Source organism: Streptomyces sp. HB132 (assembly GCF_016909575.1).
Lineage (GTDB): Bacteria > Actinomycetota > Actinomycetes > Streptomycetales > Streptomycetaceae > Streptomyces.
In genome coordinates, this window is the sequence record NZ_JAFBGA010000001.1 from 277,374 (window position 1) to 391,442 (window position 114,069).

The window sequence follows — 114,069 nt, forward strand, 5'->3', positions numbered from 1 at the left end:
TACAAGGGCTACCAGGTCGCCCCCGCAGACCTCGAGGCCCTCCTCCTCACCCACCCCTCGATCGCCGACGCCGCGGTCATCGGGGTGCACGACGCCGACGGCAACGAGGTCCCCAAGGCGTACGTGGTCCGGGGGCCCGGTGCCGAAGACCTCACGGCCGAGGGCGTCATCGCCTACGTCGCCGACCGGGTCTCGCCGTACAAGAAGGTCCGGCAGGCCGAGTTCATAGAGGCGGTGCCGCGTGCGGTGTCCGGCAAGATCCTGCGGCGCGAACTGCGCGACCGGGAGAGGCAACGATGACCCCGGCACCTCCGCCCCACGACCGGGAGAAGCATCGATGACCATGGCACCCCCCGCCCACGACCGGGGCATCACCACCCTCACCCTCGACTCCCCGGCCAACCGCAACGCGCTCTCCGCGACGCTGGTGGGTGAGCTGTCCGAGGCGCTGGCCGGGTGCGCGGGCGACGACTCGGTGCGCGCGGTCGTGCTCACCCACACCGGCAACACGTTCTGCGCGGGCGCCGACCTGACCGCACCCCCCGAACCGGCCGCCTTCGTCGCCCTGATGCGGGCGATCGTCGCCCTGCCCAAACCCGTCGTCGCCCGCGTCACCGGCCACGTCCGGGCCGGCGGGCTCGGGCTCCTCGGGGCCTGTGACATCTCGGCGGCGGGACCCGACGCCACCTTCGCCCTCACCGAGTCCCGCCTGGGCCTCGCCCCCGCCGTCATCTCCCTGCCCCTGCTGCCACGCCTGGAGCCGCGCGCAGCCGCCCGCTACTACCTCACCGGGGAACGCTTCGACGCGGAGGAGGCCGCCCGCATCGGCCTCATCACGCTGGCCGCCGGTCCCGAGGACGTGGACAAGGCGCTCGTACCGGTACTGGACGGACTGCGCAGGGCGTCACCGCAGGGGCTGGCGGCTTCGAAGGAGCTGGTCACGGCTACTGTGCTGAGGAGTTTCGACAGTCACGCCGAAGACCTCATCGCCCGCTCCGCGGCGCTCTTCGCCTCCGACGCGGTACGGGAGGGGATGACGGCCTTCCTGGAACGACGGGATCCCGCATGGGTGCTGTGACGACCCCGAAGCAGGACAGGAGCCGCGCCACCCGGCAGCGGCTCCTGGCGTCGGCGGTGGCCTGCCTGGCCGAACACGGCTGGGCGGGCTCCACGGTCACCGTCGTCGCCGAGCACGCCGGGGTCTCGCGGGGAGCCGCCCAGCACCACTTCCCGACCCGCGAGGACCTGTTCACCGGCGCCGTCGAGTACGTCGCCGAGGAGCGCTCCGCCGCCCTGCGCGCCCTGCCCGTCCAGGGCCGCGCGGCGGTGATCGCCGCCCTGGTCGACCTCTACACCGGCCCGCTCTTCCGCGCCGCGCTCCAGCTCTGGGTCGCCGCCTCGAACGAAGCCCAACTGAGGCCCCGTGTCACCGAACTGGAGGCCCGCGTCGGCCGCGAGACCCACCGCATCGCCGTGGAACTCCTGCGCGCCGACGAGACCCGACCCGGCGTGCGCGAGACGGTGCAGGGCCTCCTCGACATGGCCCGCGGCCTGGGCCTCGCAAACGTCCTGACCGACGACACGGTGCGGCGGGAGAAGGTCGTCGCGCAGTGGGCGGCCCTCGTGGGCGAGGCGCTGGGCTGAGGAGGCGCAACCCTAGGGTTGCTCCTCGCCGATGTTTGTGCAACCCTGGGGTTGCACTCAATTCATCGGCGTGAGCGAAGGAGACTTCTCGTGAACGAGGACCGGATCGAACGCGAAACCCTGATCGAGGCTTCCCAGGAGCGGGTCTGGTCCCTGGTGACCCAGCCCGGTTTCTGGGTGGCCGAAGACACGGCCCCGCTCGGCCCGGTGGCCGAGGAGGGCGGGACGACGGTCGTAAAGAACGCCGAGTACGGCGACTTCCCCGTGCGTGTGGAGACGGTCGAGCCGCAGACGTACGTGGCATACCGCTGGGCCAGCGCGTTCCCCGGCGCGGGGCTGCGCGAGGGCAACAGCACTCTCGTGGAGTTCACCCTGGTGCCGGAGGGCGGGTCGACACGCCTGCGCGTCGTGGAGAGCGGTTTCGCGGCCCTGGCCGGGTCCGACGAACTCCGCAGCAAGGCGGTGGAGGACAACACCAGCGGCTGGCCGCAGGTGCTGGACGCGTTCAGGACGCGCGCCGAAGGGGAGCGGGTGTGACGGACGGGCGCCACGAGGCCGCCGAGGACGTCGACGGCGTCCTCGGCGCCCTGGCCGATCCGATGCGGCGCCGGATACTCGACCTGCTCGCCGCGCAGGGGGAGGCCACCGCGACGGCACTCGCCGAAGCGCTGCCCGTCTCACGGCAGGCGGTGGTCAAACACCTCACCGTCCTGGACGCCGCCGGACTCGTCTCCGGCCGGAGGGCGGGACGCGAGGTGCGGTACGCGGTGCGGCCCGCCGCCCTGGACGCCACGGCGCGATGGATGGCCGCGCTCGCCGGCGAGTGGGACCAGCGCCTCGACCGCCTCAGGCGCACGGCCGAGGCGGCGGAGCGGGACGCGACCTGAGGCGCGTGCCCGTTCCGGCGCCTGGGCGCCCCGAGGTCAGTTGCCCAGGTCCGCGAGCTGGTCGTACCCGTCGATCGAGCGGGGGTCGCGCGAGCCCGGGCCGATGTACGTCGCCGAGGGGCGTACCAGGCGGCCCGTGCGCTTCTGCTCCAGGATGTGCGCCGACCAGCCCGCCGTGCGGGCGCAGCTGAACATCGACGTGAACATGTGCGCCGGGACCTCGGCGAAGTCCAGCACGATCGCCGCCCAGAACTCGACGTTCGTCGCCAGGACACGGTCCGGGCGCCGTGCGTGGAGCTCCTCCAGCGCGGCCTTCTCCAGTGCCTCCGCGACCTCGAAGCGCGGGGCGGCCAGCTCACGGGCCGTGCGGCGCAGGACGCGGGCGCGGGGGTCCTCGGCGCGGTAGACGCGGTGGCCGAAGCCCATGAGGCGCTCGCCCTTGTCCAGCGCCTGCTTCACGTACGCCGAGGCGTCGCCGGTCCGTTCGATCTCCTCGATCATGCCGAGGACCCGGGACGGCGCACCGCCGTGGAGCGGGCCCGACATGGCGCCCACCGCCCCGGACAGCGCCGCCGAGACGTCCGCGCCGGTCGACGCGATGACACGGGCGGTGAACGTCGAGGCGTTCATGCCGTGTTCGGCGGCCGACGTCCAGTACGCGTCGACGGCCTTGACGTGCTTCGGGTCCGGCTCGCCGCGCCAGCGGATCATGAACCGTTCGACCACGGACCCGGCCTTGTCGATCTCGCTCTGCGGGACCATCGGCCGACCCTGGCCGCGGGCCGACTGGGCGACGTACGACAGGGCCATCACGGCCGCCCGCGCCAGGTCGTTGCGCGCGGTCTCCTCGTCGATGTCGAGCAGCGGCTTCAGACCCCACACCGGGGCCAGCATGGCGAGTGCGGACTGCACGTCGACCCGGATGTCACCGGAGTGCACGGGGATCGGGAAGGGCTCGGCGGGCGGCAGGCCGGGGTTGAACGCCCCGTCCACCAGCAGGCCCCAGACGTTGCCGAACGACACATGGCCGACGAGGTCCTCGATGTCGACGCCGCGGTAGCGGAGCGAGCCGCCTTCCTTGTCGGGTTCGGCGATCTCCGTCTCGAACGCGACGACTCCTTCAAGTCCGGGTACGAAGTCGGACATCGGGCGGCTCCCTCGACTCGGCGGCTGTGTGCAGGCCACGAAGGCCTGTGCACGATACTGGCGGGTTACCACGACGCGGGGAAGGGTGACGTCCGGCACAGCCCGCGCGGCTCGCGGGCCGGCGATCGCGCCCTCCCCGCGGGGAAACCGGTCCGCTGCGGCAGGATGGCCCCGTGCCCACAGCAGATGCCACTCCGTCCTCCGCTTCCGCCTCCTCTCGCGTCCCGTCATCCGATTGCACCACCGATCCGGCCACGATGCGCGAGCAGTACCGCTCCGAGGACTTCACCGAGAAGGATCTCGCCGCGGACCCCATGGCCCAGTTCGCCCGGTGGTTCCGCCAGGTCGCCGGGGGCGGCGCGCTCCACGAGCCGAACGCGATGGTGGTCTCCACGGCCGACACCCGGGGCCGCCCGTCCTCCCGGACGGTGCTGCTGAAGCACTACGACGAGCGCGGGTTCGTCTTCTTCACCAACTACGGCTCCCGCAAGGGCCGCGAGCTGACGGCGAACCCGTACGTCTCGCTGCTCTTCCCCTGGCACCCGCTCGCCCGTCAGGTCATCGTGACCGGATCCGCGGTCCGTGTCGGACGCGACGAGACGGTGGCGTACTTCCGTACCCGCCCCCACGGCTCCCAGCTGGGCGCCTGGGCGAGCGACCAGTCGACCGTGATCGGCTCCCGGCAGGAGCTCGTCGACCGCTACGAGGAGCTCGCGGCCCGCTACCCGGAGGGCGAGAAGGTCCCGGCGCCGCCGCAGTGGGGCGGCTTCCGCGTCGTGCCGGAGGCGATCGAGTTCTGGCAGGGCCACGAGAACCGGCTGCACGACAGGCTGCGGTACGTCCGGGAGAGCCCGGACGCCGACTGGCGCGTGGAGCGCCTCTGCCCCTGACGCGCCGGGTCGTCAGCCCGCGGACCCGCCGGACGGCCCGGTGGACGTCGGCAGGAGCCGCACCAGGTCCAGGAGGTCGGCCTCGGTGATCTCCTGGCCCAGGAACACCGTCCGGTACACGACGTACCCGATCCAGCTGTCCACGATCGCGTCCAGCGGGAGCCCCTCCGGCAGCCCGCCCCGGGCCACGCCGTTCCGCATCAGCCGCGCGGCGGGCTTGGCGTGGGCCCGCAGAAGGTCCCGCAGGTCCGCCCGCCCGGCCTCGCCGCGCTCGGTCAGCGCACCCGTCACCACACCGGGGTCGCCCAGCAGCGTCAGGGTCCGCACCAGATTCCGCAGCCAGAGCAGCGCGTCCTCGCGCACGTCGCCCGTGTCGGGGGCCGGGCCCGGGGCGAGCCGGTCGGCGACCGCCTCGGTGATCACCGCGGCCTTGTTCGGCCACCAGCGGTAGACCGTCATCCGGGCGACCCCGGCCCGTGTGGCGATGCGGTCCATCGTCACGCCCCTGTAGCCGAGCTCGGCCACCAGCTCGCGCGTGGCCGCAAGGACGGCCTCATGGGCGTCCGGGTCGCGGTGCGGGCCGCGGCGCGGGCGCGAGGCGGCGGGGGATTCGGCGTCCATGGAACCTCCGGAGCAGGACGGCTGGGGCGCAGCCGGAATATTTAGACTGTACGTACTGTCTAGTCTAGTGTCACCCGGCACATCTCAGCGTGGAGGTTCAATCATGGAAGACCGGTTCAGCGGCAAGGTCGTCCTCATCACCGGCGGCGGCTCGGGCCTCGGCCGCTCGGCGGCCGTACGCGTCGCGTCCGAAGGCGCCAGGCTGGCCCTCGTCGACGTCAGCGAGCAGGGCCTCGCGGAGACGGCGGCCGAGGTGGAGAAGACCGCCCCCGGCGCGGAGGTCCTGCGGATCACCGCCGACGTCAGCTCCGAGGCGGACGTGCGGCGGTACGTCACCGCCACGGTGGAGGCCTACGGACGCATCGACGGCTTCTTCAACAACGCCGGCATCGAGGGCAAGCAGAACCTCACCCAGGACTACGGCACCGACGAGTTCGACCGCGTCGTCTCGATCAACCTCCGCGGCGTCTTCCTCGGCCTCAAGTACGTGCTCCCGGTCATGAAGGGCCAGGGTTCCGGCTCCGTCGTGAACACGGCCTCCGTCGGCGGCATACGAGGTGTGGGCAACCAGTCCGGCTACGCGGCGGCCAAGCACGGAGTCGTCGGCCTCACCCGCAACTCCGGTGTGGAGTACGGCCGGTTCGGCGTCTCGGTCAAGGCGATCGCCCCCGGAGCCATCATGACCCCGATGGTCGAGGCATCGCTGAAGCAGATCGACGCGGACAACTGGGAGAAGGCCGGCGAGGCATTCGTCAGTGTCAACCCGATGAAGCGCTTCGGCAGGCCCGAGGAGGTCGGCAACCTGGTCGCCTTCCTGCTCTCCGAGGAGTCGGGCTTCATCAACGCCACGGTCGTCCCGATCGACGGCGGCCAGTCCGAGCAGTACTGATTTCTCCCTGCCCGGAGAACGCGGAAACCCGCAGGCTCTGGTCCCTCCTCGCGGAGGAGCCGGCCGGACTTACCGGCGAGCCTGCGGGTCGGTGACTGCTTGGGTTTCGGCAGACAGCCTGCCGAGGTGCACTGTGTGCGACGACGGGCTGTCAGCCCGCAGCCACCTCACGAATCCGATAAGACTGCACTTTTCGGATCACCTCCTTTCAGCGTGTGCCCACAGCCTAGGAACGTCCCCACAGCCGCACAAGTGAATTAACGGGACCCCGGTGGAGGCCGGATTTCCGGGAAGTGGACGTGTGGTGGCCCACGTTCGAGTTCAATGGTCTGACGTGCGGCAATGCGGAGCGCGAAGCGGAATACGTCCTGCGGGAGGTACGGAGTGAGTGCGTCCAGGAGCACCGGGACCACCGACGCGCTCGGGCCCGACGAGGACCCCGGACGCGAGCCGTCGGCGACGGCGATTCCGGGGTCGAGGCTTCTCGCCGCACTGCTGGACGGGATGGACGCCGCGCTCTGCGCGTTCGACGCCCACGGCACCATCACCCACTGGAACCGCGAGGCCGAACGCATCCTCGGCTGGACCGCCGCCGAGGCCGTCGGACGACGCGGTTTCGCGGGGTGGGCCGTGCGGAGCGCGGACGCGGGGGACGTGCGGCGGCGGCTGCTGGCCGTCATGGACGCATCCGGGCGGCAGGTCGACGAGTTCGCGCTGCTGCGCAAGGACGGCGGGCGCGTCCTCGTACGGACCCAGTCGTCGGGGGTGCGCGGCGAGGACGGGAAGCCCGCCGGGGTGTACTGCGCGTTCAGCGAGGTGCACGCGCAGATCGATCTGGAGCGGTCCATCGCACTCAGCGAGGCCCTGTTCGAGGACGCGTCCTGGGGAGTGGTCCTCGTCGACGTGGACCTGCGCCCGACCGTGGCCAACGCCTACGCGGCCCGGGCGCTGGGCGGCGGGCGCACCGCGTTGCTGGGGCGCCCGCTGGGCGAGCTGATCGTGCAGGGCGTCGAGGACCTGGAGGGCGCGCTGCAGCACGTCCTCGCCGAGGGTTCCCCCGCCGCTCCGGCCGAGCTGTGGGTGACCCTGAGGACCCCGGAAGGTGACCGGCGCCGCTGCTGGCGCAGCGGGTTCCTGAGGCTGGCCTCGCCGCTGGCGGAGGAACCCGTGCCGCTCGGGGTCGGCTGGCTGTTCCGGGACATCACGGCCGCGAAGCTCGCGGAGCAGGACGCCGACCGGGTGCGCTTCCGCGCGAACCAGTCGCACCGGGCGGCCCGCCAGGCGGCGGAGTGCGAGGACCCGATGGAGGCGGCGACCACGGCGCTGGACTACGCCCTGGCGGGGTTCGCGGACCACGCCGTGGTCGATCTGCTGGTGGATCTGGTGGCGGGGGAGCGGCTCGTACGGGCCGTCGCGACGCCGTCCGACGCGCCGGGGCCCTGCCTGCCGGTCCCCGGCGGCCCGCTCCCGGTGCGGTACGCGCCGGGGCACCCGGCCCTCCAGTCGGTGGAGCGCACGGGCTCCGTCCGTGCCGCGGCTCCCGCGGGTGCGGGCGTGGCGTGGGCCGTGGAGCGCCAGTGGCCGGGCGGCTCGGCGCACGCCCTGTGCGCGGTGCTGCGGAGCCGGGGGAGGACGCTCGGGGTGGTCACGTTCCTGCGCGCGGCGAACCGCGGCGCGTTCGAACGCCCCGACGTGACGTACGCGGAGAGCGTGGCGGCGCGGGTCGCCGCAGCGGTCGACCTGGCCCGGCTGACGGCGGGGCCGGACGCCTGAGGGCCTCGGGCGCGGGGCCGCCGTGCCTGCTCAGTGCCGGTAGAAGATGCGGTCGCCGTACTCCCGCATCACACGCCCGTTCCACTCGTGCCCGCCGTCGACGTTGCCCGAGCGCAGCATCGGCGGCTCGACGCCCCGGGCGACGAGCTCCTCCGCCGCGGTGGCCATCATGGCCTGCATCAGCGCGCTGGTGACGACGGTCGAAGCCGGTGCGAACGGAGCCTCGACGCCCTCCGCCCGCAGCTCCGCGTCACCGATCGCGATCTTGCTGTCCAGCACGATGTCGCAGTGGTCCCTCAGGAATCCGCCCGAGACGTGGCGCGACCTGGTGCCCGTCGTGTAGGCGACCGAGGTGACCCCGACGACCGTCAGCCCGAGTGCCCGCGCGTTCTGCGCCATCTCCACGGGCAGCGCGTTGCGCCCGGACAGCGAGATGATCACGAGGAGGTCGCCGGCGCGGGCGGGGCTGGAGTCGAGCACGGCACTCGCGAGACCGTCCACCCGCTCCAGCGCGGAGCCGAGCGTGGCGGGCATGACGTCCACCCCGACGGTGCCGGGTACGGCGAGCAGGTTCATCAGGGCCAGGCCGCCCGCCCGGTAGACGACGTCCTGGGCGGCGAGCGAGGAGTGCCCGGCCCCGAAGGCGAAGAGCCGGCCGCCCGCGGCGACGGTGTCGGCGATCGCGGACCCCGCGGCGGCGATCGACGCGGACTCCTCGTCGCGCACCCGCTCCAGCAGGCCGATCGCTGCGTCGAAGAACTGACCGGCGAGCTTGCTGTCGCTCATCGAGGAGGCCTTTCCTGCGGGTGTGGGGGCCCGTGCGGTGCCCGTGTCGCGGATCACGTTGCGGTCTGGACCAGTGGGCTGTCAATAGCGCTCGGGACGGTCCGCGGGCCCGGACTCCCGACGCCGGGGCATGCTTGTCGGTGCTATACGTCAGAATTGGTGCAGGGCCATCGCACGACGACTTCATGTCACAGCATCGAGGGGCACGTATGTCCGGACTGATCGACACAACGGAGATGTATCTCCGCACCATCCTCGAGCTCGAAGAGGAAGGCGTGGTCCCCATGCGCGCCCGGATCGCCGAGCGTCTGGACCAGAGTGGTCCGACGGTCAGCCAGACGGTCGCGCGCATGGAGCGGGACGGCCTGGTGCAGGTCGCGGGTGACCGCCACCTGGAGCTGACCGACGAGGGGCGCCGACTGGCCACACGGGTCATGCGCAAGCACCGGCTCGCCGAGTGCCTGCTCGTCGACGTCATCGGGCTGGAGTGGGAACAGGTCCACGCCGAGGCGTGCCGCTGGGAACACGTGATGAGCGAAGCCGTCGAGCGCCGGGTTCTGGAGCTCCTGCGGCACCCGACCGAGTCCCCGTACGGAAATCCGATCCCGGGCCTGGAGGAGCTGGGCGAGCAGTCCGAGGCCGATCCGTTCCTGGACGAGGGCATGGTGAGCCTGGCCGAGCTCGACCCGGGCACAGAGGGCAAGACCGTGGTGGTGCGCCGGATCGGCGAGCCGATCCAGACCGACGCACAGCTGATGTACACGCTGCGGCGAGCGGGCGTGCAGCCCGGCTCGGTCGTCAGCGTCACGGAGTCGGCCGGCGGGGTGCTGGTCGGTTCCAGCGGCGAGGCGGCCGAGCTCGCCGCGGACGTCGCCTCGCACGTCTTCGTCGCGAAGCGCTGACCTGCGGCTGTGCATGTGTACGGGCCCCTGCCGCACATGCATGCACCGGTGCGGATGCACGTGCAGATGTGAGCCGGTAAGCCCGCTTTCTGTTTTCCGCCCGGAATCGCAGCGCCCGGGCGAAACGCGTGCCAGGCTGTGGCCACGCATATGGCCTGGGGGCGTCGGCAGGGGGCTGCCGCGCGGTCGGGGAGGGAGCAGGGGATGCGCCCGTCTTACTGGCGCGTGCGCCATGAGGTGACAGCCGGGTTCTCCGTCGCCCTCCCGCGTCCTCACGCACTCCTCCCTGCCGGCGGCTCCCCGCCTCCTCCCGCCCCCCTGAGCGCCCTCCCGTGTGCGGGGGCCCTCCCGCCAGCCGGCGCCTCCCTGCTCCCCGGCGTCGCCGTCGCGGCCGTGAGTCGCCCGGGCGGCGCCCCCGCGCGTCCTGGAGCCTTTCCGGAGACCGGAAGGACCGCCCCCTGGGCCCGCCCCGATCACGGGCCGACGTGTTCCGGAACAGCGAGCGGCCCCGGCGTCCGAAGGCGCCGGGGCCGGTCCTCCCCTGTGCTGACCTGGAGCCCCGAGCTCTCGAAGTCAGTCCCCGCGGACCCCTGTCCCCGAGTGGTCCGCTTCCCGGAGAAGGTCTCCCCAGGGGAGCCGTCGTCAATCCCGAAGTGTTGTCACCCGAACGTGGGAAGTTCCGAGCCGGAAGCAAGTTTTCGAATAAGAGTTCGATAGTCTGCCTCGCACGAAGACGCGGTGACCGAGGACCAGAAGGAGGTGCCAGAACCTATGGTGCGGCGCATCGATGTGACCGGATCGGGCGGCCTACGCCTCGCGGCCTGGGAGTTCGCCGATCCGCCCAAAGGGAGCGTGGAGGCCGAGCAGGCTCCCGGGATCTTAATGCTGCACGGGCTGATGGGCCGGGCCACGCACTGGGCCTCCACCGCCCGCTGGCTCTCCGAACGCCACCGGCCCGTCGGCCTCGACCAGCGGGGCCACGGGCGCAGCGGCAAGCCCGCCGACGGCCCGTACACCCGCGACGCCTACGTCGCGGACGCGGAGGCCGCGATCGAACAGCTCGGCCTCGCCCCCGTCACCCTCATCGGGCACTCGATGGGTGCGCTCACCGCGTGGCAGCTCGCCGCGAAGCGCCCCGATCTCGTCAAGGCGCTGATCATCTGCGACATGCGTGCCTCCGCCCTCGGGGCGGCCTCGCAGCGTGAGTGGGAGGACTGGTTCGACTCCTGGCCGCTCCCCTTCGCGACGCTCGCCGACGTACGGAAGTGGTTCGGCGAGGACGACCCCTGGGTGGAGCGGCCCAACCCCTCCCGCGGTGAGTTCTTCGCCGAGGTGATGGCCGAGGGCCCCGACGGCTGGAGGCCCGTCTTCTCCCAGGAGCAGATGCTGACGTCCCGGGCGACCTGGGTCCACGACGCCCACTGGGAGGAGCTGGCGCAGGTGCGATGCCCCACCCTGGTCCTGCGGGGCATCGAGGGAGAGCTGGGCAGGGCCGAGGCCCAGGAGATGGTCCGTGTCCTGCCGCGCGGGCAGTACGCGGAGGTGGAGGACGCCGGCCATCTCGTCCACTACGACCGGCCGGAGGGCTGGCGCAGGGCGGTGGAACCCTTCCTGGAGCGGCTCGCGGGGGGCTTCCGGGACGACCGGGAACCCGTCAGCCCCTGAACCCCCGGCGCCCCATGCCTGCGTCCCAGCCGCAGTGCGCCCGTACGTCCGCGCGGGGTGCCGGAGGCCCCACCCCCGGCACGCCCCGTCGCCCCGGGTCCTCAGCCCTTGCTGACCGCGGCCAGGATCTCCGGGAGCCGGTTCGCCGTACGGGGCGCCGCCAGACGTACGCCCAGCCAGCCGATGAACGTCCCGTACAACGCTCCGACCGGCAACAGCAGCCACAGCATGTCCTGGTGGTCCGCCACGTGCAGCCAGACCGTCAGCCCGATCACCGGGCCGCTGAGCACCGCGGCCGCCACCATGCCGCCGAGGACGGAGATCCAGGCGAGCCCGGCCTGCCCCGGCACGACGTTCTTGAAGGCCCCGTCCTGCGGAATCGAGTACGGGAACAACGCCGACGCCAGCGCGCCCGTCGCCAGCATCGCGCCGAGCAGGGCGAACGACAGACCCATGACCCCCGGCAGCGCCGCCCAGTCCCCGAGGACCCCAGCGGTCACCACCGTCACCAGGACCGTGTACGGCAGGGTGATCAGCAGCAGTGCCAGGGCCCGCGCACGCAGTTCGACATAGGCGTCCCGGGTCGAGGAGACCGACAGCGCCACCATCCAGAAGGCGGAGGTGTCCTGCCCGAACTGGTTGTACATCTGCATGCCGAGCATTCCGGCCGCGAAGCACGCGAAGTAGACCGAACCCGACCCCTGCACCGCGTTGAGGACCGGCACGATCAGGCCGACGGCCAGAGCCGTCACCCACGCCGACTTGGTCTTCGGATCCCGCACGACATACCGCAGGCTCCGCTGCATCACCGTGCCCGTACGCCCCTCGGGGAGCAGCGGGAAGCGCCCGGAGCGGTCCGCGCCCGCCCGGCCGGCCGACGGTTCGGCCGCGGCGATCGTGGAACCGTCCGGAGCCGTCATCAGCTGCACCAGGCTCCGCTGCCACATCCACATGAGGCCGCCCAGCGCGAGCACCGAGAGCAGCAACTGCCCCAGCGCCGCCCCGTACGCCCCGTCGGAGGCGGACTCCACCGCCCCGAGCGCGGACGCCGGCGGCAGCCAGCGCACCACGTCCGCCACCGGTGCGAGCGAGGACACCCCGCCCGCGCTGCCCAGGCGCTGGACGCCGAAGTTGACGAACTGGATGCCCACCGCGATCACCAGCCCGCTGAGCACCGCGAGGTCGCGGCCCTTGCGCGACGTCAGCAGCCGGACGTTGGCCGTGGCGACGGACCGCGCCAGCGCCACGCAGACCAGCAGCGTCAGAGGCACGGCGATCACCCCGAACAGCACCGCGACCGCGCCGTGCGCCACCGCGATCACCGAGCCGAGGACCAGGGTGAGTGTGAAGAGCGGCCCGACGCCGATCAGTGAGGCCGTCAGCAGCGCACCGATCAGCGGACGGGGCCGCAGCGGCAGCATCACCAGCCGGCTCGGGTCCAGGGTCTCGTCGCCGCTGGGGAAGAACAGCGGCATCACCGCCCAGCCCACCGCCACCACCGCCGTCAGCAGCACCACCAGGGTGCCCGCCTGCGCATGGCCGCGGAGCGCGACGAGGCCGATCACCTGGACCGCCGCGAGCAGCACGGTGACGACGAGGGACACGACATAGGCGGCCCGCCGCCCGGCCGACAGGCGCAGCCCGTTGCGCAGCAGCGTCAGCTTGAGCTTCACGAGGACGGGGACGAGGCCCTGACCGCGTACGGCCGGGACGGCGGTGTCCGCGGGGGCGTCCAGCACCGTCATCGGGCACCGCCGAGCCAGTCCAGGGACTCCCCGGTGTCCCGGACGCCCGCGCCGACCAGTTCGAGGAAGGCGTCCTGGAGCGAGGCGGCGTCACCGCGTACCTCGGCCAGTGTGCCCTGGGCCCGGATCCGCCCCGCGGCCATGACGGCCACCCAGTCGCAGAGGGACTCGACGAGCTCCATCACATGGCTGGAGAAGACCACGGTCGCCCCGGAACGGGTGTAGCGCTCCAGCACCCCGCGGATCGTCTGCGCCGACACCGGGTCGACGCCCTCGAACGGCTCGTCGAGAAAGAGGACTTCAGGGTTGTGCAGCAGTGCGGAGGCCAGTCCGATCTTCTTCCGCATGCCGGTCGAGTAGTCCACGACCAGCTTGTTCTGGGCGCCCGCGAGGTCCAGGACGTCGAGCAGCTGGGTGGCCCGCTTGTCCACCTCGGCGCCCGGAAGCCCGCGCAACCGGCCACTGTAGCTCAGGAGTTCACGGCCCGACAGCCGCTCGAAGAGCCGCAGGCCCTCCGGGAGCACCCCGATCCGGGACTTCACCTCGACCGGGTCCCGCCACACGTCATGGCCGGCCACCTCGATCCTGCCCATGTCGGGCCTGAGCAGCCCGGTCACCATCGAGAGGGTGGTGGTCTTCCCCGCGCCGTTGGGGCCCACCAGGCCGATGAACTTGCCCGCGGGCAGCTCCAGATCGATCCCGGCGACGGCGACCTGCTCCCCGAACCGCTTCCAGAGTCCCTCCACCCGCACGGCGGGAGATGGCGCCCGAGCCACACCCGCCGTGTCCGTCCCGCCCGCACTGTCCGCCTGGTCCGGCATGGCCCTGCCCTTCTGATGTCCCCGCGTGTGGGGACCACCCTACGAAAGGCGTGTCCGGGCGTCTGCCGCCTCCCGGGCGCAGGCGTACGCGAGGGGGCTGATCAGCTCGTCCGCGTCGGGCAGCCGCTGGTTGGCGCGGGAGGGGCGGCGGGCCCACTGCACGGCGCCGCGCCCCGCCAGCCGGGTCGGCGGCCCGGCCACGTAGTCGCCCTCGCCACGCCCCACGATGCCGATCGCCCCGGCGTCCCACCCCAGTCGCCGTACGAGCCCGGGTGCCTCGGCGGCTGCGCCCGGCAGCGCGAAGAACAGCATCCGGCGGTCCGGGGTGCGGGTCACCGGGCCGAGGGAGAGGCCCATCCGGTCCATCCGCGCCAGGGCCAGGAAGCCGGCGGACTCCGGGACGTCCAGGGCGTCGAAGGTCCGGCCGGAGGGCATGAGGACCGAAGACTCCGGCTGCCTGGACCACATCCGGCGGGCCGCGGCGGCGCTGCCCGTCGCCCGCTCCGCCCAGTCCGGCCGAGTGGGGTGGGCTCCGGGAGCGGGGCAGCCGGCGTCACCGCACGAGCAGTGCTCGGTCCCGCCGACGGCTTCGAGCCAGGTGCCCGGGAACACGTCCCAGTGCCGCTCCTGGGCGTACCAGGCCGCGGCTTCGAGCAGCTGTTCACCTCGCTGTCGGGGGACCTGGCGGGCTTCCGTCACTCCGATGGGCTCTTCCACGCCCGGTCAACTACCGGCGCCATCAGGGGTTACGGGCGAACGCGCGTCGACGGTGGGGGATCGATCCTGCACGCGGGGCGCACGGATGCATGGACGGGGGCGCGTGGGAGAAAGCGGACCGGTGTGCGGGTAACGGTCTGCAGGACTTCGCCAACTCGCCACCAGTCGTACCCGATACAGATGAATATGCGCATTTCTCGTGCCGTGCCGGGCAGTGATGCCTTCACTGAATCACTGCGGTCCCAGGGGGAAAAATGGCAGCCAGGCCTCTCGTCGCCCGCCAGCCGAACGAACGGCTCCAGACGCTCATCCAGGAGGCGGCGTGTTCCAACGCCGGTCTCGCACGCCGGGTCAACATGGCGGGGGCGGAGCGGGGGCTCGACCTCCGCTACGACAAGACCTCCGTGGCCCGCTGGCTGCGCGGACAGCAACCACGCGGCAGAGCGCCGGGAATCATCGCCGAGGCGATCGGGCGCAAACTCGGCCGCACGGTCACGATCGACGAGATCGGCATGGCCAACGGCAAGAGCCTGGCCTCCGGCATCGGTCTGCAGTTCGCGCCCACCGTGCTCGGCGCCGTGGAGCAGGTCTGCGAGCTGTGGCGCAGCGACGTGGGTCGCCGCGACCTGCTGTCAGGGTCGGCGGTGGCCGCCTCCGCACTGGTCGAGCCGAGCCGTGACTGGCTGATCACGGGCGCCGATCCGCAGGTGGCGCGGTCGACGGGCAGCAGGGTCGGCATGCCGGACGTGGCGGCGGTGCGGGCGACGACGGCCGCGCTCGTCGACCTGGACCACCGCTTCGGCAGCGGACACGTGCGGCCCGTCCTGGTGCACTACCTCAACAGCGTGGTGTCCGGGCTCCTTTCGGGCTCGTACCGGGAATCGGTCGGCCGCGAGCTGTTCGGTGCCGCCGCCCGGCTCACCGAGCTCGCCGGGTACATGGCCGTCGACACGGGCCAGCCGGGGCTGGCCCAGCGGTACTACATCCAGGCGCTGCGTCTGGCCCAGGCCGCGGGCGACCGTGCGTACGGGGGCTATGTACTGGCGGCGTCGATGAGCCACCTCGCGGCCCAGCTCGGCAACCCGCGTGAGATCGCCCAGCTCGCGCGGGCCGCGCAGGAGGGCGCGCGGGGGCGGGTGACGCCGCGCGCCGAGGCGATGTTCCACGCGGCGGAGGCCCGGGGCCACGCGCTGATGGGCGACGCCCGCACCTGCCAGGCCGCGGCGGGCCGGGCGCTGACCGCGCTGGAGCAGGCCGACCCGGACAAGGGCGACGACCCTGTCTGGATCACCCACTTCGACGCGGGTTACCTCGCCGACGAACTCGCGCACTGCCACCGGGACCTGGGGCAGGCCGAACCTGCGGCCCGCAGGGCGAAGGAGGCCCTGGCGGCCCTCCCGGCCTCCCGGACCCGGCGCCGGGGCATCGGCCTGGTGCTGCTGGCCACGGCGCAGGTGCAGCAGCGCGAGGTGGAGCAGGCGTGCCACACGGGGCTGCGGGCGATGGAACTTCTGGGCACGGTGCGCTCCAGCCGGGGTGCCGAATATCTCGACGACCTCCAGCAGCGGTTCGAGCCGTACGCGGACGAGCCCGCGGTCCGAGAGTTCGGCGCCAGGCTGGAGCTCCAGGCCGCCTGACCTGCCCCGCGGACGAGTCGACCATGATCAGCGCCGGGTGCGCCTCAGGTGTTACCCGCCGTGTGAAGGGGTGGTGAGCGCTCCTGGGCGCTTGGCGCCGGGCTTCGCGCACCCGGTAGCGTGAGCCGACGATTCCATAGGTTCACACGTAGGAGTCCCGGTGACGCAGAGCGGACAGGGTGACGAGCGGCAGCTTCCCGCTGTACAGCCCGCGCACGAAGGTGTCGTGCTGCCCGCGGAGGGTGGTGCCCCCTGGTACCCGGCGGGGCCGGCGGGCGGGCAGCAGGACCAGGCCGCCCCCGCGGGCGCGCAGCCGTGGGGCCGGCCCTGGGGGCCCGAGGACCCCCACCAGGACGGCCCGCCACCGGGGCAGCTGCCACCGGAGCAGCAGCAGGGCGCGTACCAGCAGCCGCAGCACGGGCAGTACCAGCAGCAGCCGCAGCAGTACGGGGCGCAGCAGTACGCGCCACAGCAGGACGCCTACCACCAGAACTCCTACCAGCAGCAGGACCCGTACCAGCAGCCGGATCCGTACCAGCAGACGCCGCAGCCGTATGCCCAGCCTCTGCCGCCCGAGGCCGTTCCGGGGCAGGGCACGCTCCCGGGCGGGGACGCGGACGCCACGCAGTACATCGCGCCCGTCCCGGGCGGCTCCCTGCCCGGTGGGCTGCCGGCCGAGAGCCCGGCGGAGGCCACCCAGCACCTGGCGCAGTCCGGCCCCCACGCGCAGCCGTCCGACGCCGACGCGACCCAGTACATACCCCCGGTGCCCGGCGGCGCTCCGTACGGGATACGGCCGGGGGCACCGGGCGACCGGCAGCCGCCGGCGGAGTTCGACAGCCTCTTCCGCAGTGAGGAGCCCGCGGGCGCCACACAGCAGATGCCCCGCTTCGCCGGGCACCAGCAGCAGGGGCAGCCGCAGGGCGCCACCCCGCAGCCGCAGCGCCCCCACCAGAACGCCCAGCAGCCGCCGCAGGGCGCCCCGGCCCACCGGCCCGCCCCGCAGGCCCCCCACGACGGGTACGGCGCCCAGGAGCCGGACCAGAGCCGCGAGGCACCGCGCCGACGGGCCGCGCACATCCCGCTGATCGCTGCCGTCGTCATCGGATGTGCCGTCATCGGGCTCGGCGCGGGTGCCCTGATGAGCGGGGGCGACGACAGCCCCTCGGACGACAAGCAGCCCGTGGCCGCCGGGAGTTCACCGTCGGGTGACCCCTCCGAGCAGGCACCCGACCCCGCGAAGCCCCAGGCAGGGGCGCTCGACGAGCTGCTCGCCGACAGCAACGACAGCCGCTCGGCGGTGATCAGCGCCGTGGAGAAGATCAAGAGCTGCCGGGCGCTGGACCAGGCGGCCACCGACCTGACGGGCGCGGCCGAGCAGCGCCGCGGTCTGGTGACCCGGCTCGAAGGGCTGAGCGTCGACAAGCTCCCGGACAACGCCGAGTTGAAAGCATCCCTGACCAAGGCGTGGCAGGCGTCGGCGGAGGCCGACGACCACTACGCCAGGTGGGCCGGTCAGGCCAAGAAGGACAAGAAGGTCTGCAAGGGCGGCTCCGCACGCTCGACCGACGCGACCGCCGAGGCCAACGCGTCGAGCGGCGAGGCCACCACGGCCAAGCGGAAGGCCTCGGGGCTGTGGAACTCCATCGCCCGGAAGTACGGGCTGACGGAACGCGCCCCCACACAGCTCTGACGCCCCAAGGCCCCGGGCCCGCTCCCAGCGGGGCCGGGGCCGGGGCCGGGGTCCTGTGCCGTGCGTCAGCCGCCCGAGCGGGCGTTCACCAGGGTCTCCGTGACATCCACGAAGCCCTCCTTCTCGGCGGTGAGGCGGCCCTCGCGGACCACCTGGAAGGTCACCCGCCCGTTCACGACGCGCGCGTACGCGGCCGTACCGACCATGTCCTGGAAGCGCCAGCGCAGGGTGGGGGTGAGGCCGCCGGTGTCCACCTCGGTGCCCCGGTTGAGGCTGACGGATATCCCGCCCGCCGTGACGTCCGGCCGGTCCATCGCCTCGACGACCGCCCTGAGCGCGGTGTACGCGATCCAGGTGGTCTGCACCCCCGTGTCCGAGGGATCGATCCGGTTGTCCCCGAACGCGTACTTCCGGATCACCTCGCGCATCTCGTTCCAGCGGGCGTCGCCCGCGTCCGGGTACCAGCCGGTGACGAGAGCCCCCTCGAAGGGGCTGTCCGGTCCGCCCGAACGGTCGATGAGGCCCTGGCCCACGCTGCCGAGCACCGACGAGATCCGCACCTCGCTGCCCATCGGCTCCAGGCGGCGGAAGGAATCGAAGAACGTCTCGGTGCCCTTGCCGAGCACCGCGGTCACACAGCCGTCGCCCGCGTTGTCGAGGGCCCTGGCGGCCTCGGCGTCGTACGACGTCGCCTCCTCGGCCGCGCTGATGTCGTAGGACGCGGGACGGCCGCTCCGGCCGAGACTCGTGTCGAGGAGACCGGGCATGGTGTCTCCGACCAGGGTGTCGGGCCGTACGAGCGAGACCCGCTCGCAGCCGGCTGCCAACTGCTCGCCGTTCCCGGCGACGAGCGCGGGCTGGCCGCCGTTGACCGGGTAGGAGAGATAGCTGGTGAGCTCGTCGGCGGAGGCTCCGTACCCACCGATGTAGGGGATCCCGGCCGACTCCAGCGGAGCCAGGAAAGCGCGCCCGTGCCTGCTGTAGGAGCCGACGACCGCCGCCACGTTCTCGTCGGCCGCCCGCCGCGCGCACTTCGAGGCCCCGGTGGCGGTGTCCTGCTCGTTGCAGGTGAGCACCCGGAGCTCGTGGCCGCCGATCCCGCCCTTCTCGTTGATCCAGCGGGCGTAGGTCCGCGCCATGGCCGGCATGCCCGCCATGCTCACGGTGTCGGCCCCGGTGGTGTCGGGAGCCCAGGTCATCACGGTGACGGGCTCCCTGGAGCCCCCCGAGGCCCCCGGGAGGACACCGCAGCCGGATATCAGCAGCGCCCCCGCCACCGCCGTTGTGAGGAGTTCGTAGGGGCGGGAGGAGGTGAGGCGTCGCCATCCGGTCATGGGCATGAACTTTTCCGGCTCACGGGTAACGCCGCAGTGTGCCGTGTTCGACGCAGGGTGACCTGGAGGTGAATTACGGGGGGCCGCGCACGGCCGTCCGGAGGGAACGTACGATCGGCAACCGTGCAGCAAGGTTCGGAGAACACTTCCCGTCGCGGCCGTCGCTCCTCCACCATGGGCGGCATGCCGCTCAACGACATGCCGTGGTGGCGCTGGCGCAGCAACGTGCGCTCGGCGCTGCACATGCTCTCCGACCCCGTCTTCCACCACGAGTGCTGGCTCGCCGGCCGGGAAGGGTACGGCGACGTCACCGACGCCGTGTACCGCCTGGTCGAGGACACCTGGCTGGACAACTGGTCCGCCGAGAAGTACGTGGGGACGATCTTCCGCGACTCCGCCGAGGCGGCCCTCGTGGACGTCGCCGCCCTGCGGGTGCTGCGCATCATGCACCAGATAGGCGCCGACGCCCCCGTCTCCGCCTACCTGCAGCATCCGGGCTGGCAGGAGGCGGTCACGGCCGCCCGCGAGGCCCATGTGATGCTCGCCACGAATGACGCCGAGGACCCCGACATCCCGCCGCACTCCCTGGACGTGCTCCGCATCATGACCGGTTCGGCGTGACCTTCGGGCGGTGTGGGACCCTACGGGGATGACCGCGCCGCAGCCCGCCGAATCCGTACCCGCTGCCTCGGACACCGTCGCCGAGCAGTACGTCCTCACGCTCTCCTGCCCCGACAAGCAGGGCATCGTGCACGCCGTGTCGAGCTATCTCTTCATGACCGGCTGCAACATCGAGGACAGTCAGCAGTTCGGCGACCACGACACCGGTCTCTTCTTCATGCGCGTCCACTTCTCGGCGGACGCCACGATCACCGTGGACAAGCTGCGGGCGAGCTTCGCCGCGATCGGGGACTCCTTCCGCATGGACTGGCAGATCCACCGGCCCGGCGACCGGATGCGGATCGTGCTGATGGTCAGCAAGTTCGGGCACTGCCTCAACGACCTGTTGTTCCGTTCCCGCACCGGCGCCCTGCCGGTCGAGATCGTGGCGGTCGTCTCCAACCACACGGACTTCGCCGAGCTGGTCGCCTCCTACGGCGTCCCGTTCCGGCACATCCCCGTGAACAGGGAGAACAAGCAGGAGGCCGAGGCGCAGCTGCTGGAGCTGGTCCGTGGGGAGAACGTCGAACTCGTGGTCCTCGCGCGCTACATGCAGGTGCTCTCGGACGATCTCTGCAAGCAGCTGAGCGGCCGGATCATCAACATCCACCACTCCTTCCTGCCGAGCTTCAAGGGTGCGAAGCCCTACCACCAGGCCCACGCGCGGGGTGTGAAGCTGATCGGCGCGACGGCCCACTACGTGACCGCCGACCTCGACGAGGGGCCGATCATCGAGCAGGAGGTCGAGCGCGTCGGGCACGGCGTCACGCCCGACCAGCTCGTCGCCATCGGCCGGGACGTCGAGTGCCAGGCACTGGCCCGTGCCGTCAAGTGGCACGCGGAGCAGCGCATCCTGCTCAACGGCCGCCGCACGGTCGTCTTCGCCTGAGGTCCGTGCTCACAGCCTGCTGAGGGAGGCCGCGGCGAACAGGACGTCGCGGATCGCCTCGCGGTCGCCCTCCTGGCCGGCCGCCGCCTCGACCGGCGGCACATGGCCGGCGACCAGCTGGCAGAACTCCACCCCGTCGAGCGCGACCTGCGCCACTGTGTGGGCGGGGGAGCCGAGGGCGGCCGGTGAGTCCAGCGCGATGTACCAGTCGCCGCCGCCTCGGCCCTCGACCTCCAGATGGAGGGAACGCCCCGGGGACCCCGCGGTGACCAGGTGGCGAGCCGGCGCGGCCAGCCCCGCGCGGCGGCGGCCGGCCAGAGTGGCGGGCAGCAGCCGCACCGCGAGGTCGATCATCCGGTGGAGATGGGCGGCGGCCGGCGGTTCGTAGGGGTAGTCCACCGCCTCGGCGATGTCACCGCCGTGCACCCAGCACTCGAAGGCACGCTCCAGGAGCGAGTCCTGCAGCGGGAGGCCGAAGTCCCCGTACGGCACGGAGCGCTCCGCGATCCCCCGTCCGGCGAAGGACACCGTCCGGACGAGGGCGTGGCTCTGGTCACGCCAGGGCTCCCGTACGGCCCGGGTGGGCGGACGGAGAGCGGCCGACCAGTAGTGCTCGGTGCGCTCGGTCGGTGTCGGCGGCAGAGGGCTCCCGCCCTTACCGAGGGGGTCGTCCAGATCGAGCGCCCGCGACACGAGACCGTCGACGGCCATCAGATGGCCGATCACCCCGGCGACCGTCGTCCTGCGGTTGACCTGACGCTCGTCCTCGAACCACTTCAGCCGTACCGGCGCGTGCCACTCCGCGTCGCCGATGTCCCGCAGCAGCGCGTCGAGCCGTGCGGTCTCCGCGTCGTACGGCGCCGCCCACGAGGGGACGGGGATGCGTGCGGGGCGGCGGCCGAGACAGCCCTCCAGGACCCGGGACCTGAGCATCGGGTCCAGGTCCAGGGTGCCGTCGGTGTGCAGCAGCCCCACGGCGTCGCGCAGCCGCAGCGCCTCGTCGGCGCAGGGCGCGCACGAGGTCAGGTGTTCCTCGACGGCCGCCGTCTCCTCGGCGGAGCAGGCGGCCAGGGCCCAGGCGCCGAGGAGCGACGCGAGCACCTTGTGGGGTAGCGGCGGTGCGGGCGGCTCCGGGGTCACGGGCCGGGCCGGGGGCAGCCTCTCCTGGTCGTCCGCGGCGACCCGGGGCCCCGGTATGCGCCGCTCCACCGGCTGCTCCCCGTCTCGGCCGTCGCCGTCCCGGCCCCCGCTCACGGTGTCGGTCCGTATCCGGGAGGCGCGGTGCCGGCCGACTGCCCGGTGTTCGCGGTGGAGAGGAGCTGGAGACCGAGCCGCAGCCGGCGCCTGGCCTCGTCGCCGGTGACGCCGAGGTCGGCCGCGGCCTGCCGGTAGTCCCGGCGCTGGACGTACGCGAGCTGCAGGGCGGCGCGCAGTGGGGCGGGCATGGAGGCGACGATGTAGTCGGCGCGCGCCGCGGCGGTGGCCTTGAGCACCCGGTGCTCCAGGTCCTCGTCCTCCAGCCGTCCGTCCGCGTCGGGCCCGGCCTGTTCCCCGCGGAGCCGCTGCACGGACAGGCGATGGGTGAGTCGCGCCACCCAGGAGCGCATCGAGCCGTGCTTGGGGTCGTAGACGTCCGGGTTCTCCCAGACGTAGCCGAAGACCTCGCGCGTCACCTGGTCCGCCGCGTCCTCGTCGTCGAGCATGCGGTGGGCCTGGCTGTGCACCAGGGCGGCGAAGCGGTCGTATAGCTCACCGAGGGCCGCCGCCTCGCCACGCGTCAGCCGCTGCTGCATCCGGCGGTCCCAGCGCGGTGGTGCGTCCTTCGCCATCCAGCCCCCAGCCCTGTGCCTCTCTTCACGTCGAATGTAGTCGTCGGCGTGGTCCGTTCATGCACCTTTGCGGCAAGTACGTCCCTGGAATGGCGCCGGATGATAAGGAATGATTGACGCCTTGCCCCTTCCTGATCGCGAAAACGAACCTCAAGTGATCGTTCACGGTGCGATCCTGGGGGGTACGGAGACCGAAAGGGAGTTTCACCGACCTGTACGCGGGCAGCCGCGAGGAGGAACGGAAACTTCCGGATCCTCCGGAGCCCCCGGAACGAGAGGCCGAGTCGCGTGACGCTGAAGGTGTACGAGACCGAGCAGGACGCGTGGACCGTGCTGCGCATCCACGGCGAGCTCGACCTCGTCAGTTCACCCGTCGTGCGCCAGTCCGTGCACGGGGCGGTGGCCGCCGGGCAGCACGACGTGGTCCTGGACCTCTCCGGCGTCCTGTTCTGCGACTCCAGCGGAGTCAACGTCCTGATCGCCGCCCGCCGCCTCATGAAGTCATGCGGCGGCCGGCTGAGGCTGATCCTCCCGGCCCGCGGCGCGGTGGACGGCTCGCACGTCAACAAGGTGCTCGGCGCCCTCGGGGTACGCCGGCTCTTCGACGTCTACTCCGACGCGGACGCCGCCACCGACGACGAATCCCAGCCGCTCACCGCTTGACACGCCGTACCGCAGCGAGGTTGTCACACCACTGAGGACGGTTGGTGACACGTGGCCCCGCTCGGCGTCGTACGCTCGCCGCATGGACAGCGCAGAGTACGAGCGCAAGATCGCGCACCGCTTCGCCGCCTTCGACCAGGACGGCAACGGCTACATCGATCGCGCAGATTTCAACGCCGCCGCAGCCCGTCTGCTCACCGAGTTCGGTACGACGGCCCGCTGCGACCGGGGCCAGTCGCTCTACACGGGCGCCGAGGCGTTCTGGCAGGGCATGGCGGGCATCGCCGACGTGGACGGGGACCAGCGCGTCACCCGGCAGGAGTTCGTCGGCGGGGCCGTGAAACGGCTGCGTGACAACCCGGACCGCTTCGCGGAGATCGCGCGGCCCTTCCTGCGCGCGGCGATCTCCGTGGCCGCCGGCACGGATCCCGAGGGAACCGCCCCCGCCTCGGCCCCCGTCGCCGCGGTGGAGCGGGCGCTGCGGGTGCTGGGCGCCGCGGACGACATCGCGAGCGTCGCGGCCCGGAGCCTGGACACCGACCAGGACGGCCGGATCGCCGAGGCCGATGCGGTCGCCGCCTTCTCCGCCTACTTCACCGTGATCGAGCCCGACGCGTAGCGTCCCGACCGGCACCGGCCGCGCCCCGACCGGTACCGGGCGCGCTCGGTGCCGGTCGGCCCGTAGCGTGGTCCGCTCCTCAACACGCCCGACCGCGTGAGCAGTTCGCGCTCCCCGGCGGCCCGGACCCGGCTTCCCCCGGGGCCGGGCCGCACTGCCGTGCCCCGGCTGTCGTGGCTGACCGCGGGCGTACGGACGGTGCGCCGGGGGTGACGCAACGCATCCGGGAGCCGGCTCCGTCAGTGGAGCCGTACGTCACCGGGCGGAGTCGCGAGCCCGTGCTCGGGTACGCTCCGACGGATGCGAGCGGTACGGGAACCGAAGGATCCGCGTGCGACCCCTGTGGGCGTCCCGGGTGGCGCGCGGTGTCCTGTTCGCGGCCCACGGAGCTGCGAGGGGCCCGCCGGGGACGACGTCCCCCGGGCACCGGTGCGCTTCTGTTCGACTCTCCGCGGCACGCGTCGCACACTATGCACCACGCGTACTCCTTCGCGCTGGAATATGCCCGAAGCGCTTGTTGCGGTGACTGTACGTCAACCATGCTGTCTCGCAGGGGAGTCACGTTCCGTGACCCCGAGGAGGCGCGAGGCGATGTGTCCGCCGGTTCGGATGGTGTGAGCGGTGCAGGTGCTTCAGGTTCAGCTGGAAGTCGGGCCGGATCCCGCGGAGGTGGGGCGGGCCCGCAGATGGGCGCGGTCGCGTCTGGCCGGCTCGGGGATGGGCGACGACGAGCCGCTCGCGGAGACGCTGATCCTGCTGATCTCGGAACTCGTCACCAACGCGGTGGTCCACACCGGCTGTCCGGCCGTGCTGCGGATGCTCTTCGGCTCCGCGAATCCGGCCGGTTCGGCCGGGACGGTCCGGGTGGAGGTGGCCGACACCAGTTGCCGGCCGCCGCAGCCGCGTCACGCGGAGGGCGAGGACACCGGGGGCCGTGGTCTGGAACTGGTGGACGGCCTGGCGGATCGCTGGGGCTGGCAGCCCGAGGGCGCCGGCAAGCGGATCTGGTGCGAGGTCGACCGCGGTGCCCCCGTGCTGATCCCGGTGGTCCGGGAGCAGTCAGGCGACCGGGCGCGTCTCTGAGGGCACCGCGGGACGCCCCGTGGACCGCGCCCGGAACGTCCGCCGGTAGACCGTGGGCGGCACCCCCAGCGCGGCCTGCACGTGCTGCCGCAAGGAGGTGGCCGTACCGAAGCCGGAGTCCTGCGCCACCTGGTCGACCGACAGGTCGGTGGACTCCAGCAGGTGCCGTGCCCGTTCCACCCTCTGCTGGGTGAGCCACTGCCCCGGGCTGATGCCCGACTCCTCGCGGAAGCGCCGGGTGAAGGTGCGCACGCTCATCGACTCCTGCCGCGCCATGTCACGCAGCAGGATCGGCTGTTCCAGTCGTCCGAGGGCCCAGGCCCGCGCGTTCGTCGTCGTGGCGAGCCCCGCCTCGGGCAGCGGGCGTCGGACGAACTGTGCCTGGCCGCCGTCGCGGTGCGGAGGGACGACGGTGCGGCGGGCGACCTCGTTGGCGACGGCGGTGCCGTGGTCGCGGCGCAGGATGTGCAGACACAGGTCTATCCCCGCGGCCACACCGGCCGAGGTCAGCACGTCCCCGTCGTCGATGAACAGGACGTCCGGATCGACGCGGACCTTCGGGAAGAGCCGCTGGAAGTGGTCGGCCGAGGACCAGTGGGTGGTGGCGGGGCGGCCGTCGAGATATCCGGCCGCGGCGAGGACGTAGCCGCCCGTGCAGATGGAGACCATCCGGGTCCCGGGCCTGATGCGCGACAGGGCGGCGGCCAGCTCGTCGGTGAGCCGGCCCTCCTCGTGGACGGAGCCGAGTTCGTACGAGGCCGGGACGACGACCGTGTCGGCGGTGGCGAGTGCGTCGGGCCCGTGCTCGACCAGGATGCTGAAGTCGGCGTCCGTGCGGACGGGGCCCGGCGGACGCATGGAGCAGGTCACGACGTCGTACAGCTTCTCGCCCCTGCCGGGCTCCTCCGGGCGCCGCGCGAGGCCGAAGATCCTCTGCGGGATGCCCAGTTCGAAGGGGATCACACCGTCCAGGGCGAGCACGACGACACGGTGGCGCATCTGGACCCCTGCTCTTCCGCGGATTGTGCGTGACCGGTGATGGCCTGATAAACGTACCGGCCATGGAGATAACGTCGGCTGTCCCCGCATCCGTTCCCCGGCCCGTCGTCGTTCGCGCGACGGCTGCGGCCGCCGCACTCGTGACCGTGGCGGCCGGCCTCGGCGTCCGCTCGGCGGCGGGCGGGGACGTGGCGAAGTACGCGGGCGACGCCCTCTACACCGTCCTGATCCACACCCTCGTGGTCCTCCTCGCGCCGCGGCTGCGGCCGCTGACGGCGGCGGGCGCCGCCCTGGCCTTCAGCTGGGCCGTCGAACTCGCCCAGCTCACCGGTGTTCCGGCCGAACTCGCACAGCGGAGCATGGCCGCACGGCTGGTGCTCGGCTCGACGTTCAACGCCCCGGACCTGCTCTGGTACGCGGTCGGGGCGGCACTGGCCTGGGCCGTCCACAGCCGCCTGCGGTCGGGAGGCGCCCGCGCCTGATCCCGCGCCGGCCCGATCCCTGCGAACGGTGTCCTTCCAGCCACTCGTCCGGGGCGCCGGCCGGCCGGATGCTGAGCGGCGTGACCCAGACAACGGACAGCGCGACGACCGAGTACGCCCCTCGCCGCCGCTTCCTCCCCCGGATGCACCGCGCGTGGATCGTGGCCGCCGTCACCTTCGTGACGATCATCGGCGGCGCGGCCTTCAACTCCCTGCCCGGCCTCCTCATCGACCCCCTCCACACCTGGTTCGGCTGGTCACGCGGCGAGATCGGTCTCGCCGTCTCCCTCGACATGGCGCTGTACGGGCTGACCGCCCCGTTCGCCGCGGCGCTGATGGACCGGTTCGGTATCCGCCGGGTCGTGGTCGTCGCCCTCGGGGCGGTGGCGACCGGGGCGCTGGCGAGCGTCTGGATGACCGCGTCCTGGCAGCTGATGCTCTACTGGGGCCTGCTCGTCGGGCTGGGCACCGGTTCGATGGCGATGGCCTTCTCCGCGACCGTCACCAACCGCTGGTTCGTGGCCCGCCGGGGACTGGTCACCGGCATCCTGACCGCGGCGGGGGCCTCCGGCCAGCTGGTCTTCCTCCCGCTGTGCGCCTGGATCATCGACAGGCACGGCTGGAAGCCCGCCTCCGTGACGGTGGCACTGGCCGCCCTCGTCGTCATCCCCTTCGTCTGGCTGCTCATGCGCGACCACCCGGCCGACGTGGGTATCGCCCCCTACGGCGGTGCGTACGTGGAGAAGCCGGCGCCCGCGAAGGGGGCCGCGGCCCGCACCGTGCGCGTCCTGTTCGACGCGGCACGCACGGGCCCGTTCTGGCTGCTCGCGGGCTCGTTCGCCATCTGCGGCGCGTCCACGAACGGCCTGATCCGCACCCACTTCGTCCCCTCGGCGCACGACCACGGCATGGAGATCACGGCCGCTGCCTCCCTGCTGGCGGTCATCGGGGTCTTCGACATCATCGGGACGATCTTCAGCGGCTGGCTCACGGACCGCTTCGACGCCCGCAGGCTGCTGGCCGTCTACTACGCGTTGCGGGGGGTCTCGCTGTTGTTCCTGCCGATGTTGATGGCCCCCGCGGTGCATCCGCCCATGGTCTTCTTCATCGTGTTCTACGGCCTGGACTGGGTCGCCACGGTCCCGCCGACCCTGGCCCTGTGCCGCGAGCAGTACGGCGAGGACAGCGCGATCGTCTTCGGCTGGGTCCTGGCCTCCCACCAGGTCGGGGCCGCCCTGGTGGCGTTCCTCGGCGGGGTGGCCCGGGACGTCACCGGCTCCTACGACGTGGTCTGGTACGCCTCGGGCGCCCTGTGCGCCATGGCCGCCCTGATGGCCCTGCTGATCCGCCGCGCACGGGCGGGCCGGCCCGGAACCCCGGTAGCCCCCGCCTGAAGCCCCCGGCGGGGGCCGCTACCGCCCCCCTTCGTTCGGCAGACGGCCGAGGCACCCGCTCCCGCCGTCAGCGCGCCTTGGCCAGGCGGGCGGCTATCCTCCGCGCGTCCAGGGCCATCTCGCGGAGCATCCCGCTGATCGGATTGGTGAAGCCCGTGAAGTACAGGCCCGGCGCCCCGTCCGGGGTGCGCGCGCCGTGCACCACGGGGCGGCCCCTCGGGTCCAGCACGCCGAGATGACCTACCAGGCCCTCCAGGGCGCGTTCGTAACCGGTCGCCGCTATCACCGCGTCCGGGGTGATCCGCGTGCCGTCCGCCAGCACCACCGCGTCCCCGTCGAACGACCCGACCGTCGCCACGGGAACCACTTCGCCGCTCCGCACCGCGTCGATCAGCCCGACGTCCTGGACGGGGATCGCGCCCTCCTTGACCCGGGAGTACAGGCCCGTGTCGGGGCGGGGGAGACCCTGCTCCGCCAGGTCGGGTACGGAGACGCGGCACATGAGGCGGCCCGCCCGGTCGACGAGCCGGACCGGCAGCCTTCGCACCAGCACGGCGGTCGCCTGGGCGGGCCAGCCGGCCGTCGAGCGGCGCACGATGTGCGGGACCGTACGGACCGCGATCCGGACCCGGGACGCCCCGCCCTCGACCAGGTCCACGGCGATCTCCGCGCCGGTGTTGCCGATGCCGACGACCAGGACGTCCTTGCCCGCGTACGGGGCCGGGGAGCGGTACTCCGAGGCGTGCACCAGTTCGCCGGTGAACCCCTCGCTCCCCGGCCATCCGGGAATCCGCGGGGTGTGGTTGAAGCCGGTGGCCACCACCACGGCACGTCCGGTCAGCACCCGGCCGCCGGTCGCGCTCAGCTGCCAGCCCGAGCCGTCGTCGGTCCGGTCGATCCGGGAGACCTCGACGCCCGTGACCACCTCGAGCTCGTGGTGCTCGGCGTACTTCTCCAGGTAGCGCACCATGTCCTCGCGCGACACCCAGCGCCCGAACCTGCGGGGCATCGCCAGCCCCGGCAGTGCGGACCAGCGGCGGGTCGTGTGGAGGTGCAGCCGGTCGTAGTGGCGGCGCCAGGACGCCCCCACGTCGCCGGTCTTCTCCAGGACCACCGCCCGTACGCCCCGCTCCCGCAGGGCCGCCGCGGTGGCGAGGCCGCCCGGGCCACCGCCGATCACATAGACCGGTCGGCCGTCGGTGCGGTCGATCGACGAGGGCTGGGCGTCACCGGGGGTGGATGTGCTGTCTGGCATGGTTCGGAGCGTAATCGGACATGAACATGATGGGTTCCGGTCCGGGCGGGAATCGGTTGCGAAATGATCACGGGCGGGTGAGCGGGCCCGCTCAGAGCCCCGGCGCACCCCACACCGGGAACCAGCGCGACAGGTCGTCCTCCACCCGGAGGTCGTCCCCGAGCACGGCGCGCACCTGGAGCTCCAGCTGGTTGTCACGCTTCTCCCCACCGCCCGGAGCCGGGGCGAACGGATAGAAGGTGCCCCGCTTGTAGAGGTAGACCAGCGCCAGCGGACGCCCCTCCGGATTCCGGAACCCGATCATCGAGCAGAGCAGATGAGGGCCGAAGCCGCCGTCCTGCAGGAGGGTGTTGACCGCGTGCAGGTCATTGACCAGGGCCGCGGTGCCCTCGGACCCCGGCTCCTGGCGGGCGAGCAGCCAGGTGTAGCCGTAGGCGTCACGGCTGAACCCGACTGGGATCCCGCCCCGTCCCGTGTCCGCGTCGAGCAACTCCCTCACGTCCTGCTGGACACGGGCGAACATGCCGCCCTCCACCCCCGCGAAGCACACCGAGCCGGATCCGGTCGGTGCGAATCCGGTGCCGGCCTGGAGGGTGAGCGCGGCGGAGGGGACCGCGAAGAGCTGGTCGAGGTCGGGGCGGACGGGCTTGCTGCGCCCCAGGATGCTGTCGAGCAGGCCCACGGCTGGCTCCTCACGGGTGGGACAGGCCGGCGGAGATGCGGGCCAGCTGGTCCAGACGCTGTTCGAGGGTCGGGTGGGAGGAGAGCAGCCGGCCCAGGCTCTCCTTGGAGGCGAAGGCGGGCACGAAGTAGAAGGCGTTGTACGGTTCCGCCTTCCGCAGGTCCTCCGTCGGGATCCGGGCCATCTGCCCGCTCACCTTGGTGAGGGCGGAGGCGAGCGCCGAGGGGCGGCCGGTGAGCAGTGCGGCCGTGCGGTCGGCGGAGAGCTCGCGGTAGCGGGAGAGCAGCCGGGTCAGCAGGAAGCTGAGGGCGTACACGACCGCGCTGATCAGCGGGATGAGCATGATGATGATGCCCGCCGGGTCGTTGCCCCGGCTGTTGCGGGCGAAGCCGCCCCACAGGGCGACCCGGGTGACGACTCCGGCGAGGACCCCGAGGAACGACGCGATCGTCATCACCGCGACATCGCGGTGCGCGACGTGCGACATCTCGTGCGCCAGGACGCCTTCGAGCTCCTCGGGCTCCAGTCTGCGCAGCAGCCCGGTCGTGGCGCAGACCAGGGCGGTCTTCTCGCTGCGGCCGGTCGCGAAGGCGTTCGGCACGTCGCTGCGCGCGATGGCCACCCGGGGTTTGGGCATGTCGGCGAGGGCGCAGATCCGGTCGATCGCCCCGTGCAGCTCAGGTGCCTGCTGCGGGGTGACCTCCCGGGCGCCCATGCCGTACGCCGCGATGCGGTCGCTGAACCAGAACTGGGCGACGAACATCCCGCCCGCCAGGATCAGGATGATGGGCCAGGCGCCGCGCAGGACGGCCAGCAGTACGCCCACCAGGACCACGTACAGCAGGCCGATGAAGAACATCGTGCTCACCATGCGGGTGGTCAGACCGCGGTCGGGGGCGTAGCGGGAACGGGTTCGTGCCATGGGTGCCTCCAGTGGCTCACCTGACTCCCATAGTGCCCCTTTCATGCAAAAGACGTATAAGGACCTGTTCAGGGCCAGAGGAGCTCGCGGGTCCAACCCGCGCCGTCCCGGCGGTAGCGCAGCCGCACGTGCCTGCGGCGGTCGTCGCCCTGGAAGAACTCCACCTCCTGCGGCTCGACCGCATACCGCGTCCAGGTCTCCGCCTCGGCGTCCGGCTCCGCCTGCGCGCGCAGCCAGGCCGCCTCGGAGGCCCGTACGAGGTCTTCCCGCGAGGGCAGCACGTCGCTCTGTGATCCGGTCAGCGCGGCGGCCAGCGCACCGGTGGACCTGACCCGTAGATCGGCCCGGCTCTCCTCACGGCTCGCCGCGACCGCCGTACCCCGTACGCGCACCTGGCGGCCCTGGGCGGGCCAGTAGAAGCCGAGCGCCGCGTCCGGGCGCGCCGCGAGCTGGCGGCCCTTCGCGCTGGTCGCGTGCGTGGCGAAGTGCCAGCCGTGCTCGTCCGCGTCGTGCAGCGTCAGCGTGCGCACATCGGGCCGGCCGTCGGGGTCCGCGGTCGCCAGGGTCATGGTGTGCGGCTCGGCCTGCCCGGCCGCCACCGCCTCGGCGAACCAGGTGTGGAAGAGGGGGAGGGGAGCGGCGGGTGCGCCGGACGGGTCGAAGCCGGGGAGGGGCACGTCCCAGACGCGCTGCGCGCGGAGCAGGTCGCGGAAGTCGTTCTGTGCATCGCTCATGGGTCCATTCCACAGCGTCGCGGGCCGGTGCGGGAACGCCGACGGCGGACCACAGGGGTGGTCCGCCGTCGGTGAGACAGGACGCGGGGGGCCGCGGAGGGTTGCGGCGTCCGGTGTGTGCGGGGGAGTCCTGGCCGGCGCCTACCTGACCGGCTTCTTGCCGGTGATGCCCAGATGAACCAACAGGGCGAGGTTCGGGCGGAGTTCGGCCTGCTTCACACCCCAGGTGGTGAAGCCCTTCTGGTGCGAGGCGACTCCCGCCAGCATCACGACGAGGGATCCGGCCACCGCGCCGGGGTTGACGTCCTTGTCCACCCTGCCCTTGGACTGGAGCTCCTTGACCGCGTCCGTCAGGGAGTTGGTGACCGAGTTCAGGACCTTCATGCGGATCTTGTAGAACCGCTTGTCGCCCTCGGCCGCGCCGAGGTCCACGACGCGGAGGATCGCGTCGTGGCGGCGCCAGAAGTCGAGGAACCCCTCGACCAGTTCTTCGGAGGCCTGCCAGCCGGCCTTGCCGACCCAGGAACGCCCGCCGACCAGTTCGGTCAGGCCGGTTCCTTCCTTTGCCATTTCCTCGGCGAGTTCGAGAACGGCGCCCTCGACGTCGGGGAAATACTGGTAGAAAGTCGCGGGTGAAGTCCCCGCCTTGCGGGCCACGTCGATGACTTTGACGTCCCGGTACGGCGAGGAGCTGAGCATCTCGCTGAGGCAGTCGAGCAGCTTCTGCCGCGTCGCCTGACCGCGCCGACCAGCCACGCGGCCGTCGACGGTGCGCACTTGTCCTGTCATGCCGTCAGCTTACCGAGGGGTGATCCGAGCGCGATCTGACCGACTGCAAATGGGGAACGCTCCAGTCAGGACGGGGTGAACAGCGCAATTCCCCGTGGCGGGGTGAGGCCATTTTCGCGCGGGCGTGAACAATTCGCGGAATTGCTCTTCCGGCCGCTTCCGGCCGCTTCCGGCCGCTTCGGGCCGTCTCGGACGCGTTCCGGAGTGATGTTGTTATCAACAGCCTGTGGATAACTTCGGTGGACAACTTCCGTCCACACGGGTCACCGGACCTTCACGATTCGGGCAAAGGTTCCATTCGGGCCGTCGGGGCGCGCCGCGGGGCCCCCGGCGCTACGTTGAGTGTGACGGGCGTCACGGTCGCCGTCGCCGCGGTCCACAGCGCTCCACAGCTCGCCGCCGCGGAGCGCCGGGGGTGTCACCGCGACCTCGCCGCGACCTCACGCGACCTTCACCGCGACGGAAGGACCCGGGCCATGGCCGCATTCGCGCAGTCCGCGCCGTGCTGGGTGGACGTGCAGCTCTCCGACCTGGAGGCGGGCAAGCGCTTCTACGGCGGGCTCTTCGGGTGGACCTTCCACGCCGGGGACGGCATGCCCTTCGCCGACGCGTACAGCGAAGGCGAACTCGTCGCCGCGCTGGCCGCCAAGAAGGACGGCCGCATGCCCACGACCTGGGGCGTCTACTTCTCCACCGACGACATCCTCGCCACCGTGGCCCTGGTCCGTAAGGCGGGCGGACAGGTGATCACCGATCCGGTGCGGGCCGCAGGGGCCGGGGTCCTGGCGCAGGCGGCGGACCCCGGGGGTGCGGTCTTCGGCCTGTGGCAGGCGGGTGAGCGCGCCGGTTTCGAGAAGGCGAACGCGCCGGGAGCCTTCTGCTGGACCGAGGTCCACACCCGGCAGCCGGAGCGCGTGGACGCCTTCTACGAGGAGGTCTTCGGCTTCCGGGGGACCGATGTCGAACTGCCCGGCGACGACGGGACGGCGGAGCCGTTCCGGATCTGGTCGCCCGCCGGGGCCGAGCCGGGTGAGGACACGGCGATCGGCGGGCGCGCGGTCATCACGGACGCGTTCCCCGAGATGCTGCCCAGCTACTTCCTCACCTACTTCGCCGTCGCCGACTGCGACCGCGCGGCCGAGGCCGCCGTACGCCTCGGTGGCCGGATCACGGCCCCGCCCCTCGACATCCCGTACGGGCGGATGGCGGTCCTCCAGGACGACCAGGGTGCGGCTTTCGCCGTACTCCAGCCGGCCGAACTGCTTTCCTAGTCTTCCCGTCCCTTCCCGGCAGGTGTCCTGAAAGGGATGGAGTGCCACACAACACCCCGACTCGCCCCCGGGTTCGCAACCGGGGCCCGGGACAGGAAGAATCAAGGGTGCGCACCGCCAAGTGGTGCCCAGTGGTGAGACGCTGCACAGGGCGGGATTTCGCGGGCTTCTGTTCCTGAGGTCCGTACGGGGAGGTGGCAGGCAAGTGGAGCAGCTGACGCAGCATGACCCGAGGCGGATCGGCCCGTTCGAGGTGCTGGGACGGCTCGGGGCCGGCGGCATGGGGCTGGTCTATCTGGCGAGGTCGGCGTCGGGCCGGCGGGTGGCGATCAAGACGGTCCGTACGGAACTGGCCGAGGACCAGCTGTTCCGGGTCCGCTTCACACGGGAGGTGGAGGCCGCTCGCGCGGTCAGCGGTTTCTACACCGCCGCCGTGGTCGACGCCGACCCGAGGGCGGCCGTGCCCTGGCTGGCCACCGCCTACGTGCCCGCTCCCTCCCTCGAGGAGATAGTGAGTGAGTGCGGTCCGATGCCGACGCAGGCCGTGCGCTGGCTGGCCGCCGGGATCGCGGAGGCCCTGCAGTCGATCCACGGGGCGGGCCTCGTCCACCGCGACCTGAAGCCGTCCAACGTCCTGGTGGTCGAGGACGGCCCGCGGGTGATCGACTTCGGCATCGCGTCCGGCGTCTCCAACACCCGGCTGACCATGACGAACGTGGCGGTGGGCACGCCCGCTTACATGTCTCCGGAGCAGGCCCGCGACTCGCGCAGCGTGACGGGCGCCAGCGATGTGTTCTCGCTCGGGTCGACCCTCGTCTTCGCTGCGACGGGCCACGCCCCCTTCCACGGGGCGAATCCCGTCGAGACCGTGTTCATGCTGCTGCGGGAGGGCCCCGACACCGAGGGGCTCCCCGACGACCTGCGGCCGCTCATCGAGTCCTGCATGCAGATGGACGCGACCCGGCGGCCCAGCCCGGCCGACCTGCAGTCCCAGCTGGCCCCGCACCTGTTCGCCTCGGGCAGCGACGACAGCGGCACGGCGTCGGCCTGGCTGCCGACCGTCGCTACCGCGATGATCGAGCAGCGCCGGGGAGGCGGCCGCACCGTCGCCGTCGCGCCGGCCCCCGTGGCCGTGCCGCCGCCTCCGCAGCGGCCTCCGCCGGGTGCCGACTGGGGTGGGGCGTGGCGCAGCGGCGGCGACCTGCGGACAGCACCGGCCCCCGCCCCGGTCTCGGCGCCCGCCCCCGACGGCGGTCCCGTACGGCTGGGCGGTGCCCAGGTGCCGATCGGCCCGGGACCGCGCCCCGTGGACGTACGCGGCCCCGCCGCCGCGCACGCGGACCCGGCCACCGGCTGGGTGCGCCCGCCCGCCGGGCACACCTCCGCCGCTCCGGCGGCTCCGCCGCCCGCCCCCGCGCCCGCCCCCGCGCCGGCCCCCGACGCGGCGCCGGAGCGCTGGCGTCCGTGGCGTTTCCGCATGTCGAACGACGTGTGGGGCACGCCCGTCGTGGTCGGCGACCTGCTGTACGTGACGTCCTTCGAGGTCCACGCCCTGGACGTGGGCAACGGGAGACGCCAGTTCAAGACCCGCGACGTGGCCTGGTCGATGGCCGTCGACGGCGGCCGGATCCACGCCTCGGACGGTCCGTCCCTGTACGCGTTGGACGCGGCGACCGGCACCGAGCGGTGGCGGCTCCAGACGGACGCCTGGGTGTACTCCCTCAAGGCCGACCGCGGCACCGTCCTGACCGGGACGCGAGGCGGCGGCGTACAGGCGTGGGAGGCGTCCAGCGGCGAGAAACTGTGGGAGACCACCGGAGCCCAGACGGACTTCGAGACGCCGGAGGCCGGGCCCGTCATCCACGACGGCACGGTCTACCTCTGGCAGGACGCCCGGCTGCGGGCCGTCGACGCGCGCACCGGTACGGAGCGCTGGTCGTACCCCGTGGGCGACGCCGCGTCCTGCGGCGGGGTCCCGGTCCGCCTGACGCCCGCGTCCGACGGCTCCGTGTACGTCGCCGCGGGGACGCGGGTGCTGGCCGTGGACACGGCCTCGGGCCGGGTGCGCTGGCACTTCGAGTCACCGGCGGTCTTCCTCTCCCCGCCCGCCTTCGCGCCGGGTCCCGCGGTCACGGGCGGCGGGGTGTACCTCGCCGACTACCTCGGCACCGTGTACGCCCTGGACGCCTCCACCGGCAAGGACCGCTGGCGGATCGCGACGGAGGCCCGGCAGTCCGTCGAACCCGCGCTGGTCACGGGGGGCAACGTGCACGTCGGAAGCGGCAGCGCGCTCTACACCCTGGACGCGGTGACCGGTACGCCGAAGTGGCGCTTCGCCGCGGGCGGCGAGGTGGTCGGCGCACCCGTGGTCGCGGACGGCAGAGTCCACTTCGGGTCGGCCGACCACGTGCTCTACACCCTGGACGCGGCAGGCGGGCAGCTCCGCTGGAAGCTGGCCACAGGCGGTGAGATCACGGGTTCCCCGGTGGTGCAGGGGGGTGTCGTGTACGCCTGCAGCAAGGACCGCTGCGTGTACGCGCTGGACGCGCTGAAGGGCACCGGGACGGGCAACAGGGCCCGCGCCTGAGGCCTCAGGGGTGGGGCGGGTGATACCGGTCCCGGTCCTGCCGGTCGCCCTCGACGGGGTACTGGACCGGGTACTGGGCGGTGTCCTCGTCGGAGGGCGAAGCCCGGTGCCGGCCGGGCCCGGTGTACGGATCCGCCTCGGGCTCCGGCCCCGGCGACGTCTGCGCGGCGGGCCCCGGCTCCTGCGTCGGCGGCCAGGTGTCGGGGTGGTCGTCCGGCGGCACCGGATAGGGCTCGGCGGCCTGCCGCCGCCGCGTCCCCCTGCGCCCCGACATCACGAGCGCGCCCAGCAGGAGCAGCACACCGCCGGCCAGGGCCTGCGCCACGCCCCAGCGGAGGCCGGAGCCGGCGCCGTCGACCGTCAGGCTTCCCGCGGCCTGCCCCTGGCGGACCATCCACAGCACGGTGAAGCCGAGGACGACCAGCCCCGCGAGGGCCACCACCCAGCGTGACCGCAGCACGACCCCCACGATCGTCACCAGGGCGGCGAAGAGGAACGGCAGCAGGACCGAGCCCATGACGGACGACGAGACCCCGGTGATGCCGCCGAACAGGTCCTGGACGCGGTAGTCCCGCCCGAGGCGGTCGGCGTACCAGCTGTGGAAGGGGCTCTGCACGGCGGCCGCCGCTCCCACGAGGGCGACGACGGAGCCGAGGACATTGCGGATCATCGACAGCCTCCCGGGCCATGGCGCACGGCTGTGCGCACCGCTCCCCGGCTCGACGCTACGCCCGGCCGATCGTCCCTGCCATCGGAGACCATGACAAGATCGTGACAGGGTCATGACTGCCCCATGGGTGAGTGGCGGGAATGCTGTGAGTAGCGTTGTCGCGCGGCCGTGCGACGGCCGGAGTAGCCGACTACAGCTAGGGGGGCTGCATCGATGGTGCGGCGACGGATGAGGTTCGCGGCGGTTCTGGTCGTGGTGGTGCTCGCGCTCACCGGATTCTCCACGTCCAGTCACGGTGGCAAGAGCGGGAAGAGCCGCAGCAGTGGCGGTTCGAGTGGCGGTGGCTGCTCCAACTCGAAGAAGAGCAACAGCGGCTACCGCGACTACGACGACGACGATTACGGCGACAGCTCGTCGGGTTCGTCAGGCGGTTCCACGTACTCCACCCCGACGCCCGGCTCCACGGCGTCGGACGCCCCCGACATCCGCGTCGTGCGCTGTGCCCAGCCCAAGAAGGGCAAGCGCAGGGCGACGACCTCGTCGACGGTCGAGATCCGCTCGACGGCCGGCCGCACGAACACGTACGACGTGGACGTGACGTTCCTTGACGGCGCGGGCCGGACCGTCGACACGGGCGAGGCCACGGTCTCCCTGGAACAGGACGAGACCAGGATGCTGACGATCAGGATGGACAGCCCGCGCCTGGTCTCCAAGGTGAAGCGCTGCCGGGTCACGGCGGAGGGGCGTTCCTGACGCCGCTCGGCGCACACGGAGCAGGGCCCGAGCCGAACGGCTCGGGCCCTGCTCCGTGTGCGCCGACATGCGGTGGCCGCGACGGCTCCCCCTCCGCGCCGCCGCGGCCGCCTCCCCCGTGCGAATACGGTCTACTTGGGGCTCGGAGCCGACGCGTGGTTGTCCAGCGTCGTGATCTCTCCACCGGAGGCGTGGTTGTCCAGGGTGGTGATGCCGCCGCCCGAGGCGTGGTTGTCCTGCGTGGTGACGTCCGTGCCGGCGTCGGACGCGTGGTTGTCCTGCGGCTTGAGGAGGTCGTCCTTGGCCTTCTTCGCTTCGCTCATCGTCAGCTCCCGTTCGTCGTTCCATGCAAAGGTCGGCGATGTCCGCCCGGCAATTCCCCCGTGGATCGCCGGGCGGGCATCTCAGGGCCGCTCACCCTAGTGGGACGGCCGTACCCTCGATCCGTCTGCCCCCCGACGCGACGGCTCGATGGATTACAGACTGACGCCCGGCGATAAACGAACGATGAACGCAGCGGCTGCGGCTACGCAGCAGCCACGGGTGTCAGCAACAGGCGTGCTTCCTCCGCCTCGGGTACGTCCAACTGCTCGTAGATCGCGAGTGCTTCGAGCCAGCATGCCCTTGCGCGGTCGGGCTGGCCGATACTGTCGAGCGCCCTGCCCAGAACGGTCAGCACAGTGCCGCGGCGCCACTCGCCGCCGATGCCCCGGAGTGCGATCGCCTGTTCCGCGTGGGCGGCCGCCAGGGTGGGGCGAAACGCGGCGAGGTGAGCCTCCGCCAGCCGGAAATGCGTGACGCCTTCCCACAACGGCTGCCGGTTGTCATGGAAGAGCGCCAGCGCCTCGGTGAGCTGCTTCAAGGCCTCGGGCAGTCGGCCCGCTCGGGTCAGGGCGATGCCGAGGGCGTAACGGCCGTTCGCCAAGCGGAGACTGAGACCCATCCGGTCATAGATGTCGATGCCCTGCTGTGCGAGCTCTATCGCACTGGGAATGCGGCCGAGGGAGACGTGGATCCGGGAGAGGTTGCACAGGGCGCTCGCCTGGCCGACGTAGTTGCTGTCGGCCCGGAAGTTCTCGATGGCCTGGAGCAGATACCGCTCCCCCTCCTCGTGCCGCCCCTGATAGATGGCGATCACACCCCGGTCGTTGGGCGCCCAGCAGTTGGGAACCGGGTCCTCGGCGGAACGCGCGAGCTGCATGGCTCGCTGGGCCTCGGCGTCGGCCTCGTCGAAACGGCCCGCCACGATGAGGACGTTGGTGATGGTGGTCCGGGCCCGGCCCTCGGCGTGTGCGTCACCGTAGGCCTGGGCGGCGTCCCGTGTCGTCAGGGCCGCCGACTCGTAACTCTTCGAGTTCGCTCCCGACTCCGCCAGGTCCTTCGCGGCCCACAAGAGGTCGACCGCTCGGCGAAGCATGCTGTGGCCCGTCGACTGCCGCGCGCATGCCAGGAGGCAGTTCGCCTCGGAGTAGAGCCAGTCCAGAGCGGAATGGCGGTCCTCGAAAGTGAGCCCCGGATACCGCGTCGGCTCCAGGTGAGCGACCAGCCGGTCTCCCGGCCGCTCCAGCGCGTACACCCCCGCCGCCGTCGCCAGGTAGAAGTCCAGCAGCCGCGACAGCGCCAGCTCCCTTCCGACCGGCGGCTGTTCGTCGCGTTCGGCGCACGCACGCGCGTAGAGGCGTACCAGGTCGTGGTAGCGGTAGCGGCCCGGGGCTGCCGATTCCAGGAGGCTGGTGTCCACGAGGGACTCCAGGAGGTCCTCCGCCGTGTGGGGGTCCAGATTCAGCAGCGCGGCCGCCGCGGCGAGGGAGATGTCGGGGCCGTCCGCCAGGCCCAGGAGGCGGAAGGCGCGGGCCTGGGCCAGTTCTAGCTGTCCGTAGCCGAGCTCGAAGGTGGCCTTCACCGCGAGGTCACCGGCCTGGAGTTCGTCGAGGCGGCGGCGCTCGTCGGCGAGCTTCGCGGCCAGCACCGAGACCGTCCAGGTGCGGCGGGAGGCCAGCCGGGAGGCCGCGATGCGGATGGCCAGCGGAAGGAAGCCGCACGCGGCCACCACGTCCAGGGCCGCCTCGCGCTCCGCGAGGACGCGCTCGTCGCCGACGATGCGGGTGAAGAGCTGCAGGGCCTCCTCGGGGGACATCACGTCCAGGTCCACCAGGTGCGCTCCGGCCAGGTCGACCATGCGGACACGGCTGGTGACCAGCGCCGCACAACCTTCGGTGCCGGGGAGCAGCGGCCGGATCTGGGCCGCGTCATGGGCGTTGTCGAGCAGGACCAGGATGCGGCGGCCGTCGAGAGTGGAGCGGTAGAGAGCGGCCCGCTCGTCCAGGGAGTCCGGGATCGCGGAGTCGGCGGTGCCCAGTGCGCGCAGGAACGCGCCGAGTACGGTGTCGGGTTCGGCGGCCCTGCCCCCCGCGCCCTGGAGGTCGACGTACAGCTGGCCGTCCGGGAAGTGCGGGCGTGCCTGGTGGGCGACGTGGACGGCGAGGGTGGTCTTGCCGACGCCGCCGATGCCGGCCAGTGCGGAGACCGCCATGACGGAGCCCTCTGCGCTCGCGAGCCGGTCACCCAGCTCGCGTACGAACGCGGCCCGGCCCGTGAAGTCCGGGACCGTGGCGGGGAGCTGGGCCGGGCGGACCGGGGCGGCGGCGGGGGCCGGATCGTCGGCCGGGCGGGCCAGCTCCTCGTCCGCCCGGAGGATCCGCTGCTGGAGCTGGGACAGTTCGGGGCGGGGGTCGACGCCCAGTTCCTCGGCGAGCAGCCGACGGGTGTCGGCGTACACCGCGAGCGCCTCGGCCTGGCGGCCGCTGCGGTACAGGGCCACCATCAGCAGTTCGCGCAGGCGCTCGCGCAGGGGCTGTGCGGCGGTGAGCGCGGTCAGTTCGGAGACCGCCTCCGCGTGGCAGCCGACCTCCAGGTCCAGGTCGAGACGGGTCTCGGTGAGCTGGAGGCGCCATTCCTCCAGGCTGGTGCGCTGGTTCTCGGCGTACGGGCCGGGGAGGGAGGCGAGGGCCTCGCCGTCCCAGAGGCCGAGCAGCTTGTTGATCAGCGTGCGGGCCTGGCAGCGGTCGCCGCCGCCGCGCGCCTTCTCCGCCTCGGACGCGAGGTCCTGGGCGAGCGTCAGGTCCAGGGCCTCACGGGGGACCCGGACGGCGTATCCGCCGGCCTCGCTGACCAGGGTGTCCTGGCCCAGGGTCTTGCGGAGCCGGGACGCGTACGTCCGTACCGTCGCCAGCGCCTGGGACGGGGGGTCGTCGCCCCAGAGGGCGTCGATGAGTTCGGCTGCGGTGGCCGTGCGGCCGTCGCGCAGGAGCAGCGCGGCGAGCAGGGCGCGTTGCTGCGGAGAACCCGACGGCAGGGCCTCGCTGCCGCGCCAGGCGCGTACGGGGCCGAGCACGGTGAACCGCAGCTCGGTGCCGGCCGCCCGTTCCCGCGGCACGCGTTGCTCCGGAACGCGCACGCCGGGTCCGTTGTCGCGGTCCATGATGCCCCCTGTCCTGCTTGCCCCGCCGGTACCGCTGTTCCCGCTCTGCTCCGTACCGCTGGTATCGCGGTCAACAGTCTGCCTTGTTCCGGGCGGGCTCGTCAGTATCGGGTGCGCTCTGCACAGGCCCTCGACACGATCGGGGACGAGGGCCCGTACGGAGGGTGACGTCAGGTCAGCCGACGGGAATTGCCGCGCCCTTCTCGAACAGGCAGGAGCCCCGCTCCCCCGCCGAAGCGGGGGAGCGGGGCTCCTTGGGTACTGCTCACTCGGCCGCGATCGGCCGACCCGGGCAACTAGGCCGGGGTGACGTTCTCAGCCTGCGGACCCTTGGGTCCCTGAGTGACGTCGAAGTTCACGACCTGGTTCTCCTCGAGGGAGCGGAACCCGGACGCGTTGATCGCGGAGTAGTGGACGAAGACATCCGGGCCGCCGCCGTCCTGGGCGATGAAGCCGAAGCCCTTTTCAGCGTTGAACCACTTGACGGTTCCGGTAGCCATAAGCCCTCCTTGGGCCAAAGGGTTGCCCTGCTCCAGAACCTGCAAACAAGTCTGAAAACTACAAAAGCCTGCGGGTTACATGCTCCGCAGGCTCTGTACTGCAAGGGAAACCAAACTGCAACTTGCGGGCGAGCCTAGCACGCAGTCTGCGGGGAGCGGTAGAGGGAAAGATCACTTCACCCGGATGTTTGACCGGGCCCCCTGAGAGGTGACGGACAAGGCCTTCGCGGAGCGGTCCGGGTGCCCCGATGGCGGCTGCCGGAAGCGACAGGTCTAGCCTCGCGATGTGGACAATTCAACCGTCTCTCCCGTAGAAGGCGACGACCGTCGCAGCAGGCCGCGCGTCGGCCACATCCAGTTCCTGAACTGCCTCCCCCTCTACTGGGGCCTGGCACGGACCGGGACGCTGCTCGACCTCGAGCTCTCGAAGGACACCCCTGAAAGACTCAGTGAGCAGCTGGTCAGGGGGGACCTCGACATCGGTCCCGTCACCCTGGTGGAGTTCCTGCGCAACGCCGACGACCTGGTCGCCCTCCCCGACATCGCGGTCGGCTGCGACGGCCCCGTCATGTCGTGCGTGATCGTGTCCCAGCTTCCCCTGGACCAGCTGGACGGGGCCCGGGTGGCCCTCGGCTCGACCTCGCGCACCTCCGTACGGCTGGCCCAGCTGCTGCTCGCCGAGCGGTACGGCGTCGCGCCCGACTACTACACCTGCCCGCCGGACCTCGGCCTGATGATGCAGGAGGCCGACGCGGCCGTCCTCATCGGTGACGCCGCGCTGCGGGCGAACCTTCACGACGCCCCCCGGCTCGGACTGCAGGTCCACGACCTGGGCGAGATGTGGAAGGAGTGGACCGGGCTGCCGTTCGTGTTCGCGGTCTGGGCGGTGCGCAAGGACTACCTGGCCTCGCACCCCGACTACGTGGAGAAGGTCCACGAGGCGTTCCTGGCCTCCCGCGACCTCTCGCTGGAAGAGGTCGCCAAGGTCGCGGAGCAGGCGGCGCGCTGGGAGTCGTTCGACGCCGAGGTGCTGGAGCGCTACTTCACCACCCTGGACTTCCGCTTCGGCCCGGACCAACTGGCGGGCGTGCGCGAGTTCGCCCGGCGGACCGGTCCGACGACCGGCTTCCCGGCGGACGTGAAGGTGGAACTGCTCGGCGGCTGACGCCTCGGGCGGCGCCCTCGGACGACACGGGAATGGTGCGGAAAGAAGATGAATCCCGTACCTTCCCGGGTCTTCCCCGGCGGCCCGCCTTTCTCCCTGACGCGTGGTTCCGGCATTCCGTTCCCGTGAATGGGGGCGAATGTCCGGAGTTCCCTCGCGGAGCCCCTCCGGCCGGAAGCCCGCACCAATAGCGGAAGTCCTCCGGAACGCCTTCCGGTCTACCTCCGGCGAAGCGGATCGGTGCGGAAGAACGACGTATTCGCGCCTTTCCGTGTGGCGAAATCCCTGCTTCGTGCCCATAGGGGCGATATCGGCGCAAGGGGTCTCCGTGACCCCGTGGCCGGGGCGGCCTAGGCTGCCGTCCGAGTCCCGGGGCCCACAGGGGGAGACCGCATGCAGCCGCTGGAAGCCGGCGAACCGCACACCATCGGCGCCTACCGACTGCTCGGCAGACTCGGTGCGGGCGGGATGGGCCGGGTCTATCTGGGCCGCAGCGCGGGCGGACGTACCGTCGCGGTCAAGGTCGTGCACCCCCACTTCGCCCTCGACGAGCAGTTCCGCGCGCGGTTCCGGCGCGAGGTGGACGCCGCGTGGCGCCTCGGCGCGCAGTGGACGGCCCCCGTCCTGGACGCCGACCCCGACGCGGCCGTGCCGTGGGTGGCGACCGGCTACGTCGCCGGGCCACCGCTCTCCGACGCCGTCACCCGTCACGGCCCGCTGCCCGAGTACGCCGTACGGGCCCTGGGGGCCGGACTCGGCGAGGCCCTCGACGCCGTGCACGCGCACGGCCTCATCCACCGGGACGTGAAGCCGTCCAACGTCCTGCTCGCCCTCGACGGGCCGAGACTGATCGACTTCGGCATCGCCCGGGCGCTCGGCGCCACCGTCTCCCTCACCTCCACCGGTGTCTCCGTCGGCTCGCCCGGCTACATGGCGCCGGAGCAGATCCGCGGCCTGGACATCTCCGGCGCGGCCGACGTCTTCTCCCTGGGGGCGGTCCTGGCGTACGCCGCGACCGGCAGCGCCCCCTTCGTCGGCGACTCCTCCGCCGTACTCCTCTACAAGGTCGTGCACGAGGAGCCCGAACTCGGTGAACTGGAGGGCGGGCTCCGGGAGCTGGTGGCCGCGTGCCTCGACAAGGACCCCGCCGAACGGCCCGCCCCCGCCGAGCTCGCCCGCAGGCTGGCACCCGGCGGGGCCGCGGCGCTGATGTCGCCCGGCTGGCTGCCGGGCCCGCTGGTGCGTGAGGTCAGCAGGTCGGCGGTGGCCCTGCTGGACCTGGAACCGCAGGACGAGCCGGTGCGGTCGGGGCCGGTGCCCTTCAGCAACGCGTCCCTGGGGAGCGCGGCGCCCGGCGCCTTCGGGCCGCCGCCCCCGTCCGCCCCGCCGCGGACAGGCCCGGAGACGACGGGGGAGCGGGGCCCCGGCGCCCGGATCGCCCTCGCCGTGGACACCGGACCGCAGTCCGGCACACGCCGGGGGCGGCGGGTCAGCTGCACCGTCGCGCTGGCCGTCGCGGGCGCGCTCGCCGCGGTGACCGTCGGCGCCGCGACGCTGGGGGACATGTTCCCGGGCGGTGACAGCGACAGCGACAGCGGCCGCGGCAACGACGCCGCGCAGCCCCCGGCGGCCACGGCGTCGCGGCACCCGACGTCCGGCGCACCGGAGACCCCCGCGGGGTCCGCGCCCGTGAGCACGTTGCCCGAGGTGTTCGCCGGCACCTGGAAGGGCCCCACGACCGAGCGCAGCGGCGCACCGCACGGCACACTCACCGCCGTGTTCGTCGAGGGGAAGAAGGGGGAGGAGGTGGCCCGGCTGTCGTACAGGTTCGACGCGCTCGGAACGACCGTCGTCTGCAAGGGCATCGGAACCCTTTCCTCCGGCACGGCCACCGAGGTGAAGATCCGGGAGCGCGCCGACCCGGACGCCCGCACCGGCGCGATGTGCACCGGCGGCGAGGCCGACCTGGTCTTCACCCTCGCTCCCGACGGCACCCTGCGCTACGCGTCCCACGAGGAGGCCGCGGGCAAGCCGAAGGGCACACTCACCCGGTCCGGCGGCTGACCCCGGCAGGGGCTGGCGTAGGCTGGATCGGTCCGTCGATCCGCAGAGAAACCGCCGAAAGGTGACAGCCCGGTGACCGAGAAGGCCGACCTCCAGCCCGTCCTCGACCGCGCCGCCGAAGGCGGGCGGATCTCCCCGGAGGAGGCGCTCGACCTGTACAGGTCGGCACCGCTGCACGCGCTGGGGGCAGCGGCCGACGCCGTACGCCGCCGCCGCTACGCCGGTACGGAGCACATCGCGACGTACATCATCGAGCGCAACATCAACTACACCAACGTGTGCGTCACGGCCTGCAAGTTCTGCGCGTTCTACGCGGCGCCCAAGGACACGGCCAAGGGCTGGTCCCGCGACCTCGACGACATCCTGCGCCGCTGCGCGGAGACCGTCGAGCTGGGCGGCACCCAGATCATGTTCCAGGGCGGCCACCACCCGGACTACGGCGTCGAGTACTACGAGGAGCACTTCTCCGCGATCAAGAAGGCGTTCCCGCAGCTGGTCATCCACTCGCTGGGCGCCTCCGAGATCGAGCACATGGCCCGGATCTCCGGCGTCTCCGCGAAGGAGGCGATCGAGCGGATCCACGCGGCCGGTCTCGACTCCTTCGCCGGTGCCGGCGCCGAACTGCTGCCCGCCCGGCCGCGCACGGCGATCGCCCCGCTCAAGGAGTCCGGCGAGCGCTGGCTGGAGATCATGGAGATCGCCCACGGCCTCGGTGTCGAGTCCACCTCCACCATGCTGATGGGAACCGGCGAGACCAACGCCGAGCGCATCGAGCACCTGCGGATGATCCGCGACCTGCAGGACCGCACGGGCGGCTTCCGCGCGTTCATCCCGTACACCTACCAGCCGGAGAACAACAAGCTGAAGGGACAGACGCAGGCCACGCTCTTCGAGTACCTGCGGATGATCGCCATCGCCCGCCTGTTCCTCGACAACGTCGCCCACATCCAGGGCTCCTGGCTGACCACCGGCAAGGAGGTCGGTCAGCTCTCCCTCCACTACGGCGCGGACGACCTCGGCTCGATCATGCTGGAGGAGAACGTCGTCTCCTCGGCCGGCGCCAAGCACCGCTCGAACCGGCTCGAGATCATCGACCTGATCCGCAAGGCGGGGCGCGTCCCCGCCCAGCGCGCCACGACCTACGAGCACCTGGTCGTCCACGACGACCCGGCGAACGACCCGGTCGACGAGCGTGTGGTCTCGCACATCTCCTCCACGGCGATCGCAGGCGGCACCGCGCACCCGGAGCTGAAGCTCCTCGACGCCAACTGAGCCACCGGTGCTGACCGTTCACGCCGCGCCGCTGGTCCTTCCGGTCGGCGCGGCAGGCGTCGGCGGCGGCGCCGTCGCCGTGGACGGCGACCGGATCGTGGCCCTCGGGCCGTACGAACAGGTCGTGGACGCCCACCCGTCGGCCCGGGTCCGGCAGTGGCCGGGCGTCCTCACCCCGGGGCTGCGCCAGTGGGACGGCCTCCCGCTGCTGACCCGCTGCTACCACCCCGACCCGCGCGAGGCGGACGAACTCGGCGAAGAGCCCCTGGCCGGAGCCGAGTTCGAGCGCCTCGCCGGGCAGCTGGACGGGCCCCGCCGGGCCGGCAGCGTACGGCGCGGACTGCAGCGCATGCTGCGCCACGGCACCACGCATCTCGCGGTCGGCGCCGCCGAACCCGCCGTACGCACCGCCGTGCGCCGCGCGGGTCTGGCGGAGGTCCCGCCCGCCGGGGCCCCCGCGGGCGGGCCGAGCCTGGACCCCTTCGTGCGCGGACGCGACCTGCCGGGCTCCGTGTACGGCCCGCTCGCCGTCGGCGGCCGCGCGGACCTCGCGGTCTTCGACGTGCCGGACGAGGCGGCCCTGTGCGCGGCGGGGGCTGCGACCTGTGTGGCCACGGTGCTCGGTGGGCGGCTGGTGTACCGGCGGCGCTGAGCCCGCCATCAGGTGGCGTTCATCCGCCGGGGCCGCCTCCCGTGGCGTTTCGGGACGCCGGGACTGCCTCCCGTGGCTTCGAGGGCAGTGGTGCCGCCTTCCCGGGGAGTGTCAGGACCACGCGCCGCGGTTCCGGCTCCCCGGGAAGCCCCGGCGGTGTCCTCACGGCACGGACGGCCCTCCCAGGTAGCGGCCGTTCCCGTCGTACGGCCAGGCGTTGGACGTGCAGCCCTTCAGCCCCTTGATCTGCTGCATCATGGCGGGGGCCGGCTTGCCGGGGCCGGGGCAGGTCTCGTGGCCGTGGCCCAGCCAGTGGCCCACCTCGTGATTGATGATCAGCGCCCGGTACTCCGACGCGGGACCGTCGAACGTCGGTGAACCCAGCTGCCACCGGGCCAGGTTGACCATGACGTTCTCCCCGCCGCGGCAGTTCACCTCGCCCCGGGTGTTCAGCCCGTACTGCCCGCAGAGCCGGTCGGTGGTCTTCGGCGTCCCGATCCGGATCACCAGCCCGGCCGGTCCGTCGGCGACCTGGCGGAAGGTGCGGCTTCCGTTTTTGCCCCAGCCCCGCGGGTCGGCGAGTATCTCCGCGATGTCCTCCGCCGCGCTGTCCGGATCCACTCCGATGCCGTCCTCCACCTCGACGCGGTAGCGGCTGCCCCCGCCTTTGGACGAGACGCCCTCGCGCGCCACGGTGAAGACGCCGGGGCCCGAGGCCGGTACGGAGTCCGGGTCGACGGACTCCTCGTCCCGCGAGCCCTCTGGCGACTTCGAGGCCTTCTGGCTCGGCGACGGCTTCGGCGAAGCCGACGCCTCGGGTGTGACGGGGGCCGACGACGAGGGTGATCCCGTCCCCGGGGGCCGGGCCGGCTCACGGTCGGCCGCGAGCGCGGAGCCGTCGTCCTGCCACGGCGGGGCGACGTAGAGGAACGCCGCCGCGGCCACCGACGCGAACACGGCGCCGGCCAGGGCCGTCCGTCTTCGCCGCAGCTGTCTTCGGCGGGCCATGGCCCGCTTCCGGGAACGTGTGCGTAAGGCCCGCGATCCCGGGGCGGGCGCACCGGCCCGCCGTATTCGCTCTGTGTCTCCACTGTGCATGTTCCGGTAAGTATCCGTGGTCTCGATGTGGTCGTCCAGGTCGTTTGGATCATCCGGCCCGCACGCTGACCTGCTGCTCGAGCACCGGGTGCCGGTCCGCGTACCTCGCGAGACGTCCAGCAGTCCGCCCCCCCCGTATCCCGCCCAGGAGTTGCCGGGCGGACGCCGGTGCGGAAACCCCTTTCTCCTCTCCCGGTGAGACGCGGATCAGGGGGGTGCTGTTCCAGAAAGCCGAAGGCGATCGAAGGCCAGGGTGTCCCGCGGTCGTCCGGACGACGTGTACGCCACCGAGCGGGCGCATCCGGGCCCGAAGTCCGCAGCCGTCCCACGCCGCCGCGAGAGACGGGGAGCGGGGCTGCTTGAATGGGAGGGTGACCCGAGCATCCCTGGACAAGCAGCCGCACGAAGTCGCCTCGATGTTCGACGACGTGGCGGCGAACTACGACCTCACCAACGACGTGCTGTCGCTCGGACAGGCGCGGCTCTGGCGCAAGGAGGTCGCCCGGGCCGTCGACGCCCGACCGGCCCAGAAGATCCTCGACCTGGCGGCCGGGACCGCGACGTCCTCGCAGCCGTTCGCGCGGGCCGGTGCCTACGTGGTGCCCTGCGACTTCTCGATCGGGATGCTCCGGGTCGGCAAGGAACGCCACCCGTGGATGCCGTTCACCGCGGGCGACGGCACGAAGCTCCCGTTCAAGGACGAGACCTTCGACGCGGTCACCATCTCCTTCGGGCTCCGCAACATCCAGGACACCGGTGCCGCGCTCAGCGAGCTGTACCGGGTCACCAGGCGCGGTGGCCGTGTCGTGATCTGCGAGTTCTCCCAGCCGACGTGGGCGCCCTTCCGGACCGTCTACACCGAGTACCTGATGCGCGCGCTGCCGCCGGTCGCGCGGGCCGTGTCCTCCAACCCGGACGCCTACGTCTACCTCGCCGAGTCGATCCGCGCCTGGCCCGACCAGGCCGGCCTCGCGACGCTGCTGCAGAAGGCCGGCTGGTCGGACGTCGCCTGGCGCAACCTCACCGGCGGAGTGGTGGCACTCCACCGGGGCGTGCGCGCCTGACTCCGCGAGGGGCTCAGAGTTCCAGCCGGAAGCAGTACGCCTCCTGATCCGACACCGGACTCGTGTACGTCTCGGCCTGCCGCATGCCGAGACGTACGGCCACCGCCACCGACCGGGCGTTCCGCGTGTTGATCATCGCCACGACCTCCGGCACACCGAGCGCCCTCATCCGCTCCAGCGTGACGTGTGCGGCGGCGGTCGCGTAACCGTGCCCCCAGGAGGCCCTGCCCAGCCGCCAGCCGATCTCGACCTCGCCCACCGGGCCGAACGACGTGTGCGGCCAGGGCTGGGCGCCCGTGAAGCCGAGCACCGCGCCGGTGTCGTCGAGTACCGTCCACAGACAGTGGCCGAGCTCGGCGTCGTGTCGGCGCTGCCGGGCGGTCAACTCCTCGTACACGGAGTACTCCGCCCTGCGGCCGCCGTGGAACTCCATGACCTCCGGATCGTCGAACACCCGGTACCAGGCCAGGGCGTCCTCGTCGGTGGGGACGCGCAGATGTACGGACGGGGTCGAGCCAGGTGCGTGCGTCATCGGGGAGCCCTTCGGGAGGTTGATCAGCAGGCACCCATAGACTGCACGCGACATGTGCCGCGCGGCACGCGAATTCGAGTCTTCGGGAGATCCGACCGTGACCGAGCCCCTCTCCGAACACAGCGCGGACGTGATCGTCGTCGGAGCGGGCCCAGCCGGCTCCACGACCGCGTACTACCTCGCCAAGGCCGGACTCGACGTCCTCCTCCTGGAGAAGACGGCCTTCCCGCGTGAGAAGGTCTGCGGCGACGGTCTCACCCCGCGCGCCACCAAGCAGCTCGTCTCCATGGGCATCGACATCTCCGAAGAGGCCGGCTGGCTGCGCAACAAGGGCCTGCGCATCATCGGCGGCGGCGTCCGCCTCCAGCTGGACTGGCCGGACCTCGCCTCCTACCCGGACTACGGTCTGGTCCGCAAGCGTGACGACTTCGACGAGCAGCTGGCCCGTCAGGCGCAGAAGGCAGGCGCGCGACTGTACGAGCGCTGCAACGTCGGGGAACCGGTCAAGGACGAGCGCACCGGCCGCATCACCGGCGTCCACGCGAAGCTCGGCGAGGAGAAGACCCCGGTCACCTTCCACGCCCCGCTCGTCGTCGCCGCCGACGGCAACTCCACCCGGCTCTCCCTCCACATGGGCCTGCACCGCCGCGAGGACCGCCCGATGGGCGTCGCGGTCCGCACGTACTTCACCTCGCCCCGCCACGACGACGACTACCTGGAGTCGTGGCTGGAGCTCTGGGACCGGCGCGGCGCCGAGGACCGCCTGCTGCCCGGCTACGGCTGGATCTTCGGCATGGGGGACGGCACGTCCAACGTCGGTCTGGGCATCCTCAACTCCTCGGCGGCCTTCAAGGAGCTCGACTGGCGCGAGGTGCTCAAGGCGTGGTGCGCTTCCATGCCGGAGGACTGGGGCTACACCCCCGAGAACATGACGATGCCGATCCGCGGTGCCGCACTCCCGATGGCCTTCAACCGCCAGCCGCACTACACCAAGGGCCTGCTGCTCGTCGGGGACGCGGGCGGACTGGTCAACCCGTTCAACGGCGAGGGCATCGCGTACGCCATGGAGTCGGGCCAGATCGCCGCGGACGTCATCGTCCAGGCCCACGCCCGTGCCACCCCGGCGCAGCGGGAACTGGCCCTGCAGCACTACCCGAAGATCCTGAAGGACACCTACGGCGGTTACTACACGCTGGGCCGCGCCTTCGTGAAGATGATCGGGAACCCGCAGGTCATGAAGATCGCCACCCAGCGCGGTCTGACCCACCCGCTCCTGATGAAGTTCACGCTGAAGATGCTCGCCAACCTCACCGACCCGACGGGCGGCGACGCCATGGACCGCATCATCAACGGCCTCTCGAAGGTGGCGCCCAAGGCCTGACCGCCGACGCCCGGCCGCCCGCGCTGCGATAGGTTCGGACCATGGGGGCAAAAGGCGCATGGACCACCGTCGGCTTCCGGCGTCTCGGCGCTGCCGGGTCGGCGGCGATCGCGCTGGGAGGCTGGGCCGTCGGCACGCTCCCGGCCCACGACCCGTGGGGCCTGTGGGTGGCCCACGGCCCCGGAGTGAGAGCCGCGGGCTACGCACTGGCCTACGGCGGACTCACGGTGCTCGTCGTCGCCTGGTGGCTGTACGGGAGAGCCGGAGCCTCCGTACGCGACACCCTCGCCACCCTCGGATGGTGGACGGCGCCGCTGGTCCTCGCGCCCCCGCTGTACAGCGCAGACGTCTACAGCTACATCGCGCAGGGCGCGATGGTCCTCGAAGGCCACGACGTCTACAGCGTGGGGCCGTCCGTCCTCGACCCCGACGGGCCGGGCGGTGACGCCGCGGCGAGCGTCGGCGGGCACTGGACGGACACCCCGGCGCCGTACGGGCCTTTCTTCCTCCTCCTCGCGCGCGGCGTGGCCTGGGCGACCGGTGGCACGATCGTGCCCGCGGTGCTGGGGATGCGCCTGATCGCCCTCGGCTCGCTGGTCCTGATCGCCTGGGCCCTGCGGAATCTCGCCCGGGAACACGGCCGCAGCGAGAGCGCCGCGCTGTGGCTCGGGGCGCTGAACCCGCTGCTGCTCATCCACGTGGTCGGCGGTGTCCACAACGACGGGCTGATGACCGGCCTCATGCTGGCCGGCGTACTGCTCGCCCTGCGCGGCAGGTGGATCACCGGGTCGGCGGTCATCGGGCTCGCCATGATGGTGAAGTCGCCCGCGGCGGTGGCGCTGCTGTTCGTCGGCGTCCTGGTGGGCCGGGCCGCGAGCGGTCCGGTGGCACGGCGGGTGGCGAAGGGGCTGCTGGCTCCGGGGCTGGTCGCGGGGGCCGTCGTCGTGGGCCTGACGTTCCTCGGCGGCACCGGCTTCGGCTGGATCGGGACCCAGAGCGTCGCGGCACGCATCCACACCGCGCTGTCCCTCAGCAGCGACATCGGTCTGGGCCTGGGTGAACTCCTGCGTCTGCTGGCCGGAACCGACCCGGACCCGGTCAAGGCCGCCGTGCAGAACCTGGGCCTGCTGGTCGCGCTGGTGCTGATCGTCCGACTCGCCTGGCACGCGACGACCGGACGTACGGAACCCGTTCGCGCCCTGGGCACCGCTCTGCTGGTCCTCGTCGCGCTCTCGCCGATGGTGCAGCCGTGGTACCTGCTGTGGGCCACGGCGGTGCTGGCCGCCACCGCGAGCGGCGGCCGGGCCATGGGCGCGGTGACCGTGCTGTCGGCCGCGCTCGTCTACGAGACGCAGCCCTCGGGCTCGACCCCGCCGTACGGCTTCGTGCTGGCGGCCCTCGTGTGCGCGGTGGGGGTGGCGCTCCTGCGCCGGGAGCGGGCCGACGGGGAGCGGGGACGTCTGCCGGGCCAGCGCCGGCCGACGGAAGCCGCCGTGGAGGCGGACGCGCCCACGGCACGATGACGGGCCGTCACTCCGGATGGCGGAGTGACGGCCCGTGGTCGCGCTCAGGCGTGCGGAGCTTGTGAATCAGAGAACGCGGACCGCGCCCGACGGCGGGTCGTAGTCCAGCGTCTGCTGAACGACACCGGTGCTGGAGTTCTGCGCACCGACGAACTGGCCGCCGCCCACGTAGATCCCGACGTGGTAGGCGCTGCCCGCGCCGCCCCAGTACAGGATGTCGCCGGGCTGGAGGTTGTCGAGCGAGACCTGGGTCCCCGCCGTCGACTGGCTCTGCGAGACACGCGGCAGGTCGATGCCCACCGAGCCGAAGGCGGCCTGGACCAGACCCGAGCAGTCCCACGAGTTCGGGCCCGTGCCGCCGGAGACGTACGCGTCGCCGACCTGGGACTGCGCGAACGCGACGACGGACGCGGCGGACCCGGTGGCGCTGGAGGAGGACGTGGCGGAGGAGGACGAGGAGCCGGAGGACGCGCTGAGCGTGGTGCGCTCGGCGGAGCGGGAGGCGCGCTCGGCGGCCTTGGCCTTGGCCTTGGCCTCCGCCTCGGCGGCTGCCTCGGCCTTCTTCTTGGCCTCGGCCTTGCGGACCGCCTCGGCCTTGGCCTTCTTGGCGGTCTTGGCTGCTGTGCTGGCCGCTGCGTCCTCGTGCGCCTGGGTCTCCAGGTCGAGGGCGAGCGCCTTGGTTGCCTGCGCGGACGCGGCGACGGATTCGGAGAGCCCGGCTGTGATGGTGGGCATCTCGATGGTCTGGGTCACCGGCTCGGCCTGAGCCGGACCGGCGGCACCCGCGACCGCGATGGTGCTGAGCATGCCACCGGCAACTCCTGCCCGCAGGGCCGTCTTCGAGGCGCTTCGGCGGGGCTTCCGGTGGCTGGGTATGTGAGCGGTGTGGGACATGGGTACTAGCGCTATCAGGGCTGTAGGGGTCCCATCAAGAAACGTGTGTTGCGACACAGTTACGTTCGGAATCCATGAATCCGCTTATTGGGGGCCTTTATTGACGCCCTAAAGGGCAAATCGGGCACCTCGGTGCACCCCTGTGATCACGGCATTCAATCAATACGCCCGAATTGCCCGTCGCTTACCATCCGTTCACACGGTTGGCCAAGCCCGCTTCTCTTGGAGCAGGCATGGAGTGATGCAGGTCACAACGTGGCTCTTCCGTGAGAGGCAACCGCGCGGCCGCGCGCCGCGTGCGGGGCGCGATCGGCCGCCCTCGCGTGGTGACCTGACCTATTGGCGAGTCATGTCCGTTTTCAGGGCGGCCCGTCGGGGGTCGGTCGCCGAATCAGCCGACCGGGGACGCCCCGGGGTGACCGGAGCCGGCCGCCGGGGTCGACCGAAGGGGTTCGGCCGGGCGGGCCGACCGGGGCGCCGGGTGGGTCCGGGCGGTGATCCGCCCGTCGCGCCCCTCGATCTCCCGGTGTCCCGCGCGCCGCCCCCACTGCCCCGCTCGCTGTGCCCCGTTGCCCGCTCGCCGTGTCCCGTGTCCCGGGCCCCGCGCACCCGTGCGCCCCGACCCGGGTGTGCCGCGCGTTCGCCCCGCGTCGCCGTGTGCCCGGAAGTTCGTGAATGCGTGCGCATTGTCCACATCGGTACCGGAGGCACCCCGTCCGGGTGGCCGGCGTATGGAGCCGATTCCTATATCACCAGCTCGGTGTCCACCGCCAATTTGCTTGTACGGTCCGCCGATTGATAGTGCCGTGAGCCTTTGACCAGCGGTAACGCTCCAAGATGTCACGTCTCGTAACCGCACGGCCGCTTCGCGTACGAAGATCACCGCTCATCCGTCTTCATGATCGTTCGTCAGGTGGTGGAGATCACAAAGACGTTGGTGCACCCCGTGTCGCAGATCACAGGACGGCAGGCATAGGATGCGGGGCAGTCGGGCTTGTGAACTGCCTCACATGTGCACGATCTTGATGAGGTGGCGAGCCGGTCGCCCGATGCGGTCCAACGGTCAAGGACGACTGGAAGGAGCGAGGAGCGTGAATGCCTACGCGCCCATCCTCGTGCTCGGCGCCCTAGGGGCAGGGTTTGCGATCTTCTCCGTGGTCATGGCCACGCTTATCGGCCCGAAGCGGTACAACCGAGCAAAGCTCGAAGCGTACGAGTGCGGTATCGAACCCACCCCGACTCCAGCCGGAGGTGGCCGTTTCCCGATCAAGTACTACCTGACGGCGATGCTGTTCATCGTCTTCGACATCGAGATCGTCTTCCTCTATCCCTGGGCGGTCACCTTCGACGCCCTGGGGATCTTCGGGCTCGTGGAGATGCTGCTCTTCGTGCTCACCGTCTTCGTCGCCTACGCGTATGTGTGGCGCCGGGGCGGCCTGGAATGGGACTGAGGGGCTGAGGGGCACACATGGGACTCGAAGAGAAGCTGCCGAGCGGCTTCGTGCTGACCACTGTCGAGCAGGCCGCCGGCTGGGTGCGGAAGTCGTCCGTCTTCCCGGCCACCTTCGGCCTCGCCTGCTGCGCCATCGAGATGATGACGACCGGCGCGGGGCGGTACGACCTGGCCCGGTTCGGGATGGAGGTCTTCCGCGGTTCGCCGCGGCAGGCGGATCTGATGATCGTCGCGGGGCGGGTCAGTCAGAAGATGGCGCCCGTCCTGCGGCAGGTCTACGACCAGATGCCGAGCCCCAAGTGGGTGATCTCCATGGGGGTTTGTGCGTCATCAGGTGGAATGTTCAATAATTACGCCATTGTTCAGGGTGTTGATCATATTGTCCCGGTCGACATCTATCTGCCGGGATGCCCGCCGCGTCCCGAGATGCTGATCGACGCCATCCTCAAGCTCCACCAGAAGATCCAGGGCTCCAAGCTCGGGGTCAACGCGGAGGAGGCCGCCCGCGAGGCGGAGGAGGCGGCTCTCAAGGCACTCCCCCTGATCGAGATGAAGGGGCTGCTGCGGTGAGCGACGAACAGAACGACAGCGGGGCGCCCGCCCCGCGCGACGACACCGGCGAGGTCATCGGCGTACGCAAGGGGATGTTCGGCGCCAACAACGGCGGCGACACCTCCGGCTACGGCGGACTCGTCCGCACGGTGACCCTTCCGGGGGCGTCCTCCCGGCCCTACGGCGGCTGGTTCGACGAAGTGGCCGACGAGCTGGAAGGGGCCCTGGAGGAACAGGGCCTGCTCCCCGGCAACGCCGTCGAGAAGACGGTCGTCGACCGGGGGGAGGTCACCTTCCACATCGCCCGCGAGCACCTGCTCCAGGTCGCCCGCACCCTGCGCGACGACCCCGCCCTTCGCTTCGAGCTGTGCACGGGCGTCAGCGGCGTCCACTACCTGGGGGACAAGGGCCGCGAGCTGCACGCGGTCTACCACCTGCGCTCGCTCACCCACGGGCGGCTGATCCGCCTCGAGGTGTCCGCGCCGGACAGCGACCCGCACATCCCGTCGCTCGTCGAGGTCTATCCGACCAACGACTGGCACGAGCGCGAGACCTACGACTTCTTCGGACTGGTCTTCGACGGGCACCCCGCCCTGACCCGGATCATGATGCCGGACGACTGGCAGGGCTTCCCGCAGCGCAAGGACTACCCGCTCGGCGGCATCGCCGTCGAGTACAAGGGCGCCCAGATCCCGGCTCCGGACCAGCGGAGGTCGTACAGCTGATGACTACTCCCCATTCCCAGGCTTCCCCGGGTCCCTCCGGCACGCCGCTCTCCGACGCCCGCGCCACGACCGAGGGGACTGTATATACAGTCACCGGCGGCGACTGGGACGAGGTCGTCGAGTCCGCCGCCAAGTCGGACGACGAACGCATCATCGTCAACATGGGTCCCCAGCACCCCTCCACGCACGGCGTGCTGCGGCTGATCCTGGAGATCGACGGCGAGACCGTCACCGAGGCCCGCTGCGGCATCGGCTACCTCCACACCGGCATCGAGAAGAACCTCGAGTTCCGGAACTGGACGCAGGGCACCACCTTCGTCACGCGCATGGACTACCTGACTCCGTTCTTCAACGAGGCGGCGTACTGCCTCGGGGTCGAGAAGCTGCTCGGCATCGAGGACCAGATCCCCGACCGGGCCACCGTCCTGCGGGTGCTCCTGATGGAGCTCAACCGGATCTCCTCGCACCTGGTGTGCATCGCCACCGGCGGTATGGAACTCGGCGCCACGACGATCATGATCTACGGATTCCGCGATCGTGAACTCGTCCTCGACCTCTTCGAGCTGATCACCGGGCTCCGGATGAACCACGCGTTCATCCGTCCCGGCGGACTCGCCCAGGACCTTCCCATGGGCGCGATCGACCGGCTCCGCGAGTTCATCAAGACCATGAAGAAGAACCTGCCGGAGTACGACAAGCTCGCCACCGGCAACCCCATCTTCAAGGCCCGTATGCAGGACGTCGGCTACCTCGACCTGACCGGCTGCATGGCGCTCGGCGCCACCGGCCCGGTCCTCAGGTCCGCCGGACTCCCGCACGACCTGCGCAAGACCGATCCGTACTGCGGCTACGAGACCTACGACTTCGACGTACCGACCGCGGACACCTGCGACTCCTACGGGCGCTTCCTCATCCGGCTGGAGGAGATGCGCCAGTCGCTCAGGATCGTCGAGCAGTGCCTGGAGCGCCTTGAGCCGGGACCGGTCATGGTCGCCGACAAGAAGATCGCCTGGCCCGCGCAGCTCGCGCTGGGACCCGACGGCCTCGGCAACTCGCTCGACCACATCAAGAAGATCATGGGCACCTCCATGGAGGCCCTGATCCACCACTTCAAGCTGGTGACCGAGGGCTTCCGGGTCCCGGCCGGGCAGGTGTACACCGCCATAGAGTCCCCCAAGGGCGAGCTCGGCGTGCACGTCGTCTCGGACGGCGGCACGCGCCCCTTCCGGGTCCACTTCCGCGACCCGTCCTTCACCAATCTCCAGGCCATGGCGGCGATGTGTGAGGGCGGCCAGGTCGCCGACGTCATCGTCGCCGTCGCGTCCATCGACCCCGTGATGGGAGGCGTCGACCGGTGACCGCGTCCAACCAAGAAGTCAGCCTGGGGATGCCGCAGCTCCCCGCCCCCGCCTACCCGGCCGACGTACTCGCCCGGCTCGAAGCGGACGCGAAGGAAGTGATCGCCCGCTACCCCGGCAGCCGCTCCGCGCTGCTGCCGCTGCTGCACCTGGTGCAGTCCGAGGAGGGGTTCGTCTCCCGTACGGGCATGGCGTTCTGCGCCGACCAGCTCGGCCTCACCACAGCGGAGGTCACCGCGGTCGCCACCTTCTACACGATGTACCGCCGCCGGGCCGGCGGTGACTACCAGGTCGGGGTCTGCACCAACACCCTCTGCGCGGTCATGGGCGGCGACGCCATCTTCGACCGGCTCAAGGAGCACCTGGGTGTCGGCAACGACGAGGCCGGCATGACGACTGCCGACGGCAAGGTCACCCTCGAACACATCGAGTGCAACGCGGCCTGCGACTTCGCCCCGGTCGTGATGGTCAACTGGGAGTTCTTCGACAACCAGACGCCGGAGAGCGCGACGCGGCTCGTCGACGACCTGATCGCCGGCCGCACCGTCGAGCCCACCCGGGGCGCGCCGCTGTGCAGCTACAAGGACACGGCGCGCATCCTCGCCGGCTTCCCCGACCGGCGTCCCGGCGCGGTCGAGGCGAGCGGCGGCGCCGGCGCCGCCTCCCTGGTCGGGCTGAAGCTCGCCAAGGGCGAGACCGCCCCGCAGACGCGCGTGGTCGGCCCCCGGGGCGAGGCCCCGGGCGACCAGCCGCAGAAGGGCGCCGAGCACCTCAGCTCTCATGACGCGCCACAGCAGACCTCGGCCTCCGACCCGGAGCACCCGGCCGGGCCCGCCGCCGAGGAGGGGGAGTGATGACCTTGGCAGCCGAGATCGACAAGAACGGGACCAGCCCGGAGAAGCTCCTGGCCCCGGTCCTCTCCTCCTTCTGGGACGAGCCGGAGTCCTGGACGCTGGACACCTACCACCGCCACGACGGGTACGAGGGTCTGCGCAAGGCCCTGGCCATGCCGCCCGACGACCTCATCGCGTACGTCAAGGACTCCGGTCTGCGCGGACGCGGCGGCGCCGGCTTCCCCACCGGGATGAAGTGGCAGTTCATCCCGCAGGGCGACGGGAAGCCGCACTACCTCGTCGTCAACGCCGACGAGTCGGAGCCGGGGACCTGCAAGGACACCCCACTCCTCTTCGCGAACCCGCACAGCCTCATCGAGGGCATCGTGATCGCCTGCTACGCGATCCGCTCCTCGCACGCCTTCATCTATCTGCGCGGCGAAGTGGTCCCCGTGCTGCGGCGGCTGCACGAGGCCGTGCGCGAGGCCTACGAGGCGGGCTACCTGGGGAAGGACATCCTGGGCTCGGGGATCGACCTCGAACTCACGGTGCACGCGGGCGCGGGCGCCTACATCTGCGGTGAGGAAACCGCGCTCCTCGACTCACTCGAAGGACGGCGCGGCCAGCCCCGGCTGCGTCCGCCCTTCCCCGCCGTCGCCGGTCTGTACGCCTGCCCCACCGTCGTGAACAACGTCGAGTCCATCGCCTCGGTTCCCGCGATCCTGAACAAGGGCAAGGACTGGTTCAAGTCGATGGGCAGCGAGAAGTCCCCGGGCTTCACGCTGTACTCGCTCAGCGGACACGTCACCAGCCCCGGCCAGTACGAGGCCCCGCTCGGCATCACCCTGCGCCAGCTGCTCGACATGAGCGGCGGCATGCGGGCCGGGCACCGCCTGAAGTTCTGGACCCCCGGCGGCTCCTCCACCCCCATGTTCACCGAGGAACACCTCGACGTGCCCCTGGACTACGAGGGCGTCGGCGCGGCCGGATCGATGCTCGGCACCAAGGCACTGCAGTGCTTCGACGAGACCACCTGCGTGGTGCGCGCCGTCACCCGCTGGACCGAGTTCTACGCACACGAGTCCTGCGGCAAGTGCACGCCGTGCCGCGAGGGGACCTACTGGCTCGTCCAGCTGCTCCGCGACATCGAGGCGGGCAAGGGGGAGATGGCCGACCTCGACAAGCTGAACGACATCGCCGACAACATCAACGGCAAGTCCTTCTGCGCCCTCGGCGACGGCGCGGCCTCGCCGATCTTCTCCTCGCTGAAGTACTTCCGCGAGGAGTACGAGCAGCACATCACAGGCAAGGGCTGCCCCTTCGACCCCGCACGGTCGACCCTCTGGGCCGACGACAAAGACGACAAGAACGCTCACCGGGGGGTGAACGCATGACAGTCACCACGAGTGCGCCCTCCGGGGGCGGCGAGGCGGCCGTTCCGCCCGAGGACCTCGTCACGCTCACGATCGACGGCATCGAGATCAGCGTGCCCAAGGGCACCCTCGTCATCCGCGCCGCCGAACTGCTCGGCATCGAGATCCCGCGCTTCTGCGACCACCCGCTCCTCGACCCCGCCGGTGCCTGCCGGCAGTGCATCGTCGAGGTCGAGGGCCAGCGCAAGCCGATGGCGTCCTGCACCATCACGTGCACCGACGGCATGGTCGTCAAGTCGCAGATCACCTCGCCGGTCGCGGAGAAGGCCCAGAAGGGGGTGATGGAGCTCCTGCTCATCAACCACCCGCTGGACTGCCCGGTCTGCGACAAGGGCGGCGAGTGCCCCCTGCAGAACCAGGCGATGTCGCACGGCGGCGCCGACTCCCGCTTCGACGGGAAGAAGCGCACCTTCGAGAAGCCCGTCCCCATCTCCACCCAGGTGCTGCTGGACCGCGAGCGGTGTGTGCTCTGCGCACGCTGCACCCGGTTCTCCAACCAGGTGGCAGGCGACCCGATGATCGAGATGCTGGAGCGCGGCGCGCTCCAGCAGGTCGGTACCGGCGAGGGCGACCCCTTCGAGTCGTACTTCTCCGGCAACACCATCCAGATCTGCCCGGTCGGGGCCCTCACCTCGGCGGCCTACCGCTTCCGCGCCCGGCCCTTCGACCTGGTGTCGACGCCCTCGGTGTGCGAGCACTGCGCCGGCGGCTGCGCGACCCGGACCGACCACCGGCGCGGCAAGGTCATGCGGCGGCTCGCCGCCAACGACCCGGAGGTCAACGAGGAGTGGCTCTGCGACAAGGGCCGCTTCGGCTTCCGTTACGCCCAGCAGCGCGACCGGCTCACCACCCCGCTCGTACGCAACGCGGAGGGTGTGCTGGAACCCGCGAGCTGGCCCGAGGCACTGGAAGCCGCGGCGGCCGGTCTCTCGGCGGCACGCGGCAGGACCGGTGTCCTCACGGGCGGCCGACTGACCGTCGAGGACGCCTACGCGTACAGCAAGTTCGCGCGGGTCGCCCTCGACACCAACGACATCGACTTCCGGGCCCGCGTCCACAGCGGTGAGGAGGCCGACTTCCTCGCCGCTCGGGTCTCCGGACGCGGCCTGGACCTCGACGGCAGCGGGGTCACGTACACCGCGCTGGAGAAGGCCCCGGCGGTCCTGCTGGCCGGCTTCGAGTCCGAGGAGGAGGCCCCCGGCGTCTTCCTGCGGCTGCGCAAGGCCCACCGCAAGCACGGACAGCGGACGTTCGCGCTGGCCTCGCACGCCAGCCGGGGCCTGGAGAAGGCGGGCGGCACGCTGCTTCCCGCCGCGCCCGGCACCGAGACCGAATGGCTGGACGCCCTCGCGGGCGGGATCGGCCTGGAGAGTGACGGAGCCGTCGCGGCCGAGGCGCTGCGCGGCGAAGGCGCCGTGATCGTGGTGGGCGAGCGGCTCGCCGCCGTACCCGGCGGACTGACCTCCGCCGTGCGCACCGCGGCGGCCACCGGCGCCGCACTGGTGTGGATCCCGCGCCGGGCCGGCGAACGCGGCGCGCTGGAGGCGGGGGCGCTCCCGTCGCTGCTGCCCGGCGGCCGTCCCGCGACGGACCCCCGGGCCAGGGAGGAGGTGGCGTCCGTCTGGGGCGTCGCCGAACTCCCCTCCGGCTTCGGCCGCGACACCGGCCAGATCGTGGAGGCCGCGGCCACCGGCGAGCTGGGCGCACTGCTGGTCGCGGGCGTCGACCCCGAGGACCTGCCCGACCCGGCCGGGGCGCTCAAGGCGCTGGACGAGGTCGGTTTCCTGGTCTCGCTGGAGCTGCGGCCCGGCGCCGTCACCGAGCGCGCCGACGTGGTCCTCCCCGTGGCGGCCGTCGCGGAGAAGCCCGGCACCTTCCTCAACTGGGAAGGCAGGGCGCGGCTGTTCGAAGCCGCGCTGAAGCCCGAGCAGATGCCGAGGACGCTCTGCCCGACCGACGCGCGGGTGCTGCACATGCTGGCCGACGCGCTCGACGTACACCTCGGACTGCCCGATCTGAGGGCGGCCCGCCGTGAACTCGACCGCCTCGGCGGCTGGGAGGGCGGCCGCGCCGACGACCCGCGGGTGGCCTCCACCCCGGTGCCCCGGCCCGGCGACGGCGAGGCGGTCCTCGCGGGCCACCGGATGCTGCTCGACCGGGGCCGGCTCCAGGAGGGCGACCAGGCGCTGGCCGGCACCCGGCACGCGGCGGTCGCCCGGCTCTCCCCGGGCACCGCTGCCGAGTCCGGGGTGAAGGACGGCGATCTGCTGGCCGTCACCGGACCCGCCGGCACCACCGAACTCCCGCTGGCCGTGACCGAGATGCCGGACCGGGTGGTGTGGGTGCCGCTCAACTCCGTCGGACGGGGCGTCCCCGCCGACACCGGTGCCCGGCCGGGCGGCCTGGTACGGATCGGTCCGGCCGCCCCGGGCTCCCACGTCGTGACAACGGAGGTAGGAGAGTGACCGGCCTCGCCCAACTCGCCGCGGCGCCGCAGGGTGCCGTCCTCGCAGCCGAGGACCTGTCGATGTTCGGCACGGACCCCTGGTGGCTCGTCGTCGTCAAGGCGGTGTTCTGCTTCGCGTTCCTGATGGTGACCGTGCTGTTCTCCATCGTGTGGGAACGCAAGGTCGTCGCCTGGATGCAGCTGCGCATCGGCCCCAACCGGCACGGCCCCTGGGGCATGCTCCAGTCGCTCGCCGACGGCATCAAGCTGATGCTGAAGGAGGACGTCGTCGTCAAGCGGGCCGACAAGGTCGTCTACGTCCTGGCCCCGATCGTGGCCGCCGCACCGGCGTTCATGGCGATCGCGGTGATCCCGTTCGGCCCCTCCGACAACCAGGTGTCGATCTTCGGCCACCGTACGACGATGCAGCTGACCGACCTGCCGATCGCGATGCTGTACATCCTCGCGGTCGCCTCGGTCGGCATCTACGGCATCGTGCTGGCCGGCTGGTCCTCCGGGTCGACGTACCCGCTGCTCGGCGGGCTGCGCTCCTGCGCCCAGATGATCAGCTACGAGATCGCGATGGGCGCGGCCTTCGCGTCGGTGTTCCTCTACTCCGGTTCGATGTCCACGTCGGAGATCGTGGCGGCACAGGAGGACCGCTGGTTCATCCTCCTGCTGCCGGTCTCCTTCATCATCTACGTCATCACGATGGTCGGCGAGACCAACCGGGCCCCGTTCGACATGCCGGAGTCCGAGGGCGACCTGGTCGGCGGGTTCAACACCGAGTACTCCTCGATCAAGTTCGCGATGTTCATGCTCGCCGAGTACGTCAACATGGTCACCGTCTCCGCGGTCTCCGTCACCCTGTTCCTGGGCGGCTGGCGGGCTCCGTACCCGGTCAGCACCTTCTGGGAGGGCGCCAACCAGGGCTGGTGGCCGATGCTCTGGTTCGTCATCAAGGTGCAGCTCCTCCTCTTCTTCTTCATCTGGCTGCGCGGCACCCTGCCCCGTGTCCGCTACGACCAGCTGATGAAGCTCGGCTGGAAGGTCCTGATCCCGGTCTCCGTGGTCTGGCTGATGCTGGTCGCCACCGTCAGGGCGCTGAACAACGAGGGCTACGACTACTCGAAGATCCTCCTGTACGTCGCCGGAGCCGTGATCGCGGTCCTGCTGATCTCCTTCGTCGCCGACACCTTCCGCGACCGGAAGACCAGGGCCGCCGAGGAGGCGGCCGGACCGGAACCCGCGTTCGACCCGATGGCGGGCGGGTACCCGGTGCCGCCGCTGCCCGGCCAGACGCTGCCGCCGGTGCCGCGCCGCACGCCTCGGCGCGAGCGGGAGCTCGTTGTCAGTGGCGGGCCGGATACTCGGAGTGACGAGAATGCGGCAGCCGGAAGTTCGAGTGACGGAAGGGAGGCTGACGGTGTCTGAGTCATCGGAACCCTCAGGAGAGAAGTTCCAGAATCCTGTGGCCGGCTTCGGCGTGACCTTCAAGGCCATGTTCAAGAAGCGGCTGACCGAGCAGTACCCGGAGACGCAGAAGGTGACGGCGCCGCGCTTCCACGGCCGGCACCAGCTCAACCGTCACCCGGACGGTCTGGAGAAGTGCGTCGGCTGCGAGCTCTGCGCCTGGGCGTGTCCTGCGGACGCGATCTACGTGGAGGGCGCGGACAACACGGACGAGGAGCGCTACTCCCCGGGCGAGCGCTACGGCCGCGTCTACCAGATCAACTACGCGCGCTGCATCCTGTGCGGACTGTGCATCGAGGCGTGTCCCACCCGGGCACTGACCATGACCAATGACTTCGAGCTCGCCAACACCACCCGCGAGAGCCTCATCTACACCAAGGACGAGCTGCTCGCGGGGCTTGAGGAAGGCATGGTCGACAGCCCGCACGCGATCTTCCCCGGCATGGACGAACAGGACTACTACCGCGGCCTGGTGACCGAGGCCGCTCCCGGCGCGGAGCGCCAGGTCGCCGTCTCCAAGGGAGAGACGGACAAGGAGGTGGACGTGTGAACGCCACCCTGGCCGCAGCCGCCACCACCACGTCGACCGGCGAGGCCGTCCAGTTCTGGATCCTCGGCACCGTGGCCGTCCTCGGCGCGCTCTCCACCGTCCTGATGAAGAAGGCGGTGCACAGCGCACTGTCGCTCGCCGGCACCATGATCGTGCTGGCGGTCTTCTACCTCGCCAACGGCGCCTACTTCCTGGGCATCGTCCAGGTCGTCGTCTACACGGGCGCGATCATGATGCTGTTCCTCTTCGTGGTCATGCTCGTCGGTGTCACGGCGGCCGACTCGCTGAAGGAGACGCTCAAGGGCCAGCGCTGGCTGGCCGCCGCCTGCGGACTCGGCTTCGGCATCCTGCTGATCGCGGGCATCGGACAGGCGTCCCTGAAGACGTTCAACGGTCTGGGGACGGCGAACGCCCGGCACGGCGGAAACGTCGAGGGGCTCGCCAACCTCATCTTCACCAAGTACGTCTTCGCGTTCGAGATCACCGGCGCCCTGCTGATCACCGCGACCGTCGGCGCGATGCTGCTCACGCACCGCGAGCGCACCGAACGCGCCAAGACACAGCGGGAGCTCTCCCAGGAGCGGGTGCGCAGCAGTCACGTACCGCCCCTGCCCGCTCCCGGTGTGTACGCCCGGCACAACGCCGTGGACGTCGCGGGACTGCTCCCGGACGGCACGCCGTCCGAGCTCACCGTCATGCAGACGCTGCGGCAGCGCGGACAGATCCGTGACGTGTCCAGTGAGTCGCTCGCCGACCTCAAGGCGCTCGAACAGCGTTCCGGGGAGCGGCTCGGCCGTGACCGCGGACCGGACCGTGACCCTGCGGAAGAAGAGGAGGAGGTCGCCAAGTGAATCCGGTCAACTACCTCTACCTCGCGGCCCTTTTGTTCACGATCGGTGCCTCCGGCGTGCTGATCAGGCGGAACGCGATCGTGGTGTTCATGTGCGTCGAGCTGATGCTCAACGCCTGCAACCTCGCGCTCGTGGCGTTCTCCCGGATGCACGGCAACCTCGACGGGCAGATCATCGCCTTCTTCACGATGGTCGTCGCCGCCGCGGAGGTCGTCATCGGGCTCGCGATCATCGTGTCGCTCTTCCGCTCCCGCCACTCGGCCTCGGTCGACGACGCCAGCCTGATGAAGCTGTAAGGGGTCGGAATCGTGGAAAACCTGATTGCGCTGCTGGTCGCGGCGCCTCTGCTCGGAGCGGTGGTCCTGCTCTGCGGCGGCCGCCGGCTCGACCGGGCCGGACACTGGATCGGCACGGCGCTCGCCGCCGCGTCCTTCGTCGTCGGTGCCGTCCTGTTCACCGACATGCTGGGCAGGGGTGCCGAGGACCGCACCCTGCGCCAGCACCTGTACAGCTGGATCCCGGTCGAGGGGTTCCAGGCCGACGTGGCCTTCCAGCTGGACCAGTTGTCGATGACGTTCGTCCTGCTGATCACGGGTGTGGGCACGCTGATCCACGTCTACTCCATCGGCTACATGGAGCACGACGAGCGGCGACGCCGCTTCTTCGGCTACCTGAACCTCTTCCTCGCGGCGATGCTCATCCTGGTCATCGCCGACAACTACCTGCTGCTGTACGTCGGGTGGGAGGGCGTCGGTCTGGCGTCGTACCTGCTCATCGGCTTCTGGCAGCACAAGCCCAGCGCGGCCACCGCCGCCAAGAAGGCCTTCCTGGTCAACCGGGTCGGCGACATGGGCCTGTCCATCGCGATCATGCTGATGTTCACCACCTTCGGCACCTTCGCCTTCGGGCCCGTGTTCGAGGCGACCGGTGACACGAGCGAGGGCAAGCTCACGGCGATCGGCCTGATGCTGCTCCTCGCCGCCTGCGGCAAGTCGGCCCAGGTGCCGCTGCAGTCCTGGCTCGGGGACGCGATGGAGGGCCCGACCCCGGTCTCGGCCCTCATCCACGCCGCAACCATGGTGACCGCGGGCGTCTACCTCATCGTCCGCTCCGGCGCCATCTTCAACGGGGCGCCTGACGCACAACTGGTCGTCGTGGTCGTCGGTGCCGTCACGCTCCTCTTCGGTGCGATCGTCGGTTGCGCGAAGGACGACATCAAGAAGGCCCTCGCCGGGTCGACGATGTCGCAGATCGGCTACATGATCCTCGCCGCGGGCCTCGGCCCCATCGGCTACGTCTTCGCGATCATGCACCTGGTGACGCACGGCTTCTTCAAGGCCGGTCTCTTCCTCGGCGCCGGTTCGGTCATGCACGGCATGAACGACGAGGTCGACATGCGGAAGTACGGCGGCCTGCGGAAGTTCATGCCGGTCACCTTCGTCACCTTCGGCCTCGGCTACCTGGCGATCATCGGCTTCCCCGGCCTGTCCGGCTTCTTCTCCAAGGACATGATCATCGAGGCGGCCTTCGCCAAGGGCGGCACCGAGGGCTGGATCCTCGGCTCCGTCACGCTGCTGGGCGCCGCGATCACCGCGTTCTACATGACGCGCGTGATGCTCCTGACGTTCTTCGGCGAGAAGCGCTGGCAGCCGACTGCATCCGATGGCGGCTCCGCCGCGGGCGAGGGCCACGAGCCGCACCCGCACGAGTCGCCGAAGTCCATGACGATCCCGATGATCGTGCTGGCCTTCGGGTCGGTCTTCGCCGGAGGCTTCTTCTCCATCGGCGACCGCTTCATGCACTGGCTGGAGCCCGTCACCGGGCACGACCACGGACACGCACCGGTCAGTGCGACCACCGTCACCGCCGCCACCATGGTGGTGCTCGTCATCGGTGTCGCCATCGCCTGGTCGATGTACGGGCGCAAACCCGTCCCGGTCGTCGCCCCGCGCGGTTCCCTCCTCACCAGGGCGGCCCGCCGGGACCTCCTCCAGGACGACTTCAACCACGTGGTCCTGGTCCGCGGCGGCGAACACCTCACCCGCTCCCTGGTCTACGTCGACCACACCCTGGTCGACGGAGTCGTCAACGGCACGGCCGCCTCGATGGGCGGGCTCTCCGGCCGGCTGCGCAAGCTGCAGAACGGCTACGCCCGCTCCTACGCGGTCTCGATGTTCGGCGGTGCGGCGGTACTCATCGCCGCGACCCTGCTGATGAGGGCGGTCTGATCCCATGTCCTTTCCCCTCCTGACAGCGACGGCGGCGCTCCCGGCGATCGGCGCGATCGCCACCGCAGCCGTCCCGGCCGCCCGGCGCACCGCGGCCAAGTGGCTCGCCCTGGCCGTCTCGCTGGGCACCCTGGTCCTCGCGGGCATCGTCTTCGCCCGCTTCGAACCGGGTGGCGACCGCTACCAGCTCACCGAGTCGCACGCCTGGATCAAGGACTTCGGTGTCCGTTACGAACTGGGAGTCGACGGCATCGGGGTGGCGCTCCTCGCGCTCACCGCGCTGCTGATCCCCTTCGTGATCCTGGCCGGCTGGCACGACGCCGATCCCCTGGAGACGAACAGCTCCCGGTGGCGGCCGACCCAGGGCTTCTTCGCCCTGATCCTGATGGTCGAAGCGATGGTGATCCTGTCCTTCGTCGCCACCGACGTCTTCCTCTTCTACATCCTCTTCGAAGCCATGCTCATCCCGATGTACTTCCTCATCGGCGGTTTCGGGGACCGGGCGCACTCGGGCAGCGACGAGAACGCTGCGGCACAGCGCAGCTACGCGGCCGTGAAGTTCCTCCTCTACAACCTGGCCGGCGGGCTCATCATGCTGGCCGCCGTCATCGGGCTCTACGTCGTCGCGGGGAGCTTCTCGCTCTCCGAGATCGCCGAGGCGCGGGCCAACGGAACGCTGGACATGGCGACCTCCACCGAGCGGTGGCTGTTCCTCGGGTTCTTCTTCGCCTTCGCGGTGAAGGCCCCGCTGTGGCCGCTGCACACCTGGCTGCCCAACGCGATGGGGGAGGCGACCACCCCGGTGGCCGTCCTGATCACCGCGGTCGTCGACAAGGTCGGCACCTTCGCGATGCTCCGCTTCTGCCTCCAGCTGTTCCCGGAGGCCAGCAAGTGGGCTACGCCGGTGATCCTCGTCCTGGCGCTGATCTCCATCGTCTACGGCGCCCTGCTCGCCGTCGGTCAGCGCGACATCAAGCGGCTCATCGCCTACGCGTCGATCTCGCACTTCGGTTTCATCGTGCTGGGCATCTTCGCGATGACCAGCCAGGGCCAGTCGGGCGCCACGCTCTACATGGTCAACCACGGACTCTCGACGGCGGCGCTGATGCTGGTCGCCGGCTTCCTGATCACCCGGCGGGGCTCCCGGCTCATCGCCGACTACGGCGGGGTGCAGAAGGTGGCGCCCCTCCTTGCCGGAACCTTCCTCGTCGGCGGTCTGGCCACCCTGTCGCTGCCCGGCCTCGCCCCGTTCGTCAGTGAGTTCCTGGTCCTGGTCGGTGTGTTCAGCGCGTACCCGGTGGCCGGCGTCATCGCCACCGTAGGCATCGTGCTCGCCGCGCTCTACGTCCTCGTCCTCTACCAGCGGACGATGACGGGGCCGGTCAGGGAGGGGATCGGGGGCATGCCCGACCTCAAGGTCCGTGAGCTGGCGGTGGCGCTTCCGCTGATCGCCCTGCTGATCTTCCTGGGCGTCTTCCCGAAGCCGCTCACCGAGGTCGTCGACCCGGCGGTGCAGCACACCATGCAGGACGTACAGAAGAAGGACCCCCAGCCCGAGGTGGAGGCCGCCAAGTGAGCGCAACAGCTGTCCACAGCCTGTGGACCATGGCGGGGGAGGTGACATCCGCCGCCCCGGGCGACAAGTTCACGGCGCCGACCATCGAGTACGCCCAGCTGGCGCCCGTCCTGATCGTGGTCGGTGCCGCCGTCCTGGGAATCCTGGTCGAGGCCTTCGTCCCGCGACGGGCCCGCTACACCACCCAGGTGTTCCTGACGGTCGTCGCGATCGCCGCCGCCTTCGCCGCGGTGGTGGGTCTCGCCGCCGACGGGTACGCCACGAAGAACGCGCACATCGCCGCGATGGGCGCGGTCGCGGTCGACGGGCCGGCCCTGTTCCTCCAGGGCACCATCCTGCTCGTCTCCATGGTCTCCGTCTTCACGTTCGCCGAGCGACGCCTCGACCCGGCCTCGCACGGCAACCGTGTGGACTCCTTCGCCGCCCAGGCCGGTTCGGTGCCCGGCAGCGACGGGGAGCAGGCCGCGGTCAAGGCCGGATTCACCACGACCGAGGTCTTCCCGCTCGCCCTCTTCTCCGTGGCGGGCATGCTCGTCTTCCCGGCGGCGAACGACCTGCTGACGCTCTTCATCGCGCTCGAGGTCTTCTCCCTCCCGCTCTACCTCCTGTGCGCCGTCGCCCGCCGCAAGCGGCTGATGTCGCAGGAAGCCGCCGTGAAGTACTTCCTGCTCGGCGCCTTCTCCTCGGCGTTCCTGCTCTTCGGGATCGCCCTGCTCTACGGATACTCGGGCACCGTCTCGTACGCGGGCATCGCAAACGTCGTCGACGGCAGTGTCCAGCAGATCGACCCGGCCCTCGCGGGCACCATGGGCAACGACGCGCTGCTGCTGATCGGCGCGGCGATGATCCTCATGGGCCTGCTCTTCAAGGTCGGCGCGGTCCCCTTCCACATGTGGACCCCGGACGTCTACCAGGGCGCCCCGACCCCGGTCACCGGCTTCATGGCGGCGGCCACGAAGGTCGCCGCGTTCGGTGCGCTGCTGCGCCTGCTCTACGTGGTGCTGCCCGGTCTCACCTGGGACCTGCGCCCCGTCATGTGGGGTGTCGCGATCGTCACGATGCTGGGCGGGGCGATCGTCGCGATCACCCAGACCGACATCAAACGGCTCCTGGCATACTCCTCGATCGCCCATGCGGGCTTCATCCTCGCCGGTGTCATCGCGGCCAGCCCCGAGGGCATCTCGTCCGTCCTCTTCTACCTGGCCGTGTACTCCTTCGTGACCGTCGGCGCCTTCGCCGTGGTCACGCTCGTGCGCGACGCGGGCGGCGAGGCGACGCACCTGTCGAAGTGGGCCGGGCTCGGCCGCCGCTCGCCGCTGACCGCGGCGGTCTTCGCGGTGTTCCTGCTCTCCTTCGCCGGCATCCCGCTCACCTCGGGCTTCTCCGGTAAGTTCGCCGTCTTCAAGGCAGCGGCGGACGGTGGCGCGAGCGGCCTCGTCGTCGTCGGTGTGATCTCGTCGGCCATCGCCGCCTTCTTCTACATCCGGGTCATCGTGCTGATGTTCTTCAGCGAGCCGAAGGCGGACGGCCCCACGGTCGCCGTCCCGTCCCCGCTGACCATGACCACGATCGCGGTCGGAGTCGCCGTGACCCTGGTGCTCGGGCTGGCCCCGCAGTACTTCCTCGACCTGGCGAGCCAGGCGGGAGTGTTCGTGCGGTAACGACGAGTACGCGCGGCGACGCCGGACGGGCCTTGGAAAGTCAAGCCCGTCCGGCGTTGTCGTAGGCGGCGCCTATGGTTGCCGGTGACGGGTGAAGACGGACGGACGGGCGCGACCATGAGTGTGACGACCGAGAGCGCTGCGCAGCAGACGCTGCACCGGGTGTTCGGGTACGAGGCGTTCCGCGGCGAGCAGGGCGCGGTGATCGAGCACGTCGTCGAGGGCGGCGACGCGGTCGTGCTGATGCCGACCGGCGGCGGCAAGTCCCTCTGCTACCAGATCCCCGCCCTGGTCAGGCAGGGGACCGGCGTCGTGATCTCCCCGCTGATCGCGCTCATGCAGGACCAGGTGGACGCCCTGCGCGCGCTCGGTGTCCGCGCCGGCTTCATGAACTCCACGCAGGACTTCGACGAGCGTCGCTCGATGGAGGCCCAGTTCGTCGCCGGTGAGCTCGACGTGCTGTATCTGGCCCCCGAGCGGCTGCGCCTCGATTCGACGCTCTCCCTGCTGGCCCGCGGCGAGATCTCGGTCTTCGCGATCGACGAGGCGCACTGTGTCGCCCAGTGGGGCCACGACTTCCGCCCCGACTACCTGGCCCTGTCCGTCCTTGGCGAGCGCTGGCCGGACGTACCGCGCATCGCGCTGACGGCCACGGCGACCGACGCCACGCACCGGGAGATCACCCAGCGGCTGGGCATGCCCGACGCCAGGCACTTCGTGGCCGGATTCGACCGCCCGAACATCCAGTACCGCGTCGTGCCGAAGTCCGACCCGAAGAAGCAGCTGCTCACCTTCCTGAAGGAGGAGCACGCGGGCGACGCGGGCATCGTCTACTGCCTCTCGCGCAATTCGGTGGAGAAGACCGCCGAGTACCTCTGCCGTAACGGCATCGAGGCCGTGCCGTACCACGCCGGTCTGGACGCCGGGACCCGCGCCGCCCACCAGTCGCGCTTCCTCCGCGAGGAGGGCCTGGTCGTCGTCGCGACCATCGCCTTCGGCATGGGCATCGACAAGCCCGACGTGCGCTTCGTCGCCCACCTCGACCTGCCCAAGTCCGTCGAGGGCTACTACCAGGAGACCGGCCGCGCGGGACGGGACGGGGAGCCCTCCACGGCCTGGATGGCCTACGGGCTCCAGGACGTCGTCCAGCAGCGCAAACTGATCCAGGGCGGCGAGGGCGACGAGGCGTTCCGACGCCGGGCGGCCTCGCACCTCGACTCGATGCTGGCGCTCTGTGAGACCGTCCGGTGCCGCCGCGCCCAGCTCCTGACGTACTTCGGCCAGGAGCCCGCCGAGAAGTCCTGCGGCAACTGCGACACCTGCCTCACCCCGCCCGAGACCTGGGACGGCACGGTGGCCGCCCAGAAGCTGCTGTCCACCATCGTCCGGCTGAAGCGGGAGCGGAACCAGAAGTTCGGGGCCGGCCAGGTCATCGACATCCTGCTGGGCCGCAAGACGGCGAAGACCATCCAGTTCGACCACGACCAGCTGTCGGTCTTCGGTATCGGCGAGGAGCTCGCCGAGGCGGAGTGGCGCGGTGTGGCACGCCAGTTGCTGGCCCAGGGGCTGCTGGCCGTGGAGGGCGAGTACGGCACGCTGGTGCTGACCGAGGAGAGCGGCTCCGTGCTCGGCCGGGAGCGGGAGGTCCTGCTCCGCAAGGAGCCGAAGCGTCCCACGGCCCGGTCCGGCGGGACGGGCGAGCGCAAGGCCAAGTCGGCCGCGGCGGTGGCCGACCTTCCGGCGGAGGCGGTCCCGGTCTTCGAGGCGCTGCGCGCCTGGCGCGGCGCCCAGGCCAAGGAGCTCGGCCTCCCGGCCTACGTGATCTTCCACGACGCGACCCTGCGGGAGATCGCCACCCTGCGACCCGGTTCCCTCGCGGAGCTGGGAGGCGTCAGCGGGCTCGGCGAGAAGAAGCTGGCGACGTACGGCGAGGGGGTCCTGGAAGTGCTGTCGGCGCTGGACGACTCGGGTCCCTCGGCCGTCGCACCGGCGACGTCCGCACCGGAGGCTTCGGCGGCCCCCGCACCCGCTCTGTCCCGGGCATCGGCACCGGAGCCGGCGACTCGGCCGGCTCCGCGGACTCCCGACCCGGATCCGGAGTTCGGCTGGGACGAGGAGCCCCCGGAGTTCGACTGAACCCAGGGTGGCCCGCCCGGCCGGTCCTACTCCGTGGGCGCCCGGCGGCGGGAGACGATCGCCGTCAGGTCGAGATCTACGGGAAAGGGTGTGGAGACCTTCATCCGGTCGTGGAAGATCCCGGTGGAGGTGTAGGCGCCGGTGGCGGGTTCCAGCTCGAAGACGTACACGACCGCCCGGCCGTCCTGGTTCTCCACTCGCCAGTAGTGCGGGATCCTGGCCCGCGCGTACTTCACGGGCTTGGTCTCCCGGTCCCGGGTGACGGACTCGTCCGACACGACCTCGACCGCCAGCAGCACGTTCTGTGCGGGGAACCGTGTCTGCCGCAGACTCTCGACGGCGTCCGCGTGTACCACGACGACATCAGGTTCCGGCCGATTCTGAAAATCGATATCGATGGTGAACTCCCGGACGACTTCCAGCACAGGCGGTGCCAGTGACTGCAGTTGCCAGTTGAAGAAGTCGACCGCCCGCGTGTGGAACAACGTCTGCGGACTCACGAAAACCAGACTCCCGTCGATCAGCTCCGTGTGCGGAGGCAGATTCGGGAGTGTGTCCAGGTCATCGGCGGTCCAGCCGCCCACGGGCGGGACCGCCCACCGCGGCTCGGGGGCCTCGGGTTCGATGCGCATCAGTGCTCCCATGGGGCGGAGTCTCGCGGGTGGGTCCAGCGTATCCGGCGAGAACATACCAAGGCCGCCCAAACGTGTGAGCGACTCACGCGTCGTTGACCATCACCCTGCCACGCTCCCCGAGCAGCAGTGCCTCGGGGAGCGTGGGCGCGGGGTTCGCTCACGACGAGGCGGTGATCCGCCCGGTGACCTCGCCGAGCCCGACCCGGGTGCCGTGCGGCCCGGGGGCCCAGGCGGTCAGGGTGACGGTGTCGCCGTCCTCCAGGAACGTCCGCTTGCCCTCGGCCAGGTCCAGCGGATCGCGGCCGTTCCAGGTCAGTTCGAGCAGGGAGCCGCGCTGCCCCGGCTCCGCGCCGCTGACGGTGCCCGATCCGTACAGGTCTCCCGTGCGCAGCGAGGCGCCGTTCACCGTCATCTGCGCCAGCTGCTGGGCGGCCGTCCAGTACATGGAGTCGAACGGCGGCTCGGAGACGGTCTGCCCGTTGATCTCCACGGAGATCCGGATGTCGAAGCCGCCCGGCTCCTCGTCGTCCGCGTCCTCCAGATACGGGAGCAGCTCGAGGTCCCGGGCGGGAGGTGCCGTGCGGGCCGCGTCCAGGGCCTCCAGCGGGGTGACCCACGCCGACACGGAAGTGGCGAAGGACTTGCCGAGGAACGGGCCCAGCGGCACGTACTCCCAGGCCTGGATGTCCCGCGCCGACCAGTCGTTGAGCAGGGAGAGCCCGAAGACGTGCTCACGGAAGTCCCCGAGCGATACGGGGGAGCCCTGCTCCGACGGCACGCCCACCACGAAGCCGACCTCTGCCTCGATGTCCAGCTTCACCGAGGGGCCGAAGACGGGGGCGGGGTCGGCCGGAGCCTTGCGCTGCCCCGATGGACGCACCACGTCCGTGCCGGAGACGACGACCGTGCCCGCACGCCCGTGGTAACCGATCGGCAGATGCTTCCAGTTGGGGGTGAGAGCCGCCCCGTCCGGGCGGAAGATCCGCCCCACGTTGGTCGCGTGGTGCTCGCTGGCGTAGAAGTCGACGTAGTCCGCCACCTCGTACGGCAGGTGCAGGGTCACCGAGTCGAGCGGGTACAGCAGTGGTTCCAGGTCCGGGCGGTGGGACGGGACCGTCACCCACGCCGTGAGTGCCCGGCGTACGTCCCGCCACGCGGTCCGCCCCGCCGCCAGCAGCGGCATCAGGCTCGGCTGGGCCAGCAGTCTGGCGTAGGGCGAACCCAGTGCGTGGGCCGCCGCTCCGGCGTCCAGCACATGTGTGCCCACACGGACTCCGACCCTTCGGTCCTCCGGGTGTCCGGGGGTGGAGAACACACCGTACGGAAGGTTGTGCGGACCGAAGGGATCGCCTTCGGCCAGGTCGAGCGGGCTGCTCTGCTCGGGCATCTGTCGCTGCCCCTTTCCAGTCGCTTGAGGAACACGTTACGTCGCCGTCGCCGGTCGGCGGCAGTGCCTCAAGTAGGCGTAATGCCCGGAAAGTTACGTGATAACCCTGCTCAGCCCGCCGTCCGCGGGATCCGTTTCTCCCAGGTCCGGTGAAAGACGACCTCGTCGCCGTCCTTGCACACCACCTCGTTGGACGTGATGAAGTCGTCGGCGTCCGAGCTGAGCTCCGAACGCGTCTCGACCCGTACGTCCCAGGACATCTCCGGCCGGTGCAGCCGGATCGTCCAGTCCGAACGGGCCCTGCCCGACAGCGGGTCGTCCTGCTGGATCGTGTACGTCTCCAGGGCGTCCTCGGTGAACTCCAGCCCGTCGGGATAGATCCGTGTGCCGCCGTAGCGCGGATCCACCTCCAGACGCCACTCGCCCTTGGCGACGTCGCGGACCACCAGGCGCTCCGGACGCTGCTCGTCGAACGTGGCCGGGTGGACGACGCCGAGCGGCTCCGCCTGCTCCGGTGCGCCGAAGGTGATGCCCGGGTCCTCGGTGTGCCGGCGCACCGGGAGCTCGACGAGGCTGCCCTCCGCCTCCAGCGTGAAGCCCGCCGAACCGGCCTGGGGCCAGATCCACGGCCAGTACGAGGAGGAGAGGGCGACCCTGATCCGGTGGCCGGGCGGGAAGGTGTGCCCGATGCCGTTCAGCTCGAAGTTCACGTATTCGGCCTCCCCGACGGGCCAGTCCTCCGCGCGGTCGCGCCCGTGACGGGTGGCCAGATTGAGGGCGCCGCGGGTCACCAGGGTGGAGGCACCGTCCGGGGCCACGTCGCAGAGCCGGGCGATCACCTGGCCGCGCGGTACGTCCATCCGGAGCAGGAGCGTCACCCGGGCGCGGCCGAGGATCTCGATCGGGGCGTCCTCGACGGGGAACTCGAAGCACACCGACTTGGCGTCCTCGTCCCGCTGGTCCGGCGGCAGGTCGGCGTCGTTGCCGAACGGGAAGAAGCGGCCCGCGTCGAGTCCCGTCTGCTGCGGCGACCGGACGATCTGCGCCCCGCCCCCCAGGGCGTACGTGACCGGGGCGACGTTCTCCGACGGCCAGGCCGCGTCGCCGACCCAGCGGCCCGGCAGCGTCTCGTAGACGGTGGCGGGGCGGTGCGAGCCGCTGATCCAGGACCGCAGCAGGGGCTCGTTCATCACCCCGGTGTCCTCGTCCTTGAGGTGCTGGTCCCACCAGCGCAGCGTCTCCTGGAGGAAGCCGATGGCCGGTCCCGGGGGGAGCCCGCGGTCCGGGTACTGGTGCGACCAGGGGCCGATCAGTCCGCGTACCTGCCCGGGGTCCAGATGCTCGACGAGCCTCAGGACCGTGTCGCGGTACGGGTCGTGCCAGCCGCCCACCGCCAGGACCTTCGCCCGGATCGCGCCGTAGTCCTCGCAGACGCTGCCGTGCTTCCAGTAGTCGTCGCGGGTCTGGTGCGCCAGCCACGTGTGGATGAACGGCTCCACCTTCTCGAGTCTCCGCAGCCACATGTCCCGCCAGTCGTCGCCGACGTCCGCCGGGTCCGGGGGACGCGAGACGAAAGCCAGCATGGTGGAGGCCCACGCGTGCATGTCCACGCCCAGGACGGAGCCGCCCATGTAGTGGACGTCGTTGTCGTAGCGGTCGTCGGCCGAGCAGACGGTCACGATCGCCTTCAGGGGCTCCGGCGCGAGCGCGGCGATCTGGAGCGAGTTGAAGCCGCCCCAGGAGATGCCGAACATGCCGACCCGGCCCGAGCACCACTCCTGCTGGGCCAGCCAGTGCACGACGGCGACCCCGTCGGCGAGCTCCGTCGCGTCGTACTCGTCACCCGGCATGCCCTCGCTGTTGCCGTGCCCCCGGACGTCCACGCGCACGGAGGCATAGCCATGGCCCGCGTACCAGGGGTGGCGCTGCCAGTCACGCGGCGCCGTCCAGTCGCTGAGCCGGTAGGGCAGGTACTCCAGCAGCGCGGGCACCGGCTCGTCGGTGACCGGCCGCCAGATCCTGGCGTACAGCTGCGTGCCGTCCGCGAGGGGGATGTAGAGGTCCTCGTGGGTGGTCTCGTACGGGAGATCGGTGCGGATGTGCATGGCTGTACCTCAGTGGACGGGGTGCATGGTGCGCCTGAGCCAGGGAGCGGCGGCGATGACGGCCACACCGGCCGCCACCGCGATGGCGCCATTGACACCGAAGTAGGCGGGGTTGGAGACCTCGCCGTAGAGCTTCACGATCTGTGCCTGGATGCCGTTGGCGAGGGCCAGGGACAGGAACCACAGCGCCATCGTCTGGCTGGCGAAGGCCTTGGGGGCGAGCTTCGTGGTGGCGGACATGCCGGAGGTCTCCAGCAGGATGTCCCCGAGGCCGAGCAGCAGATAGGAACCGACGATCCACCAGGCGGCCATCTTGTAGGTCTCGTCGGCGTGACCCGAGGTCGGCAGGACCATCAGGAGGAAGGACAGACCGCCGAGGATCACCCCGATGGCGATCTTGTTCGAGGCGTGCGGCTGGCGCGGGCCCATCCTGGCCCACACGGCGGCCACGACAGGGGCCAGCGCGACCTCGAAGGCACCCAGCGCGGAGGCGTACCAGCTCGCCGGGAAGTGGAAGCCGAAGATCTCCGCGCGGGCGTTCGTCGAGGCGAGCAGGATCATGGTCGAGTAGGCCTGGAACAGGATGAAGTTGAAGACGACGGAGGCCAGGAACAGCACGACGTACGGCCGGAGCCTGCCGCGTTCCTCCGCGGTGACCCGGGGGCTCCTGAACATCACGACGAAGTAGACGACGGGTGCGATCACCGAGACGAGGGTGAGCACGTCGACGAACCGGTCCATCGTGAGCCAGCCGGCCAGTGCCAGGGCCGTCGCCACCAGCGCGACCACCACGACGCCGGCCACGATCGTCAGCACGGCCCGGCGCATCGGCCCCGGGGCGAGCGCGTACTCCCCCGAGTGCTTTCGCCCGGCCAGGTGACGCCGGCCGGCGACGTACTGGATCAGACCGAGCGTCATACCGAACGCCGCGGCCGAGAAACCCCAGTGCCAGCTCGCGTGCTCACCCAGCCAGCCGGTGACCAGCGGGCCGGCGAAGGCCCCGATGTTGATGCCCATGTAGTACAGCGCGAAGCCGGCGTCGCGACGGTTGTCCTCGGTGCCGTAGAGCTTGCCGACCATCGAGGCCACATTGGGCTTGAGCAGGCCCGTGCCCGCGCTGATCAGACCGAGGCCCACCCAGGTCATGGTGGCCGTCGGCACCGCCATGGCGTAGTGGCCGCAGGCGATGAGGATGCCGCCGTACAGGACGGCGCGGTACGAACCGAGGATCCGGTCGGCCAGCCAGCCGCCCGCGACCGACACGAGATAGACGAGGGTGCCGTAGGCGGCGGACACCGAGGCGGCGGTGCCAGGGTCCATGCCCATGCCGCCGTCGGAGACCGTGTCGGCGAAGAAGAGGACCAGGATGGCCTGCATCCCGAGGAACGAGAAACGCTCCCAGACCTCCAGCCCGGACAGGGTCATCAGGCCCCGCGGCTGGCCGAAGAAGGCGTGATCGTCTCCGGGCGGCGGCTGGGCCGGTTCGGTACCGGTCGCGGTGTGGGACAAAACGACAACTCCTGATCGTATGAGCTGATGCCGAACATACCGGCGGTGGCGGGAAGGCGCCCACGGTGATCCAAAGGGGACCGGATACGCTGAGTTGATTGAGGACAGCGACACATCGACATTCCGTGTGATCGTCAGCAGACAGGAGATCCCCTCGTGACCGTCGTCGGGCCGTTCGGGCTGAGCGTGCGGGACCAGGCACTTGAGGCCGATGTCCAGGCCGGTTTGGCCGCTGTCGAGGCGGGGCTGCTGGCTGCCACCAAGAGCGAGGTCCCGTTCATCACGGAGGCCGCGCAGCATCTCGTCAGCGCGGGTGGCAAGCGTTTCCGGCCGCTCCTGGTGATGCTCGCATCCCAGTTCGGTGACCCCGATGCGCCGGGTGTGGTCCCCGCGGCCGTGGTCGTCGAGCTGACGCACCTGGCGACGCTGTACCACGACGACGTGATGGACGAGGCAGACGTACGCCGCGGGGTGGACAGCGCCAACACCCGCTGGGGCAACTCCGTCGCCGTACTGACGGGCGACTTCCTCTTCGCCCGTGCCTCGCACATCCTGGCCGACCTCGGGCCGGAGGCCGTCCGTATCCAGGCGGAGGCGTTCGAACGCCTGGTCACCGGTCAGATCCTCGAGACCGCGGGCCCGCGCGACGGCCGCGACCCCGTCGACCACTACATGGACGTCCTCGGTGGCAAGACCGGCTCGCTGGTCGCCGTGGCCGGCCGGTTCGGCGCCCTGATGGCGGGGGCCGACGAGTCGGTCGTCGACATCCTGACCCAGTACGGCGAGCGTCTCGGTATCGCCTTCCAGCTCGCCGACGACGTCCTGGACATCGCCTCCGACTCCCACGAGTCGGGCAAGACGCCGGGCACCGACCTGCGCGAGGGCATCCCCACCCTGCCGGTCCTCCACCTGCGCGCGCGGGCGGCGGCCGAAGGGCGTCCGGAGGACACGGCGCTCGTGGAACTGCTGGACGGCGACCTCGGTGACGACGCCCGGCTCGCGCAGGCGCTGCGCGGGCTGCGTGCCCACCCGGCACTCGAACAGGCGCGGCGCGACACCGTCCGCTACGCCCAGGAGGCACGCGCGGTGCTGGCACCGCTGCCCGAGTGCTACGCGAAGGCAGCACTCGAAGAACTGTGCGACGCCGTGGTGCACCGCGCGGGCTGACGCCACCACGTGCGGGACCGACCCGAGAACCTCGGCCGGCCCACACGTGCCCGGTGGACCCCTAAGGGCTCGCCGGGCCGCGCGGCACCGGGGTCATCCCGTAGAGGTACGCGCACTTGCTCCCGAGGGCTGACGCTTGACCCCGCCCGATTTGGTCAGATGGAGAACAACCACTCCTGACCACATCGGGTGAGAATGGCGGCGGGGAGTGGACGAGTGCAACGGGATGGCAGCCGCCGACCACGGAGGTAGAGCACACATGGCACCGAACGACAGCGCAGAGACCAACGGCGAGGCCACGGGCACTGTCGTGGGCCGTCGGAAGGCGGCGCGCTACATCGTCCCGTTCGCGGTGGCGGGAGTGGCGGCGGCGACGATCGGGCTCGTCCCGGCGCTCGCTGACTCCGGCGACCCGGAGCTGCCGGACATCACGGCGCAGGAACTCATCGAGAAGATCGCCGCGTCGGACCAGGAGCAGCTGTCTGGCACGGTGAAGGTCAGCACCGACCTCGGCATCCCGTCGCTCGGCGGGCTGGCGGGCTCGTTCGCACCGGGCGGCAAGCAGGGGGAGTCGAGCGCGTCCCCCGACGCCAAGCTGATGGAGCTCGCGTCCGGTACGCACACGCTCCGGGTCGCGGCCGACGGGCCCGACAAGCAGCGCCTGTCGATCCTCGGCGAGGGCTCGGAGTACAGCCTCGTCCACAACGGGGATGACGTCTGGGGCTACGACAGCGAGAGCAACGAGGTCTACCACGCCGAGTCCGACGGGAAGGAGCGTGCGGGCGGCAAGGCCGGCGAGCACAAGACGCCGAAGGGGATGCCGGGCACTCCCAAGGAGCTCGCCGAGGAGGCGCTCGCCGCGGCGGGTGACACCACGTCCGTCACCGTCGACGGCACGGCGCAGGTGGCGGGGCGCGACGCCTACAAGCTCCTGATCAAGCCGAAGCAGTCCGGTTCGACGATCGGCTCCGTCACGGTGGCGGTCGACGCCTCGACCGGCGTACCGCTGAAGTTCACCCTGGCCCCGAGCAGCGGCGGCAAGGCCGCGGTCGACGCCGGCTTCACGTCGGTCGACTTCACGAAGCCCGACGCCTCCTCCTTCTCCTTCACCCCGCCCAAGGGCGCGAAGGTCACCGAGGCCGACGAGCTGCAGGCCGAGGCGGAGAAGAAGGGTTCGGCGGACAAGGCGCGGAAGGACCTGGGCGCGCTGGAGGACTTCAAGGGCCTCAACGTCATCGGCAAGGGCTGGAACGCCGTCGCCGCCATCGAGCTCCCCGGCGGGGCGGCGATGCCGGCCCAGGGCTCCGGCGACGTACCCGCGCAGGCGCAGCAGTTCCTCGACGCGCTCGGCGACAAGGTCAGCGGTGACTTCGGCTCGGGCACGGTCTTCAGGACGCGCCTGGTCAACGCGCTGCTCACGGACGACGGCAAGGTCTACGTCGGCGCGGTCACCGAGGACGCGCTGGTGAAGGCGGCCGACGCCGCCGAGTAGGACGCACGCCGTACACCCCGCCCCGTCGTACGCTCCGTACGGCGGGGCGGCTCGTCCTGCGAGGCGGGGCGGCGGCCACAGGGCGTACGACACGGGCGCCGGACGCGGCGGGACGGACCGGGAGCGGGCATGACCGACACAGCGGCCGCTACGGCGGACACCGGGCCGGACGCGGGGCCGGACTCCGGCAGCGTGATCGTGACGCGCGGGCTCACCAAGCGTTACCGGGGCGGGCAGTCGGCCGTGGACGGACTCGACCTCGCCGTTCCCTCCGGAAGCGTCTTCGGCTTCCTCGGGCCCAACGGCTCGGGCAAGACCACCACGATCCGGATGCTCATGGGGCTCATCGCCCCCACCTCCGGCACCGCACACGTCCTGGGCCGCCCCATGCCGGCCGCATCCCGCAGCGTGCTTCCGCAGGTGGGCGCGCTCATCGAAGGGCCCGCGCTGTACGGGTTCCTGACGGGCCGCGGCAATCTCGTACGCTTCGACTCCGCCGACCCGGCGGCCGATCCGCGTACCCGGCGCACGCGCGTGGAGAACGCCCTGGAGCGGGTCGGACTCGGCGCCGCGGCCGGCAAGAAGGCCAGGACGTACTCACTCGGGATGAAACAACGCCTCGGGCTGGCCGCGGCCCTCCTCCAGCCGCGCAGACTGCTCGTGCTGGACGAACCGACCAACGGCCTCGACCCGCAGGGCATGCGCGAGATCCGTTCCCTGGTCCGGGAGCTGGCGGCGGAGGGAACCACCGTCTTCCTCTCGTCCCACCTGCTCGACGAGATCGAACAGGTCTGCACCCACGCGGCGGTCATGGCCCGCGGCAGGCTCCTGGTGCAGGGGCCCGTCGCCGCACTCGCCGCGGGCGCCCGCGGCCGGCTCACCGTCACCACCCCCGACCCGGTCGACGCCGCCCGCATCCTGGCGGAACACGGGGCGACGGGCCTCGTGACCGACGGGGACCGGGTGAGCGCCGACGCGCCACCGGGCGGGGTGGAGCCGGCGGACCTCAACGCCGCCCTCGTGCGCGGCGGCGTACGCGTACGCGCCTTCGGCATCGAACGGGCCTCGCTCGAGGACGCCTTCGTCGCACTCACCGGAGAGGGATTCGATGTCGCAGGCTGAACTCACGGCGGTACCCGCACCCCGCACCCCGCTCCGTGCGCTGTGGGCGTTCGGCATCCTCCGCTCCGAACTGGCCACCACGCTCCGCCGGTGGCGCACTCTCGCCCTGCTCGGGGTGCTGGCGGCCGTGCCCGTCCTGATCGGGATCGCCGTCCGGATCGAGACCGGCGACGGCTCGCGGGGCGGGCCCGACGGCGGTGGAGGCCCGGCCTTCCTCTCCCAGGTCACCGGCAACGGGCTGTTCCTGGTCTTCGCGGCGTTCTCCGCGACGCTCCCCGTCTTCCTCCCGATGGCCGTCGGTGTCGTCGCGGGCGATTCGGTCGCGGGCGAGGCGAGCGGCGGCACCCTGCGCTACCTGCTGGTCGCACCGGCGGGCCGCACCCGGCTGCTGCTCGCGAAGTACGCCTCCGTGCTGGTGTTCTGCCTGGTCGCCACCCTGGTCGTTGCGGCGTCCGCGCTCGCGACCGGGGCGCTGCTCTTTCCCGTCGGTGAGGTCACGACGATCTCGGGGACCCGGATCGGCTTCGGCGAAGGACTTCTGCGGGCCGGACTGATCGCGGTCGCCGTGGCGGTGTCCCTCATCGGTTTCGCCGCGCTGGGCCTCTTCGTCTCGACGCTCACCGACAGCGGGATCGCGGCGATGGCGGCCACGGTCGGGGTGCTGATCACCGTGCAGATCCTGGATACGATGCCCCAGCTCGACGGGATCCACCCGTATCTCTTCCCGCACTACTGGCTGTCCTTCACGGACCTCTTGCGCGATCCGGTGTACTGGGACGAGATGACCAGGAATCTGGGTCTGCAGGCGCTGTACGCGGCGGTGTTCGGCTCCGCTGCCTGGGCGCGCTTCACGACGAAGGACGTCAGCGTCTGAGCGAGGAGGGCACGGGCCGCCCGTACCGTCGGCCGGTCGAGCCGTCCCCCGATCGGCTCGTCGCGGCACGAACGGCACGAACGGTGTGCTCCACGGAACGTCACGACACGGTACGTTCCGTTTCCAGCCTGGTCATTGTTCGACTTCTGGCGACGACCTGTCAACAAGCGGTGGGCGTAATCCCCCTATGCTCACCGAATGATCACATCGCCGAGTTCCCTGCGCCGCAGCGAGAGGTCACGACGGGCGACGCTGGACGCCGCCCTGGAGCTGTGCACGGAGAAGGGGTACGGCCGGGTCACCATCGAGGCCATCGCGGCGCGCGCCGGGGTGAGCAAGAAGACGATCTACCGCTGGTGGCCGTCGAAGGGCGCGGTGATGCTGGAGGCGTTCACCGAGGTGTTCGTCGGCGCCACACCGTTCGTCGACACCGGTGACATCGCAGCCGATCTGCGGACGCACATCAACGGTGCGGTGAAGATGGTCTCCACCCCGCCCTACGGCCCCGCATACGCCGGCATCCTGTCGGAGATGCACCACGACGACGACCTCGCGCGTGCGGTCCTGGAGCAGCTGGTCGGCCCCCGTTTCGAGGCCGCCGTGGGGCGCCTGCGCGGCGCCCAGGAACAGGGGCAGGTACCGGCGGGCGCGGACCTGCCGCTCGCGGTGGAGATGCTCTACGGCCCGGTGTACTACCGCCATGTGCTGCGTACGCCGGCCCAGGACGAGGCGACGGTCGCCGCGCTCGTGTCCCACGTCCTGCGGTCCCTGGCAGGGGCCGGGGACGCCGCTCCGGCAGGCACCCCGGGCGAGGTCCCCGCCCAGGGCGACGCCGCCGCCCGGAGCTGAGGTCCGCTCCGGCGGGCACCCGGCCGAGGCGTCCTCCGGTCGCCGGGGGCGCGTGGTCTCAGGGGAAGAGCCGGTCCAGGACCACCGCGACACCGTCCGCCTCGTTCGAGAGGGTGATCTCGTCCGCCGCCGCCCGCAGCTCGGCGTGCGCGCCCGCCATCGCCACCCGGTGGCCCGCCAGGCGGAACATCGGCAGGTCGTTGGGCATGTCGCCGAACGCCACGGCCCCGGCGAGGTCCCGCCCCAGCAGGCCGGCGGCCAGCGAGATCCCGGTGCCCTTGTCCACGCCGTACGGCGCCAGCTCCACCGTTCCCGGGCCGGCCATCGTGACGGACGCCAGATCGGCCACCGCTCCGCGGGCGGCGGCGGCCAGTTCGTCGTCCGTCAGCTCGGGGTGGCGTATCAGGACCTTGATGACCGGCTCCGCCCACAGCTCCGAGCGGCGCCCGGCCCGCTGAGCGGGGAGCGAGGGGTGCGGCATGCGGTAACCCGGCTCGATCAGCGTCACACCGTCCGCGCCGTCCTGGTCCACCGCGGCGAAGACCTGCCCCACCTCGGCCTCTATCTTGCCGAGCGCGGTGTCGGCCAGCTCCCGGTCCAGCGTCACCGAGCTCAGCATCCTGGCCGACCCCGCGTCGTACACCTGCGCGCCCTGCCCGCAGACCGCGAGGCCGTCGTAGCCGAGGTCCGCGATCAGGGCGCGGATGCCGGGCACGGGGCGGCCCGTGACGATCAGGTGCCGCGCCCCGGCCGAAGCGGCGCGGGCGAGGGCGGCCCGGGAGCGGGAACTCACGGTGTCGTCGGAACGCAGCAGCGTCCCGTCCAGATCCGTGGCGACCAGGGTGTAAGCGGCGGGTGGCGTGAACATGAGCTCAGCCTAGAGAGATCGCTCTCCGGCCGTACGTCGCTGACCTGCGAGGACGGGCAGTTCCCGTCAGTGCACGCAGAATTCGTTGCCCTCCGGGTCCAGCAGCACCTGCCACGACCCCCCGGGCTCGTCGACGCTCCGCAGCACACTCGCGCCCAGTCCCACCAGCCGTTCCACCTCGGTCTCGCGCTGCCCGGGGGCCGAGTGGACGTCCAGGTGGAGGCGGTTCTTCACCGTCTTGGGCTCCGGCACGCGCTGGAAGAGCAGCCGTCGCCCGAGCCCGGTCCCGCTCTTCTCCTCGTACGGATCATCCGGATGCCGCACCGCGGCGAGATCGCGCCAGGCGCGGTGGCCGTGCGGCTCGACCGTCGCAGCCTCGGTCACCGCTCCCACGCCGAGCAGCTCCTCGATCAGGGCGCTGTTGTCCTCGACGAGGTAGCCGAGGGCCTCGGCCCAGAAGTCGGCCTGGGCGTGCGGGTCGCCGGCATCGATGACGAGCTTCCAGTGCAGAGTCATGGACACCGTTCATAGTGGTTACCCGACGGATCCGGCAACGGGCACGCCGGAACCGGCGTCGATTCCCGGCTCGCCGGGGCGTGGCCGCCGTGGCCGTAGGCCCCGGAACTCATCGTGACGGACAGGCGGTGCACGCGTGGCCGCCGAGCGCCCCCAGCAGTTCCCCGGCCGCCGCGCGCACCGCGGGGTCGCCGTCCCCGGCCAGCCGCTCGGCGGTCGCCCGGCCGGCCTGGACCGCCAGATGCGCGTCCCTCGTCCACTCCGGGTGGCGGGCGTGGCCGTGGGCGAGGATCGTCCCCAGCAGGGCGAGCACCCCCACGCGGTCCTTCACCGTCTCCACGGCGGCGAGTTCCCACAGGAAGGGCACCGTGGCGGCCGTCGCGTCGAACACGGCCAGGGAGCCGATCCACCGCCCCAGGTCGCTCAGCGCGTCATCGGCCGACTCGCTGTCGCCCCAGGCGATCCGGGACAGCATCCCGGGGACCTGGGAAGCGGACCCCTGGGCATGTCGCAGCTCATGCCACCGCACGTGCCTCATGTCCTTCAGGACGGTCCCCATGCGCGCACTCAATCAGCCTTTGCGAGTGCCGTCCACCATGTCTGCCCCCTACTCCCCGGTCCGGCTCGCGCGCTCTCCGCCGCTCGTCCGGAAGCCGCCGCACGGCGTCGCCCGGCCGAAGGACGGCCCGGTCACCCCTTCACCGCGGGGGTCTCCATGTCCGGTGCCGAAGCGGAGGCCGTCGCGATGGGTGCCACGTCCTCGGCGGCCCGTACGGCCAGACGCAGGGCCTCGGCCCTGGTGCGCCGTGCCGTCCGCAGGGCGTCCCAGGTCAGCAGCACCAGTGCCACCCAGACCAGGGCGAAGCCGGCCCATCGCTCGGGGGGCATGGCCTCATGGAAGTACAGGATGCCGAGGGCGAACTGGAACACCGGTGCCAGGTACTGCAGCAGGCCCAGGACGGACAGCGGCACCCGGATCGCGGCGGCGCCGAAACAGACGAGCGGGATCGCGGTGACGAGCCCCGTCGAGGCGAGCAGGGCTCCGTGCCCCGCGCCCTCGGCGAAGAACGTCGCGTCGCCGCTCACCCCGAGCCACAGCAGGAAGCCGAGTGCGGGCACGAACAGCACCGCGGTCTCGGCGGCCAGGGACTCCAGGCCGCCCATGTCGACCTTCTTCTTCAGCAGGCCGTACGTCGCGAACGAGAACGCCAGCACCAGCGAGACCCACGGAGGCTGCCCGTATCCGATCGCCAGCACGAGCACGGCAGCGAAGCCGGTCGCCACGGCCGTCCACTGCACCGGCCGCAGCCGCTCACCGAGCAGCAGGACGCCCATGGCGATCGTGACCAGCGGATTGATGAAGTAGCCGAGCGACGCCTCGACGACGTGACCGTTGTTGACGGACCAGATGTAGAGGCCCCAGTTGACCGAGATCACGGTCGCGGCCGTCGCGATCAGCGACAGCCGCCGGGGCTGACGCATCAGCTCGCCGATCCACGCCCAGCGGCGCAGGAACAGCATGGCGATGCCGACGGCACCCAGCGACCACACCATCCGGTGAGCGAGGATCTCCACCGCACCCGACGGTTCCAGCAGAGGCCAGAAGAGCGGGACGAGGCCCCACATCCCGTACGCGCCGATGCCGTACAGCAGGCCTGCCCGCTGTTCGTTCTTCCCCTTCACGGGCCCTCCCGGCGCTCCTGCGTCGGCGACGGGCCGACTGCACGACGGTAGCGCCGGAAGTGCCTCCGTGTCATTGCCGTCTCACGGAAACGGTCGTGACAGCGCGAGGGGCGCCCCTCAGGCGGCGGCCACCGCGGCGGCGACCGTCTCGGACGCCGGGGTCGTCGGCCGGCCGATCAGACGGGCCAGGTCACCGCTCGTCCCCGCGAGCAGGCCGCGCCCGATCGCCTCGTCCACGTCGACGAGGATCTCGGCGAACGGAGCCGGCACCCCTGCCTTCACGAGGATCTCCTGGTGCACGGAGGCGGGTACCTCCGTGTAGGTGATGTCCTTGCCGCTGGCGGCGGCGACCATGGCCGCGTACTCGGCCAGCGACCAGGCGACGTCACCGCTCAGCTCGTACACCGCGCCGAGGTGTCCCTCGCCCGTCAGTACGGCCGCGGCCGCGCCGGCGTAGTCGGCCCGGGTGGCGGAGGCGACCCGCCCCTCGCCCGCGTTGGCGACGACGGCGCCGTGCTCCAGGACCGGGCCCAGGTTCGCCGTGTAGTTCTCGGTGTACCAGCCGTTGCGCAGGAAGGTGTACGGGACCCCGGAGTCGAGGATCAGCTGCTCGGTCGCCTTGTGCTCGGCTGCCAGCAGGAAGTCGGCGTCGGGGCCGCCCAGCACGCCGGTGTACGCGAGCTGCGCCACGCCGGCGGCCTTCGCCGCCTCGATCACGGCGGTGTGCTGCGCGATCCGCTTCCCGACCTCGCTGCCCGAGATCAGCAGTACGCGGTCGCCGGACCGGAAGGCGCCGGCGAGGGTCTCGGGACGGTCGTAGTCCGCGATTCGGATCTCGACACCCCGGGCGGCGAGGGCCGCGGCCTTCCGCTCGTCGCGGACGACGGCGGCGACGGCCTCCGCCGGAACCGTGGCGAGCAGCCGCTCGACGACGAGACGGCCGAGTTCGCCGGTTGCTCCGGTGACGACGATGCTCATGGGTTTCCTCCTGTGTGCCCGGACCTGGTCGCCCGGCGGGTGCGCGGATCCTCTGATGCGGACTCTTGTCACTCACCCTAGAGCGTGCGCTTTCTAAAAGAAAGTACCCACTTTGAAGTAAGGTACTGCCATGAGCGTAAGTCCCGTCGGAGTCCCGAGCGTCAACCAGCCGATGTGCCCCTCCCGGCTGGTCCTGGAGCACGTCACCAGCCGCTGGGGGGTGCTGGTGCTCGCCGCACTGCTCGAGCGTTCGTACCGTTTCGGTGAACTGCGCCGCACGGTGGGCGGTGTCAGCGAGAAGATGCTGGCGCAGACCCTCCAGACGCTGGAGCGGGACGGCTTCGTGCACCGGGACGCCAAGCCCGTGATCCCGCCGAGGGTGGACTACTCGCTGACCCCGCTGGGGAGGGAGGCCGCCGAGCAGGTCTGGGGCCTGGCCCGGTGGACTGAACGGCGGCTGGAAGCGGTGGAGCGTGCCCGCGAGACATACGACGGGGCCCGGAGCCTGTCGGCTCCGGGCCCCGGTGGACAGGGGTGACGGCGCGGTCAGCCGACCACGGTCCACGTGTCGTTACCGGTCAGCAGGGTGCTGAGATCACCCTTGCCGTGCCGCTCCACCGCCGTGTCGAGCTGGTCGGACATGAGCGCGTCGTAGACGGGGCGTTCCACGCTCCGCAGGACGCCGATCGGCGTGTGGTGCAGGGTGTCCGCGTCGGCCAGCCGGGACAGCGCGAACGCGGTCGTGGGGCTGGGGTTGTGGGCGTCGTGGACGAGGATCCGCGACTGGTTCTCCTCGGTGACCGCCACGACGCTCAGGTCACCGGTGAGCGTGTCGCGGACGACCCCCTTGGAGTCCTCGGCGCCGAAGCGGATGGGCTTGCCGTGCTCGAGGCGGATGACCGCCTCCTCCGCCCGCTCCTTGTCCTTGAGCACCTCGAAGGCGCCGTCGTTGAAGATGTTGCAGTTCTGGTAGATCTCCACGAGCGCGGTGCCCGGGTGGTCGGCGGCCGCGCGCAGCACGCTCGTGAGGTGCTTCCGGTCGGAGTCGACCGTCCTCGCCACGAACGTCGCCTCCGCGCCCAGGGCCAGGGAGACGGGGTTGAAGGGGGCGTCGAGTGACCCCATCGGCGTCGACTTGGTGATCTTGCCGACCTCGGAGGTGGGGCTGTACTGCCCCTTGGTGAGTCCGTAGATCCGGTTGTTGAACAGCAGGATCTTGAGGTTGACGTTGCGGCGCAGGGCGTGGATGAGGTGGTTCCCGCCGATGGACAGCGCGTCGCCGTCACCGGTGACGACCCAGACGGACAGGTCGCGCCGGGAGGTGGCCAGACCCGTCGCGATGGAGGGCGCGCGGCCGTGGATGGAGTGCATCCCGTAGGTGTTCATGTAGTACGGGAAGCGGGACGAGCAACCGATGCCGGAGACGAACGTGATGTTCTCCCTGGCCAGCCCCAGCTCGGGCATGAACCCCTGGACGGCGGCCAGGACCGCGTAGTCGCCGCAGCCCGGGCACCAGCGCACCTCCTGGTCGGACTTGAAGTCCTTCATGGACTGCTTGCCCTCGGCCTTGGGGACCAGTTGGAGGAGTTCGTTGGCGTCAGGCATCAATGGCCTCCTTGAGGGCTGTGGCGAGCTGCTCGGCCTTGAAGGGCATTCCGTTGACCTGGGTGTAACTCTGCGCGTCCACGAGGTACTTGGCCCTCAGCAGCAGGGAGAGCTGCCCCAGGTTCATCTCCGGGACGACGACGTTGTCGTAACGCCTGAGCACCTCACCGAGATTCCGCGGGAACGGGTTGAGGTGGCGCAGATGTGCCTGTGCGATGATCTCGCCGGCGGCGCGGAGCCGGCGCACCGCCGCCGTGATCGGCCCGTACGTCGAACCCCAGCCCAGCACCAGGGTCCTCGCACCGGCCGGGTCGTCGACCTCCAGGTCGGGGACCTCGATGCCGTCGATCTTGGCCTGACGGGTGCGGACCATGAAGTCGTGGTTGGCCGGATCGTAGGAGATGTTCCCCGTGCCGTCCTGCTTCTCGATCCCGCCGATCCGGTGCTCCAGGCCCGGGGTGCCCGGTACGGCCCAGGGGCGGGCCAAGGTCTCCGGGTCCCGCTTGTAGGGCCAGAACACCTCGGTGCCGTCCGCGAGTTCGTGGTTCGGCCCGGTCGCGAACCGCGTCCGCAGGTCCGGGAGGCTGTCGACCTCGGGGATCCGCCACGGTTCGGAGCCGTTCGCCAGATACCCGTCCGAGAGCAGGAACACCGGAGTCCGGTAGGTCAGCGCGATCCGGGCGGCGTCCAGCGCCGCGTCGAAACAGTCCGCCGGGGTCCTGGGCGCCACGATAGGTACGGGTGCCTCACCGTTGCGCCCGTACATGGCCTGAAGCAGATCGGCCTGCTCCGTCTTGGTCGGCAGGCCGGTGGAGGGGCCGCCGCGCTGGATGTCGATGATCAGCAGCGGCAGCTCCAGCGACACCGCCAGACCGATCGTCTCCGACTTCAGTGCCACACCCGGGCCCGACGTGGTCGTCACACCCAGGGACCCCCCGAACGACGCGCCGAGCGCCGCCCCGATGCCGGCGATCTCGTCCTCCGCCTGGAACGTCCGCACGCCGAAGTTCTTGTGCTTGCTGAGTTCGTGCAGGATGTCGGATGCGGGAGTGATCGGATACGAGCCGAGATAGACCGGCAGGTCCGCCTGCCGGCCCGCCGCCACCAGCCCGTACGACAATGCAAGATTCCCCGAGATATTGCGGTACGTGCCCGTCGGGAAGGCCTTCGACGCCGGTGCCACCTCGTACGAGACAGCGAAGTCCTCGGTCGTCTCACCGAAATTCCAGCCCGCGCGGAACGCGGCCACGTTCGCCTCGGCGATGGCCGGCTTCTTCGCGAACTTCGACCGGAGGAATGCCTCCGTCCCCTCGGTCGGACGGTTGTACATCCATGACAACAGCCCGAGCGCGAACATATTCTTCGACCGCTCGGCCTCCTTGCGGGAAAGCCCGAACTCCTTCAAAGCCTCGATCGTCAACGTCGTCAACGGCACGGGATGCACGTTGTAGGCCTCGAGCGAACCGTCCTCGAGAGGGGATTCGGCGTAACCGACTTTCGCCATCGGACGCTTCGTGAACTCATCCGTGTTCACAATGATGTCGGCCCCGCGAGGTACATCGGCGATATTCGCCTTCAGTGCGGCGGGATTCATCGCGACCAGCACGTTCGGTGCGTCGCCGGGGGTCAGGATGTCGTGGTCCGCGAAATGCAGCTGGAACGACGACACGCCCGGCAGCGTCCCGGCGGGCGCCCGGATCTCGGCCGGGAAGTTCGGGAGCGTCGACAGGTCGTTCCCGAACGACGCCGTCTCGGACGTGAACCGGTCACCCGTCAACTGCATGCCGTCGCCCGAGTCACCCGCGAAACGGATGATCACTCGGTCCAGGCGGCGGATTTCCTTCTCGGTGGCACCCGTGCGATCAATGAGCGGGGCTCGCTGCTCCCCGACGACAGTCTCATCGGACTTTCCGGCTGGGCTACTGACCTGGCTGGTCACTGAACTGGACCTCCCTCGGGGCGGCGGCTCGGGACCGGCCGACCCGCCGGCGGTCCAGGCCCCACCCTACTTCTGTAAGGGTCGCCTTCCTTGGACCGGTCGTATGGTGGACGCGTTTTTGGACATGATCGCGTCGTGCTCCACCATGTGTTCCGGCCCCCGCGTTCACCGGATGAACGGCTCCCCTTCGCGTCCGTCCTTTCGTCGTATATCTGGGGTTTTGTTTCACCGTCGATGGATCATCCGGATCATCGCGAGTAGATCATCCCTTTGTCACGAGTTCAGATAAGTGAGAACGGCGAGAACGCGTCGGTGATCCCCGTCACTGGGTGACAGGCCGAGTTTCAGGAAGATGTTGCTGACGTGCTTCTCCACGGCGCCGTCGCTGACCACCAACTGCCGGGCGACGGCCGAATTCGTACGCCCCTCCGCCATCAGGCCGAGGACCTCCCGCTCGCGCGGCGTGAGCCCCGCCAGCACGTCCTGCTTGCGGCTGCGGCCCAGCAGCTGTGCCACGACCTCGGGGTCCAGGGCGGTCCCGCCCTTGGCCACCCGCACCACGGCGTCCACGAACTCCCTGACCTCGGCGACCCGGTCCTTCAGGAGATAGCCCACCCCGCGGCTGCTGCCCGCCAGCAGTTCGGTGGCGTACTGCTCCTCGACGTACTGCGAGAGCACGAGCACCCCGATGTGCGGATAGTCCTTGCGCAGCCGCACCGCGGCCCGCACGCCCTCGTCGGTGTGCGTCGGCGGCATCCGTACGTCGGCGACCACCACGTCCGGCAGCGCGTCCTGCCCCGCGAGGTCGGCCACCGTCTTGAGCAGCGCCTCCGCGTCCCCCACCCCCGCGACGACGTCGTGCCCGAGATCGGTCAGCAGCCGGGTGAGCCCTTCCCGGAGCAGCACCGAATCCTCGGCGATGACGACCCGCACTCTTTCCTCCACGACCTTGTGTCCCCCACTGTCGGTGTCTCCTGCGTGCGCCGTTGTGAGCGCAGCCCTGTGTGTCCAGCATTCCAGCATCGGCGTCCGGATGGGCCGTACACCAGCGGTTCCGGAGCCACCGGACGCGCCGTAGTGCCCCGGCCGCCGGGAGGGCGGCCGAGGCACTACGGCTCCGGTTGGTGCGAGGCGGACTCTCAGCCCCGCCAGGGCAGTTCGGCCGTGACCGTCGTCGGACCGCCCGCGGGGGAGTCGACGACGAGGACGCCGTCCACCGCGTCCAGCCGTTCCGCCAGCCCGGCCAGACCGCTGCCCCCCGACACGCCCGCTCCACCACGCCCGTCGTCGGTGACCTGGAGCATCAGCCGGTCCGACACACGCCATACGTCGACCGACGCCGTGCCGGCCCGGGCGTGCTTGCTGACGTTCTGGAGGAGTTCGGAGACGGTGAAGTAGGCGATGCCCTCGATGGCCTGTGCGGGGCGTGAGTCCAGGTCCACCGTGACGTTGACGGGGACGGTGCAGCGGGAGGCGATGGCGGAGAGTGCGGCGTCGAGGCCGCGGTCGGTGAGGACGGCGGGGTGGATGCCGCGGGCGAGGTCGCGGAGTTCCTGGAGGGCGACCTTGACCTCGCCGTGGGCTTCGTCGACCATGCGGGCGGCGGCTTCGGGGTCGTCGGTGAGTTTCTCCTTCGCCAGCCCCAGATCCATGGCGAGGGCGACGAGCCGGGCCTGTGCGCCGTCGTGGAGGTCGCGTTCGATGCGGCGCAGGTCCGCGGCTGCGGTGTCCACGACCACACCCCGGTCCGACTCCAGCTCCGAGACCCTGGTGGCCAGCCGGGAGGGGCCGAGCAGGCCCAGGACCATCAACCGGTCCACGGACACCAGACCGCGGATGATCCACGGCGTGATCAGCACGAGAGCCAGGCCGAACGCACTGGTGACCGCCATCTCGAAGGGCGAGTCGAGATAGACCTGGTGCGTGCTGTCGCCGTAGAGCTGGATGCCGTCGATCCCCGCGTAGGCCGGGAACACCCAGCGCCACAGCGGATAGCTGAACGCGGCCCAGCCGTACGCCCAGAAGTTCACCGCGACGGCGAACGCCACCGTCGCCCACGGCATGTGCAGCACCGCGTAGAGGAGGTGCCGCCAGGACACCCCGCTCCTCAGTACGGCGCCGACCCAGGACATCACGCCGCCCGTTCCCCGCACCGGCGCGGGATCCGCGACATCGAGCTTCAGCAGAGCGCGCGCCCGGCCCCGCTCCAGGGCGCCGAAACCGCGGCACATCACCAGGCCGGCCGCGAGTATCGGAATGCCGAGGAAGGTGATCAGCATGCCGAGCCCCAGCGACACCATGGTGACCGCGCAGCAGAACAGCACCACGCCGATCGGCAGGCTCAGGAGCACGTAGGCCAGTTCGCGCCACGTGCGTGCCTCGAACGGCGCACGCAGAGCCGCGGGGAGGAGGTGCTTCGCCGGGGGGTGGCCGCCCGCTCCGGTGCCGTGGTGGTTCCGCGTGTCCGGTCCGTATGCGGTGGCCATCAGTGGCGTCCGTCCGTTTCTTCCGAGCGGGGGCTTCCCGCGGGGTCTTCGGGAGCGGGGACTCCCCGCAGGCCGATTCGCGGCCGATACCTCAAGACTCCTGTGCCGGGGGCCGCGCCACCATGGGGACGGTCTCCGTGTCCGACAGGGGGTTTTCCCCACCAGGGGAGGAACACGTCCGACGGTTCCCCGCCCGGCGGCCGGCTGGGTCACACCGCTCCGACCGGCCTGGCCGTGGTGTCCGCGCGATCGCGCCAGGGAAGCTCGGCGGTGACCGTGGTGGGGCCGCCCTCGGGGGAGTCCAGGACGAACAGCCCGTCGACCGCACCCAGCCGCTCCGCCAGTCCCGACATGCCCGTACCCCCGTCGAGCCGCGCACCGCCCCGCCCGTCGTCCCGGACCCGGATCATCAGCCGGTCGCCGGACCGCCGTACGTCGACCGACGCCGTGCCGGCCCGGGCGTGCTTGCTGACGTTCTGGAGGAGTTCGGAGACGGTGAAGTAGGCGATGCCCTCGATGGCCTGTGCGGGGCGTGAGTCCAGGTCCACCGTGACGTTGACGGGGACGGTGCAGCGGGAGGCGATGGCGGAGAGTGCGGCGTCGAGGCCGCGGTCGGTGAGGACGGCGGGGTGGATGCCGCGGGCGAGGTCGCGGAGTTCCTGGAGGGCGACCTTGACCTCGCCGTGGGCTTCGTCGACCATGCGGGCGGCGGCTTCGGGGTCGTCGGTGAGTTTCTCCTTCGCCAGCCCCAGGCCCATGGCGAGGGCGACGAGCCGGGCCTGTGCGCCGTCGTGGAGGTCGCGTTCGATGCGGCGCAGGTCCGCGGCTGCGGTGTCCACGACCACACCCCGGTCCGACTCCAGCTCGTGGATCCTGCGCTCGAGCTCGTCGGAGGGCGAGAGCAGTCCCCGCGCCATCGCCCGGTCCACGTTCGTCAGCCCGCGCGCCAGGTAAGGGAGTACGGGCCAGAGGACGAACAGGCTCACCAGCGTCACGGCGAACGTCGCCACGCCCCACGGCAGCCGGATGAACGAGTACAGCAACGCCCGCCATCCCACCGGGTCCTTCAGACCCGCCCACAGCCAGGCGAAGAAGCCCTGCTCGCGGCGGCTCCGCGCCATCGGGCTCGGCTCCTCGACCCGCACCCCGAGCATGCCCCGGGCCCGGCCGCGCTCGGCCCGGCCGAGACCACGCGCCCCGTGCAGCCCCAGCACGAGCAGCGGCAGCCCGATCACGGTGACGGAGAGCCCGGCACCCACGCCGATCAGGAACACGGTGTACACGAATCCGGCGATCGCCATCGGCAGGTTGGCCAGGAGATACGCGATCTCCTTCCACGTCCACCGGTCGAAGGCGAAGCGCGCGGGCGGCGGCCGGTCGTTGTCCGGCAGGGAGGGGCTCATGGTCATACGACCAGCGTGCCGGGCCGGGGACTCCCACGCCATGGGGTTCGTGGGTGCCGCGCGGTAGGGATAACCCCACCTCGCCCCGCACCTCCCGTCCCACCCGTTGTGCGACGGGGCTGCTTACCGTCTCTTTGACAGGGCCTAGACTCCCGTGCGTACAGACCGTCGGACAGGTTGAGGGAGCGAGGGACGGACGTGGCGGACGTGCCGGGACCGACCGTTCTCGCGTCGGACTACTTCCAGAGCTACTCAGTGGTCGGGCTGCTCGCCCTGGTGGGCGTGGTGTTCGTCGCCGTCGCCTTCGGGGCCGGCCGACTGCTGAGGCCCGTGGTCCCGACGCCGGAGAAACTCCTCACGTACGAGTGCGGCGTGGACCCCGTGGGGGAGGGCTGGGCCCACACCCAGGTCCGCTACTACGTGTACGCCTTCCTGTACGTGATCTTCGCCGTCGACTCGATCTTCCTGTTCCCGTGGGCGACCGTGTTCGCGGCCCCGGGCTACGGGGCGACGACGCTGGTGGAGATGTTCATCTTCCTCGGTTTCCTGGCCGTGGGACTGCTCTACGCATGGAAGAAGGGCGTCCTCGAATGGGCGTGACGAGCCGGCCGAACCCCGAACCCCCCGTGTCGCTGCCCGACCCGACGCCGCTGCCCGGGCCGAAGAAGCTCGGCGTACTGTCCCGGCTCGCGCCCGAGCCGATGAAGGTGGTCCTCAACTGGGGCCGCCGCTACAGCCTCTGGGTCTTCAACTTCGGACTCGCCTGCTGTGCCATCGAATTCATCGCCGCGTCCATGGCACGGCACGACTTCATCCGGCTCGGCGTCATCCCCTTCGCGCCCGGCCCCCGGCAGGCCGACCTGATGGTCGTGTCCGGCACGGTGACGGACAAGATGGCCCCGGCCGTGAAGCGGCTCTACGAGCAGATGCCCGAACCGAAGTACGTCATCTCCTTCGGCGCCTGCTCCAACTGCGGCGGACCGTACTGGGACTCGTACTCCGTCACGAAGGGCGTGGACCAGATCATTCCCGTCGACGTCTACGTGCCCGGCTGCCCGCCCCGGCCCGAGGCGCTCCTCCAGGGCATCCTCAAGCTCCAGGAGAAGATCGCCCGGGAATCGCTCGCCGAGCGGTACACCACCGAGGACACGGCCCGGCCCTCGGCCGCGGCCCTGCGCAGCGGTCTCGTCGCAGCGCCGAAGACGCCGGGGGAGGAGCGGACGTGACCGCCCCGGACACCTACGACCGGCTGCCCGACGCCGTCACGGACGTCTTCGGCCCGGACGCAACCGCCGCGTACGCCTACGACCTGCTCACCGTCGACGTCCCCGCCGCCTCCTGGATCACGGCCCTCGAAACGGCCCGCGACGAGCTGGGCTGCACCTACTTCGACTGGCTGAGCGCCGTCGACGAACCGGGCACCGGCTTCCGCGTCTGCGCCCACGTCGTGGCCCTCGGCGTCGGCACGGTACGGCGCCTGCTGGTCCGTACGACCGTCCCGCACGACGCGGCCGCCCTGCCCACCGCCATCGGCGTCTACGCGGGCGCCGCCTGGCACGAGCGCGAGACGTACGAGATGTTCGGCGTCGCCTTCGACGACCATCCGCATCTGGTCCCCCTGCTGCTGCCGGAGAGCTTCGAGGGCCACCCGCTGCGCAAGGACTTCGTCCTGGCCGCCCGCGTCGCCAAGGCATGGCCGGGGGCGAAAGAGCCCGGCGAGTCCGAGCACGGCGGGCCCAAGCGGCGCACCATGCTGCCGCCTGGTGTACCCGACCCCAACGAATGGGGCCCGCTCAAGGGCCAGCTCCCGCCCGCCCCGGCCCGCCCGGCCCGAGGGGCCCGTGCGGCGGGCGCGGCCGGCGACCGACCGGCGCGCCGGGCCCGCAGCGCGAGCGAGGGCTCGGCGGCACAGCGGCCCGCAACCGCACAGGGCGCCGCGGGCGCCCCGGACGCGGCGGAGGCCCCGCAGACGGCTCCGCCGCGCCGCACCCGCAGCGCCTCCCAGGGCTCGGCGGCCCAGGCCACCGGCCCGGCGCCCGCGCCTCCCGCGGGCGCTCCGTCCGCCGGTGCAACTCGAAGCGGCGGCGGCGCGAAGGGTGCGGCCGGCAGTGCGGACGCACCCTGGCACGACGCCCGCCCGGCCTTCGGTGAATCCCCGGAGCAGAAGCCGGCACCGGCTGCTCCGCCGGAGGCCCCACAGCCGTCGGAGACCGCGCCCGAGACGGAGGCTCCGCAGCAGCCGGAGGCCGTGTCGGCGCCGGAAGCCGAGCAGCCGTCGGAGGCCGTTACCGAGCCCGAGCGGGCCCCGGAATCCGGGCAGCAGGCGGAGGACGCACCGGCGGTCGAGCCCGGACAGTCTTCGGACGCGCCTGCGCAGGGTGCGGCCGGCCGAGCCGTCCCCGACGGCGCTCCCGGCCCCGGTCGCGAGCCCGAGCCCGATCGCGCGCCGGAGCCCGGACCTGATCGCGAGCCCGAAGCCGATCCCGGGCCTGATCGCGGGCCGGAGTCCGATCGCGAGCCTGGTTCCGAGTCCGATTCCCCGTCCCGGACCGATCGTTCCGCCGGTCCCGGCCGCCCCGCCGGAGGCGATACCGCGTGAACGACGTACTCGACGTCGCCCTCCGCCTCGTCATCGTCTTTGCAGTGTTCATGGTCGTTCCCCTCGTCGTGGGACAGGCGGAACACAAGGTGATGGCCCACATGCAGGGTCGCCTCGGCCCCATGTACGCGGGTGGCTTCCACGGCTGGGCCCAGCTCGTCGCGGACGGGGTGAAGTTCGCGCAGAAGGAAGACGTCGTACCTGCCGACGCGGACCGTCGGATCTTCCAGCTGGCCCCCGCCGTCGCTCTGCTCCCGTACCTCCTCGTGATCGTGGCGATCCCGATCGGCCCCGGTGAGGGAGCGGTCGGTCAGGTCGTCGACGCGGGCATCTTCTTCGTGCTCGCCGTCATGGGTGTCGGCGTGCTCGGCTCACTGATGGCGGGCTGGGCCTCGGCCAACAAGTTCTCCCTCCTCGGTGGTCTCCGCACCGCCGCGCAGCTGCTCGCCTACGAACTCCCGATGCTGCTCGCCGCCGCCTCAGTGGCCATGGCAGCCGGTACGGTCTCGCTCCCCGGCATCCTCGACGCCTTCCAGTGGTGGTGGCTGCCCTGGCAGATCGTCGGCGCACTGGTCTTCTTCGTGGCGGGGCTCGCCGAACTCCAGCGCCCGCCCTTCGACATGCCGGTCGCCGACTCCGAGATCATCTTCGGCGCGTACACCGAGTACACGGGTCTCCGCTTCGCCCTGTTCCTGCTCGCCGAGTACGCCGGAATCGTCGTCCTGTGCGGTCTGACCACCGTCCTCTTCCTCGGCGGATGGCACGGACCGCTCGGCGCCGACGGCCTCGGCTGGGTCTGGACCCTGCTCAAGACCGGTGTTCTGGCGTTCGTCGTCATCTGGCTCCGGGTCACCTACCCCCGTCTGCGCGAGGACCAGCTGCAGAAGCTCGCCTGGACCACGCTCATCCCCCTCGCCCTCGCGCAGATCGCGCTCACCGGCATCGTGAAGGTGGCGATCAACTAGTGCCCCCGATCCCCGGATCAGGCCTGGCCAAGGGTCTGGCCGTCACCCTGCGGACCATGACGAAGCGCACGGTCACCGCGCAGTACCCGGACGTCCAGCCCGAACTGCCGCCCCGCACCCGGGGCGTCATCGGGCTGTTCGAGGAGAACTGCACGGTCTGCATGCTCTGCGCCCGTGAGTGCCCCGACTGGTGCATCTACATCGACTCCCACAAGGAGACGGTGCCCCCGGCCGCACCGGGCGGCCGCGAGCGCAGCCGCAACGTCCTGGACCGCTTCGCGATCGACTTCGCGCTGTGCATGTACTGCGGTATCTGCATCGAGGTGTGTCCCTTCGACGCCCTTTTCTGGTCGCCCGAGTTCGAGTACGCGGAGACGGACATCCACGAACTCACCCACGAGCGCGACAAGCTCCGCGAGTGGATGTGGACCGTCCCCGAACCGCCCGCGCTCGACCCGGCGGCGGAGGAGCCCAAGGAGATCGCCGCAGCCCGCAAGACGGCGGACAAGCTCCAGGCCCAGGAAGCCCAGCAGGCACGAGAGGCCCAGGCAGCCCAGGAGGCGCAGGCAGCCCGGCCGGACCGGACAGCGGAACAGGAGGGCCAGGAGTGACCCTCGCGGCCACCGCCGGCCACCCCGGCTTCCTCTCACCGACCGGCGTCGAGATCGCCTTCGTCCTGGTCGGGATCGCCACCCTCGGCGCAGCCCTCATCACCGTCACCACCAGGCAACTCGTACACGCCGCCCTCTGGCTCGTCGTGGCGCTCGGCGGTGTGGCGGTCGAGTACCTCCTGCTCACGGCCGAGTTCATCGCCTGGGTGCAGGTCCTCATCTACGTCGGTTCCGTCGTGGTCCTCCTCCTCTTCGGGCTGATGCTCACCAGAGCCCCCATCGGCCGCTCCCCGGACGCCGATTCGGGCAACCGGTGGATCGCCCTCGGCGCTTCGGTCGCCGCCGCCGGTGCCCTCGTCTGGGTCGTCGTGGACGCCTTCCGTACGACCTGGATCGATCTGGACGGCCCCGCCCAGGGCTCCACCAAGGCCTCCGGGGAATTCCTCTTCCGGCACTGGGTGCTGCCCTTCGAGGCCCTGTCCGTCCTGCTGCTCGCCGCCCTCGTGGGCGCGATCGTCCTGTCCCGCAAGGACCGCAACGACCCCAAGGAGCGCGAGGGCCGTCAGGACAGTCAGGGTCCCCGGAACAGTCAGGGCCCCCGGAGCCTGAAGGGCACGGGCCGGGGCGCGCCGAACCGCACGGATGCGCCGGGCAGCCGCACGGAACGGCCCGTCACCGACCGGGAGGACAAGAGCTGATGCACCTCGCCTATCCCGCCGTCCTCGCCGTCCTCCTCTTCTGCACCGGGCTGTACGGAGTGCTCGCCCGCCGCAACGCGATCCTCGTCCTGATGTCCGTCGAGCTCATGCTCAACGCCGTCAACCTCAACCTGGTCGCCTTCGACGTCTGGCTCCGCGACGCACTCCACGCGGGACAGGCCCTCACCCTCTTCACGATCGCCATCGCCGCGGCCGAGATCGGCATCGGACTGGCGATCGTCCTGGCGGTCTACCGCAACCGCGGCAGCTCGGACATCGACCGCCTCCGCGACACAGCCGAGACCGACGACGCCGAAGCGCTCCCCGACGGCTACGACGGCGAAGCCGACCGGGACACCACCGCAGACCAGGCCACTGCTCCGGCAGGGAAGGCAAAGAAGGCAGAGGCCACCGCGTGACCACCACGACCCTCGCCGTCCTCGTCCCCCTCCTCCCCTTCCTCGGAGCGGCCGCAGGACTCCTCCTGGGCCGGACCGCGCCCGGCTTCGTCCGTCCCCTCGCCGTCCTGCCGACCCTCGCCGCGACCGTCATCGCGGTCGTCGTCGCCGCACGGCAGGCCGGCGGCCGGCCCATCGACGCCGCGACCCAGCTGACCCCCACCGGCTCGGTCCCGATCGACCTGGCCCTGCACCTGGACGGCTTCGCCGTTCTCGTCGCCGTCCTCGTCGGGCTCGTCGCCACCTGCGTACAGATCTACTCGACGGCGTATCTGAAGAACGACGCCCGATACCCCTCGTACGCGGCGCTCGTCTCCCTCTTCACCTCCGCGATGCTGCTCGTCGTCTACTCCGGCGACCTCATGGTGCTCCTGGTCGGCTGGGAGATCATGGGCATCTGCTCGTACTTCCTCGTCGGCCACTACTGGGAGACCCCCGAAGCCCGCGCGGCCTCCCTCAAGGCATTCCTCGTCACCAAACTCGGCGACGTCCCCTTCCTCATCGGCCTGTTCGCGCTCGCCGCGGACACCGGCACCTTCCGCATCACCGGCATCCTGGCCGCCGTGAACAACGGCGGACTCGACCACCCCACCCTCATCGCCCTGCTGCTCCTCGCCGGAGTCGCGGGCAAGTCCGCGCAGTTCCCCCTGCACACCTGGCTGCCCGACGCGATGGCCGGCCCCACCCCCGTCTCCGCGCTGATCCACGCCGCGACGATGGTCGCCGCCGGTATCTACTTCGTGGCCCGGCTCCTTCCCGTCTTCGCCGCCTCCGGCGCAGCCCTCGTCGTCCTCGCGGTGATGGCGGCCGTGACGATGATCGGCTCCGGACTCGCCGCACTCGCGCAGGACGACATCAAGCGCGTCCTCGCCTACTCCACGATCGGCCAGCTCGGCTACATGTCCGGCGCCCTGGCCGTCGGCGACCGTGGAGCCGCCGTCTTCCACCTCCTGTCCCACGGTGCCTTCAAGGCCGTCCTCTTCCTCGCGGCGGGCGTCGTCATCCACGCGGCGGGCACGAACTCACTCGCCGCCATGTCCCGCATGGGCGGGCTGGCCAAGCGCATCCCCGACGCCTACTGGACGATGACCGTCGCCCTCCTGGCACTCGCCGCCATCCCCCCGTTCGCCGGCTTCTTCTCCAAGGAAGCCGTTCTCGTCGCCGCCGAGCACACCGCCTTCGGTGACCGCGACCTCGCCCCGGCAGCGGCCGGCTGGACGATCCTGGTCGCCGGACTCGCCGCCGCGGTCCTCACCGCCGCCTACGCCACCCGACTCTGGCTCCTGGCGTTCCGAGGGCGCGGCCCCGAGGCCGCCGACCACGGCAGGCAGCCCGTCGCGATGACCTCCGTCCTCTGGGTGCTCGCCGTCCCCACGATCGCCTTCGGCCTCACCACCGGTGTCCTCATCGACTGGTTCGACGGACACAGCCTCGCTCCCTCCCTCACGACCGCCGTCCTCTCCACCGGCGTCGGCCTCGTCGGCGGGCTCGTCACCTACGGTGCGTGGCGCCACACCACGGCCCTCGCCGACCGACCCCCGGTCGGTGCGGTCGCCGCACATCCGGACGCCGAACCCGCCCTGGTGGAGGCCGAGGCCATCGCCTCGCACACCGCGGCGTACGGCACCATCGCGGATGCTCCGGACCCCTCCGACCCCGGCAGGCTCCTGCTGGGCCCGCTGCACCGCCACGCGGTCACCGGCTTCCACCTCGACGCCCTGTACACGGCGCTGTTCGTCCGGCCCGTGGGAGCCGCCGCCCGGCTCGTCCGCTTCCTGGACCGTGAGGTCGTCGACACCTACGTACGCGGCTCGGGCAGCATCGCCCGCGGACTCGGCACCCTGGTCCGCCGCGCCCAGACCGGCAACGTGCAGACCTACCTCGGCGCCCTGCTCGCCGGAACCCTTGTCCTGGCGATCGCCGCCGTCGTCTTTGCCAACGTCTACGCCGGGGCGTGAGCCGTGTTCGATATCAGCGCATCCGTGATGCAGTTCCTCCTGGCGTTCGTCGTCGTCGCCCCGCTTCTCGGCGCGGTCGCCGCGCTCCTGCCCGCCCCGCCCGGGCTCAAGGGAAGGAACCCCGACCAGGCCGTGCTCCGCCACGGCGTGACCGTCACCGGCGCCGTCCTCCTCGCCGTCCTCGTCCTCGCCGCGGGCTTCGACCACGACCACCCGTCGAAGATGCAGGCCACCACCGACATCAGCTGGATCCCGGCACTCGACGTCCGGATCCACCTCGGCACCGACGGCATCTCGCTCCCCCTCCTCGTGCTGACCGCGCTGCTGACGTTCCTCTGCGCCCTCTACAGCTACTTCAAGCTCCCCGCAGGCCCCTCCCCGAAGGCCTTCGTCGCTCTGGTCCTCGTCCTCGAGTCCGGTACCCTCGCGACCTTCGCCGTCCTCGACCTGCTGCTGTTCTTCCTCGCCTTCGAGATGGTCCTCATCCCGATGTACTTCCTCATCGCCCGCTGGGGCGGCGACCGGAAGCAGGCCGCCGCCTGGAAGTTCATCCTCTACACGCTGCTCGGTTCCGTGGTCATGCTGCTCGGGCTGCTCCTCATCGGACTGAAGAGCGGCACGTTCGACATGGTGGCACTCGCCACTGACAACGGCCGGGGCCTCACCGCGTCCGTGCAGGTCATCGCCGTACTGGCCGTAGGGATCGGCCTCGCCGTGAAGACCCCCATGTGGCCCCTGCACAGCTGGCTGCCCGACGCCCACACCGCCGCTCCGACCGTCGGCTCCGTCCTTCTCGCCGGCGTGATGCTGAAGATGGGGACGTACGGGTTCGTCCGCATCCTGCTCCCCGTCGCCCCCGACGGGATGCAGACCTTCGCGCCGTACCTCGCGGCGTTCGCCGTCGTCGGGATCATCTACGGCTCCCTCGCGTGCCTCGCCCTCGCCCGCCCCGGCGCCAAGGGCGACCTCAAGCGCCTCATCGCCTACTCCTCCGTGGGCCACATGGGCTTCGTGCTGCTCGGCATCGCGACCATGACCCCCACCGGTGTGAACGGCGCGCTCTTCGCGAACATCGCCCACGGCCTCATCACCGGCCTGCTGTTCTTCCTGGTCGGCGCCGTCAAGGACCGCTACGGCACCGCGGACCTCGACACCCTCGCCGGCGCCACCGGGGCCGCTCTCTACGGGCGCGCCCCCCGGCTCGGCGGCCTCCTCGCCTTCGCCGCCGTCGCCTCGCTCGGACTGCCCGGCCTCGCAGGATTCTGGGGAGAGATGCTCACGCTGTTCGGCGCCTTCGACCCCGCCGAAGGACTCAACCGCGCCGCCTTCCTCACCTTCATGTCCATCGGCGCCTTCGGGACCCTGCTCACGGCCGCGTACATGCTCCTCGTCGTACGCCGCGTCTGCATGGGCGAGAGGCGCGAAGAGCCGCAGCCGGTCGCCGACATCCAGACCTACGAGTTCGCCGCCTGGACCCCCCTCGCAGCCCTCACCGTCCTCGCCGGACTCTGGCCCGCCGTCCTCCTCGGCCTCACCGACCCGGCCGTGCAGAAGCTCCTCGCAGGAGGCAAGTCGTGACCGTGGCAGCCGACAGCGCAACCGGGGCGGCAAGCCTCGTCCAGTCCGTCGACTGGCTCGCGATCGCACCTCCCGTCATCGCGGCGTCCGTGGCCCTGCTCGTCCTCGTCGCCGACCTCTTCACCGGCGAACGGCACAAACCGCTCCTCGGCTACGGAGCCGTCGCCGGGCTCGTCGCCGCGCTCGCCGTACTCGTCCCGCTGCGCGCGGGGGACCGCTCCACCTTCTGCCTCACCGACGGCACCCAGGCCTGCAGCTACACAGCCGACCACTTCGCACTCGTCATCCAGGCCCTCGTGCTCGGCGGGGCCCTGCTGACCGCGCTGCTGTCGATCGGCGACACACGCAAGCTCCCCGCGGGCGAGTTCTGGTTCCTGCTGCTGGCCTCCGCGGCCGGAGCCGCTCTCCTGCCCGCGGCCCGCGACCTCGCCACCCTCGTCGTGGCCCTCGAAGTCGCCTCGCTCCCCGCCTTCGCCCTCGTCGGCATCAAGCGCGGCGACCGGCGGTCCTCCGAAGCGGCCCTGAAGTTCTTCCTCTCCTCCGTCGTCGCCACCGCCGTCATGCTCCTGGGCGTCAGCTTCGTCTACGCGACCACCGGCACCATGCACCTCACGGAGATCGCCGCGCGCCTCGACGACGTACCCGGCGGATTCACGACCCTCGCCGAGGCGGGCGTCGTCCTCACTCTCGTCGGCTTCGCCTTCAAGACGGCCGCCGCACCGTTCCACTTCTGGGTACCCGACACCTACGTGGGGGCCCCGCTCCCCATCGCCGCCTACCTGTCCGTCGTCGGCAAGGCCGTCGGGTTCTCCGGCCTCGTCCTCGTCACGGTCATCGGCTTCCCGTCGTACGCCGACGTCTGGGGCCCCGCCCTGGCCGTCATCGCCGCGCTCACCATGACCGTCGGTAACGTCGCCGCGCTCCGGCAGACCGCCACCCGCGCCCGGAGCGCCGTACGCCTCCTCGCCTGGTCGTCCGTCGGCCAGGCCGGCTACCTCCTCGTGCCGATCGCCGCCGCCGCGTACTCGGGCGACGACCGGATCGGCTCCACCGTCGCCTACGCCCTGATGTACGCCGTGGTGAACTTCGGGGCCTTCGCGGTCGCCGCCCTCGTAGCCCGCAGCCACCCCTCGAACCGCCTCAGCGACTACCGCGGCCTGTACGCCACCCGCCCACTGGCCGCGCTCGCCATGGGCTTCTTCCTGCTCTGCCTGGCGGGCCTGCCCCCCGGCATCATCGGCCTCTTCGCCAAGGTGACGGTCTTCTCCGCAGCCGTCGACGCCGGGCTCGGCTGGCTCGCCGTCGTCATGGCCGTCAACGTGGTGATCGCGCTCTACTACTACCTCCAGTGGACCGCCGCGCTCTTCAGGGCTCCGGAGGCCGACCCGGCCGCGGAGGCGGCGGAAGCGGCGCCCACGGCACACCGGCACCGGGTCCCCGCGCCGCTCACCCTGGCGATCGTCCTCACCGCCGTAGCCGGAATCACACTGTCCGGCGCCCCCCAGCTCATCCTCCGTTTCGCCGCCGTCAGCCTCTTCTGACCGGCCCGGACCAGCTTGCCCGCGCACCCACGCACAGGGCATGGTCATGCGTGCACGCGTCACGCAAACAGGGGCGCGGGACGAGCGCACACGAAGAGCACAGAGGAGCCAGAGCGGTGCTGAACGGGTTCAAGGACTTCATCCTTCGCGGGAACGTCATCTCCATGGCCATCGGCCTCGCCGTGGGAGCCGCCTTCACCGCCGTCGTCACCGGCTTCAGCAACGCGTTCATCGTGCCGCTGATCGGCCTCTTCACACGGGGTACGGGCGACTTCAGCAAGGCCTCGTACACCGTCGACGGCGTCGAGTTCCCCTACGGCCTCTTCATCAGCGCCGCCATCGCCTTCGTCATCACCGCCGCGGTCCTCTACTTCCTCGTCGTCCTGCCCATGGCCAAGGTGCAGAACCGCTTCACGGCGAAGGAGGAGGAGCAGAAGGCCGACATCAAGGCCGCCCTGCGCGACTGCCCCCGCTGCTTCACCGAGATCCCCTCCATCGCCACCCGCTGCGCCCACTGCACGAGCGACGTCGAGCCGGACGCCGAGGCCCGCGCGCTCGCGGGACTCCCCGCGCAGCGCTGACCCACGTCCGCCGGCCCCACGGGCCCGCGCGGACACGTCCACCCGTACGGCCCAGGGGCGGATCCTCCCGGATCCGCCCCTGCCGTCTGTGCCGCCGGCCACCTCGCACAAGGGAACTAGCTCCCTCCGCCTCGCGTTGACCCGTTAGGGAGGCTCCACTGGGGAGTGGAGCACCACTGAGCAAGGGTTCCCCTGCTGCACCACTTGGAGGGCGTACCGTGCACCGCCGGCACAACGGGCTGAAAACCGCTGTACTCCTCGGGGGCCTTTCGGCCCTCATCATCGTCATCGGCAGTTTCTTCGGACGGACCGGCCTGATCGTGGCCCTCCTCGTCGCGCTCGCCACCAACGCCTACGCGTACTGGAACAGCGACAAGCTCGCCCTGCGCGCCATGAGGGCACGCCCGGTCAGCGAATTCGAGGCACCGCAGCTCTACCGCACCGTCCGCGAGCTCTCGACGGCGGCCCGCCGGCCCATGCCCCGGCTCTACATCTCCCCGACCCAGGCGCCCAACGCCTTCGCCACCGGCCGGAACCCGCGCAACGCCGCCGTGTGCTGCACCGAGGGCATCCTGCAGATCCTCGACGAGCGCGAACTGCGCGGGGTCCTCGGCCACGAGCTGAGCCACGTCTACAACCGCGACATCCTCATCTCGTCCGTCGCGGGTGCCCTCGCCTCGGTCGTCATGTTCCTGGTCAACTTCGCGTGGCTCATCCCCGTCGGCCGGTCCGACGACGACGACGGCCCCGGCCTCCTCGGAATGCTGCTGATCATGATTCTCGGCCCTCTCGCCGCCTCCGTGATCAAGCTCGCGGTGAGCCGCTCCCGCGAGTACCAGGCCGACGCGTCCGGGGCTCAGCTCACCGGTGACCCCCTCGCCCTGGCGTCCGCGCTGCGCAAGCTCGACGCCGGGACCAAGCAACTGCCCCTCCCACCCGAACCACGGATCGAGACCGCGAGTCACATGATGATCGCGAACCCGTTCCGTCCCGGCCAGGGCATGTCCAAGATGTTCTCCACGCACCCGCCCATGGCCGAACGCATCGCCCGACTCGAGCAGATGGCAGGGTATCGACCGTGAAGACAATTCTGAACGTCATATGGCTGGTCCTGTGCGGACTCTGGATGTTCCTCGGCTACCTGGCCGCGGGCCTCCTGCTCTGCATCACGATCATCGGCATCCCCTTCGGCTTGGCCGCGTTCCGCATCGGTGTCTACGCCCTCTGGCCCTTCGGCTACACCGTCGTCGACCGTCGTGACGCCGGAGGCGGCTCCCTCATCGGCAACGTCCTCTGGGTGATCCTGGCGGGCTGGTGGCTCGCGCTCGGCCACATCTTCACCGGCATCGCCCTGTGCGTCACGATCATCGGCATCCCGCTGGGCATCGCGAACTTCAAGCTCATCCCGGTCTCGCTGATGCCCTTCGGCAAGGAGATCGTCCGCACGGACCAGCCGTTCGCCACCCGCTAGTGCCGTGACCGCGCGGGTTCGCCGGGTTGCCGGTCGGGGCGGGTGGCCCGGCGCACGCCCGCCGCGGTAAGGGCACGATCACCGGTCCGGCCGCAGAAGCCGACCTCCGCCTATGACCGCGGTGTGCTGTCCGAGCGCCACGTGGTGGGACGAGGGTGCCCCGGCAGTTCGCCGCGGCCGGTGGCCCACAACAGGGTGAGCCAGGGATCCGCGTTGCCCGGAGCCTCTCGATCCGGCGGACCAGAGCGGTCGGAGCGCTGGTCCAAGCGCCCGGCCGGCAACCGTACCCGTCCCCGCAGGCGTCTTGGCTTGCAGGAACAAGTGACGGGTAGGTTCGCGAACATGAGCATCATCAGTTGGATAATCCTCGGGCTGCTGGCCGGCGCCATAGCCAAGTTCCTCCTGCCGGGCCGTGACCCCGGCGGCATCGTCGGCACGACCCTCATCGGCATCGTGGGCGCCTTCCTCGGTGGCTGGCTGTCGTCCCGCTTCCTCGACCGCCCCATCAGTACGGACTTCTACGACACGGCCACCTGGGTCGCCGCCATCGCCGGCTCGCTCGTCCTGCTGATCGCCTACCGGCTGCTCTTCGGCAACTCCCGCGACCGTCGCTGAGCCGCTCCCGCGCAGCCCCGCAGGATACGGCGGCGGGGCGGGCCGTGCCGACCGGCACACCCCGCCCCGCCCATGACCCGCTGCACGCAGCAGCGAGCCGCCTACCGGTAGTTGGCGAACTGCACCGCGAAGTCGAGGTCCTTGCCCTTGATCAGCGCCTGCACGGTCTGCAGGTCGTCCCGGCTCTTCGAGCTGACGCGCAGCTCGTCGCCCTGGACCAGGGCCTTGACACCCTTCGGGCCCTCATCTCGGATGATCTTCGCCACCTTCTTGGCGTTCTCCTGGGAGATGCCCTCCTCGATCGTGGCGAAGATCTTGTACTCCTTGCCGGAAAGCTGCGGCTCACCCGCGTCCAGCGACTTCAGGGAGATCCCGCGCTTGATCAGCTTGGACTGGAAGATGTCGAGGATCGCCTTGACCCGCTCCTCGCCGTTCGCCTCCATCAGGATCTTCTCGCCGGACCAGGAGATCGACGCCCCCGTGCCCTTGAAGTCGTAGCGCTGGGAGATCTCCTTGGCGGCCTGGTTGAGGGCGTTGTCGACCTCCTGCCGCTCGACCTTCGAGACGATGTCGAAACTGGAGTCGGCCATGACGTGTGGCTCCTTGCGTCGTATGCGTTGGGGTACGGCACAAAGCCTAGCCACCGTCGACGGCACCCGGTGCTGATCAACCAGGTGGCGTAGCACCCCTGGGCATCAGGTATCGTTTACGTCGTCGCCAAGGAGCCCCCAACCGGGATCCGACGCGTCGTTCCAGGCGGTGTGCCCGAGTGGCCAAAGGGAGCAGACTGTAAATCTGCCGGCTCAGCCTACCCAGGTTCGAACCCTGGCGCCGCCACAGGACGGGAAACCCCGTCCGACCTGCTTTTACCGCAGGTCGGGCGGGGTTTCTGCGTGTGTGCAAGTCTGACCACGGAAGGTGCCAGTGGCAGCGAGCGATCCACCACCACGACCGGTCTAGGTGTTATTGCCCCTCAGCCTTGGCCGACCGCTTGGCGCAGTCGGCTGTTGGGCTCAGCTCTGGTGGAGTCAGCCGTCGAACCAGACGACCAGGCGGACTCCCTCGTCACCGTGGAGGTTCGCCAGTGTGCGCATGACCGACCAGACGGCGCCCCAGTCGCTGTCGGGTACGGCGTCCCTTCGCCGCAGGCGGCCGACGCGGAAGAGTCGGTCGCCGTCCGGCCACTCGGTGTTCTCGGGAAAGACGTTGCCCGCGGAGTAGAGCTGCCGGGCGTCGGTGAGGCCGGAGAGTTCGGCAAAGCGGGTGAGGCCGGAGTTCCGTCCGTGCATCCTCCAGCCGCCGTCAGAGCTCCGGCGGAACTCGTGAACACAACCGTCGACCTCGTTCGAGACTTCGTCCCAATCGGTGGAGGCCAGCTCCGCCCAGGAGATCCAGGACTCGCCGTGCAGCTCGTCACTCCAGGGCTCGAAGTCAGCGAGGACCTCTTTTGACACGTCATGAGGGAGGCCTCGGTGATCGGCGAGTGGGCGAAACGAGGTGGTGTCGCGGACACCGAACAGGGATCCGAAGGAAACGTAGGAGCGCCCGTTGTAGAGGTGCGAGAGGTCGACGGCCTGGAACCACTCGCGATCGTCCTCGTCCAGCCAGCGATCCCAGCGGCACTCGATGATGCCGTGAATGTCTGTCCCCATGCCCGGCATTGTTGTCCGTCGACATGAGGCGGGCGAGGTCTTTTTTGGCTTCCCGCCCACCGGGCGCGCAGCCTCTCGCGCAACGCCTTCCCTCAGGCGTGCCCCGAGGACACCCACCAGCGGGGAAACCGCGGATCAGGCATGTCAAGGGAGCCCGCTGCGAATCTGCCGGCTCAGCCCACCCAGGTTCGAACCCTGGCGCCGCCACAGGAACGAGAGGGCCCGTGAACAGCAGAAATGCTGAGCACGGGCCCTCTCTCGTTGCCCGGCGCCGACGAGTCCCGAGGGTGCCGTTGGCCCCGCGGTGTCACTCCGGATCTCGCATGCCGACCCGCTGGTGGCGGGGCATGTGTGGGGTGGAGTTCGGGGCCGGCTTCCGCCACACCGCCTGGCCGCGCTCAGCTCGAGGGCCGAAAAGCTTGTCTTGGCTGAATGGTGCCAGGCGATGTGGTCAGTGCGTGAAGGGGCCGTGACCGGTGCGAAAACCAGGGGCGGGCGCTCCCGCCCGCCGGTACTTTTCCTCGTGTACATGATCGGGCGAAACCGAAGCGTAGGGGTGGGGAAACTGTGTCCTTCTTGCAGAGTCGGCTGAGCGGTAAGCGGCGTCCCGTGGCCGCGGCGGGCGTCGCGTTCGCCGTGGCCGCAGGCACGCTCGTGACCGCGGGGCCCGCGTCGGCCGCCGAGATCTACGACGTGACGACCAAGCCGTCCGGCAGCTACCTGAGCGCGGCGGGCTCGATGAACCTCGCCACGTACGGCGAGCACATCTCGACCTGTGACAACTCGAGCGACGGCGCGGGTGTCATCGGCTACTGGAAGGTCGGCAGCGGCGGCACCGTCCACTCGCTCTACAACGGCAAGGGCCGTGCCACCTGCGAGGACGTCAACGCCAGTGCCCCGGAGAGCTCCCGGATCTACCTCAAGGTGTGTCTGCGGAACAACGGCACGGTGGTGTCGGCGACGTGCAGCGCCTGGGAGTCGTTCCCGGCTGGTGCCTGACGGGCCGGCTCCTGACGGGCGGCCCCGGCCAGGAGTCACCTGCTCGCCCCGCCGGGACCCGGGTCCCGGCGGGGCGAAGCCGTCTCGCGGCGGCACCGCCCGCGCGTCGCCGGCCGGTCCGTGCCTCACAGTGTGCGGCGGTATCGGCGCAGGTCCCGCTGTGGTGGCGATGCGCGTCGGCAGCGACGGGGGCCCGTCGGCGGCGGCCCGGTTCGGAGAGTGGCCGGTACCCTTTCGGGATGTCTCAGCCCGCTGTGCCCGCCGAGCGGCGGCCCGCGAACCACGGGCCGAAGGTGGCTGCCCGCAACAGGGACGCTCTGATCGCCGCCGCGCGGGAGATCTACGCGGCCCACGGGCTGGATGCCCCGTTGTCCGCGATCGCGCGTCGCGCGGGGGTCGGGCAAGGCGTCCTGTACCGGCACTTCCCCGACCGGACGGCGGTGGCGATCGCCGTCCTGGAGGAGAACGTACGGCAGATCGAGCAGGCGGCCGCGGCCGAGGGCGCGTTGTTCGACGACGTCCTCGGCGTGCTGACCTGGCACCTGACGGAGTCGGCCGCGTTCCTGGGGCTGTTGCACGCCAACGGGGCCACCGGCCATGCGGACGCCCTCGCCCACGCCCTGGTCCTGTCGGGCAGGGTCGAGTCCGCTTTGCGGCAACACCTGCCGAAGGGGCACCGGCTGGATGCCTCGAACGACCTCATGCTCGCCGTCGCCATGGTCTCCGGCGCCGTCGGCGGCCCCACACGCGAGGTGCGGGAACGCCGTGCGGTGGCGGCCTGGCGGATGCTCGGCGTCCAGGTGGGGCCGGTGCGACCCTTCGAGGGGTGAGGGAGCGGCGACGGAGTGGGTGTCAGCCGCCGTTGGACTGCCGGACACCCTTCGCCGGCGCGTCGAAGGTGTACAGGAATCCGCCGGCCGGTCCGCTGACGGTCATGTACGCCTTGGTGCCGCCGGGCGTGATCGCCACGTTCGTCGCCGACTCGAGCCCCTCGGCGCGGGCGGGGACCTCGACGGTCGCAAGGCGCTCGCCGTGCCGGTCGTACACGGCCATGGCCGCCCGGCCGTGCAGTGCCTGGTAGATGTTTCCGGCCGCGTCCACGGCGATCGAGTCGGTCTGGGCGATCCCGCCGTCCACGCGGACGGCGGTGTGCTTGGAAGCCACGCCGCCCTTGCCGTCCAGGCGGAGGTAGGAAATCCGATTCTGCGTGAGCTCGCTGATCCACAACCCCTCGTAGCCGGCGTCGAAGGAGATCCCGTTCGTCGAGGCCAGCCCCTCGGCCAGGACGGTCGACTTCTTGCCGTCCCGCTCGATCCGCACCACACGCCCGTGCGCGTCGTCGGTGGACAGGCCGCGTGAGTCGCTGACGTACAGGTTGCCGTCCTCGTCGAAGGCGATGTCGTCGGGGTTCATCCGCGCTCCCTCGACGTCCCCGGAGAAGAAGGTCCGCGGGTCGCTTCCGTCCGGGGCCAGGCTGACGACCTCACCGTGCGCGTAGTCGGTCAGGTAGAGACGGCCGTCGTACGGGCTGAACTGCGCCGAGGTGTAGGCCCCCCGGTCGTCCGTATGGACCGCCTGTGACGTCCTCTTCCGCACGTCCACGCGGATGACTTTCGGCTTCCCCGCAGGGGCGGTGACGTCGACGACGAGCAGCTTGCCGTTCCCGTCGAAGGTCGGGCCCTCCAGCAGGGTCATCCCGGTCTCTGGGTGCACCTTCGTCAACTGCATCACCTCGTGGGCGCGGATGGTCCTGTCCGCACCTCCTGCGGCCGGTGTGCTGTCGGCGCGGCCACCTGTCTCCGTGCCGCATCCGGTGAGCACCAGCGTGCCGACGATGGCGAGCACCGCGAGGGACCGGACCGGGAGTCGTCGCATGGGGGATCACTCTTCCTGTCTGCGGGGAGCCCGTCGGCCGAGAGGATCGCGTCGCCCGTACGGGGGCGCGGAGGCGCCCTGCACGGCTGTCATGGTTCGTCCGTGCCGCAACCGGACAGCTATGTCCGGTTGTTGTCACGGTAGCGGACAGCCGCTGGATCCGGGACGGTCGGTCGACGGGATAGACGGCGCGGTATGACGATCGATCAGGTGCACCGGCCCGTCACGGACTCACCGCGCCCGGGCTCACCCGCCACCGCCGGGCGCCCCACGCGCATCGGCCGCGGAACGGCCTGGCCCGTTGGTCAGCGGGAGTGCCGCCCGGTGTCCCCGCGCACAGCTGATGACCCGTCATCCACGTGGCGGCGCAACAGATAGGCACCGGCACAGGTGACCAGGACGGCCATGCACCCGATGAAGATCAGCCCTGCGTCCTGGAGGCCGATGTGACTGGACAGGACGCCCACTCCGATCACCGGCAGGGAGATGCCCGCGTACGCCACCACGAACAGCGCCGAGATGACCGCCGCCCGTCGGTCCGCGGGTGATGCGGCGGCCACCTGGGACAGGGCAGCTCTGAAGGCCAGCCCCTGGCCCCCGCCGCCGAGGAGCGCGCTCAGCACGACCAGGGGCAGCAGCTGCCACCACAGGGCGGCCGCGAGCAGTGCCAGTCCGCCGAGAAGACCCGCGCAGCCCAGTGGCAGCGACCGCCGCTCCCCGATCCTGCCGACCACCGACTGCCCCGCGATCGAGGCGAAGAAGGCCAGCGCGACGATCAGCCCGCTCACCGCGCGGTTGTCCACGTCCAGGAACCGGGAGAGCAAAGCCGGGCTGACCGACGTGAACACCCCGAACAGCGCGAACCCCACGAAGGACGCGAGTGCCGCCGGCCTGAACACCGCCCGGACCTCCGGCGGCAGCCCCGGCCGCTGCGGCCGGACGCTGTTCAGGGGCTGCCGCTCGCCCACGGTCTCCCGCAGGCGGAACAGGACGACCGCCGAGACGGACAGCAACGCCAGGTGCACGACGAACGGCAGGTGCAGCGGCCAGGGCGCGTACTGGGCGAGGACCCCGGCCAGCAGCGGGCCGCAGCCCAGGCCGCCCATGTTGGCCGCCGTCGCCACGAACGAGGCCCTGGGCGAGCTCTTGCCGGGCGCCAGCTCCATGACGTACGCCGTGGCCGCCCCGGTGAACAGCCCGGCCGACAGGCCCGACAGGAGCCGGCCCGCGTAGAGCCAGCCCAGAGAGGTGGCGCACAGGAAGCAGACGGCGCTCGCCGCCGCGCAGGCCAGGCCCCACAGCAGCACGGGGCGTCTGCCCACCGCGTCGGAGGCGTTTCCCGCCAGCAGCAGCACCCCGATGACACCGAAGGCGTACACCGCGTACACCACGGTCACCGTCAACTCGGAGAACCCGAGCTCGTCCTGGTAGAGGCTGTAGAGGGGCGTCGGCAGAGTGGTCCCCGCCATGCACACCGCGAACACGGCCCCGCTGAGGTAACAGGGGAGCCAACCTCGG

At 71.1% G+C, this 114,069-nt stretch carries 106 protein-coding genes and 1 tRNA gene (2 of these 107 running past the window's edge); 67 read left to right on the forward strand and 40 right to left on the reverse strand.

The window, feature by feature from the left end; translation table 11 throughout:
* The 5 genes from JOC24_RS01405 to JOC24_RS01425 all read left to right on the forward strand — a co-directional run.
* A protein-coding gene (locus JOC24_RS01405) for a 4-coumarate--CoA ligase family protein (RefSeq protein WP_205018234.1) crosses the window boundary here: on the forward strand, positions 1-300 show its end. Its footprint begins 1,278 nt before the window's first position; 300 of the gene's 1,578 nt are visible here — the last part of the coding sequence; the start codon falls outside the window, past its left edge; the stop codon is at positions 298-300.
* 37 nt (positions 301-337) lie between these two features.
* The gene (locus JOC24_RS01410; RefSeq protein ID WP_205018235.1) at positions 338-1,078 is read left to right on the forward strand and encodes an enoyl-CoA hydratase family protein; all 741 of its coding nucleotides are present in this window, start codon (positions 338-340) and stop codon (positions 1,076-1,078) included.
* Positions 1,066-1,644 carry a TetR/AcrR family transcriptional regulator gene (locus JOC24_RS01415; protein WP_205018236.1) on the forward strand — a complete coding sequence of 193 codons (579 nt, stop codon included), beginning with the start codon at positions 1,066-1,068 and terminating at the stop codon, positions 1,642-1,644. Before JOC24_RS01410 ends, JOC24_RS01415 begins: the two co-directional genes overlap by 13 nt.
* 90 nt (positions 1,645-1,734) lie before the next feature.
* Positions 1,735-2,181, forward strand: a complete 447-nt coding sequence (locus tag JOC24_RS01420) for an SRPBCC domain-containing protein (protein WP_205018237.1) — start codon at positions 1,735-1,737, stop codon at positions 2,179-2,181.
* Positions 2,178-2,531, forward strand: coding sequence for an ArsR/SmtB family transcription factor (locus JOC24_RS01425; protein ID WP_205018238.1), 354 nt, complete (start codon positions 2,178-2,180; stop codon positions 2,529-2,531). The genes JOC24_RS01420 and JOC24_RS01425 overlap by 4 nt, the downstream gene beginning before the upstream one ends.
* A 36-nt stretch (positions 2,532-2,567) precedes the next feature.
* On the opposite strand, the gene JOC24_RS01430 is transcribed toward JOC24_RS01425, so the two are convergent.
* Positions 2,568-3,677 carry a citrate synthase 2 gene (locus JOC24_RS01430; protein ID WP_205018239.1) on the reverse strand — a complete coding sequence of 370 codons (1,110 nt, stop codon included), beginning with the start codon at positions 3,675-3,677 and terminating at the stop codon, positions 2,568-2,570.
* Positions 3,678-3,934: 257 nt separating this feature from the next.
* Here JOC24_RS01430 and pdxH point away from each other — a divergent pair, with 257 nt between their 5' ends.
* Positions 3,935-4,567 carry a pyridoxamine 5'-phosphate oxidase gene (gene pdxH, locus JOC24_RS01435; RefSeq protein ID WP_205018739.1) on the forward strand — a complete coding sequence of 211 codons (633 nt, stop codon included), beginning with the start codon at positions 3,935-3,937 and terminating at the stop codon, positions 4,565-4,567.
* 12 nt (positions 4,568-4,579) lie between these two features.
* Here the strand turns inward: pdxH and JOC24_RS01440 are convergent, their stop codons facing one another.
* A complete protein-coding gene (locus tag JOC24_RS01440; RefSeq protein WP_205018240.1) occupies positions 4,580-5,188 on the reverse strand; it encodes a TetR/AcrR family transcriptional regulator in 609 nt (202 codons plus the stop codon).
* A 103-nt stretch (positions 5,189-5,291) separates the two neighbouring features.
* On the opposite strand from JOC24_RS01440, the gene JOC24_RS01445 reads away from it, so the two are divergent.
* Both JOC24_RS01445 and JOC24_RS01450 read left to right on the forward strand, forming a co-directional pair.
* Positions 5,292-6,077 carry an SDR family oxidoreductase gene (locus JOC24_RS01445; RefSeq protein WP_205018241.1) on the forward strand — a complete coding sequence of 262 codons (786 nt, stop codon included), beginning with the start codon at positions 5,292-5,294 and terminating at the stop codon, positions 6,075-6,077.
* A gap of 384 nt (positions 6,078-6,461) precedes the next feature.
* Entirely contained in the window at positions 6,462-7,850 is a 1,389-nt protein-coding gene (locus JOC24_RS01450; protein ID WP_205018242.1) for a PAS domain-containing protein, read from the forward strand.
* Positions 7,851-7,880: 30 nt separating this feature from the next.
* Here JOC24_RS01450 and JOC24_RS01455 read toward each other — a convergent pair whose 3' ends face one another.
* Positions 7,881-8,636 (reverse strand): SIS domain-containing protein, encoded by a 756-nt coding sequence (locus JOC24_RS01455; protein WP_205018243.1) that lies wholly within the window; start codon positions 8,634-8,636, stop codon positions 7,881-7,883.
* Positions 8,637-8,845: 209 nt separating this feature from the next.
* On the opposite strand from JOC24_RS01455, the gene JOC24_RS01460 reads away from it, so the two are divergent.
* Positions 8,846-9,538, forward strand: coding sequence for a metal-dependent transcriptional regulator (locus JOC24_RS01460; RefSeq protein WP_205018244.1), 693 nt, complete (start codon positions 8,846-8,848; stop codon positions 9,536-9,538).
* Between the two features lie 771 nt (positions 9,539-10,309).
* Positions 10,310-11,203, forward strand: coding sequence for an alpha/beta fold hydrolase (locus tag JOC24_RS01465; protein ID WP_205018245.1), 894 nt, complete (start codon positions 10,310-10,312; stop codon positions 11,201-11,203).
* A gap of 101 nt (positions 11,204-11,304) precedes the next feature.
* On the opposite strand, the gene JOC24_RS01470 is transcribed toward JOC24_RS01465, so the two are convergent.
* The 3 genes from JOC24_RS01470 to JOC24_RS01480 are packed head-to-tail and all read right to left on the reverse strand — an operon-like array spanning position 11,305 to position 14,486.
* Complete coding sequence (locus tag JOC24_RS01470) at positions 11,305-12,948, reverse strand: transporter (RefSeq protein ID WP_205018246.1); 1,644 nt, start codon at positions 12,946-12,948, stop codon at positions 11,305-11,307.
* Positions 12,945-13,769, reverse strand: coding sequence for an ABC transporter ATP-binding protein (locus JOC24_RS01475; RefSeq protein WP_205018247.1), 825 nt, complete (start codon positions 13,767-13,769; stop codon positions 12,945-12,947). Before JOC24_RS01475 ends, JOC24_RS01470 begins: the two co-directional genes overlap by 4 nt.
* Before the next feature lie 39 nt (positions 13,770-13,808).
* Complete coding sequence (locus tag JOC24_RS01480) at positions 13,809-14,486, reverse strand: bifunctional DNA primase/polymerase (RefSeq protein WP_205018248.1); 678 nt, start codon at positions 14,484-14,486, stop codon at positions 13,809-13,811.
* 254 nt (positions 14,487-14,740) lie between these two features.
* Between JOC24_RS01480 and JOC24_RS01485 the strand changes: the two genes are divergently transcribed.
* Together JOC24_RS01485 and JOC24_RS01490 are read left to right on the forward strand one after the other, a co-directional pair.
* Complete coding sequence (locus JOC24_RS01485; protein ID WP_205018249.1) at positions 14,741-16,123, forward strand: transcriptional regulator; 1,383 nt, start codon at positions 14,741-14,743, stop codon at positions 16,121-16,123.
* A 160-nt stretch (positions 16,124-16,283) separates the two neighbouring features.
* Positions 16,284-17,816: a hypothetical protein gene (locus JOC24_RS01490; protein WP_205018250.1), complete on the forward strand. Its 1,533-nt coding sequence runs from the start codon at positions 16,284-16,286 to the stop codon at positions 17,814-17,816.
* Between the two features lie 65 nt (positions 17,817-17,881).
* Here JOC24_RS01490 and JOC24_RS01495 read toward each other — a convergent pair whose 3' ends face one another.
* The gene (locus JOC24_RS01495) at positions 17,882-19,150 is read right to left on the reverse strand and encodes an ABC transporter substrate-binding protein (protein WP_205018251.1); all 1,269 of its coding nucleotides are present in this window, start codon (positions 19,148-19,150) and stop codon (positions 17,882-17,884) included.
* 174 nt (positions 19,151-19,324) lie between these two features.
* Here JOC24_RS01495 and JOC24_RS01500 point away from each other — a divergent pair, with 174 nt between their 5' ends.
* On the forward strand, positions 19,325-19,771 hold the full coding sequence (locus tag JOC24_RS01500; protein WP_205018740.1) for an SCO4402 family protein: 447 nt from the start codon (positions 19,325-19,327) through the stop codon (positions 19,769-19,771).
* Between the two features lie 28 nt (positions 19,772-19,799).
* Positions 19,800-20,699, forward strand: coding sequence for a formyltetrahydrofolate deformylase (gene purU / locus JOC24_RS01505; protein ID WP_205018252.1), 900 nt, complete (start codon positions 19,800-19,802; stop codon positions 20,697-20,699).
* A gap of 9 nt (positions 20,700-20,708) precedes the next feature.
* Here purU and JOC24_RS01510 read toward each other — a convergent pair whose 3' ends face one another.
* Entirely contained in the window at positions 20,709-21,953 is a 1,245-nt protein-coding gene (locus tag JOC24_RS01510) for a zf-HC2 domain-containing protein (protein ID WP_205018253.1), read from the reverse strand.
* Complete coding sequence (locus tag JOC24_RS01515) at positions 21,950-22,528, reverse strand: RNA polymerase sigma factor (RefSeq protein WP_205018254.1); 579 nt, start codon at positions 22,526-22,528, stop codon at positions 21,950-21,952. Before JOC24_RS01515 ends, JOC24_RS01510 begins: the two co-directional genes overlap by 4 nt.
* A 288-nt stretch (positions 22,529-22,816) precedes the next feature.
* On the opposite strand from JOC24_RS01515, the gene JOC24_RS01520 reads away from it, so the two are divergent.
* The 3 genes from JOC24_RS01520 to JOC24_RS01530 all read left to right on the forward strand — a co-directional run bounded on the left by JOC24_RS01520 (position 22,817) and on the right by JOC24_RS01530 (position 24,893).
* Positions 22,817-23,191 carry an STAS domain-containing protein gene (locus JOC24_RS01520; protein ID WP_205018255.1) on the forward strand — a complete coding sequence of 125 codons (375 nt, stop codon included), beginning with the start codon at positions 22,817-22,819 and terminating at the stop codon, positions 23,189-23,191.
* A gap of 82 nt (positions 23,192-23,273) precedes the next feature.
* Positions 23,274-23,810, forward strand: a complete 537-nt coding sequence (locus JOC24_RS01525) for an EF-hand domain-containing protein (RefSeq protein WP_205018256.1) — start codon at positions 23,274-23,276, stop codon at positions 23,808-23,810.
* A gap of 621 nt (positions 23,811-24,431) precedes the next feature.
* Positions 24,432-24,893 (forward strand): ATP-binding protein, encoded by a 462-nt coding sequence (locus JOC24_RS01530; protein ID WP_205018257.1) that lies wholly within the window; start codon positions 24,432-24,434, stop codon positions 24,891-24,893.
* On the opposite strand, the gene JOC24_RS01535 is transcribed toward JOC24_RS01530, so the two are convergent.
* Positions 24,870-25,892 (reverse strand): GlxA family transcriptional regulator, encoded by a 1,023-nt coding sequence (locus tag JOC24_RS01535; protein WP_205018258.1) that lies wholly within the window; start codon positions 25,890-25,892, stop codon positions 24,870-24,872. The genes JOC24_RS01530 and JOC24_RS01535 overlap by 24 nt on opposite strands.
* Positions 25,893-25,954: 62 nt before the next feature.
* Here JOC24_RS01535 and JOC24_RS01540 point away from each other — a divergent pair, with 62 nt between their 5' ends.
* Both JOC24_RS01540 and JOC24_RS01545 read left to right on the forward strand, forming a co-directional pair.
* On the forward strand, positions 25,955-26,374 hold the full coding sequence (locus tag JOC24_RS01540) for a ribosomal maturation YjgA family protein (RefSeq protein WP_205018259.1): 420 nt from the start codon (positions 25,955-25,957) through the stop codon (positions 26,372-26,374).
* 68 nt (positions 26,375-26,442) lie between these two features.
* A complete protein-coding gene (locus JOC24_RS01545) occupies positions 26,443-27,768 on the forward strand; it encodes an MFS transporter (RefSeq protein WP_205018260.1) in 1,326 nt (441 codons plus the stop codon).
* Between the two features lie 67 nt (positions 27,769-27,835).
* Here JOC24_RS01545 and JOC24_RS01550 read toward each other — a convergent pair whose 3' ends face one another.
* The 5 genes from JOC24_RS01550 to JOC24_RS01570 form a co-directional block, all read right to left on the reverse strand.
* The gene (locus JOC24_RS01550; protein WP_205018261.1) at positions 27,836-29,023 is read right to left on the reverse strand and encodes a flavin-containing monooxygenase; all 1,188 of its coding nucleotides are present in this window, start codon (positions 29,021-29,023) and stop codon (positions 27,836-27,838) included.
* Between the two features lie 91 nt (positions 29,024-29,114).
* Positions 29,115-29,705 (reverse strand): PspA-associated protein PspAB, encoded by a 591-nt coding sequence (locus tag JOC24_RS01555; protein WP_205018262.1) that lies wholly within the window; start codon positions 29,703-29,705, stop codon positions 29,115-29,117.
* Positions 29,706-29,715: 10 nt separating this feature from the next.
* Complete coding sequence (gene htpX / locus JOC24_RS01560) at positions 29,716-30,627, reverse strand: zinc metalloprotease HtpX (protein WP_205018263.1); 912 nt, start codon at positions 30,625-30,627, stop codon at positions 29,716-29,718.
* 68 nt (positions 30,628-30,695) lie between these two features.
* Positions 30,696-31,361, reverse strand: coding sequence for a pyridoxine/pyridoxamine 5'-phosphate oxidase (locus JOC24_RS01565; RefSeq protein ID WP_205018264.1), 666 nt, complete (start codon positions 31,359-31,361; stop codon positions 30,696-30,698).
* Positions 31,362-31,502: 141 nt separating this feature from the next.
* Complete coding sequence (locus JOC24_RS01570) at positions 31,503-32,150, reverse strand: TetR family transcriptional regulator (protein WP_205018265.1); 648 nt, start codon at positions 32,148-32,150, stop codon at positions 31,503-31,505.
* Positions 32,151-32,626: 476 nt separating this feature from the next.
* Here JOC24_RS01570 and JOC24_RS01575 point away from each other — a divergent pair, with 476 nt between their 5' ends.
* Both JOC24_RS01575 and JOC24_RS01580 read left to right on the forward strand, forming a co-directional pair.
* Positions 32,627-33,421: a VOC family protein gene (locus JOC24_RS01575; protein ID WP_205018266.1), complete on the forward strand. Its 795-nt coding sequence runs from the start codon at positions 32,627-32,629 to the stop codon at positions 33,419-33,421.
* A gap of 205 nt (positions 33,422-33,626) precedes the next feature.
* Positions 33,627-36,008, forward strand: a complete 2,382-nt coding sequence (locus tag JOC24_RS01580) for an outer membrane protein assembly factor BamB family protein (protein WP_205018267.1) — start codon at positions 33,627-33,629, stop codon at positions 36,006-36,008.
* 4 nt (positions 36,009-36,012) lie between these two features.
* Here the strand turns inward: JOC24_RS01580 and JOC24_RS01585 are convergent, their stop codons facing one another.
* The gene (locus JOC24_RS01585) at positions 36,013-36,678 is read right to left on the reverse strand and encodes a hypothetical protein (RefSeq protein WP_205018268.1); all 666 of its coding nucleotides are present in this window, start codon (positions 36,676-36,678) and stop codon (positions 36,013-36,015) included.
* 213 nt (positions 36,679-36,891) lie between these two features.
* Here JOC24_RS01585 and JOC24_RS01590 point away from each other — a divergent pair, with 213 nt between their 5' ends.
* Positions 36,892-37,431 carry a hypothetical protein gene (locus tag JOC24_RS01590; RefSeq protein WP_205018269.1) on the forward strand — a complete coding sequence of 180 codons (540 nt, stop codon included), beginning with the start codon at positions 36,892-36,894 and terminating at the stop codon, positions 37,429-37,431.
* A 131-nt stretch (positions 37,432-37,562) separates the two neighbouring features.
* On the opposite strand, the gene JOC24_RS01595 is transcribed toward JOC24_RS01590, so the two are convergent.
* The 3 genes from JOC24_RS01595 to JOC24_RS01605 all read right to left on the reverse strand — a co-directional run bounded on the left by JOC24_RS01595 (position 37,563) and on the right by JOC24_RS01605 (position 41,412).
* Entirely contained in the window at positions 37,563-37,754 is a 192-nt protein-coding gene (locus JOC24_RS01595; protein WP_205018270.1) for a sigma-like protein, read from the reverse strand.
* 203 nt (positions 37,755-37,957) lie between these two features.
* Entirely contained in the window at positions 37,958-40,912 is a 2,955-nt protein-coding gene (locus tag JOC24_RS01600) for an AfsR/SARP family transcriptional regulator (RefSeq protein WP_205018271.1), read from the reverse strand.
* A gap of 296 nt (positions 40,913-41,208) precedes the next feature.
* Positions 41,209-41,412: a cold-shock protein gene (locus tag JOC24_RS01605; protein ID WP_003967102.1), complete on the reverse strand. Its 204-nt coding sequence runs from the start codon at positions 41,410-41,412 to the stop codon at positions 41,209-41,211.
* Positions 41,413-41,698: 286 nt separating this feature from the next.
* Here JOC24_RS01605 and JOC24_RS01610 point away from each other — a divergent pair, with 286 nt between their 5' ends.
* The 4 genes from JOC24_RS01610 to JOC24_RS01625 all read left to right on the forward strand — a co-directional run bounded on the left by JOC24_RS01610 (position 41,699) and on the right by JOC24_RS01625 (position 46,565).
* On the forward strand, positions 41,699-42,577 hold the full coding sequence (locus JOC24_RS01610; RefSeq protein ID WP_205018272.1) for a menaquinone biosynthetic enzyme MqnA/MqnD family protein: 879 nt from the start codon (positions 41,699-41,701) through the stop codon (positions 42,575-42,577).
* Positions 42,578-42,970: 393 nt separating this feature from the next.
* Positions 42,971-44,641, forward strand: coding sequence for a serine/threonine-protein kinase (locus JOC24_RS01615; RefSeq protein ID WP_205018273.1), 1,671 nt, complete (start codon positions 42,971-42,973; stop codon positions 44,639-44,641).
* Between the two features lie 72 nt (positions 44,642-44,713).
* Positions 44,714-45,913 (forward strand): cyclic dehypoxanthinyl futalosine synthase, encoded by a 1,200-nt coding sequence (gene mqnC, locus JOC24_RS01620; RefSeq protein ID WP_205018274.1) that lies wholly within the window; start codon positions 44,714-44,716, stop codon positions 45,911-45,913.
* 7 nt (positions 45,914-45,920) lie between these two features.
* The gene (locus JOC24_RS01625; RefSeq protein ID WP_205018275.1) at positions 45,921-46,565 is read left to right on the forward strand and encodes an imidazolonepropionase-like domain-containing protein; all 645 of its coding nucleotides are present in this window, start codon (positions 45,921-45,923) and stop codon (positions 46,563-46,565) included.
* A gap of 162 nt (positions 46,566-46,727) precedes the next feature.
* On the opposite strand, the gene JOC24_RS01630 is transcribed toward JOC24_RS01625, so the two are convergent.
* A complete protein-coding gene (locus tag JOC24_RS01630) occupies positions 46,728-47,573 on the reverse strand; it encodes a DUF3152 domain-containing protein (protein WP_374104467.1) in 846 nt (281 codons plus the stop codon).
* 461 nt (positions 47,574-48,034) lie between these two features.
* Between JOC24_RS01630 and JOC24_RS01635 the strand changes: the two genes are divergently transcribed.
* Positions 48,035-48,727, forward strand: a complete 693-nt coding sequence (locus tag JOC24_RS01635; RefSeq protein ID WP_205018277.1) for a demethylmenaquinone methyltransferase — start codon at positions 48,035-48,037, stop codon at positions 48,725-48,727.
* A 13-nt stretch (positions 48,728-48,740) separates the two neighbouring features.
* Here JOC24_RS01635 and JOC24_RS01640 read toward each other — a convergent pair whose 3' ends face one another.
* Positions 48,741-49,259: a GNAT family N-acetyltransferase gene (locus JOC24_RS01640; RefSeq protein WP_205018278.1), complete on the reverse strand. Its 519-nt coding sequence runs from the start codon at positions 49,257-49,259 to the stop codon at positions 48,741-48,743.
* Positions 49,260-49,356: 97 nt separating this feature from the next.
* Here JOC24_RS01640 and JOC24_RS01645 point away from each other — a divergent pair, with 97 nt between their 5' ends.
* Together JOC24_RS01645 and mptB are read left to right on the forward strand one after the other, a co-directional pair.
* A complete protein-coding gene (locus tag JOC24_RS01645) occupies positions 49,357-50,640 on the forward strand; it encodes a geranylgeranyl reductase family protein (RefSeq protein WP_205018279.1) in 1,284 nt (427 codons plus the stop codon).
* A gap of 41 nt (positions 50,641-50,681) precedes the next feature.
* Entirely contained in the window at positions 50,682-52,163 is a 1,482-nt protein-coding gene (gene mptB / locus JOC24_RS01650; RefSeq protein ID WP_205018280.1) for a polyprenol phosphomannose-dependent alpha 1,6 mannosyltransferase MptB, read from the forward strand.
* Between the two features lie 66 nt (positions 52,164-52,229).
* Here mptB and JOC24_RS01655 read toward each other — a convergent pair whose 3' ends face one another.
* Positions 52,230-53,057, reverse strand: a complete 828-nt coding sequence (locus JOC24_RS01655; RefSeq protein ID WP_205018281.1) for a C40 family peptidase — start codon at positions 53,055-53,057, stop codon at positions 52,230-52,232.
* Between the two features lie 1,091 nt (positions 53,058-54,148).
* Here JOC24_RS01655 and JOC24_RS01660 point away from each other — a divergent pair.
* The 15 genes from JOC24_RS01660 to recQ all read left to right on the forward strand — a co-directional run bounded on the left by JOC24_RS01660 (position 54,149) and on the right by recQ (position 72,332).
* On the forward strand, positions 54,149-54,508 hold the full coding sequence (locus JOC24_RS01660) for an NADH-quinone oxidoreductase subunit A (protein ID WP_003992243.1): 360 nt from the start codon (positions 54,149-54,151) through the stop codon (positions 54,506-54,508).
* A 17-nt stretch (positions 54,509-54,525) separates the two neighbouring features.
* Positions 54,526-55,080 (forward strand): NuoB/complex I 20 kDa subunit family protein, encoded by a 555-nt coding sequence (locus JOC24_RS01665; RefSeq protein ID WP_014154689.1) that lies wholly within the window; start codon positions 54,526-54,528, stop codon positions 55,078-55,080.
* On the forward strand, positions 55,077-55,787 hold the full coding sequence (locus tag JOC24_RS01670) for an NADH-quinone oxidoreductase subunit C (RefSeq protein WP_205018282.1): 711 nt from the start codon (positions 55,077-55,079) through the stop codon (positions 55,785-55,787). The genes JOC24_RS01665 and JOC24_RS01670 overlap by 4 nt, the downstream gene beginning before the upstream one ends.
* Positions 55,787-57,145, forward strand: a complete 1,359-nt coding sequence (locus JOC24_RS01675; RefSeq protein WP_205018283.1) for an NADH-quinone oxidoreductase subunit D — start codon at positions 55,787-55,789, stop codon at positions 57,143-57,145. Before JOC24_RS01670 ends, JOC24_RS01675 begins: the two co-directional genes overlap by 1 nt.
* 29 nt (positions 57,146-57,174) lie before the next feature.
* Entirely contained in the window at positions 57,175-57,999 is an 825-nt protein-coding gene (nuoE, locus tag JOC24_RS01680; protein WP_205018741.1) for an NADH-quinone oxidoreductase subunit NuoE, read from the forward strand.
* A complete protein-coding gene (gene nuoF, locus JOC24_RS01685) occupies positions 57,999-59,372 on the forward strand; it encodes an NADH-quinone oxidoreductase subunit NuoF (protein WP_205018284.1) in 1,374 nt (457 codons plus the stop codon). The genes nuoE and nuoF overlap by 1 nt, the downstream gene beginning before the upstream one ends.
* Positions 59,369-61,876, forward strand: coding sequence for an NADH-quinone oxidoreductase subunit G (locus tag JOC24_RS01690; protein WP_205018285.1), 2,508 nt, complete (start codon positions 59,369-59,371; stop codon positions 61,874-61,876). Before nuoF ends, JOC24_RS01690 begins: the two co-directional genes overlap by 4 nt.
* Complete coding sequence (nuoH, locus tag JOC24_RS01695; RefSeq protein WP_205018286.1) at positions 61,873-63,291, forward strand: NADH-quinone oxidoreductase subunit NuoH; 1,419 nt, start codon at positions 61,873-61,875, stop codon at positions 63,289-63,291. The genes JOC24_RS01690 and nuoH overlap by 4 nt, the downstream gene beginning before the upstream one ends.
* Complete coding sequence (gene nuoI / locus JOC24_RS01700; protein ID WP_205018287.1) at positions 63,284-63,880, forward strand: NADH-quinone oxidoreductase subunit NuoI; 597 nt, start codon at positions 63,284-63,286, stop codon at positions 63,878-63,880. The genes nuoH and nuoI overlap by 8 nt, the downstream gene beginning before the upstream one ends.
* On the forward strand, positions 63,877-64,731 hold the full coding sequence (locus JOC24_RS01705) for an NADH-quinone oxidoreductase subunit J (RefSeq protein WP_205018288.1): 855 nt from the start codon (positions 63,877-63,879) through the stop codon (positions 64,729-64,731). The genes nuoI and JOC24_RS01705 overlap by 4 nt, the downstream gene beginning before the upstream one ends.
* Complete coding sequence (gene nuoK, locus JOC24_RS01710) at positions 64,728-65,027, forward strand: NADH-quinone oxidoreductase subunit NuoK (RefSeq protein ID WP_104788158.1); 300 nt, start codon at positions 64,728-64,730, stop codon at positions 65,025-65,027. Before JOC24_RS01705 ends, nuoK (JOC24_RS01710) begins: the two co-directional genes overlap by 4 nt.
* Before the next feature lie 12 nt (positions 65,028-65,039).
* A complete protein-coding gene (nuoL, locus tag JOC24_RS01715) occupies positions 65,040-66,959 on the forward strand; it encodes an NADH-quinone oxidoreductase subunit L (RefSeq protein ID WP_205018289.1) in 1,920 nt (639 codons plus the stop codon).
* A 4-nt stretch (positions 66,960-66,963) separates the two neighbouring features.
* Positions 66,964-68,535, forward strand: coding sequence for an NADH-quinone oxidoreductase subunit M (locus JOC24_RS01720; protein WP_205018290.1), 1,572 nt, complete (start codon positions 66,964-66,966; stop codon positions 68,533-68,535).
* Positions 68,532-70,196: an NADH-quinone oxidoreductase subunit NuoN gene (nuoN, locus tag JOC24_RS01725; RefSeq protein WP_205018291.1), complete on the forward strand. Its 1,665-nt coding sequence runs from the start codon at positions 68,532-68,534 to the stop codon at positions 70,194-70,196. The genes JOC24_RS01720 and nuoN overlap by 4 nt, the downstream gene beginning before the upstream one ends.
* Positions 70,197-70,313: 117 nt before the next feature.
* The gene (gene recQ / locus JOC24_RS01730; protein ID WP_205018292.1) at positions 70,314-72,332 is read left to right on the forward strand and encodes a DNA helicase RecQ; all 2,019 of its coding nucleotides are present in this window, start codon (positions 70,314-70,316) and stop codon (positions 72,330-72,332) included.
* Positions 72,333-72,358: 26 nt separating this feature from the next.
* Here recQ and JOC24_RS01735 read toward each other — a convergent pair whose 3' ends face one another.
* The 4 genes from JOC24_RS01735 to JOC24_RS01750 all read right to left on the reverse strand — a co-directional run bounded on the left by JOC24_RS01735 (position 72,359) and on the right by JOC24_RS01750 (position 77,968).
* On the reverse strand, positions 72,359-72,964 hold the full coding sequence (locus tag JOC24_RS01735) for a Uma2 family endonuclease (protein ID WP_205018742.1): 606 nt from the start codon (positions 72,962-72,964) through the stop codon (positions 72,359-72,361).
* A 160-nt stretch (positions 72,965-73,124) separates the two neighbouring features.
* The gene (gene fahA / locus JOC24_RS01740; protein ID WP_205018293.1) at positions 73,125-74,354 is read right to left on the reverse strand and encodes a fumarylacetoacetase; all 1,230 of its coding nucleotides are present in this window, start codon (positions 74,352-74,354) and stop codon (positions 73,125-73,127) included.
* Between the two features lie 110 nt (positions 74,355-74,464).
* Positions 74,465-76,459, reverse strand: coding sequence for a CocE/NonD family hydrolase (locus JOC24_RS01745; protein WP_205018294.1), 1,995 nt, complete (start codon positions 76,457-76,459; stop codon positions 74,465-74,467).
* Positions 76,460-76,468: 9 nt separating this feature from the next.
* A complete protein-coding gene (locus tag JOC24_RS01750) occupies positions 76,469-77,968 on the reverse strand; it encodes a peptide MFS transporter (protein ID WP_205018295.1) in 1,500 nt (499 codons plus the stop codon).
* A 156-nt stretch (positions 77,969-78,124) separates the two neighbouring features.
* Between JOC24_RS01750 and JOC24_RS01755 the strand changes: the two genes are divergently transcribed.
* From JOC24_RS01755 to JOC24_RS01775, 5 genes are all read left to right on the forward strand, one after another.
* Complete coding sequence (locus JOC24_RS01755; RefSeq protein WP_205018296.1) at positions 78,125-79,135, forward strand: polyprenyl synthetase family protein; 1,011 nt, start codon at positions 78,125-78,127, stop codon at positions 79,133-79,135.
* 259 nt (positions 79,136-79,394) lie between these two features.
* Positions 79,395-80,627, forward strand: coding sequence for a LolA family protein (locus tag JOC24_RS01760; protein WP_205018297.1), 1,233 nt, complete (start codon positions 79,395-79,397; stop codon positions 80,625-80,627).
* A 129-nt stretch (positions 80,628-80,756) separates the two neighbouring features.
* Entirely contained in the window at positions 80,757-81,749 is a 993-nt protein-coding gene (locus JOC24_RS01765; protein WP_205018298.1) for an ABC transporter ATP-binding protein, read from the forward strand.
* Positions 81,736-82,623 carry an ABC transporter permease gene (locus JOC24_RS01770; RefSeq protein WP_205018299.1) on the forward strand — a complete coding sequence of 296 codons (888 nt, stop codon included), beginning with the start codon at positions 81,736-81,738 and terminating at the stop codon, positions 82,621-82,623. Before JOC24_RS01765 ends, JOC24_RS01770 begins: the two co-directional genes overlap by 14 nt.
* Before the next feature lie 198 nt (positions 82,624-82,821).
* The gene (locus JOC24_RS01775) at positions 82,822-83,472 is read left to right on the forward strand and encodes a TetR/AcrR family transcriptional regulator (RefSeq protein WP_205018300.1); all 651 of its coding nucleotides are present in this window, start codon (positions 82,822-82,824) and stop codon (positions 83,470-83,472) included.
* 58 nt (positions 83,473-83,530) lie between these two features.
* On the opposite strand, the gene JOC24_RS01780 is transcribed toward JOC24_RS01775, so the two are convergent.
* From JOC24_RS01780 to JOC24_RS01800, 5 genes are all read right to left on the reverse strand, one after another.
* A complete protein-coding gene (locus JOC24_RS01780; RefSeq protein WP_205018301.1) occupies positions 83,531-84,340 on the reverse strand; it encodes an HAD family hydrolase in 810 nt (269 codons plus the stop codon).
* Positions 84,341-84,406: 66 nt separating this feature from the next.
* On the reverse strand, positions 84,407-84,856 hold the full coding sequence (locus JOC24_RS01785; RefSeq protein WP_205018302.1) for a VOC family protein: 450 nt from the start codon (positions 84,854-84,856) through the stop codon (positions 84,407-84,409).
* Positions 84,857-84,965: 109 nt separating this feature from the next.
* Positions 84,966-85,415: a hypothetical protein gene (locus JOC24_RS01790; protein WP_205018303.1), complete on the reverse strand. Its 450-nt coding sequence runs from the start codon at positions 85,413-85,415 to the stop codon at positions 84,966-84,968.
* 131 nt (positions 85,416-85,546) lie between these two features.
* Positions 85,547-86,539: an EamA family transporter RarD gene (rarD, locus tag JOC24_RS01795; protein ID WP_205018304.1), complete on the reverse strand. Its 993-nt coding sequence runs from the start codon at positions 86,537-86,539 to the stop codon at positions 85,547-85,549.
* A gap of 117 nt (positions 86,540-86,656) precedes the next feature.
* A complete protein-coding gene (locus JOC24_RS01800; protein ID WP_205018305.1) occupies positions 86,657-87,517 on the reverse strand; it encodes an SDR family oxidoreductase in 861 nt (286 codons plus the stop codon).
* A gap of 130 nt (positions 87,518-87,647) precedes the next feature.
* Here JOC24_RS01800 and JOC24_RS01805 point away from each other — a divergent pair, with 130 nt between their 5' ends.
* Positions 87,648-88,055 (forward strand): winged helix-turn-helix transcriptional regulator, encoded by a 408-nt coding sequence (locus tag JOC24_RS01805; protein WP_205018306.1) that lies wholly within the window; start codon positions 87,648-87,650, stop codon positions 88,053-88,055.
* 8 nt (positions 88,056-88,063) lie between these two features.
* Here JOC24_RS01805 and JOC24_RS01810 read toward each other — a convergent pair whose 3' ends face one another.
* The 5 genes from JOC24_RS01810 to JOC24_RS01830 all read right to left on the reverse strand — a co-directional run bounded on the left by JOC24_RS01810 (position 88,064) and on the right by JOC24_RS01830 (position 94,956).
* Entirely contained in the window at positions 88,064-89,122 is a 1,059-nt protein-coding gene (locus tag JOC24_RS01810) for a 2-oxoacid:ferredoxin oxidoreductase subunit beta (RefSeq protein WP_205018307.1), read from the reverse strand.
* A complete protein-coding gene (locus tag JOC24_RS01815; RefSeq protein WP_205018308.1) occupies positions 89,115-91,061 on the reverse strand; it encodes a 2-oxoacid:acceptor oxidoreductase subunit alpha in 1,947 nt (648 codons plus the stop codon). The genes JOC24_RS01810 and JOC24_RS01815 overlap by 8 nt, the downstream gene beginning before the upstream one ends.
* Before the next feature lie 273 nt (positions 91,062-91,334).
* Complete coding sequence (locus JOC24_RS01820; protein ID WP_205018743.1) at positions 91,335-91,994, reverse strand: response regulator transcription factor; 660 nt, start codon at positions 91,992-91,994, stop codon at positions 91,335-91,337.
* A gap of 206 nt (positions 91,995-92,200) precedes the next feature.
* The gene (locus JOC24_RS01825) at positions 92,201-93,547 is read right to left on the reverse strand and encodes a sensor histidine kinase (RefSeq protein WP_205018309.1); all 1,347 of its coding nucleotides are present in this window, start codon (positions 93,545-93,547) and stop codon (positions 92,201-92,203) included.
* 209 nt (positions 93,548-93,756) lie between these two features.
* Entirely contained in the window at positions 93,757-94,956 is a 1,200-nt protein-coding gene (locus JOC24_RS01830; RefSeq protein WP_205018310.1) for a sensor histidine kinase, read from the reverse strand.
* A gap of 192 nt (positions 94,957-95,148) precedes the next feature.
* Between JOC24_RS01830 and JOC24_RS01835 the strand changes: the two genes are divergently transcribed.
* The 14 genes from JOC24_RS01835 (at position 95,149) to JOC24_RS01900 (ending at position 108,025) form a co-directional block, all read left to right on the forward strand.
* Complete coding sequence (locus JOC24_RS01835) at positions 95,149-95,550, forward strand: NADH-quinone oxidoreductase subunit A (RefSeq protein WP_099173887.1); 402 nt, start codon at positions 95,149-95,151, stop codon at positions 95,548-95,550.
* Positions 95,541-96,176 (forward strand): NADH-quinone oxidoreductase subunit B, encoded by a 636-nt coding sequence (locus JOC24_RS01840; RefSeq protein ID WP_205018311.1) that lies wholly within the window; start codon positions 95,541-95,543, stop codon positions 96,174-96,176. The genes JOC24_RS01835 and JOC24_RS01840 overlap by 10 nt, the downstream gene beginning before the upstream one ends.
* Positions 96,173-97,549, forward strand: a complete 1,377-nt coding sequence (locus JOC24_RS01845; RefSeq protein ID WP_205018312.1) for an NADH-quinone oxidoreductase subunit C — start codon at positions 96,173-96,175, stop codon at positions 97,547-97,549. Before JOC24_RS01840 ends, JOC24_RS01845 begins: the two co-directional genes overlap by 4 nt.
* A complete protein-coding gene (locus tag JOC24_RS01850) occupies positions 97,546-98,514 on the forward strand; it encodes a complex I subunit 1/NuoH family protein (RefSeq protein WP_205018313.1) in 969 nt (322 codons plus the stop codon). Before JOC24_RS01845 ends, JOC24_RS01850 begins: the two co-directional genes overlap by 4 nt.
* A complete protein-coding gene (locus tag JOC24_RS01855; RefSeq protein ID WP_205018314.1) occupies positions 98,514-99,125 on the forward strand; it encodes a NuoI/complex I 23 kDa subunit family protein in 612 nt (203 codons plus the stop codon). Before JOC24_RS01850 ends, JOC24_RS01855 begins: the two co-directional genes overlap by 1 nt.
* Complete coding sequence (locus JOC24_RS01860; protein WP_205018315.1) at positions 99,122-99,823, forward strand: NADH-quinone oxidoreductase subunit J family protein; 702 nt, start codon at positions 99,122-99,124, stop codon at positions 99,821-99,823. Before JOC24_RS01855 ends, JOC24_RS01860 begins: the two co-directional genes overlap by 4 nt.
* Positions 99,823-100,242: an NADH-quinone oxidoreductase subunit NuoK gene (gene nuoK, locus JOC24_RS01865; protein ID WP_205018316.1), complete on the forward strand. Its 420-nt coding sequence runs from the start codon at positions 99,823-99,825 to the stop codon at positions 100,240-100,242. The genes JOC24_RS01860 and nuoK (JOC24_RS01865) overlap by 1 nt, the downstream gene beginning before the upstream one ends.
* Complete coding sequence (locus tag JOC24_RS01870; RefSeq protein ID WP_205018317.1) at positions 100,239-102,239, forward strand: NADH-quinone oxidoreductase subunit 5 family protein; 2,001 nt, start codon at positions 100,239-100,241, stop codon at positions 102,237-102,239. The genes nuoK (JOC24_RS01865) and JOC24_RS01870 overlap by 4 nt, the downstream gene beginning before the upstream one ends.
* A 27-nt stretch (positions 102,240-102,266) precedes the next feature.
* Complete coding sequence (locus JOC24_RS01875; protein ID WP_205018744.1) at positions 102,267-103,817, forward strand: complex I subunit 4 family protein; 1,551 nt, start codon at positions 102,267-102,269, stop codon at positions 103,815-103,817.
* On the forward strand, positions 103,814-105,358 hold the full coding sequence (locus JOC24_RS01880; RefSeq protein WP_205018318.1) for an NADH-quinone oxidoreductase subunit N: 1,545 nt from the start codon (positions 103,814-103,816) through the stop codon (positions 105,356-105,358). Before JOC24_RS01875 ends, JOC24_RS01880 begins: the two co-directional genes overlap by 4 nt.
* Positions 105,359-105,474: 116 nt before the next feature.
* Complete coding sequence (mscL, locus tag JOC24_RS01885; protein ID WP_205018319.1) at positions 105,475-105,939, forward strand: large conductance mechanosensitive channel protein MscL; 465 nt, start codon at positions 105,475-105,477, stop codon at positions 105,937-105,939.
* 218 nt (positions 105,940-106,157) lie between these two features.
* Positions 106,158-107,021 (forward strand): zinc metalloprotease HtpX, encoded by an 864-nt coding sequence (gene htpX / locus JOC24_RS01890; protein ID WP_205018320.1) that lies wholly within the window; start codon positions 106,158-106,160, stop codon positions 107,019-107,021.
* The gene (locus JOC24_RS01895) at positions 107,018-107,410 is read left to right on the forward strand and encodes a YccF domain-containing protein (protein WP_205018321.1); all 393 of its coding nucleotides are present in this window, start codon (positions 107,018-107,020) and stop codon (positions 107,408-107,410) included. The genes htpX (JOC24_RS01890) and JOC24_RS01895 overlap by 4 nt, the downstream gene beginning before the upstream one ends.
* A 342-nt stretch (positions 107,411-107,752) precedes the next feature.
* Complete coding sequence (locus JOC24_RS01900; protein ID WP_205018322.1) at positions 107,753-108,025, forward strand: GlsB/YeaQ/YmgE family stress response membrane protein; 273 nt, start codon at positions 107,753-107,755, stop codon at positions 108,023-108,025.
* A 101-nt stretch (positions 108,026-108,126) separates the two neighbouring features.
* Here the strand turns inward: JOC24_RS01900 and JOC24_RS01905 are convergent, their stop codons facing one another.
* Positions 108,127-108,615 carry a YajQ family cyclic di-GMP-binding protein gene (locus tag JOC24_RS01905; RefSeq protein ID WP_056796691.1) on the reverse strand — a complete coding sequence of 163 codons (489 nt, stop codon included), beginning with the start codon at positions 108,613-108,615 and terminating at the stop codon, positions 108,127-108,129.
* A gap of 165 nt (positions 108,616-108,780) precedes the next feature.
* Between JOC24_RS01905 and JOC24_RS01910 the strand changes: the two genes are divergently transcribed.
* Positions 108,781-108,862: transfer RNA gene (locus JOC24_RS01910), tRNA-Tyr, on the forward strand.
* Between the two features lie 191 nt (positions 108,863-109,053).
* Here the strand turns inward: JOC24_RS01910 and JOC24_RS01915 are convergent.
* Complete coding sequence (locus JOC24_RS01915) at positions 109,054-109,677, reverse strand: hypothetical protein (protein ID WP_205018323.1); 624 nt, start codon at positions 109,675-109,677, stop codon at positions 109,054-109,056.
* A 567-nt stretch (positions 109,678-110,244) separates the two neighbouring features.
* Between JOC24_RS01915 and JOC24_RS01920 the strand changes: the two genes are divergently transcribed.
* Both JOC24_RS01920 and JOC24_RS01925 read left to right on the forward strand, forming a co-directional pair.
* Positions 110,245-110,676 carry a hypothetical protein gene (locus tag JOC24_RS01920; protein WP_205018324.1) on the forward strand — a complete coding sequence of 144 codons (432 nt, stop codon included), beginning with the start codon at positions 110,245-110,247 and terminating at the stop codon, positions 110,674-110,676.
* 239 nt (positions 110,677-110,915) lie between these two features.
* Positions 110,916-111,506, forward strand: a complete 591-nt coding sequence (locus JOC24_RS01925; RefSeq protein ID WP_205018325.1) for a TetR/AcrR family transcriptional regulator — start codon at positions 110,916-110,918, stop codon at positions 111,504-111,506.
* Positions 111,507-111,528: 22 nt separating this feature from the next.
* Here the strand turns inward: JOC24_RS01925 and JOC24_RS01930 are convergent, their stop codons facing one another.
* Positions 111,529-112,551 (reverse strand): SMP-30/gluconolactonase/LRE family protein, encoded by a 1,023-nt coding sequence (locus JOC24_RS01930; protein WP_205018326.1) that lies wholly within the window; start codon positions 112,549-112,551, stop codon positions 111,529-111,531.
* Between the two features lie 305 nt (positions 112,552-112,856).
* Positions 112,857-114,069: the 3' portion of an MFS transporter gene (locus JOC24_RS01935; protein WP_205018327.1), read on the reverse strand. The gene runs 20 nt beyond the window's last position; only the last 1,213 of its 1,233 coding nucleotides appear in the window; its start codon lies beyond the right edge, outside the window; its stop codon occupies positions 112,857-112,859.

Coding starts and splice junctions, on each gene's coding strand:
- JOC24_RS01410 (WP_205018235.1), top strand. CDS start 338: ATGACCATGGCACCCCCCGCCCACGACCGGGGCATCACCACCCTCACC.
- JOC24_RS01415 (WP_205018236.1), top strand. CDS start 1,066: ATGGGTGCTGTGACGACCCCGAAGCAGGACAGGAGCCGCGCCACCCGG.
- JOC24_RS01430 (WP_205018239.1), bottom strand. CDS start 3,677: ATGTCCGACTTCGTACCCGGACTTGAAGGAGTCGTCGCGTTCGAGACG.
- pdxH (WP_205018739.1), top strand. CDS start 3,935: ATGCGCGAGCAGTACCGCTCCGAGGACTTCACCGAGAAGGATCTCGCC.
- JOC24_RS01440 (WP_205018240.1), bottom strand. CDS start 5,188: ATGGACGCCGAATCCCCCGCCGCCTCGCGCCCGCGCCGCGGCCCGCAC.
- JOC24_RS01445 (WP_205018241.1), top strand. CDS start 5,292: ATGGAAGACCGGTTCAGCGGCAAGGTCGTCCTCATCACCGGCGGCGGC.
- JOC24_RS01455 (WP_205018243.1), bottom strand. CDS start 8,636: ATGAGCGACAGCAAGCTCGCCGGTCAGTTCTTCGACGCAGCGATCGGC.
- JOC24_RS01460 (WP_205018244.1), top strand. CDS start 8,846: ATGTCCGGACTGATCGACACAACGGAGATGTATCTCCGCACCATCCTC.
- JOC24_RS01465 (WP_205018245.1), top strand. CDS start 10,310: ATGGTGCGGCGCATCGATGTGACCGGATCGGGCGGCCTACGCCTCGCG.
- JOC24_RS01470 (WP_205018246.1), bottom strand. CDS start 12,948: ATGACGGTGCTGGACGCCCCCGCGGACACCGCCGTCCCGGCCGTACGC.
- JOC24_RS01475 (WP_205018247.1), bottom strand. CDS start 13,769: ATGCCGGACCAGGCGGACAGTGCGGGCGGGACGGACACGGCGGGTGTG.
- JOC24_RS01485 (WP_205018249.1), top strand. CDS start 14,741: ATGGCAGCCAGGCCTCTCGTCGCCCGCCAGCCGAACGAACGGCTCCAG.
- JOC24_RS01495 (WP_205018251.1), bottom strand. CDS start 19,150: ATGACCGGATGGCGACGCCTCACCTCCTCCCGCCCCTACGAACTCCTC.
- JOC24_RS01500 (WP_205018740.1), top strand. CDS start 19,325: ATGGGCGGCATGCCGCTCAACGACATGCCGTGGTGGCGCTGGCGCAGC.
- purU (WP_205018252.1), top strand. CDS start 19,800: ATGACCGCGCCGCAGCCCGCCGAATCCGTACCCGCTGCCTCGGACACC.
- JOC24_RS01515 (WP_205018254.1), bottom strand. CDS start 22,528: ATGGCGAAGGACGCACCACCGCGCTGGGACCGCCGGATGCAGCAGCGG.
- JOC24_RS01525 (WP_205018256.1), top strand. CDS start 23,274: ATGGACAGCGCAGAGTACGAGCGCAAGATCGCGCACCGCTTCGCCGCC.
- JOC24_RS01535 (WP_205018258.1), bottom strand. CDS start 25,892: ATGCGCCACCGTGTCGTCGTGCTCGCCCTGGACGGTGTGATCCCCTTC.
- JOC24_RS01540 (WP_205018259.1), top strand. CDS start 25,955: ATGGAGATAACGTCGGCTGTCCCCGCATCCGTTCCCCGGCCCGTCGTC.
- JOC24_RS01545 (WP_205018260.1), top strand. CDS start 26,443: ATGCTGAGCGGCGTGACCCAGACAACGGACAGCGCGACGACCGAGTAC.
- JOC24_RS01550 (WP_205018261.1), bottom strand. CDS start 29,023: ATGCCAGACAGCACATCCACCCCCGGTGACGCCCAGCCCTCGTCGATC.
- htpX (WP_205018263.1), bottom strand. CDS start 30,627: ATGGCACGAACCCGTTCCCGCTACGCCCCCGACCGCGGTCTGACCACC.
- JOC24_RS01565 (WP_205018264.1), bottom strand. CDS start 31,361: ATGAGCGATGCACAGAACGACTTCCGCGACCTGCTCCGCGCGCAGCGC.
- JOC24_RS01570 (WP_205018265.1), bottom strand. CDS start 32,150: ATGACAGGACAAGTGCGCACCGTCGACGGCCGCGTGGCTGGTCGGCGC.
- JOC24_RS01575 (WP_205018266.1), top strand. CDS start 32,627: ATGGCCGCATTCGCGCAGTCCGCGCCGTGCTGGGTGGACGTGCAGCTC.
- JOC24_RS01585 (WP_205018268.1), bottom strand. CDS start 36,678: ATGATCCGCAATGTCCTCGGCTCCGTCGTCGCCCTCGTGGGAGCGGCG.
- JOC24_RS01590 (WP_205018269.1), top strand. CDS start 36,892: ATGGTGCGGCGACGGATGAGGTTCGCGGCGGTTCTGGTCGTGGTGGTG.
- JOC24_RS01595 (WP_205018270.1), bottom strand. CDS start 37,754: ATGAGCGAAGCGAAGAAGGCCAAGGACGACCTCCTCAAGCCGCAGGAC.
- JOC24_RS01600 (WP_205018271.1), bottom strand. CDS start 40,912: ATGGACCGCGACAACGGACCCGGCGTGCGCGTTCCGGAGCAACGCGTG.
- JOC24_RS01605 (WP_003967102.1), bottom strand. CDS start 41,412: ATGGCTACCGGAACCGTCAAGTGGTTCAACGCTGAAAAGGGCTTCGGC.
- JOC24_RS01615 (WP_205018273.1), top strand. CDS start 42,971: ATGCAGCCGCTGGAAGCCGGCGAACCGCACACCATCGGCGCCTACCGA.
- JOC24_RS01630 (WP_374104467.1), bottom strand. CDS start 47,573: ATGGCCCGCCGAAGACAGCTGCGGCGAAGACGGACGGCCCTGGCCGGC.
- JOC24_RS01640 (WP_205018278.1), bottom strand. CDS start 49,259: ATGACGCACGCACCTGGCTCGACCCCGTCCGTACATCTGCGCGTCCCC.
- mptB (WP_205018280.1), top strand. CDS start 50,682: ATGGGGGCAAAAGGCGCATGGACCACCGTCGGCTTCCGGCGTCTCGGC.
- JOC24_RS01655 (WP_205018281.1), bottom strand. CDS start 53,057: ATGTCCCACACCGCTCACATACCCAGCCACCGGAAGCCCCGCCGAAGC.
- JOC24_RS01665 (WP_014154689.1), top strand. CDS start 54,526: ATGGGACTCGAAGAGAAGCTGCCGAGCGGCTTCGTGCTGACCACTGTC.
- JOC24_RS01675 (WP_205018283.1), top strand. CDS start 55,787: ATGACTACTCCCCATTCCCAGGCTTCCCCGGGTCCCTCCGGCACGCCG.
- nuoE (WP_205018741.1), top strand. CDS start 57,175: ATGCCGCAGCTCCCCGCCCCCGCCTACCCGGCCGACGTACTCGCCCGG.
- nuoF (WP_205018284.1), top strand. CDS start 57,999: ATGACCTTGGCAGCCGAGATCGACAAGAACGGGACCAGCCCGGAGAAG.
- JOC24_RS01690 (WP_205018285.1), top strand. CDS start 59,369: ATGACAGTCACCACGAGTGCGCCCTCCGGGGGCGGCGAGGCGGCCGTT.
- JOC24_RS01720 (WP_205018290.1), top strand. CDS start 66,964: ATGTCCTTTCCCCTCCTGACAGCGACGGCGGCGCTCCCGGCGATCGGC.
- recQ (WP_205018292.1), top strand. CDS start 70,314: ATGAGTGTGACGACCGAGAGCGCTGCGCAGCAGACGCTGCACCGGGTG.
- JOC24_RS01735 (WP_205018742.1), bottom strand. CDS start 72,964: ATGCGCATCGAACCCGAGGCCCCCGAGCCGCGGTGGGCGGTCCCGCCC.
- fahA (WP_205018293.1), bottom strand. CDS start 74,354: ATGCCCGAGCAGAGCAGCCCGCTCGACCTGGCCGAAGGCGATCCCTTC.
- JOC24_RS01745 (WP_205018294.1), bottom strand. CDS start 76,459: ATGCACATCCGCACCGATCTCCCGTACGAGACCACCCACGAGGACCTC.
- JOC24_RS01760 (WP_205018297.1), top strand. CDS start 79,395: ATGGCACCGAACGACAGCGCAGAGACCAACGGCGAGGCCACGGGCACT.
- JOC24_RS01765 (WP_205018298.1), top strand. CDS start 80,757: ATGACCGACACAGCGGCCGCTACGGCGGACACCGGGCCGGACGCGGGG.
- JOC24_RS01770 (WP_205018299.1), top strand. CDS start 81,736: ATGTCGCAGGCTGAACTCACGGCGGTACCCGCACCCCGCACCCCGCTC.
- JOC24_RS01775 (WP_205018300.1), top strand. CDS start 82,822: ATGATCACATCGCCGAGTTCCCTGCGCCGCAGCGAGAGGTCACGACGG.
- JOC24_RS01780 (WP_205018301.1), bottom strand. CDS start 84,340: ATGTTCACGCCACCCGCCGCTTACACCCTGGTCGCCACGGATCTGGAC.
- JOC24_RS01785 (WP_205018302.1), bottom strand. CDS start 84,856: ATGACTCTGCACTGGAAGCTCGTCATCGATGCCGGCGACCCGCACGCC.
- JOC24_RS01790 (WP_205018303.1), bottom strand. CDS start 85,415: ATGGGGACCGTCCTGAAGGACATGAGGCACGTGCGGTGGCATGAGCTG.
- JOC24_RS01800 (WP_205018305.1), bottom strand. CDS start 87,517: ATGAGCATCGTCGTCACCGGAGCAACCGGCGAACTCGGCCGTCTCGTC.
- JOC24_RS01805 (WP_205018306.1), top strand. CDS start 87,648: ATGAGCGTAAGTCCCGTCGGAGTCCCGAGCGTCAACCAGCCGATGTGC.
- JOC24_RS01810 (WP_205018307.1), bottom strand. CDS start 89,122: ATGCCTGACGCCAACGAACTCCTCCAACTGGTCCCCAAGGCCGAGGGC.
- JOC24_RS01825 (WP_205018309.1), bottom strand. CDS start 93,547: ATGGCCACCGCATACGGACCGGACACGCGGAACCACCACGGCACCGGA.
- JOC24_RS01830 (WP_205018310.1), bottom strand. CDS start 94,956: ATGACCATGAGCCCCTCCCTGCCGGACAACGACCGGCCGCCGCCCGCG.
- JOC24_RS01840 (WP_205018311.1), top strand. CDS start 95,541: ATGGGCGTGACGAGCCGGCCGAACCCCGAACCCCCCGTGTCGCTGCCC.
- nuoK (WP_205018316.1), top strand. CDS start 99,823: ATGCACCTCGCCTATCCCGCCGTCCTCGCCGTCCTCCTCTTCTGCACC.
- JOC24_RS01875 (WP_205018744.1), top strand. CDS start 102,267: ATGCAGTTCCTCCTGGCGTTCGTCGTCGTCGCCCCGCTTCTCGGCGCG.
- JOC24_RS01900 (WP_205018322.1), top strand. CDS start 107,753: ATGAGCATCATCAGTTGGATAATCCTCGGGCTGCTGGCCGGCGCCATA.
- JOC24_RS01905 (WP_056796691.1), bottom strand. CDS start 108,615: ATGGCCGACTCCAGTTTCGACATCGTCTCGAAGGTCGAGCGGCAGGAG.
- JOC24_RS01915 (WP_205018323.1), bottom strand. CDS start 109,677: ATGGGGACAGACATTCACGGCATCATCGAGTGCCGCTGGGATCGCTGG.
- JOC24_RS01925 (WP_205018325.1), top strand. CDS start 110,916: ATGTCTCAGCCCGCTGTGCCCGCCGAGCGGCGGCCCGCGAACCACGGG.
- JOC24_RS01930 (WP_205018326.1), bottom strand. CDS start 112,551: ATGCGACGACTCCCGGTCCGGTCCCTCGCGGTGCTCGCCATCGTCGGC.